This is a genomic window from Streptomyces sp. NPDC003327 (genome assembly GCF_053589515.1).
Window position 1 is genome coordinate 1 of the sequence record NZ_JBSFSA010000027.1, and the last position, 88,569, is coordinate 88,569.

79 protein-coding genes are annotated in these 88,569 nt (G+C 72.8%); 20 read left to right on the top strand and 59 right to left on the bottom strand.

What is annotated here, in order from left to right; all coding sequences use genetic code 11:
* Positions 1 to 150 precede the first annotated feature (150 nt).
* From truB to rimP, 7 genes are all read right to left on the bottom strand, one after another.
* Complete coding sequence (gene truB, locus ACWDVG_RS20395; protein ID WP_451700693.1) at positions 151 to 1,077, bottom strand: tRNA pseudouridine(55) synthase TruB; 927 nt, start codon at positions 1,075 to 1,077, stop codon at positions 151 to 153.
* Positions 1,074 to 1,514: a 30S ribosome-binding factor RbfA gene (rbfA, locus tag ACWDVG_RS20400; RefSeq protein ID WP_451700694.1), complete on the bottom strand. Its 441-nt coding sequence runs from the start codon at positions 1,512 to 1,514 to the stop codon at positions 1,074 to 1,076. Before rbfA ends, truB begins: the two co-directional genes overlap by 4 nt.
* A 29-nt stretch (positions 1,515 to 1,543) precedes the next feature.
* The gene (locus tag ACWDVG_RS20405; protein ID WP_451700696.1) at positions 1,544 to 1,837 is read right to left on the bottom strand and encodes a DUF503 domain-containing protein; all 294 of its coding nucleotides are present in this window, start codon (positions 1,835 to 1,837) and stop codon (positions 1,544 to 1,546) included.
* A gap of 140 nt (positions 1,838 to 1,977) precedes the next feature.
* Positions 1,978 to 5,082, bottom strand: coding sequence for a translation initiation factor IF-2 (gene infB, locus ACWDVG_RS20410; RefSeq protein ID WP_451700697.1), 3,105 nt, complete (start codon positions 5,080 to 5,082; stop codon positions 1,978 to 1,980).
* Between the two features lie 148 nt (positions 5,083 to 5,230).
* Positions 5,231 to 5,512: a YlxR family protein gene (locus ACWDVG_RS20415; protein ID WP_451700698.1), complete on the bottom strand. Its 282-nt coding sequence runs from the start codon at positions 5,510 to 5,512 to the stop codon at positions 5,231 to 5,233.
* 74 nt (positions 5,513 to 5,586) lie between these two features.
* Positions 5,587 to 6,582 carry a transcription termination factor NusA gene (gene nusA, locus ACWDVG_RS20420; protein ID WP_451700699.1) on the bottom strand — a complete coding sequence of 332 codons (996 nt, stop codon included), beginning with the start codon at positions 6,580 to 6,582 and terminating at the stop codon, positions 5,587 to 5,589.
* 2 nt (positions 6,583 to 6,584) lie between these two features.
* A complete protein-coding gene (gene rimP / locus ACWDVG_RS20425; protein WP_451700700.1) occupies positions 6,585 to 7,082 on the bottom strand; it encodes a ribosome maturation factor RimP in 498 nt (165 codons plus the stop codon).
* Positions 7,083 to 7,246: 164 nt separating this feature from the next.
* Here rimP and ACWDVG_RS20430 point away from each other — a divergent pair, with 164 nt between their 5' ends.
* From ACWDVG_RS20430 to ACWDVG_RS20445, 4 genes are all read left to right on the top strand, one after another.
* Positions 7,247 to 7,810 (top strand): hypothetical protein, encoded by a 564-nt coding sequence (locus ACWDVG_RS20430; protein WP_451700701.1) that lies wholly within the window; start codon positions 7,247 to 7,249, stop codon positions 7,808 to 7,810.
* A complete protein-coding gene (locus ACWDVG_RS20435; RefSeq protein ID WP_451700702.1) occupies positions 7,807 to 8,223 on the top strand; it encodes a ferritin-like domain-containing protein in 417 nt (138 codons plus the stop codon). Before ACWDVG_RS20430 ends, ACWDVG_RS20435 begins: the two co-directional genes overlap by 4 nt.
* Positions 8,224 to 8,257: 34 nt before the next feature.
* Entirely contained in the window at positions 8,258 to 9,226 is a 969-nt protein-coding gene (locus tag ACWDVG_RS20440; RefSeq protein WP_451700703.1) for an aminoglycoside phosphotransferase family protein, read from the top strand.
* A 90-nt stretch (positions 9,227 to 9,316) separates the two neighbouring features.
* On the top strand, positions 9,317 to 10,258 hold the full coding sequence (locus ACWDVG_RS20445; protein WP_451700704.1) for a slipin family protein: 942 nt from the start codon (positions 9,317 to 9,319) through the stop codon (positions 10,256 to 10,258).
* Between the two features lie 75 nt (positions 10,259 to 10,333).
* On the opposite strand, the gene ACWDVG_RS20450 is transcribed toward ACWDVG_RS20445, so the two are convergent.
* The 12 genes from ACWDVG_RS20450 to ACWDVG_RS20505 form a co-directional block, all read right to left on the bottom strand.
* Complete coding sequence (locus ACWDVG_RS20450; RefSeq protein ID WP_451700705.1) at positions 10,334 to 12,034, bottom strand: proline--tRNA ligase; 1,701 nt, start codon at positions 12,032 to 12,034, stop codon at positions 10,334 to 10,336.
* Positions 12,035 to 12,105: 71 nt separating this feature from the next.
* A complete protein-coding gene (locus ACWDVG_RS20455) occupies positions 12,106 to 12,651 on the bottom strand; it encodes a GNAT family N-acetyltransferase (protein WP_451700706.1) in 546 nt (181 codons plus the stop codon).
* Between the two features lie 90 nt (positions 12,652 to 12,741).
* Positions 12,742 to 13,587, bottom strand: coding sequence for a GNAT family N-acetyltransferase (locus tag ACWDVG_RS20460; protein ID WP_451700707.1), 846 nt, complete (start codon positions 13,585 to 13,587; stop codon positions 12,742 to 12,744).
* A gap of 142 nt (positions 13,588 to 13,729) precedes the next feature.
* Positions 13,730 to 14,887 (bottom strand): flavodoxin-dependent (E)-4-hydroxy-3-methylbut-2-enyl-diphosphate synthase, encoded by a 1,158-nt coding sequence (gene ispG / locus ACWDVG_RS20465; protein ID WP_451700709.1) that lies wholly within the window; start codon positions 14,885 to 14,887, stop codon positions 13,730 to 13,732.
* 103 nt (positions 14,888 to 14,990) lie between these two features.
* Entirely contained in the window at positions 14,991 to 16,298 is a 1,308-nt protein-coding gene (locus ACWDVG_RS20470) for a M50 family metallopeptidase (protein WP_451700710.1), read from the bottom strand.
* A complete protein-coding gene (gene dxr / locus ACWDVG_RS20475) occupies positions 16,295 to 17,545 on the bottom strand; it encodes a 1-deoxy-D-xylulose-5-phosphate reductoisomerase (RefSeq protein ID WP_451700711.1) in 1,251 nt (416 codons plus the stop codon). The genes ACWDVG_RS20470 and dxr overlap by 4 nt, the downstream gene beginning before the upstream one ends.
* Before the next feature lie 34 nt (positions 17,546 to 17,579).
* Positions 17,580 to 18,839 (bottom strand): 3-phosphoshikimate 1-carboxyvinyltransferase, encoded by a 1,260-nt coding sequence (gene aroA / locus ACWDVG_RS20480; protein WP_451700712.1) that lies wholly within the window; start codon positions 18,837 to 18,839, stop codon positions 17,580 to 17,582.
* A 206-nt stretch (positions 18,840 to 19,045) separates the two neighbouring features.
* A complete protein-coding gene (locus ACWDVG_RS20485; RefSeq protein ID WP_451700713.1) occupies positions 19,046 to 20,980 on the bottom strand; it encodes an acyl-CoA dehydrogenase family protein in 1,935 nt (644 codons plus the stop codon).
* A 179-nt stretch (positions 20,981 to 21,159) separates the two neighbouring features.
* On the bottom strand, positions 21,160 to 22,605 hold the full coding sequence (locus ACWDVG_RS20490; RefSeq protein WP_451700714.1) for an aldehyde dehydrogenase family protein: 1,446 nt from the start codon (positions 22,603 to 22,605) through the stop codon (positions 21,160 to 21,162).
* A gap of 183 nt (positions 22,606 to 22,788) precedes the next feature.
* Positions 22,789 to 23,745, bottom strand: a complete 957-nt coding sequence (locus ACWDVG_RS20495) for an EamA family transporter (RefSeq protein ID WP_451700715.1) — start codon at positions 23,743 to 23,745, stop codon at positions 22,789 to 22,791.
* A gap of 154 nt (positions 23,746 to 23,899) precedes the next feature.
* Entirely contained in the window at positions 23,900 to 25,453 is a 1,554-nt protein-coding gene (locus ACWDVG_RS20500; RefSeq protein WP_451700716.1) for a PucR family transcriptional regulator, read from the bottom strand.
* Positions 25,454 to 25,593: 140 nt separating this feature from the next.
* Entirely contained in the window at positions 25,594 to 28,203 is a 2,610-nt protein-coding gene (locus tag ACWDVG_RS20505; RefSeq protein ID WP_451700717.1) for an ATP/GTP-binding protein, read from the bottom strand.
* A gap of 233 nt (positions 28,204 to 28,436) precedes the next feature.
* Here ACWDVG_RS20505 and gabT point away from each other — a divergent pair, with 233 nt between their 5' ends.
* On the top strand, positions 28,437 to 29,771 hold the full coding sequence (gene gabT, locus ACWDVG_RS20510) for a 4-aminobutyrate--2-oxoglutarate transaminase (RefSeq protein ID WP_451700718.1): 1,335 nt from the start codon (positions 28,437 to 28,439) through the stop codon (positions 29,769 to 29,771).
* A gap of 326 nt (positions 29,772 to 30,097) precedes the next feature.
* Positions 30,098 to 30,610: a phosphatase PAP2 family protein gene (locus ACWDVG_RS20515; protein ID WP_451700719.1), complete on the top strand. Its 513-nt coding sequence runs from the start codon at positions 30,098 to 30,100 to the stop codon at positions 30,608 to 30,610.
* On the opposite strand, the gene ACWDVG_RS20520 is transcribed toward ACWDVG_RS20515, so the two are convergent.
* Positions 30,576 to 32,378: a chitinase gene (locus ACWDVG_RS20520; protein ID WP_451700720.1), complete on the bottom strand. Its 1,803-nt coding sequence runs from the start codon at positions 32,376 to 32,378 to the stop codon at positions 30,576 to 30,578. The genes ACWDVG_RS20515 and ACWDVG_RS20520 overlap by 35 nt on opposite strands.
* A 66-nt stretch (positions 32,379 to 32,444) precedes the next feature.
* Positions 32,445 to 32,915 carry a hypothetical protein gene (locus ACWDVG_RS20525; RefSeq protein ID WP_451700721.1) on the bottom strand — a complete coding sequence of 157 codons (471 nt, stop codon included), beginning with the start codon at positions 32,913 to 32,915 and terminating at the stop codon, positions 32,445 to 32,447.
* A 260-nt stretch (positions 32,916 to 33,175) separates the two neighbouring features.
* Between ACWDVG_RS20525 and ACWDVG_RS20530 the strand changes: the two genes are divergently transcribed.
* The gene (locus ACWDVG_RS20530; RefSeq protein ID WP_451700723.1) at positions 33,176 to 35,470 is read left to right on the top strand and encodes an MMPL family transporter; all 2,295 of its coding nucleotides are present in this window, start codon (positions 33,176 to 33,178) and stop codon (positions 35,468 to 35,470) included.
* Between the two features lie 48 nt (positions 35,471 to 35,518).
* On the opposite strand, the gene ACWDVG_RS20535 is transcribed toward ACWDVG_RS20530, so the two are convergent.
* From ACWDVG_RS20535 to ACWDVG_RS20560, 6 genes are read right to left on the bottom strand one after another with little or no spacing between them, the layout of a single operon-like run.
* Entirely contained in the window at positions 35,519 to 36,937 is a 1,419-nt protein-coding gene (locus ACWDVG_RS20535) for an NAD(P)/FAD-dependent oxidoreductase (RefSeq protein ID WP_451700724.1), read from the bottom strand.
* Positions 36,938 to 36,973: 36 nt separating this feature from the next.
* The gene (locus tag ACWDVG_RS20540) at positions 36,974 to 37,768 is read right to left on the bottom strand and encodes an ABC transporter permease (protein WP_451700725.1); all 795 of its coding nucleotides are present in this window, start codon (positions 37,766 to 37,768) and stop codon (positions 36,974 to 36,976) included.
* Positions 37,768 to 38,697 (bottom strand): ABC transporter permease, encoded by a 930-nt coding sequence (locus ACWDVG_RS20545; RefSeq protein ID WP_451700726.1) that lies wholly within the window; start codon positions 38,695 to 38,697, stop codon positions 37,768 to 37,770. Before ACWDVG_RS20545 ends, ACWDVG_RS20540 begins: the two co-directional genes overlap by 1 nt.
* Positions 38,694 to 39,842, bottom strand: coding sequence for an ABC transporter ATP-binding protein (locus tag ACWDVG_RS20550; RefSeq protein ID WP_451700727.1), 1,149 nt, complete (start codon positions 39,840 to 39,842; stop codon positions 38,694 to 38,696). The genes ACWDVG_RS20545 and ACWDVG_RS20550 overlap by 4 nt, the downstream gene beginning before the upstream one ends.
* 42 nt (positions 39,843 to 39,884) lie before the next feature.
* On the bottom strand, positions 39,885 to 41,132 hold the full coding sequence (locus ACWDVG_RS20555) for a polyamine ABC transporter substrate-binding protein (protein WP_451700728.1): 1,248 nt from the start codon (positions 41,130 to 41,132) through the stop codon (positions 39,885 to 39,887).
* Between the two features lie 50 nt (positions 41,133 to 41,182).
* Positions 41,183 to 42,697 carry a gamma-aminobutyraldehyde dehydrogenase gene (locus ACWDVG_RS20560; RefSeq protein ID WP_451700729.1) on the bottom strand — a complete coding sequence of 505 codons (1,515 nt, stop codon included), beginning with the start codon at positions 42,695 to 42,697 and terminating at the stop codon, positions 41,183 to 41,185.
* 175 nt (positions 42,698 to 42,872) lie between these two features.
* Here ACWDVG_RS20560 and ACWDVG_RS20565 point away from each other — a divergent pair, with 175 nt between their 5' ends.
* Positions 42,873 to 43,427, top strand: a complete 555-nt coding sequence (locus ACWDVG_RS20565) for an NADAR family protein (RefSeq protein WP_451700731.1) — start codon at positions 42,873 to 42,875, stop codon at positions 43,425 to 43,427.
* 117 nt (positions 43,428 to 43,544) lie between these two features.
* Here the strand turns inward: ACWDVG_RS20565 and ACWDVG_RS20570 are convergent, their stop codons facing one another.
* A complete protein-coding gene (locus ACWDVG_RS20570) occupies positions 43,545 to 44,228 on the bottom strand; it encodes a DUF4190 domain-containing protein (protein WP_451700732.1) in 684 nt (227 codons plus the stop codon).
* A 76-nt stretch (positions 44,229 to 44,304) separates the two neighbouring features.
* Between ACWDVG_RS20570 and ACWDVG_RS20575 the strand changes: the two genes are divergently transcribed.
* From ACWDVG_RS20575 to ACWDVG_RS20595, 5 genes are all read left to right on the top strand, one after another.
* Positions 44,305 to 45,336: an adenosine deaminase gene (locus ACWDVG_RS20575; protein ID WP_451700733.1), complete on the top strand. Its 1,032-nt coding sequence runs from the start codon at positions 44,305 to 44,307 to the stop codon at positions 45,334 to 45,336.
* A gap of 19 nt (positions 45,337 to 45,355) precedes the next feature.
* Positions 45,356 to 46,045, top strand: coding sequence for a glycerophosphodiester phosphodiesterase (locus ACWDVG_RS20580; protein ID WP_451700734.1), 690 nt, complete (start codon positions 45,356 to 45,358; stop codon positions 46,043 to 46,045).
* 3 nt (positions 46,046 to 46,048) lie between these two features.
* Complete coding sequence (locus ACWDVG_RS20585; protein ID WP_451700735.1) at positions 46,049 to 47,293, top strand: sensor histidine kinase; 1,245 nt, start codon at positions 46,049 to 46,051, stop codon at positions 47,291 to 47,293.
* Positions 47,290 to 48,000: a response regulator gene (locus ACWDVG_RS20590; RefSeq protein WP_451700736.1), complete on the top strand. Its 711-nt coding sequence runs from the start codon at positions 47,290 to 47,292 to the stop codon at positions 47,998 to 48,000. The genes ACWDVG_RS20585 and ACWDVG_RS20590 overlap by 4 nt, the downstream gene beginning before the upstream one ends.
* A gap of 96 nt (positions 48,001 to 48,096) precedes the next feature.
* Positions 48,097 to 49,278, top strand: coding sequence for a serine hydrolase domain-containing protein (locus tag ACWDVG_RS20595; protein ID WP_451700737.1), 1,182 nt, complete (start codon positions 48,097 to 48,099; stop codon positions 49,276 to 49,278).
* On the opposite strand, the gene ACWDVG_RS20600 is transcribed toward ACWDVG_RS20595, so the two are convergent.
* A complete protein-coding gene (locus ACWDVG_RS20600; protein WP_451700738.1) occupies positions 49,244 to 49,792 on the bottom strand; it encodes a hypothetical protein in 549 nt (182 codons plus the stop codon). The genes ACWDVG_RS20595 and ACWDVG_RS20600 overlap by 35 nt on opposite strands.
* 156 nt (positions 49,793 to 49,948) lie before the next feature.
* Complete coding sequence (locus ACWDVG_RS20605) at positions 49,949 to 51,385, bottom strand: gamma-aminobutyraldehyde dehydrogenase (RefSeq protein WP_451700739.1); 1,437 nt, start codon at positions 51,383 to 51,385, stop codon at positions 49,949 to 49,951.
* Positions 51,386 to 51,575: 190 nt separating this feature from the next.
* Here ACWDVG_RS20605 and ACWDVG_RS20610 point away from each other — a divergent pair, with 190 nt between their 5' ends.
* From ACWDVG_RS20610 to ACWDVG_RS20630, 5 genes are all read left to right on the top strand, one after another.
* Positions 51,576 to 52,082 carry an Lrp/AsnC family transcriptional regulator gene (locus ACWDVG_RS20610; RefSeq protein ID WP_451700741.1) on the top strand — a complete coding sequence of 169 codons (507 nt, stop codon included), beginning with the start codon at positions 51,576 to 51,578 and terminating at the stop codon, positions 52,080 to 52,082.
* Entirely contained in the window at positions 52,067 to 53,446 is a 1,380-nt protein-coding gene (locus ACWDVG_RS20615; RefSeq protein ID WP_451700742.1) for an aspartate aminotransferase family protein, read from the top strand. The genes ACWDVG_RS20610 and ACWDVG_RS20615 overlap by 16 nt, the downstream gene beginning before the upstream one ends.
* A gap of 219 nt (positions 53,447 to 53,665) precedes the next feature.
* Entirely contained in the window at positions 53,666 to 54,397 is a 732-nt protein-coding gene (locus tag ACWDVG_RS20620) for an ABC transporter ATP-binding protein (RefSeq protein ID WP_451700743.1), read from the top strand.
* Complete coding sequence (locus ACWDVG_RS20625; protein ID WP_451700744.1) at positions 54,379 to 55,530, top strand: hypothetical protein; 1,152 nt, start codon at positions 54,379 to 54,381, stop codon at positions 55,528 to 55,530. Before ACWDVG_RS20620 ends, ACWDVG_RS20625 begins: the two co-directional genes overlap by 19 nt.
* A 91-nt stretch (positions 55,531 to 55,621) precedes the next feature.
* Positions 55,622 to 56,761, top strand: coding sequence for an LOG family protein (locus ACWDVG_RS20630; RefSeq protein WP_451700745.1), 1,140 nt, complete (start codon positions 55,622 to 55,624; stop codon positions 56,759 to 56,761).
* Between the two features lie 61 nt (positions 56,762 to 56,822).
* Here ACWDVG_RS20630 and ACWDVG_RS20635 read toward each other — a convergent pair whose 3' ends face one another.
* The 9 genes from ACWDVG_RS20635 to rpsB form a co-directional block, all read right to left on the bottom strand.
* On the bottom strand, positions 56,823 to 57,914 hold the full coding sequence (locus tag ACWDVG_RS20635) for an ABC transporter ATP-binding protein (protein ID WP_451700746.1): 1,092 nt from the start codon (positions 57,912 to 57,914) through the stop codon (positions 56,823 to 56,825).
* Positions 57,914 to 59,527 carry an ABC transporter permease gene (locus ACWDVG_RS20640; RefSeq protein ID WP_451700771.1) on the bottom strand — a complete coding sequence of 538 codons (1,614 nt, stop codon included), beginning with the start codon at positions 59,525 to 59,527 and terminating at the stop codon, positions 57,914 to 57,916. Before ACWDVG_RS20640 ends, ACWDVG_RS20635 begins: the two co-directional genes overlap by 1 nt.
* 38 nt (positions 59,528 to 59,565) lie before the next feature.
* Positions 59,566 to 60,660 carry a thiamine ABC transporter substrate-binding protein gene (locus ACWDVG_RS20645; protein ID WP_451700747.1) on the bottom strand — a complete coding sequence of 365 codons (1,095 nt, stop codon included), beginning with the start codon at positions 60,658 to 60,660 and terminating at the stop codon, positions 59,566 to 59,568.
* A 250-nt stretch (positions 60,661 to 60,910) separates the two neighbouring features.
* Positions 60,911 to 62,017 (bottom strand): 23S rRNA (adenine(2503)-C(2))-methyltransferase RlmN, encoded by a 1,107-nt coding sequence (rlmN, locus tag ACWDVG_RS20650; RefSeq protein ID WP_451700748.1) that lies wholly within the window; start codon positions 62,015 to 62,017, stop codon positions 60,911 to 60,913.
* A 79-nt stretch (positions 62,018 to 62,096) separates the two neighbouring features.
* Positions 62,097 to 63,200, bottom strand: a complete 1,104-nt coding sequence (locus tag ACWDVG_RS20655) for a phosphatidate cytidylyltransferase (protein ID WP_451700750.1) — start codon at positions 63,198 to 63,200, stop codon at positions 62,097 to 62,099.
* Positions 63,200 to 63,757, bottom strand: a complete 558-nt coding sequence (frr, locus tag ACWDVG_RS20660) for a ribosome recycling factor (RefSeq protein WP_055641105.1) — start codon at positions 63,755 to 63,757, stop codon at positions 63,200 to 63,202. The genes ACWDVG_RS20655 and frr overlap by 1 nt, the downstream gene beginning before the upstream one ends.
* A gap of 94 nt (positions 63,758 to 63,851) precedes the next feature.
* Positions 63,852 to 64,616: a UMP kinase gene (pyrH, locus tag ACWDVG_RS20665; protein ID WP_451700751.1), complete on the bottom strand. Its 765-nt coding sequence runs from the start codon at positions 64,614 to 64,616 to the stop codon at positions 63,852 to 63,854.
* 165 nt (positions 64,617 to 64,781) lie between these two features.
* Positions 64,782 to 65,618 (bottom strand): translation elongation factor Ts, encoded by an 837-nt coding sequence (gene tsf / locus ACWDVG_RS20670; RefSeq protein ID WP_451700752.1) that lies wholly within the window; start codon positions 65,616 to 65,618, stop codon positions 64,782 to 64,784.
* A 111-nt stretch (positions 65,619 to 65,729) separates the two neighbouring features.
* Positions 65,730 to 66,620 carry a 30S ribosomal protein S2 gene (rpsB, locus tag ACWDVG_RS20675; RefSeq protein ID WP_451700753.1) on the bottom strand — a complete coding sequence of 297 codons (891 nt, stop codon included), beginning with the start codon at positions 66,618 to 66,620 and terminating at the stop codon, positions 65,730 to 65,732.
* A 254-nt stretch (positions 66,621 to 66,874) separates the two neighbouring features.
* Here rpsB and ACWDVG_RS20680 point away from each other — a divergent pair, with 254 nt between their 5' ends.
* Complete coding sequence (locus tag ACWDVG_RS20680; protein ID WP_451700754.1) at positions 66,875 to 67,387, top strand: M23 family metallopeptidase; 513 nt, start codon at positions 66,875 to 66,877, stop codon at positions 67,385 to 67,387.
* Between the two features lie 82 nt (positions 67,388 to 67,469).
* Here the strand turns inward: ACWDVG_RS20680 and ACWDVG_RS20685 are convergent, their stop codons facing one another.
* The 17 genes from ACWDVG_RS20685 to ACWDVG_RS20765 form a co-directional block, all read right to left on the bottom strand.
* Positions 67,470 to 68,081, bottom strand: coding sequence for a TetR/AcrR family transcriptional regulator (locus ACWDVG_RS20685; RefSeq protein WP_451700773.1), 612 nt, complete (start codon positions 68,079 to 68,081; stop codon positions 67,470 to 67,472).
* 54 nt (positions 68,082 to 68,135) lie between these two features.
* Positions 68,136 to 68,972: an RNA polymerase sigma factor WhiG gene (gene whiG / locus ACWDVG_RS20690; protein WP_451700755.1), complete on the bottom strand. Its 837-nt coding sequence runs from the start codon at positions 68,970 to 68,972 to the stop codon at positions 68,136 to 68,138.
* A gap of 260 nt (positions 68,973 to 69,232) precedes the next feature.
* Positions 69,233 to 70,459 carry a DNA-processing protein DprA gene (dprA, locus tag ACWDVG_RS20695; RefSeq protein WP_451700756.1) on the bottom strand — a complete coding sequence of 409 codons (1,227 nt, stop codon included), beginning with the start codon at positions 70,457 to 70,459 and terminating at the stop codon, positions 69,233 to 69,235.
* On the bottom strand, positions 70,456 to 72,069 hold the full coding sequence (locus ACWDVG_RS20700; protein WP_451700757.1) for a YifB family Mg chelatase-like AAA ATPase: 1,614 nt from the start codon (positions 72,067 to 72,069) through the stop codon (positions 70,456 to 70,458). The genes dprA and ACWDVG_RS20700 overlap by 4 nt, the downstream gene beginning before the upstream one ends.
* Positions 72,069 to 72,434, bottom strand: coding sequence for a YraN family protein (locus ACWDVG_RS20705; protein WP_451700758.1), 366 nt, complete (start codon positions 72,432 to 72,434; stop codon positions 72,069 to 72,071). Before ACWDVG_RS20705 ends, ACWDVG_RS20700 begins: the two co-directional genes overlap by 1 nt.
* Positions 72,435 to 72,595: 161 nt before the next feature.
* A complete protein-coding gene (locus tag ACWDVG_RS20710; RefSeq protein ID WP_005311352.1) occupies positions 72,596 to 72,904 on the bottom strand; it encodes a DUF2469 domain-containing protein in 309 nt (102 codons plus the stop codon).
* A 55-nt stretch (positions 72,905 to 72,959) separates the two neighbouring features.
* Positions 72,960 to 73,595, bottom strand: a complete 636-nt coding sequence (locus ACWDVG_RS20715; RefSeq protein WP_451700759.1) for an NUDIX hydrolase — start codon at positions 73,593 to 73,595, stop codon at positions 72,960 to 72,962.
* Complete coding sequence (gene lepB / locus ACWDVG_RS20720) at positions 73,592 to 74,359, bottom strand: signal peptidase I (protein ID WP_451700760.1); 768 nt, start codon at positions 74,357 to 74,359, stop codon at positions 73,592 to 73,594. Before lepB (ACWDVG_RS20720) ends, ACWDVG_RS20715 begins: the two co-directional genes overlap by 4 nt.
* A 55-nt stretch (positions 74,360 to 74,414) precedes the next feature.
* Complete coding sequence (gene lepB / locus ACWDVG_RS20725; protein ID WP_451700774.1) at positions 74,415 to 75,335, bottom strand: signal peptidase I; 921 nt, start codon at positions 75,333 to 75,335, stop codon at positions 74,415 to 74,417.
* Positions 75,268 to 76,290, bottom strand: a complete 1,023-nt coding sequence (gene lepB / locus ACWDVG_RS20730; protein ID WP_451700761.1) for a signal peptidase I — start codon at positions 76,288 to 76,290, stop codon at positions 75,268 to 75,270. The genes lepB (ACWDVG_RS20725) and lepB (ACWDVG_RS20730) overlap by 68 nt, the downstream gene beginning before the upstream one ends.
* On the bottom strand, positions 76,283 to 77,179 hold the full coding sequence (gene lepB, locus ACWDVG_RS20735; protein ID WP_451700762.1) for a signal peptidase I: 897 nt from the start codon (positions 77,177 to 77,179) through the stop codon (positions 76,283 to 76,285). The genes lepB (ACWDVG_RS20730) and lepB (ACWDVG_RS20735) overlap by 8 nt, the downstream gene beginning before the upstream one ends.
* A 69-nt stretch (positions 77,180 to 77,248) precedes the next feature.
* Entirely contained in the window at positions 77,249 to 77,599 is a 351-nt protein-coding gene (rplS, locus tag ACWDVG_RS20740) for a 50S ribosomal protein L19 (protein ID WP_451700763.1), read from the bottom strand.
* 127 nt (positions 77,600 to 77,726) lie between these two features.
* Positions 77,727 to 78,548 (bottom strand): tRNA (guanosine(37)-N1)-methyltransferase TrmD, encoded by an 822-nt coding sequence (gene trmD / locus ACWDVG_RS20745; RefSeq protein WP_451700764.1) that lies wholly within the window; start codon positions 78,546 to 78,548, stop codon positions 77,727 to 77,729.
* A complete protein-coding gene (rimM, locus tag ACWDVG_RS20750; protein ID WP_451700765.1) occupies positions 78,545 to 79,138 on the bottom strand; it encodes a ribosome maturation factor RimM in 594 nt (197 codons plus the stop codon). The genes trmD and rimM overlap by 4 nt, the downstream gene beginning before the upstream one ends.
* Before the next feature lie 104 nt (positions 79,139 to 79,242).
* Complete coding sequence (locus ACWDVG_RS20755) at positions 79,243 to 79,482, bottom strand: RNA-binding protein (RefSeq protein ID WP_005311361.1); 240 nt, start codon at positions 79,480 to 79,482, stop codon at positions 79,243 to 79,245.
* Positions 79,483 to 79,484: 2 nt separating this feature from the next.
* Positions 79,485 to 79,928, bottom strand: a complete 444-nt coding sequence (gene rpsP, locus ACWDVG_RS20760; RefSeq protein WP_309051012.1) for a 30S ribosomal protein S16 — start codon at positions 79,926 to 79,928, stop codon at positions 79,485 to 79,487.
* 154 nt (positions 79,929 to 80,082) lie between these two features.
* Entirely contained in the window at positions 80,083 to 80,676 is a 594-nt protein-coding gene (locus ACWDVG_RS20765) for a hypothetical protein (RefSeq protein ID WP_030690647.1), read from the bottom strand.
* Positions 80,677 to 81,059: 383 nt separating this feature from the next.
* On the opposite strand from ACWDVG_RS20765, the gene ACWDVG_RS20770 reads away from it, so the two are divergent.
* A complete protein-coding gene (locus ACWDVG_RS20770; protein WP_451700767.1) occupies positions 81,060 to 81,794 on the top strand; it encodes a class I SAM-dependent methyltransferase in 735 nt (244 codons plus the stop codon).
* Between the two features lie 165 nt (positions 81,795 to 81,959).
* On the opposite strand, the gene ftsH is transcribed toward ACWDVG_RS20770, so the two are convergent.
* The 3 genes from ftsH to ACWDVG_RS20785 form a co-directional block, all read right to left on the bottom strand.
* Positions 81,960 to 83,894 carry an ATP-dependent zinc metalloprotease FtsH gene (ftsH, locus tag ACWDVG_RS20775; RefSeq protein ID WP_451700768.1) on the bottom strand — a complete coding sequence of 645 codons (1,935 nt, stop codon included), beginning with the start codon at positions 83,892 to 83,894 and terminating at the stop codon, positions 81,960 to 81,962.
* Between the two features lie 228 nt (positions 83,895 to 84,122).
* The gene (gene ffh / locus ACWDVG_RS20780) at positions 84,123 to 85,676 is read right to left on the bottom strand and encodes a signal recognition particle protein (RefSeq protein WP_451700769.1); all 1,554 of its coding nucleotides are present in this window, start codon (positions 85,674 to 85,676) and stop codon (positions 84,123 to 84,125) included.
* A 119-nt stretch (positions 85,677 to 85,795) separates the two neighbouring features.
* The gene (locus tag ACWDVG_RS20785; RefSeq protein ID WP_451700770.1) at positions 85,796 to 88,252 is read right to left on the bottom strand and encodes a [protein-PII] uridylyltransferase; all 2,457 of its coding nucleotides are present in this window, start codon (positions 88,250 to 88,252) and stop codon (positions 85,796 to 85,798) included.
* Between the last annotated feature and the right edge of the window lie 317 nt (positions 88,253 to 88,569).

Consider the following 88,569-nt stretch of genomic DNA (forward strand, 5'->3'; position numbering starts at 1 on the left):
GGGGGAGACGGAGCGTGCGGCGGAGGAGGGAGGTGACCCGCGATGAGTGAGCACGGCCGAGCGCACGAGGACGAGTACCGCATCGCGCGGCTGCGTGCGTGCCCGCCCCACCGTGTCCCACAGCCCCGGTCCCGGCCGGGGCGCCGGCCGTCAGCCGAAGACGGCGAGGCTCTTGGCCTTGCCCCGCTGCTCCTCGACGAGCGCGAGCAGCGTGCCGCCCGGCCCGAAGACCGCGACGGGCCCCTTCGGGTACGCGGGCATCTCCAGCCTGACCCCGTTCAGGAGGAGCCGGGCCCGCTTCTCGTCGACGTCCCAGCGCGGGAACGCCGCCTCGGCCGCCTCGGCGACCGGCATGACCGTCAGCTCCTCCTGGAGCTGGTCGAGGGTCTTCGCCGTGTCCAGCTTGTACGGGCCGACCCGGGTGCGGCGCAGCGCGGTCAGATGGCCGCCCACGCCGAGCCCGGCGCCGAGGTCCCGGGCGAGCGCCCGGATGTACGTGCCGGAGGAGCAGACCACCGAGACCACCAGGTCGACGACCGGGGTGCCGTCCTCCGCGGTGGCCTCCCGCACGTCGTACACCCGGAACGAGGAGACGGTGACCGGGCGGGCCGGGATCTCGAACTCCTCGCCGCCGCGCACGCGCGCGTACGACCGCTTGCCGTCGATCTTGATGGCCGAGACCTTGGACGGCACCTGCATGATGTCGCCGGTCAGTTCGGCCACGCCCGCGTCGATCTGCTCGCGGGTGACCTTCGACGCGTCGACCGACGCCGTGATCTCGCCCTCGGCGTCGTCGGTGACGGTGGTCTGGCCCAGGCGGATGGTGCCCAGGTACTCCTTCTCGGTCAGCGCGAGGTGACCGAGGAGCTTGGTCGCCCGCTCCACGCCGAGGACGAGGACGCCCGTGGCCATGGGGTCGAGCGTGCCGGCGTGGCCGACGCGGCGGGTCCTGGCGATCCCCCGCATCTTGGCCACGACGTCGTGGGACGTGAAGCCCGACGGCTTGTCGACGATGACGAGGCCGTCGAGGGGACCCCTCCCGGCGGTGGCCGGGGGGGTCTTTTCTGCGGTGCTCATTCGGCGGCTTCGTCCTCGCCCTGCTTCTTGTAGGGGTCGGCCTCACCCGCGAAGGCGGCACCGGAGGAGGCCTGCCGCACCTGGGCGTCGGAGGCCCGCGCCTTGTCGAGGAGGTCCTCGATGGTCCGCGCGTTCTCGGGGAGGGCGTCGGCCACGAACGCCAGGGTCGGGGTGAACTTCGTCCCCGCCGCACGGCCCACGGCCGAACGGAGGATGCCCTTGGCGCTCTCCAGGCCCGCGGCGGCGCTCGCCCGGTCCTCCTCGTCGCCGTAGACCGTGTAGAAGACCGTGGCCTCCCGCAGGTCACCGGTGACGCGGGTGTCCGTGATGGTCACGTGCGTACCCAGGCGCGGGTCCTTGATGCCGCGCTGCAGCTTCTCGGCGACCACCTCCCGGATGAGGTCCGCCAGCTTCTTCGCCCGCGCGTTGTCGGCCACTGGTCCTTCTCCTTCTTTGCCTTGCTCTGTCAGTCTTCATCAGTGTGGAGCCTGCGTCGCACCGACAGCAGTTCCACCTCCGGCCGGGCGGCCACCAGCCGCTCGCAGCGGTCGAGGACCCCGCTGAGGTGGGCCGGGTCCCCCGACACCATGGCGACGCCGATCTCGACGCGCCGATGGAGGTTCTGGCCGCTGACCTCCGCCACGCTCACCGCGAATTTCCGCTGGAGCTCGGCGACGATCGGTTTGACGAGGGAGCGCTTCTCCTTCAGTGAACGTACGTCGCCGAGGAGCAGGTCGAAGGACAGGGTCCCCACATACATGTGTGTCCGGATGTCCCGCCGGTTCGGGGTCAGTGGCCCCGCCGACCAGCCGGCGAGGACACCTGAAACCGTACACGCAACGGCCGGGGCCGATCGACGGAAATAATCTCCGCCGACCGGCCCCGGCTCACCGCTGTACGTCAGGCGCGCGGCTTCTCGCGCATCTCGTACGTCGCGATGACGTCGTCGATCTTGATGTCGTTGAAGTTTCCGAGGTTGATACCACCCTCGAAGCCCTCGCGGATCTCGGTGACGTCGTCCTTGAAGCGGCGCAGACCCTCGATGTTGAGGTTCTCCGCGATGACCTTGCCGTCGCGGATGAGGCGCGCCTTGGTGTTGCGCTTGACCTCGCCCGAGCGGATGAGGACACCGGCGATGTTGCCCAGCTTGGACGAGCGGAAGACCTCGCGGATCTCCGCCGTGCCGAGCTCGACCTCTTCGTACTCCGGCTTGAGGAGGCCCTTGAGCGCCGCCTCGATCTCCTCGATGGCCTGGTAGATCACCGAGTAGTACCGGACGTCGACGCCCTCGCGCTCCGCCATCTGCGCCGCGCGGCCCGCGGCGCGGACGTTGTAGCCGATGACGATGGCGTCGGAGCCCATGGCCAGGTCGATGTCGGACTCGGTGACCGCACCCACACCGCGGTGCAGGACGCGGATGTCGACCTCTTCACCGACGTCGAGCTGGAGCAGCGAGGACTCGAGAGCCTCGACCGCACCGGACGCGTCGCCCTTGATGATGAGGTTGAGTTCCTGGACCAGACCGGCCTTGAGCACCTTGTCGAGGTCCTCGAGGGACACCCGGCGGACGCGCTTGGCGAAGGCGGCGTTGCGCTCACGCGCGGCGCGCTTCTCGGCGATCTGGCGGGCCGTACGGTCCTCGTCGACGACCAGGAAGTTGTCGCCGGCGCCCGGGACGTTGGTGAGACCCAGGACCAGGACGGGAGTCGACGGGGTCGCCTCCTCGACGTTGTTGCCCTTGTCGTCGAGCATGGCCCGGACACGGCCGTACGCGTCGCCGACGACCATCGTGTCGCCGATGCGCAGCGTTCCGCGCTGGACGAGGACGGTCGAGACGGCACCTCGACCGCGGTCGAGGTGGGACTCGATCGCGATGCCCTGCGCGTCCTGGTTCGGGTTGGCCCGCAGGTCGAGCGAGGCGTCGGCGGTGAGGACGACGGCCTCCAGCAGGGAGTCGATGTGCAGACCCTGCTTGGCGGAGATGTCGACGAACATCGTGTCGCCGCCGTACTCCTCGGCCACCAGACCGAACTCGGTCAGCTGGCCGCGGACCTTGGTCGGGTCGGCACCCTCGACGTCGATCTTGTTGACCGCGACGACGATCGGGACGCCGGCGGCCTTGGCGTGGTTGAGCGCCTCGATCGTCTGCGGCATGACGCCGTCGTTGGCCGCGACCACGAGGATCGCGATGTCGGTCGACTTCGCACCACGGGCACGCATGGCGGTGAACGCCTCGTGACCCGGGGTGTCGATGAAGGTGATGCGGCGCTCTTCACCGTTGACCTCGGTGCCCACCTGGTAGGCACCGATGTGCTGGGTGATGCCACCGGCCTCGCCCGCGACGACGTTGGTCTTGCGGATCGCGTCGAGCAGTCGGGTCTTTCCGTGGTCGACGTGACCCATGACGGTCACGACCGGCGGACGGGAGACCAGGGCCTCTTCGCCGCCCTCGTCCTCGCCGAACTCGATGTCGAAGGACTCGAGAAGCTCGCGGTCCTCCTCCTCCGGGCTGACGACCTGGACGACGTAGTTCATCTCCTCGGCCAGCATGACGAGCGTGTCGTCGGAGACGGACTGCGTGGCCGTGACCATCTCGCCGAGGTTCATCATGACCGCGACGAGCGACGCCGGGTTGGCGCCGATCTTCTCCGCGAAGTCGGTGAGGGACGCACCGCGCGACAGGCGAATGGTCTCGCCGTTGCCGCGAGGCAGCATCACGCCGCCCACGGACGGGGCCTGCATGGCCTCGTACTCCTGGCGCCTCTGCCGCTTCGACTTGCGACCGCGACGCGCGGGACCGCCGGGACGACCGAAGGCGCCCTGCGTGCCACCACGGCCACCCGGACCGCCGGGACGGCCGCCGAAGCCGCCGGGACGACCGCCGAAGCCGCCGCCACCGCCGCCGGGACCACCCGGACGACCGCCGCCGCCACCACCGGGACCACCGGGACGGCCGGCGAAGCCGCCGCCGCCACCGCCGGGACCGGCCGGACGACCGGTGAAGCCGGGACGACCGCCGCCGCCGCCGGGACCGCCCGGACGACCGCCGGGGCCACCCGGGCCACGGCCGCCGGGGCCGGGACGCGGGCCGGCAGCGGGACGCTGCGGCATCATGCCCGGGTTCGGACGGTTACCGCCGGGCGCGCCGCCCGGACGGGGAGCCTGCGGGCGCGGCATGCCACCCGGGGTCGGGCGCGGAGCGCCGCCCTGGGGACGAGGGGCGCCACCGGGGCCGCCCTGCGGACGCGGGGCACCCGGAACGGCACCGGGGCCGCCGGGACGCGGCGCGCCGCCACCCGGACGGGGCGCCTGCGGGCGCGCCATGCCGGTGGAGCCGCCCGAGGTGAACGGGTTGTTGCCCGGACGCGGACCGGCCGGACGGGCACCGCCCGGACGGGGCGCCTGCTGGCCGGGGCGCGCCGCGCCCTGACCCTGCGGGCGGGGCGCCTGCTGGCCCGGACGGGCGGCCGGGCGGGGGCCCGGGGTCGCGCCGGCGGGACGCTGCTGACCGGCGGCCGGAGCCGACGGAGGCGCGGTGAACTCCGGGGTGGTCGGAGCCGGGGAGGCCGGCGCCGGCTTCGGCGCGGCCGCGGGCTTCGGACCCGGGGTCGGACGCGGGCCGGGGGCCGGCGTCGAGGGCTTCTCGGCCGCCGCGGGCTTGGGCGCCGGGGTGGGCGCGCCGGGCTTCGGGGCGGCGGGACGGGCCCCCTCTGCCCGGGGGGCAGGAGAGGTGCCCTGCGCCGCGGAGGGCGCGGGGGACGCCGGCGCCGGCTTCGGCGCGGCGGGGGAAGGCGCTGCCTTGCGGGGCGCGCCGGGCTTGGCAGCGGTCTTGCCGGCGTTGCCACCGGGACCCTGCAAAGCGTCAGTCAACTTGCGCACGACCGGCGCCTCGATCGTCGAGGACGCCGAACGGACGAATTCACCGAGTTCTTGGAGCTTGGCCATGACGACCTTGCTCTCCACACCGAACTCCTTGGCGAGTTCGTATACCCGGACCTTAGCCACTTCGCTCCTTTGAGGTCCGGTTACCGCCGGACCGTCTCTACTTCATGGGCGTACTCATCGCGTACTCATCGAGTGCTCATCGCAATCTCGACCTACTTCCAACTCGCGAGGTACCTGACCGCACGGTGATCCGTGCCGTACTTCTTCTTCACTGCGGTGCTGCCTGCTCGACGTGGTGACGGAGTTCCGCGGTGTCGAGCGGTCCCTGGACCCTGAGGGCCCGGGGGAACGCCCGGCGGCGGACCGCCAGGTCGAGACAGACGACGGCGGGGTGCAGGTACGCACCCCGGCCGGGCAGCGTACCGCGATGATCAGGAACGCACTCGTCCTTGCTCACCACGATCCGCAGCAGATCGCTCTTGGCCGCTCGCTCCCGGCATCCCACACAGGTTCGCTCAGGGCACACGCGGGCATGCGTCCGGCCAGACACGATTAAGTCTACCTCCCCGTACCGACCGCACCCGTTTGGGGCAAAAATCGAACAGTCGTTGGCCAAAAGTGATCTCAGTCCTGCGGACCCGCGAGCTCCGTGTCCGGCCGGATGTCGATCCGCCAGCCGGTGAGGCGCGCCGCAAGACGGGCGTTCTGCCCCTCCTTGCCGATGGCGAGGGAGAGCTGGTAGTCGGGCACCGTCACCCGCGCCGACCGGGCGGCCAGGTCGACGACCTCCACCTTGGAGACCCGCGCCGGGGAGAGCGCGTTCGCCACCATCTCGGCCGGGTCGTCCGACCAGTCGACGATGTCGATCTTCTCGCCGAGCAGCTCCGCCATCACGTTGCGGACGCGGCTGCCCATCGGGCCGATGCAGGCGCCCTTGGGGTTCAGGCCCGAACGGGTGGAACGGACGGCGATCTTGGTGCGGTGACCGGCCTCACGCGCGATGGCCGCGATCTCGACCGAACCGTCGGCGATCTCCGGCACCTCCAGGGCGAAGAGCTTCTTCACCAGATTGGGGTGGGTGCGCGAAAGGGTGACGGACGGACCGCGGACGCCCTTGGCCACCCGGACGACGTACGTGCGCAGGCGCAGGCCGTGCGTGTAGTCCTCGCCCGGCACCTGCTCCTGCACCGGCAGGATGGCCTCCAGCTTGTCGTCCAGCTTGACGAGGACGTTCTTCGGGTCCTTGCCCTGCTGCACCACACCGGCGACGACGTCGCCCTCGCGGCGGGCGTACTCGCCGAACGTCACGTCGTTCTCGGCGTCGCGCAGCCGCTGCTGGATCACCTGGCGGGCGGTGCTCGCCGCGATCCGGCCGAAGTCCGACGGCGTGTCGTCGAAGTCCTTCGGCTGCTGGCCCTCTTCCAGGTCCGCCGGGTCCTCCTTCGCCCACACCGTCACGTGACCGGTGTGCCGGTCCAGCTCCACGCGCGCGTGGCGGCGGGCGTCGGGGGTGCGGTGGTACGCGATGAGGAGGGCCGACTCGATCGCCTCGACCAACAGGTCGAAGGAGATCTCCTTCTCGGTCGCCAAGCCCTTCAGGAGCTTCACGTCGATGTCCACGGCTACGCCTCCTCTTCCTTCTTGTCCTTGCGGTTGAACTCGATCTCGACACGCGCCTTCGCGATCTCGGCGAACTCGACCCGGCGGGCGGTGGGCTTGCGCCCCTTCACGCCAGGCACCTCCATGTCGAGGCCGTCCTCGTCCACGGCGAGGATGCGCGCGACCAGGTCGTCGCCCTCGGTGAGCTGCAGCTTGGCCAGCCGGCCGGTGGCCCGCACGTAGTGGCGGTGCTCGGTCAGGGGGCGGTCGGCGCCGGGGGAGCTGACTTCGAGGACGTACTCGCCCTCGCCCATCGCGTCGGTCTCGTCGAGCTTCTCGGAGATCGCGCGGCTCAGCTCGGCACAGGCGTCCAGCTCCACGCCCTCGTCCGAGTCGACGATGATCCTCAGCAGTCCGCGGCGGCCGGCCCGGGACACCTCGATCTCTTCCAGATCCAGGTCCTTCGCGTGGACGAGCGGCTCAATGAGTCCGCGCAGCCTGTCGCTCTGGGTGGTGCTCATCCGGGTGACTCCTCGGCCGCGTGTGCTGTTGTGGGTTCGTCGCGTGTCGGATCAAGGGTATCCGGTCCCGAAGGGTGTTGCCGTCCACCGCCCCGGGGCCCGCGGGTACGCTCGCCTGCGGTGATCTTCGACGAGCCGGAGCTCCGACGACCGAGGGAGAGAGCGTGACGACGACGGGCAGGCGCGCACTCCTGGCGGCCGGGGCCTCGGCCGCCGCCGCGGCCCTCGCGGCCTGCACCTCCGACGGCGGCACCGGTCCGCGCCGGCCGACCGCCGCCCAGCGGGAGGCCGAACGGGTGGCGCGCGCCGAGGCGGCGCTCCGCCTGCGGTCCGTGACCACCAGCCGGACCCTCCTGGAGCGGTACGACGCCACGCTCGCCGCGCACCCCGCCCTCGCCGCCCGGCTGACCCCGCTGCGGACCTCCGTCGCCGCGCACGCCGCGGCCCTCGGCGAGGGCGGCACGACGGTACGGCCCGCGACCGCCTCCCCGACGACGTCCCCGTCCGCGCGGCCGAGCGCGCGGCCCGGCGCCGCGGCTCCCGCCGTACGGGTGGCGGCCGACCCCGCGGCCGCCCTCGCGGAGCTCGCCGCCGCCGAACGGACCGCCGCCGACGCGCACACAGCCGCCCTCCTGACCGCGCCCCCCGAGTACGCCCGGCTGCTCGCCTCCGTGGCCGCCGCGGGCGCGGGCCACGCCTACCTGCTGACCGAAGGAGCCCCCCGATGAGCGCCCTCGACGCCGCCCAGGCCGCCCTGGCCGCCGAGCACGCCGCGGTGTACGGGTACGGGGTCGTCGGCGGCCGGATCGGTACAGAGCGCCGGGCCGAGGCCAGGGCCGCCCACGAGGCCCACCGGGCGCGCCGGGACGCGCTGCGCCGGACCGTACGGGACCTCGGGGGCTCCCCCGTCGTGTCGGCCGCCGCCTACCGGCTGCCCTTCGCCGTCGACGACCCGGCCGGAGCGGTCCGGCTCGCCGCCCATCTGGAGGACCGCGTGGCCGGGGTCTACTCCGACCTCGTGCGGGCCGCCGAGGGCCCGCTGCGCGGCGAGGCTGCCGCCTCGCTCCGGGAGGCCGCGGTACGGGCCGTCCGCTGGCGCGGCGGCGACGTAACCTTTCCTGGGCTCGCCGAGCGGGCCTGAGCCGCCGGGCCCCGACCGAAGGAACGACGTACGCATGGGTTTCGAACCGCCGCAGCGCCTCGTGAGGGCGCTCGGTGAGACGTACGGGTCCGCCGCCGCGGCCGCCTGGCTGGAGACGCTGCCCACCGCCGCCGAACGGGCGCTGGCGGGGGCCGGGCTCACCGCCGACCGGGTGATGGCCCCGGGCGGGCGCACCAGCCTGGTGCTGCTGGTCCGCCGCGCCGACGACTCCCCCGCCGCCCTCAAGGTCGCGCCGCCGTTCACCCGCCCGGACCTGGAGCGGGACGCGCTCGCCCACTGGAACGGCTGGGGCGCGGTCGGCCTCCTCGACACGACCGGCGCCGACGCGCCCGGCGACGGGCACGGGGACGGCGGGGACGGGGACGGGGACGGCGGGGACGGGGACGGCGCCCCCGCCCTCGTACTCGAACGGCTGCACCCGGAGGTGTCGCTGCGCTCCCTGCCGGAGGCCAAGGCGCTCCTGGAGGCGGCCGGAACCGTACGGAAGCTGTGGGTGGAGCCGCCGGCCGGGCACGGCTTCCCTTCGGTGGCCGAGCGGACCACCGCGCAGGCCGCCGCGATGGAGGCCCACCGGTCGGACGCCGCCGCCGGCGACCTGACGGCGGCGGCGCTCGCCGCGCGCGAGGAGCTCCTCGCCGCGGACGCCGAGACGGTCCTGCTGCACGGCAACTTCCGGCAGGGCAAGGTCCTCGCGGGCGACCGGGCGCCCTGGCTCGCCGTCGGCCCCGAACCGCTGGTCGGCGAACGGGCCTACGACCTCGCCCGGCTCGTCCGCGACCGGGTCGAGGACCTGGTCGCCGCCTCGGCCGGGGCCTCGGCCGCCCGGCGGCGGGTCAACAAGCTGGCCGACTCCCTCGACGTGGACCGGGACCGGCTGCGCGGCTGGACCCTCTTCCGCGCGGTCGAGTCCGGCACCCGCGCGCTGACGGCGGGGCGCCGCCAGGACGCGGAGCTGCTTCTCGAGTTCGCGGGCTGGCTGTGAGGGATCGCCCCGGACCGCCGGACGGCGTCTGATCGGCGGGACGACCCCCGAGGGAATACCCTGGCCCTAACCCTTACCGAGGGGGCCGTGATGATCGAAGAGCTGTTGATGGCGGCCGCCGGCGCAGCGGTGGCGGCCACGGCGTACGCGGGCGCGGCTGCCCGGGTCGTGAAGCAGTACGAACGGGGCGTCGTGTTCCGCTTCGGCCGGCTGCGCGAGGGCGTGCGGACGCCCGGCTTCACCATGATCGTTCCGCTGGTGGACCGGCTGCACAAGGTGAACATGCAGATCGTCACGATGCCCGTGCCCGCGCAGGAGGGCATCACCCGCGACAACGTGACCGTCCGCGTGGACGCCGTCGTGTACTTCAAGGTCGTCGACGCCGCCGAGGCGATCGTCCAGGTCGAGGACTACAAGTTCGCGGTCTCGCAGATGGCGCAGACCTCGCTGCGGTCCATCATCGGCAAGAGCGACCTCGACGACCTGCTCTCCAACCGCGAGAAGCTCAACCAGGGCCTGGAGCTGATGCTCGACTCCCCCGCCATCGGGTGGGGCGTGCAGATCGACCGCGTCGAGATCAAGGACGTCTCCCTGCCCGAGACGATGAAGCGCTCCATGGCCCGACAGGCGGAGGCCGACCGGGAACGGCGGGCCCGGGTGATCAACGCGGACGCGGAGCTCCAGGCGTCGAAGAAGCTGGCGGAGGCGGCGCGGCAGATGGAAGGGACGCCGTCGGCGCTCCAGCTGCGCCTGTTGCAGACGGTGATGGCCGTGTCGGCCGAGAAGAACTCGACGCTGGTGCTGCCGATACCGGTGGAACTGCTGCGGTTCCTGGACCGGGCGGCGCCGGTGGCGCACGAGCCCGAGGAGACCGCGCACGGTCCCCGCGCGGAGGCGGCGCCGGAGCACGGGCCGCGAACGGAGGCGCTGACCGGCGACGCGTACCTGCGGGGGCTCACGGACGCGTCGTCCGCGGTCGAGGACCTGACGGGCGCCTCCGTGGAGCCCGCGCCGCACGACACCGCGCCCTGACACGCCCCGGCAGTTCCCGGGAAACGGGCCCGCCCCGGCGGAGACGTACGTCTGCCGGGGCGGGACCGTGGTGGATCAGGCGGTGAGCCGGTCGAGGGCCTCCGCGACCGTCAGCTCCTCGCGCTCGCCCGTGCGGCGGTCCTTCAGCTCCAGCACACCCTCAGCCGAGCGGCGGCCCGCGACCAGGATCTTCGGGACGCCGATCAGCTCCGCGTCCGTGAACTTCACGCCCGGGGAGACACCCGCGCGGTCGTCGACGAGGACCCGGAGGCCCGCGGCGGAGAGCTTCTCGGAGACCTCCAGGGCCAGCTCGGTCTGGAGCGCCTTGCCGGCGGCGACGACGTGGACGTCGGCCGGGGCGACCTCGGCCGGCCAGCACAGGCCCTTCTCGTCGGCGGTCTGCTCGGCGAGGGCGGCGACGGCGCGCGAGACGCCGACGCCGTACGAACCCATGGTGACGCGGACAGGCTTGCCGTTCTGGCCGAGGACGTCGAGCTTCAGCGCGTCGGCGTACTTGCGGCCGAGCTGGAAGATGTGACCGATCTCGATGGCCCGGTCGAGCGTGAGGCCGGTGCCGCACTTGGGGCACGGGTCGCCGTCCTGGACGACGACGACGTCGACGTACGCGGAGACCTCGAAGTCGCGGCCCGCGACGACGTTCTTCGCGTGCGTGCCCTCCTTGTTGGCCCCGGTGATCCAGGCCGTGCCGGGGGCGACGCGCGGGTCGGCGATGTAGGTGACCTTCTCCAGGCCCTGGGGGCCGACATAGCCGCGGACCAGGTCGGCGCGGGCGGCGAAGTCGGTCTCGGTGACCAGCTCGACGGCGGCGGGGGCGAAGTGGGCCTCGACCTTGTCCATGTCGACCTCGCGGTCGCCGGGCACGCCCACGGCGACGATCTCGCCGTCGACCTTCACGAGGAGGTTCTTCAGCGTGGCGGAGGCGGGGACGCCGAGCGAGGCGGCGAGCGTCTCGATGGTGGGCGTGTCGGGGGTCGGGATCTCCTCGGCGGCCGGGACGTCGGCGGCGTCGACGGCCTTGACCTCCTGGTACACGGCCTCCGTGTTGGCGGCGAAGTCGCAGTTCGGGCAGTCGGCGAAGGTGTCCTCGCCGGCCTCGGCGGGGGCGAGGAACTCCTCGGACTTCGAGCCGCCCATGGCGCCCGCGGTGGCGGCGCAGATGCGGTAGTCGAGGCCGAGGCGCTCGAAGATCCGCTGGTAGGCCTGGCGGTGCAGCCCGTACGACGCGGCGAGGCCCTCGTCCTCGGTGTCGAAGGAGTACGAGTCCTTCATGAGGAACTCGCGGCCGCGCAGGATGCCGGCGCGGGGGCGGGCCTCGTCGCGGAACTTGGTCTGGATCTGGTAGAGGATGACCGGCAGGTCCTTGTAGGACGAGCACTGGTCCTTCACCAGGAGGGTGAAGATCTCCTCGTGGGTGGGGCCGAGGAGGTAGTCGCCGCCCTTGCGGTCCTGGAGGCGGAAGAGCTCCGCGCCGTACTCGTCCCAGCGGCCGGTCGCCTCGTACGGCTCGCGGGGCAGCAGCGCGGGGAGGGAGACCTCCTGGGCGCCGATGGCGTCCATCTCCTCGCGGACGATCCGCTCGACGTTGGAGAGGACCTTCTTGCCCAGGGGCAGCCAGCTCCAGATGCCGGCGGCGGTGCGGCGCACGTAGCCGGCGCGGACGAGGAGCTTGTGGCTGAGGACCTCGGCGTCCGCCGGGTCGTCGCGCAGCGTCTTCGCCATCAACTGGGACATGCGCTGGACCGGTGCGTTGGCCATGGTTCTCGTACTCCTGCCGGGACAAAGGGTGATGGCCCCGAGGTTAGCCGGGCGGCCCCTGGTCGGAGAAATCAGTTCCGGCGGGGCAGCGGCAGGGGGGCGCCCATCACGGCGTAGGGGCGGGGGGCGCTGGGGAAGTGCACGGGCCGGGCGAGGTCGGCGTAGCCGAGGGAGCGGTAGAGGGCGCGGGCCGGGCTGTCGGTGTCGATCGCGGAGAGGATCGAGCGCTTCTCCTCCGCGGTGTCGGTGATGGCCGTGATCAGGCCGCGGCCGAGGCCCCTGCCCTGGAAGTCGGGGTGGACGTGGAGCTCGGTGATGACGAAGGAGCCGTCGAGCCAGTCGTCCGTCCCGTTGGCGCGGAGGTACGGCTCCACGACGGTCGACCACCAGTGGGTGCGGTCGTTGGGCATCCCGTACACGAAGCCGACGAGCCGGCCGTCGGGGGTGGTGGCGCCGAGGGCGCGGGCGCCGGGGCTCATGAGGTGGCGCAGCACGATGTGCCGGCGTACGGCGACCTCGTCGGCGTCGAGTCCGAAGGCGACGGCCTGGACGGCGAGGGCCTCGTCCACGCGGGCGGCGAGCTCGACCGGTCCGATCACGACCTGTGCGTCATCCATGCGGCGCACCCTACAAGTGGTCGGGGTCCGGGGGCACCTCGCTCCGTGGCGGATGCCCGGGGAGCGGGGGACCGGCACGGCGCGCCGGGATCAGAACAGCACGCTCATGAAGGCGCCGGTCTCGCGGAAGCCGACGCGCCGGTACGCGGCGCGGGCGGGGGTGTTGTAGTCGTTGACGTACAGGCTGACGACGGGGGCGACGTCGGCGAGGGCGTACCGGAGGACGGCGGCCATGCCGGTCTCGGAGAGGCCCTTCCCGCGGTGCTCGGGGGCGACCCAGACGCCCTGGATCTGGCAGGCCTGGCGGGTGGCGGCACCGATCTCGGCCTTGAAGAGGACCTTGCCGTCCTCGATGCGGGCGAAGGCGCGGCCGGCGCCGACGAGTTCGGCGACGCGGGCCTGGTAGAGGAGTCCGCCGTCGCCGGCGAGCGGGGAGATGCCGACCTCCTCGGTGAACATGGCCACGCAGGCGGGCATGATCACGTCCATCTCGTCCTTGCGGACGCGGCGGACCAGCGGGTCGGGGGCGATCTCGGCGGAGGGCGTCTCGGTGACCATCAGCGGCTGGCAGGCCCTGACGTCCCTGGCGGGACCCCAGCTGGGTTCCAGGAGCCGCCAGAGCGCGGAGGTGGGCTCGGCGGGGCCGACGATCGAGGAGCAGCGGCGGCCGGTCCTGCGGGCGCGTTCGGCGAAGGCGCGGACGGCCTCGGGGGTGGCGCAGAGCGGGACGAGGTTGGCGCCGGAGTAGCAGAGGGAGCGGAGCCGGCCGTCGGTGTACCAGCCCCACATCTCGCCGCCGAGGCGCCAGGGGTCGAGCCCGGCGGCCTGGACGCGGGCGGTGACGAAGGCGTTCTCGACGGGGGCGCTCTCCAGGACGGCGAGCGCGGCGCCGAGATCGGCGGGTTCGAGGACCCGGGTGTGGGTTTGCGTCAGCACGTGGGGGGCCTCACGGACGGATCTGCTGGTCTCCGCACTGTACCCCCACCCGCCGGGAGGGGGCTCCGCGCGCATGCGGAACCCCTCCGTCCCGGGGCGGGACGGAGGGGCTGCGGACGTACGGCCCCGGGGAGGGGCGGGGTCAGCCGGCGACGGCGACGGTGGGCTCGCCGCTGGCGATCCCGTCCTTCTCCATCTGCTCGGCGATCTTGAGGGCCTCCTCGATGAGGGTCTCGACGATCTTCGACTCGGGGACGGTCTTGATGACCTCGCCCTTCACGAAGATCTGGCCCTTGCCGTTGCCGGAGGCGACGCCGAGGTCGGCCTCGCGGGCCTCGCCGGGGCCGTTGACGACGCAGCCCATGACGGCGACGCGCAGCGGGACGGTCATGCCGTCGAGGCCGGCGGTGACCTCCTCGGCGAGCTTGTAGACGTCGACCTGGGCCCGGCCGCAGGACGGGCAGGAGACGATCTCCAGGCGGCGCTGGCGGAGGTTGAGGGACTCCAGGATCTGGATGCCGACCTTGATCTCCTCGGCCGGCGGCGCGGAGAGGGAGACCCGGATGGTGTCGCCGATGCCCTCGGAGAGCAGCGCGCCGAAGGCTACGGCGGACTTGATGGTGCCCTGGAAGGCGGGGCCCGCCTCGGTGACGCCGAGGTGCAGCGGGTAGTCGCACTGGGCGGCGAGCTGGCGGTAGGCGTTGACCATGACGACCGGGTCGTTGTGCTTGACCGAGATCTTGATGTCGTGGAAGCCGTGCTCCTCGAAGAGGGAGGCCTCCCAGAGGGCGGACTCGACGAGCGCCTCGGGGGTGGCCTTGCCGTACTTGGCGAGGAGGCGGGCGTCGAGCGAGCCGGCGTTGACGCCGATGCGGATCGGGGTGCCGGTGGCGGAGGCCGCCTTGGCGATCTCCTTCACCTTGTCGTCGAACTGCTTGATGTTGCCCGGGTTGACGCGGACGGCTGCGCAGCCCGCGTCGATGGCGGCGAAGACGTACTTGGGCTGGAAGTGGATGTCGGCGATCACCGGGATCTGCGACTTCTTCGCGATCGTGGCGAGGGCGTCGGCGTCGTCCTGCGTCGGACAGGCCACGCGCACGATCTGGCAGCCGGAGGCGGTGAGCTCGGCGATCTGCTGGAGCGTTGCGCCGATGTCGGAGGTACGGGTGGTCGTCATCGACTGCACCGAGACGGGTGCGTCGCCGCCGACGGCCACGCTGCCGACCTGGATCTGGCGGCTCTTGCGCCGCTCGGCGAGCCGGGTCGGGACGGTGGGGATACCGAGAGCAATCGCGGTCATCAGTTGTGCAACCTCAAGGTTGTGCGTCGGCGGGCCTCAGGTCTCCGAGGTTACCGCCCCGGGGGCGGGGGGCCGGACACCACCGGGTGCGGCCCCCTGGGGTTCAGGTGATCTTCACCGGGTTGACGAGGTCGGCGGCGAGGACGAGCAGGGTGAAGCAGACGAAGACGCCGGCGACCACGTAGGCGGCGGGCATCAGCCTCGCCACGTCGAAGGGGCCGGGGTCGGGGCGGCGGAAGATCCGGGCCGTGTTGCGGCGGACGGACTCCCACAGGGCGCCCGCGATGTGGCCGCCGTCGAGCGGCAGCAGCGGGAGCATGTTGAACAGGAACAGCGAGACGTTGAAGTACACCAGCAGGTTCATGAACATCACGAGGATGGTCGTCGGAGGTGCGTCGACGGTCATCAGTTCGCCGGTGATGCGGGCGGCCCCGACGACGCCGACGGGCGAGTCCTCGGCGCGCTCGCCGTCGCCGAAGGTGGCGTCCCAGAGGCCGGGGATCTTGCCGGGGAGCGCGACGACCGACTCCAGGCCGTTCTCCAGCAGGTCGCCCATCCGGTCGGTGGTCTCGACGAAGGTGAGCGCCCTGACCTCGCTCTTCGGCTGGAAGCCGAGGTAGCCGGCGGGGACGTACTGGACGGGCCGGACGATGTTGCCGTCGGCGTCCTTCTTCTCGACCATGTTGGTGACGAGCGTGGGGTGAAGGTCGATCCGCTGCCCGTCGCGCTCGACGGTCAGGGTGGCCTGGCCGAGGGTGGCGCGGATGCCGTCCGAGAGGGTGTCCCAGTCGGGCACCGGGCGGCCGTTCAGGGCGACGATCCGGTCGCCGTCCTTGAGGCCGGCCTGGAAGGCGGGGGAGACCGGGTCGCCCGGGCGGCACTCCTTGCGCGCCTCGCTCTGCTTGAGCACGCACTTCTGGACGCCCGCGACCTCGGTCGTCGACATCTGGGTGCCGAGCGTCATCATCGAGCCGAAGAAGAGCGCGGCTGCCAGGACCAGGTTCATGAAGGGCCCGGCGAACATGACGATGACGCGCTTCCACGGCTTGCGCGTGTAGAAGAGCCGGGTCTCGTCGCCGGGCTGCAGCTCCTCGTACGACGCCTCGCGGGCGTCCTCGATCATGGAGCGCCAGGGCGAGGTGGAGCGGGCCTCGACGCGGCCGTCGTCGCCGGGCGGGAACATGCCGATCATGCGGATGTAGCCGCCGGCCGGGATGGCCTTGATGCCGTACTCGGTGTCGCCGCGCTTCCTCGACCAGAGGGTGGGCCCGAAGCCGACCATGTACTGCGGCACGCGGATGCCGAACAGCTTGGCGGTGGAGAGGTGGCCCAGCTCGTGCCACGCGATGGAGACGAGGAGTCCCAGCGCGAACAGCACGATGCCGAGGATGTAGAGAAGTGCTTCGGTCATGCGCGCGCCTCCGCCGTTGCCTTCGCTGCGAGCTCCCGGGCCCGGGCCCTGGCCCAGGTCTCCCCTTCCAGGACGTCCGGCAGGGTGAGGGAGGTTCCCCGGGTGGGGGTGCCGTGCTCCGTGACGACCGCCGTGACGGTGTCCATGATGCCGTTGAACGGCAGCCGTCCCGCGAGGAACGCCTCCACGCACTCCTCGTTCGCCGCGTTGAAGACGGCGGGGGCGGTGCCGCCCAGTGCGCCGACGTGCCGGGCGAGACCGACCGAGGGGAAGGCCTCGGTGTCCAGGGGGAAGAACTCCCAGGTCGAGGCGGTGGTCCAGTCGAAGGCGGGGGCCGCGTCCGGGACCCGCTCGGGCCAGCCGATGCCGATCGCGATGGGCCCGCGCATGTCCGGCGGGGTGGCCTGGGCGAGCGTCGAACCGTCGGTGAACTCCACCATCGAGTGGACGTACGACTGGGGGTGGACGACGACCTCGATGCGGTCGAACGGGATGTCGTAGAGCAGGTGGGCCTCGATGACCTCCAGGCCCTTGTTCACGAGGGTCGCGCTGTTGACGGTGATGACCGGGCCCATGGCCCAGGTCGGGTGGGCGAGCGCGTCCTCCCGGGTGACGTGCGCCAGCTCCTCGCGCGTACGGCCGCGGAAGGGGCCGCCGGAGGCGGTGACGACCAGCTTGCGGACGTCGGCGCGGGTGCCGGCGGCCAGCGCCTGGAAGAGGGCCGCGTGCTCGGAGTCGACCGGGATGATCTGGCCCGGCTTGGCCAGCGCCTTCACCAGCGGGCCGCCGACGATCAGCGACTCCTTGTTGGCGAGGGCGAGGGTGCGGCCCGCCTCCAGGGCCGCCAGGGTCGGCGCGAGGCCGATGGAGCCGGTGATGCCGTTGAGGACGGTGTGGCACGGGGACGCGGCCAGCTGCGTGGCCGCGTCGGGGCCCGCGAGCAGCTCGGGCAGCGGCTCGGAGCCGTACAGCGCCGTCAGGGCCGCGCGCAGCTCGGGCAGCGCCTCCTCGCGGGCGACCGCGACCGCGGCGACCTTCAGCCGGTGCGCCTGCTCGGCGAGCAGGCCGACCCGGCCGCCGGAGGCGGCCAGGGCGGTGACCCGGAAGCGGTCGGGGTGGCGCAGCACCAGGTCGATGGCCTGGGTGCCGATGGACCCGGTCGAGCCGAGGACGACGATGTCCCGACGTCCTTCGGACACGTCGAAGGCGATGTGCGGGTCGGCGAGAGGGGAGGGGCGGTCGCTCATGCCCCCCATTCTTGCCGCAAAGACCGCGCGGTCTTCACGGGGTGCGGGCGAACGCGTCGAAGGCTCGGTGGAAGCCGGGGAACGTCTTCTTGACGCAGCCGGGGTCGTCGAAGGTGATCCCGGGGGTGCGCAGGCCCGTGACGGCGAAGGACATGACGATGCGGTGGTCGCCGTGGGTGGCGATCTCGGCGGGGCCGGTGGGCGTGCCGGGGTGGATCTCGATCCAGTCCGGTCCGGTCCGGACGGTGACGCCGAGGCGCCGGAGGTTCTCGGCGCAGGCGTCGAGGCGGTCGCACTCCTTGACGCGGGTGTTGGCGACGTCCTCGATGCGGACGGGGCCGTCGGCGAAGGGCGCGATCGCGGCGAGCGTCGGCATGGTGTCGGAGATGTCCCGCATGGTGACGGTGAGCCCGCGCAGGGTGCCGGTGGAGCGGACGGTGGTGCGGTCGGCCTCGATCCGTACGTCGGCGCCCATCCGGCGCAGGACGTCGACGAACGCGAGGTCGCCCTGGAGGGCGCCGGTGCCGAGCCCGGGGACGGTGACGGAGCGGCCGGGTTCGAGGGCGGCCGCGGCGAAGAAGTAGCTGGCGGTGGAGGCGTCGGGCTCGACGGCGTACGTCCGCGCCCGGTAGCCGGTGGGGGCGACGCGGTAGGTACGGCCCCGGGCGCCGCCCTCGCCGCCGTCCACCACGGTCACGTCGGCGCCGAAGGAGCGCATCATCGCGAGGGTGATCTCGACGTACGGCTCCGAGACCAGGTCGGTGACCGTGATGTCGAGGCCCTCGGCGGTGAGCGGGCCGAGCATGAGCAGGGCGGTGAGGTACTGGGAGGACTGCCCGGCGTCGAGGGTGAGCGCGCCGCCCTTGACGCCGTCGGCGTGGACGGCGAGCGGGTGGTGGCCCTCCTTCTCGCCGTGCCGGAGGTCGACGCCCAGCTCGCGCAGGGCGGTGCTGAGGGGGCCGAGGGGGCGGCGGCGCATCTGGGCGGAGGCGTCGAAGCGGTAGGTGCCGCGGCCTGCGGCGGCGAGGGTGGGCAGGAAGCGGGCCGTGGTGGCGCCGTCGCGGCAGTAGACGTCGGCGGCGTCCACGCCGGGGCCGGCCGGGCGGCCCTCGACGTGCCATGCGTCGGGCGTGCGGCGGACGGCGTAGCCGAGGGCGGTGAGGCCCTCGGCGAAGCCCTCGGTGTCGTCGGAGACGAGCGGGCGCAGGAGGGTCGTGGTGCCCTCGGCGGCCGCGGCGAGGAAGAGCGCGCGGGCGGTGACGGACTTGGAGCCGGGGATGTCGATGACGGTCACGGGGCCATGGTGCCGTGACCGCCGGTCGCCGGGCGGGGCCGTCCGCCGTTCGGACGGGGGTGCCTGCGGGCGCGGGGGGCCGGCGGGGGCCGGGGCGGGGCGGGGCCGGCGGGCGCGGGCTGCCGCGCATGCGGCCGCGGGCGGGCGGGTTGCCGCGGCGGGGCTTTCCCGCCGCGGGTGGAGCGGGCGTCCGCGGCAGCGGTCGGTTACGGGATCTTCCGGTGGACGTTCCGCTCCCGCGACGGGCCCGGGGTGGCGTCCGCGATCCAGGGGCCGTCGCCGCTCGGGTCGAGGATGCCGGCCTCCAGCCAGGTGTAGCGGCCGTCGAGGACGCCGTCGACGATCCGCCGGTCCAGGTCGTCGGTGTTGGACCACAGGCGCCCGAACAACTCCTCGGTGCGCAGCCGCGCCTGGCGGCAGAAGGCGTCCGCGAGGCGGTGCGCCTCGCGGCCGTGGTCGCCTCCGGTGCGGAGCAGTTCCGCCCGGACGCAGGCCGCGCTCATGGCGAACAGTTCGGCGCCGATGTCGACGATCCGGCCGAGGAAGGCCTGCTTGAGCTCCAGGCGGCCCTGCCAGCGGGTCATCCCGTAGAAGGTGGCGCGGGCGAGCTTGCGGGAGGTCCGCTCGACGTACCGCAGGTGCTCGGCGAGGGCTCCGAACTGACGGTAGGAGCCCGGGAGTTGGCCCGGACCGGTGACGAGCCCGGGGAGCCAGCGGGCGTAGAAGCCGCCGGCCCGCGCGCCCGCCCGCACCTTCTCGGCCGGCGTCCGGTCGGGGTCGACGAGGTCCCCGGCGACCGACAGGTGGGCGTCGACGGCCTCGCGGGCGATCAGCAGGTGCATGATCTCGGTGGAGCCCTCGAAGACCCGGTTGATCCTGAGGTCGCGCAGGACCTGTTCGGCGGGGACGGCCCGTTCGCCGCGGGCGGCGAGCGAGTCGGCCGTCTCGTACCCCCGCCCGCCCCGGATCTGGACGAGCTCGTCGGCGACGCGCCAGGCCATCTCGGAGCCGTACAGCTTGGCGAGCGCGGCCTCGATGCGGATGTCCTTGCGGCCCTCGTCCGCGAGCTGGGAGGCCAGCTCCACGACGGCCTCCAGGGCGAAGGCGGTGGCGGCGATGAAGGAGATCTTGGTGGCGACGGCCTCGTGCCGGGCGACCGGCCTGCCCCACTGCTCGCGCACCCCGGACCATTCGCGGGCGATCTTCAGGCACCACTTGGCGGAGCCGGCGCAGGCGGCGGGGAGCGAGAGCCGGCCGGTGTTGAGGGTGGTGAGGGCGATCTTCAGGCCGGCGCCCTCGGGACCGATCCGGTTCGCGGCGGGGACGCGGACGCGGTGCAGTCGGGTGACGCCGTTCTCCAGGCCGCGCAGGCCCATGAAGGCGTTGCGGTGCTCGACGGTGATGCCGGGCGAGTCGGCCTCGACGACGAAGGCGGTGATGCCGCCTGGGTGACCTTCCGAGGCCGGGACGCGGGCCATCACCACGAGCAGGTCGGCGACGACGCCGTTGGTGGTCCACAGCTTCACGCCGTCGAGGACGTACGCGTCGCCCTCGGCGTCCGTGACCGGCACGGCGGTGGTGGCGAGCCGCGCCGGGTCGGAGCCGACGTCGGGCTCGGTGAGCAGGAACGCGGAGAGGTCGGTGCGGGCCAGCCGGGGCAGGAAGGCGTCCTTCTGCTCCTGGGTGCCGAAGAGTTTCAGCGGCTGCGGTACGCCGATCGACTGGTGCGCGGAGAGCAGGGCGCCGACGGCGGGGCTGACGGAGCCGACGAGGGCGAGCGCGCGGTTGTAGTACACCTGGGTGAGGCCGAGGCCGCCGTACTTCGGGGCGATCTTCATCCCGAGCGCGCCGATCTCCTTGAGCCCGGCGACGGTCTCGTCGGGGATGCGGGCCTCGCGGTCGATGCGGGCGCCGTCGATCCGGGTCGCGCAGAAGTCCCGCAGGACGGCGAGGAAGGCCTCGCCGCGCCGGACGTCCTCGGCGGCGGGCAGCGGATGCGGATGGATCAGGTCCAGCCGGAACCGGCCGAGGAACAGCTCCTTCGCGAAGCTGGGTCTCCCCCAGTCCCGCTCGCGCGCGGCCTCGGCGACCTGCCGGGACTCGCGCTCGGTGACCCTGGGCCGCTCGGTCGATGCGGACATGGACGCCTCCTTGGGCTTTTGTCCGTCGTACCCGATACCGGTGGGTTCGGAAAGCGCGGGGACGCGAGCGGGGCCTGGGGGCGGGGCCGAGGGGGGGGCGGGGCCGGGGGCGTACGAGAAGGCGGCCCGGGCCCCCGCACAGTGGGCCCGGACCGCCTGGTCTCGTGGAGGGACCGCCCTTACAGGGCGAGACCCGTGAGGACGAGGACGCGCTCGTAGGTGTAGTCGTCCATCGCGTACCTGACGCCCTCGCGGCCGACGCCGGAGCGCTTGGCGCCGCCGTACGGCATCTGGTCGGCGCGGTACGAGGGGACGTCGCCGACGATCACGCCGCCGACCTCCAGGGCGCGGTGGGCGCGGAAGGCGGTCTGCAGGTCGTGGGTGAAGACACCCGCCTGGAGGCCGAAGTCGGAGTCGTTGACGGCGGCGAAGGCCTCGGCCTCGCCGTCGACCGTGGCGATCGTCAGGACCGGGCCGAAGACCTCGGCGCGGGCCAGGGTGACGTCGGCCGGGAGGTCGGTGAGGACCGTCGGGGCGTAGGTGGCGCCCTCGCGCTTGCCACCGGCGAGGAGCTTCGCGCCGGCCGCGACGGCCTCGTCGACCCAGGACTCGACGCGCCGGGCGGCGGCCTCGTCGACCAGCGGGCCGACGTCGGTGGCGTCGTCCGCCGGGTCGCCGGTGACCTGCGCCTCGACGGCGGCGACGATCTTGGGCACCAGGCGGTCGTGGAGCGAGGCGTCGACGATCACGCGCTGCACGGAGATGCAGGACTGGCCGCCCTGGTAGTTGGAGAAGGTCGCGATGCGGGACGCGGCCCAGTCCAGGTCGGCCTCGGAGGACCAGTCGGGCAGGACGACGGCCGCGGCGTTGCCGCCGAGCTCCAGGGTGCAGTGCTTGTGCGGCACGGACTGCTGGATGGCGTAGCCGACCTTGTCCGAGCCGGTGAAGGAGATGACCGGGAGGCGCTCGTCCTGGACGAGGGCGGGCATGCGGTCGTTCGGGACGGTCAGGATCGACCAGGAGCCGGCCGGCAGGTCGGTCTCGGCAAGGATCTCGCCCAGGATGAGGGAGGAGATCGGCGTCGACGGGGCCGGCTTGAGGATGATCGGGGCGCCGACGGCGATGGCCGGGGCGACCTTGTGGGCGCTGAGGTTCAGCGGGAAGTTGAACGGCGCGATGCCGAGGACGACGCCCTTGGGGATGCGGCGCGTGAGGGCGAGGCGGCCCGCGCCGCCCGCCTCGGTGTCCAGGCGCTGGGCCTCGCCGGCGTTCCAGCGGCGGGCCTCCTCGGCGGCGAAACGGAAGACGGAGACGGCGCGGCCGACCTCGCCGCGCGCCCACTTGATGGGCTTGCCGTTCTCGGCGGAGATCAGCTGGGCGATCTCCTCGGTGCGCTCGGCGAGCCGCTTCGACACGTGGTCGAGGGCGGCGGCGCGGACGTGCGCCGGGGTCGCGGCGAACTCGTCGACGACGGCGTGCGCGGCGGCGACGGCCTCCTCGACCTGGGCCTCGGTGGGCACGCTGACCTTGCCGACCAGACGTCCGTCGTACGAGTTCGTGACGTCGAAGGAGGCGTCGCCGGTGGCCTCGCGGCCGGCGAGCCAGAAGGCGTGGGTGGTCGTCATTGCGTACCGGCCCTTTCCGTTCCGTAGCGGGGGTGGCGTGAGGGGGTGTTCTCGCGCTCTCGTGACACGTTAGGGCGAAGGGGGCGGAGGGGCGCTTGTCCGCGATGGAGTGATGGGCGGGGGTTCCTGTCCGCTTTGGCCGAAGCGGGGGAGCCCGCGGACGCGGGTGCGCGCGGGCGGGCGTCAGCGACGCCGCTCGGTCGAGACGATCAGACAGACCCCACCGACGACGATCGCGCCGCCGAGGGCGATGGGCCAGCTGACGGCCTCGTTCAGGACCAGGGCGCCGAGCGCGACGGCGACGACCGGGTTCACGTACGCGTAGGTGGCGACGAGCGAGAGCGGGGCGGCCTGGAGGAGCCAGGCGTACGCGGTGAACGCGAGCAGCGAGCCGAAGACGACCAGGTAGGCGAGGGCCGCCCAGGAGCGGGTGGAGACCTCGGCCAGGTCGAGGCCGTGCTGCTCGCCGCGGATCAGGCCCACGACGAGGCCCGCGACGCCGCCGGCGACCATCTCGTACGCGCTGGCGGCGAAGGGGTTGGCCGGCATGGGAACGCGCGAGGAGGAGAAGGACCCCACGGACCAGCAGAGGGTCGCGGCGATGACCAGGAGGACGCCGCCGACCTGCACCTCGCCGCTGAGGCCGGGGAGCGTCAGGACGGCGAGCCCGGCGAGGCCCAGGAGGACACCGGTGACGCCGCCCGCGGTGGGCCGTTCGCCGGAGAGCGCCTTGAGGATGACGACCCAGGCGGGGACGACGGCGATGAGCAGGGCGGCCAGGCCGGAGGGGACGGAGGTCTCGGCGAGGACGACGAGGCCGTTCCCGCCGAGGATGAGGAGCAGGCCGACGACCACGACCGAGAGGAGCTGGCGGCGGGTCACCTTGAGCGCGGCGGGCCCCTGCCGCCAGGCGATGATCCCCGCGAGGATCAGCCCCGCGGTGACGAAGCGGGCGCCCGCGGAGAGGAAGGGCGGCATCGTCTCGACCACGATCCGGATGCCGAGGTAGGTGGAGCCCCACACGACGTACACGATGCCGAGGGCGAGCCAGACGGCGCCGGTGATCCGCCGCCGGGGGGCGCCCGGGACGGTGGGGGTGGCCTGGACGGTGGGGGCCGGGTCGACGGCGGGGCTTGTCATGTGCAGGAGACTATGGAGCGTCGGGCCCGGAAGCCAAGAAAATTGCCCGCATCCGGGCAGGGTCGACGGAATGCGGACCCGAAACCCCGACGAGACGGGCGAGACGACACCGGGACGGGACGAGACGACACCCGGGGCGGGGGAACCGAACCCCTTACGCCGAGTCCTCGCCCGTCGCCTTGAGGGCCAGCCACAGCTCCATCCGGACGTCCGGGTCGTCGAGCGAGCGGCCGAGGATCTCCTCCACGCGCCGCATCCGGTAGCGCAGGGTGTGCCGGTGCACGCCCAGGTCCGCCGCCGCCGCGTCCCACTGGCCGTGCCGGGAGAGCCACGCCCGCAGGGAGGCGACCAGGTCGCCGCGGCCCGTCGCGTCGTGGTCGCGCAGGGCGCGCAGCATGCCGTCGGCGAAGGCCCGTACGGCGTCGTCGGCGAGGAGCGGCAGGACCGAACCGGCCGCCAGCTCCTCGTGCTCGACGAGCGCGCGGCCGCGGCGGCGCGCCACGGAGAGGGCCTGCTCCGCCTGCCGGTAGGCGCCCGCGGTGGCGACCGGCCCGGCCGGGGCCGAGAGGCCGACGACCAGACCGGCGTCCTCCGCCTCCCGTTCCGCGTACCCCTCGCAGGCGGCGACGACCGCTCCCCCGTCGCCCGCGAGGACGACCAGCCGGTCCTCGCCCTCGGGCACGGTGAGCACCGCCTCCCCGGCGCGGGCCGCGGCGGTCTCCAGGGTCTCGGCGAGCACGGGGAGCGGCGCCTCGCCGGCGGACTCGGAGCCGGCCGGTTCGGCGATGAGCAGCCGGAAGGGGGCGTCGAGGAGCCCGCCGTACACGTCGCCGGCGACCGCCCGCGCGTGGTCCGGCTGACCGGCGAGCAGCATGCGCAGCACGGCGGCGCCCAGCCGCTGCTCGGCGGCCTGGAGCGAGCGGGAGCGTTCCGTCGTCAGGGTGAGCAGGGCGATCGCCGAGTGCACGGCGTACCGCTCGGCCGTCCCGAGCGGCGCGCCCGTGCCGACGGCCAGCGCACCGCGCACCCGGCGCCCGGTCCCCAGCGACTGCAGCTCCACCCGGTCGTCGGTGCCGCCGACGACCGCGCTCGCCGGAGCGGGGCGCTCGCGCAGCCGCTCGACGTCGGAGGTGAGCCGGGCGGCCCGGCGCGCCGCCCATTCGGGCGAGACGGCGACGACGGTGCCGGACGTGTCGTACAGCGCGGCCCAGCCGTCCACGTGCGCGGCGAGCCGGGCGACGACGGCGTCCGGGCCCTCGGCGAGGGCCGCCCTGGTCAGCTCCCGCTGGGCCTCGAAACCGGCGGTCACCGCCCGGTACTGGTCGGCCGCGATCGCCGCCGACACCGCCTTGCTGATCGCCAGGAACGGCGTCCTGCGGGGCACCTCCAGGAGGGGCAGGTGTTCCTCGCGCGCCGCGTCGAGCAGCGCCGCCGGGATGTCCTCGTAGTTGACGCCCACCGCGAACCCGAGCCCCACGACCCCGGCCGCGAGCAACCGCCGGACGTACGGGCGCATCGTCTCCGGGTCCTCCGCGTCCAGCTGGAGCGCGGTGGTCAGGAGCAGCTCGCCGCCCTCCATGTACGGGACGGGGTCGGCCAGCTCGCTGACGTGGGCCCAGCGGACGGGGGTGTCGAGACGGTCCTCGCCGGCGCGGACGACGAGTTTGAGGGAGGAGTGCTGGACGAGCGAGGCGAGGGTGGGCGGCATTGGGGACCGTCGGACCTTTGAGCGAGGACCACGCACGGCCAGCCGTGCACGGCGCGGGGAGGACGCCGCTCAACCGAGCGGCGCCCCCGATTGTGCCAGGGCCCCGGGCCGCCCGCGCCCGCCCGCCGCGCGGGTGGCGGTCAGCCCCGCAGGTCGACCAGGACCGGCGGGGTGTGGTCGCCGCGGGTCGTCGTCAGGGAGACGACGGCGTGTCCGGCGGGGACGGAGTGGGCCAGGTCCGAGGCGGACCAGCGCGGGCGCTCGACCTTCCTGACGGTGACGGCGTCGGTGGTGACCGCCTTCCCGGTGACCTTCTTGCGCAGGGCGTGGTAGGCCCGGGTCATGGGCTGGTTGGCGAAGACCGTGTGGTGGGCGACCTCCTCGGTCTCCACCCACTCGGTGCCCCAGGCCTCGGCGAACCCCCGGCCGTCCCAGGTGGTGACCCCGGCGAAGGCGACGCGGCAGCCGACGGCGCCGAGCAGCGGGCCGTGCAGGGACTCGGGCACGTCGGCCAGCGTGCGCAGGCCGAGGACGACGCCGGCGTTCTGCGGGCGGAGCCGCTGGAGGGAGCGGACGGTGCCGGTGGTGACGGCGCCGGTGGCGTCGTCGAGGACCAGGCAGACGAAGTGGGGGCGGGCGCCCCCGCCGCGTACGGCCGTCAGGAACTGGGCGAGGAGCAGGCGGGCGAGCAGCCGCGAGGCCTCCTCGTGGCCGCGGTCGGGCAGCTGGACGAGGACGCGCAGCGGGTGGTGGAGGACGGACTTCAGCGCGAAGGGCCGGGCGCCCCCGGCGGCGGCCGCCGCGCCGTCCCCGGGCACGCCGTCCCCGGGCACGCGGGCGCCGAAGAAGTCGGCGAAGACCGGCCGGTCGAGGAGCGAGAGCCGGTCGGCGAGGAGGGGACCCGGGTCGGAGGGGGCGCCCGCCTGCCGGATCCGGGCCTCCAGCTCGCGGCGCATGGTGGGCGCCGCGTCCGCCGGGAGCAGGTCGAGCAGCGCCGACAGGGCGGCGGGACCCGCTTCGAGGAGCTCGCGCAGGACGGGCACGGTCGGGAAGCGGCCGTGCGCGGCGCGGTAGGGGCCGATCAGCTGGGCGAGGACGGTGGCGGCGCGCCGGGCGTCGACCGTGTCGACGTCGCCGACGAGCCCCTCCGCGAGCAGGGCGGCGGCCTCGTCGGGTTCGGTGAGCCCCGCGTAGGGGTCGAGGTCGTACGGCGAGGTCGGGTCGCCGAGCCGGATCACGACGTCGTACGCGTCGGGGGGACCGAGCGGCGCGTCGGCGGACCCGACGGTGACGACCGCGCACGCGCCGGTGAGGGCCTGGAGGGCGAGGGACTCGGCCACGGGCCGGGTGAGCCGCTCCGTCTTGCCCGCGCCGGAGGGTCCGACGACCAGGAGCGAGGTGCCGAGGGCGGCCGTGTCGAGGGCGAGACCGGCGCCCCGGTAGGCGGCCGGGTTGCGGGCGCCCGCGTCGCAGCGGCCGAGGCGGACCTGGCCGAGGAGCAGGTCGTGGGTGGCGGTGCGGCGCGGCAGGTCGCGGTCGCCGGAGGGGTGAGCCCAGGCGGCGGCGCCGTGCCGGAGCACGGTGTCGACGAAGCCGGCGAGGCGGCCGGGGTCGCCGTGGGCCCTGTCCCAGCGGCGGCGGACGCGGGCGCAGTCGACCTCGTTCATCCGTCCGGCCGAGACCTCGGCGGTGAGGAGGTCGGCCGCGCTGTGCTGCCCGGCGGCGCGGAGGGCGGGCCACTGCGAGGGGGGGACGGGGACGCCGGGGGCGGGGGCGGCCTCCGCGTCCGCCCGCCGGGTGCGCAGCCAGGTGCGGGCGAGCTCCGGCCAGCCGCCGAGCCGCGCGAACGGCCACAGGACGGCGGCGGTGACCAGGGCGTACACGCCGTACGTGAGGAAGGGCGAGGAGAAGATCGCGAGGTCTCCGCCGATCAGCGCCACGAGGTACAGCACGGGTGTGGCGACGGGCAGCGGCTCCCAGCCGACGAAGGGGAAGGCCTCCGGCCAGACGAACATGAGCGCGATCAGGGCCGCGCCGCCGGTGAGGGCGGCCCGGGCGGGCGGCCGGTACGGCTCCAGGAGGTGGCGGGCCACCTGGCCCCAGGAGCCGAGCGTGGCCACCGCCCACACGATCAGGCCGAAGACGACGCCGCTGTAGACGACGTGGGCCGCCCGTCCGTGCCAGTCGCGGGGCGTGGTCGTCGGGGCGTACCACCACTCCTCCGGGGTGAGCGCGGTCAGCGGGATCCAGAGGTACGGGACGCCGCCGCGGCGCCAGACGGACCAGAGGACGAGGCCGACGAGGAGCGGGATGACGAGCCCGGCGAGGGTGATCGGCGCGAGGCGCCGCGCCTCGCGGGGCGGGGCGGGCGGCACGTGCCGGAGGCGCCAGATGCCGGGGGCCGTCTCGGGGCGCGGGGCGTCCAGCCAGTCGGCGACGGGGGCCCGCACGGCGGGCGCCCGGCCGGGCGGGGGCGGCGGGGCGCTCGGCGGGGCGGGGGCGGCGGGACCGGCCGGGCCCGCGGGGGTTCCCGGGGCGTGCGCGGGCGGCGCGGGAACCGGCGCGTGCGCGAGCGGATGCGCGGGCCCGTGCGCCGGGCGCGGCGGCACCTGCGGCAGGCCCGCCCCCGGCGCGCCGCCCGGCGCGCCCGGCGCAGCCCCCGGCGGCCGGGCGTCGGCCGGCGGGGTCGTCGGGCGGGGGACCGACGGGTCCCTGGTGTCGCGCGAGTCGTACGTGCCGTCGGTCTCCATGTACCCCTGCCCCCTGAACAGCCAGGTCGCCGCCACTGTGCCCCCGTCAATCTAGTGGGCCGGGCGCGCCCCGGAGGGGTTTCGCCGGGCGGGGGCGGAAGGGTCACCCTGTCCATCGCGGACAACGACACACCCGCGACCACTCCCGATCGGCGCATGCCCGCACCCCTCCCCCGCGCCTAGCCTGCGGAAGAAACCCGCAAGTGCGTCCAGATCACCCCCAGGAGCCACGCATGAACGCTGTCCCGCAGGAGCGGCGCGTCGTCACCGCCATCCCCGGTCCGAAGTCGCAGGAGCTTCAGGCCCGTCGTCTCGACGCGGTCGCCGGTGGCGTGGGCTCCACGCTGCCCGTCTTCACCCAGCGGGCCGGCGGCGGCATCATCGAGGACGTCGACGGCAACCGTCTGATCGACTTCGGTTCCGGCATCGCCGTGACCTCGGTCGGCGCCTCCGCCGAGGCCGTCGTGCGCCGCGCGTCCGCGCAGCTCCAGGACTTCACCCACACCTGTTTCATGGTGACGCCGTACGAGGGCTACGTGGAGGTCTGCGAGGCGCTCGCCGAGCTGACCCCGGGCGACCACGCCAAGAAGTCCGCGCTGTTCAACTCGGGCGCCGAGGCGGTCGAGAACGCGGTGAAGATCGCCCGCTCGTACACCAAGCGCCAGGCCGTCGTGGTCTTCGACCACGGCTACCACGGCCGTACGAACCTCACCATGGCGCTGACGGCGAAGAACATGCCGTACAAGCAGGGCTTCGGTCCGTTCGCCCCCGAGGTCTACCGCGTGCCGGTGGCCTACGGCTACCGCTGGCCGACCGGTGCCGAGAACTGCGGCCCCGAGGCCGCCGCCCAGGCGATCGACCAGATCTCCAAGCAGATCGGCGCCGACAACGTCGCCGCGATCATCATCGAGCCGGTCCTCGGCGAGGGCGGCTTCATCGAGCCGGCCAAGGGCTTCCTGCCGGCGATCGTGAAGTTCGCCAACGACAACGGCATCGTCTTCGTCGCCGACGAGATCCAGGCCGGCTTCTGCCGCACCGGCCAGTGGTTCGCCTGCGAGGACGAGGGCATCGTCCCGGACCTCATCACGACCGCCAAGGGCATCGCGGGCGGTCTGCCGCTCGCCGCCGTCACCGGCCGCGCCGAGATCATGGACTCCGTCCACGGCGGCGGTCTGGGCGGCACCTACGGCGGCAACCCGGTGGCCTGCGCCGGTGCGCTCGGCGCCATCGAGACGATGAAGGAGCTCGACCTCAACGGCAAGGCCAAGCGCATCGAGGAGGTCATGAAGGCCCGCCTCGCCACGATGCAGGAGAAGTACCCGGTCATCGGCGACATCCGCGGCCGCGGCGCCATGATCGCCATCGAGCTGGTGAAGGACCCGGCGACGAAGGAGCCGTACGCGGAGGCCGCCGCGGCCCTGGCGAAGGCCTGCCACGCCGAGGGTCTGCTGGTCCTGACCTGCGGCACCTACGGCAACGTGCTGCGCTTCCTGCCGCCGCTGGTCATCGGCGAGGACCTGCTGAACGAGGGCCTCGACATCATCGAGACGGCCTTCGCCGGCATCTGACCGGGGCCGGACTCCGCACTCCGTGTGAAGACTCTGTGGGGGGCCGATGGCGGGATGCGCATCCCGCTGTCGGTCCCCTCTTCTCTGGCGTACGGTTTCCGCAGATGAGAGAAACACCCCGGACGGAGCCTCCCCAGCGACGTCCACACCGTGCCTTCGCGCACACCCCCGGAGACGAGTGCTCCGGAACTCCTCACCGATCGGATGGCCGCCCGCCCCACACCCCCCGGGGCGCGCGGCAGCCCGATCCCCTCGGCCGTCCTGGAGCCACCCCCCCTGTTCCAGGACGGCCGGCTCTCTTCTCGGCGCTCGTCGCCCTCGCCGTCGTGACCTGGCAGGTGCTCGTCCACGGCCCCTTGGCCAGGCTCGACGAGCGGGTGTCCCGCGCGGTGGTGGACTCGGTCCCCCGGCGCCTGAGCGAACTCGCCTCCGACCTCGGCAACCTGACGGTCGCGGTCCCGGTCCTCGTCTGCGCGATGGCGTACGCGGTGTGGCGCGGCCGTCGGCGCGCCGCGCTGTACGCGGGCCTGGCGATGGCCGCCGTACCCCTCCTGGTCGTTCCGCTGAAGGAGTGGACCGCCCGCCCCGGCCCGCTGGAGCCCTGGGCGCACGGCTACTACCCGTCCGGCCACACGGCGACGGCCGCGGTGGCCTACTTCGGCGCGGCCTTCCTCGTCTCGAACCGGCTGGTTCCCGTCGCCGCCGTGCTGACGGCGGTGACGGGAACCGGTCTGGTGCTGCGGGGCTTCCACTGGCCGCTGGACGTGTTCGCCAGTCTCTGCCTCAGTCTGCTGGTCCTGGCGGTCAGTTCCAGCGGTACGCGTCGAAGTTCCGGCTGAACTCCCACTGGTTGTAGCGGTCCCAGTTGATGGACCAGGTCATCAGGCCGCGCAGGTCGGGCCAGGTGCCGTGGGTCCGGTAGGTGCCGCAGCCGACCCCCTTCGTCAGGCAGTCGAGCGCCTTGTTCACCTCGGCCGGGGCGGTGTGGCCGTTGCCCGCCTGGGGGGAGGCGGGCAGGCCGATGGCGACCTGCTCGGGGCGGAGGGCCGGGAAGAAGCGCTCGGCGTTCCCGGCGACGGGGAAGCCGGTGAGGAGCATGTCGGTCATGGCGATGTGGAAGTCGGCGCCGCCCATGGAGTGGTACTGGTTGTCGAGGCCCATGATCGGGCCGGAGTTGTAGTCCTGGACGTGGAGCAGGGTGAGGTCGTCGCGCAGGGCGTGGATGACCGGCAGGTAGGCGCCGGCGCGCGGGTCCTGGCCGCCCCAGGGGCCCGAGCCGTAGTACTGGTAGCCGAGCTGGACGAAGAAGGTCTCGGGGGCCATCGTCAGGACGAAGCCGGGGCCGTACTTCGCCTTGAGCGTCTTCACCGCCTGGACGAGGTGGACGATCACCGGGCTGGTCGGGTTGCGGAAGTCGGTGTCGCCGTTCTGGAGCGAGAGGGAGTGGCCCTCGAAGTCGATGTCGAGGCCGTCGAGGCCGTACTCGTCGATGATCTTCGAGACGGAGGTGACGAAGGCGTCGCGGGCGGCGGTGGTGGCGAGCTGGACCTGGCCGTTCTGGCCGCCGATGGAGATGAGGACCTTCTTGCCCGCGGCCTGCTTGGCCTTGACGGCCGCCTTGAACTCCGCGGGGGTCTCGACGTTCGGGCACTCGGTCGGCGGGCAGAGGCTGAAGCGGATGTCGCCGGAGGTCACGGACGTGGGCTCGCCGAAGGCGAGGTTGATGACGTCCCAGGAGTCGGGCACGTCGGCCATGCGGGTGTAGCCGGAGCCGTTGGCGAAGCCGGCGTGGAGGTAGCCGACGAGGGCGTGGGCGGGCAGGCCGGTGCCGGGGTTGCCGCCGCCCGCGGAGGTGGTGGCGGTCACGGCGGCGGACTTCGGGGACTCGCCCGCGCTGTTGGCGGCGGTGACCTGGAAGGTGTACGGGGTGGCGGCCGCGAGTCCGGTGACGGTGGCGGCGGTGCCGGTGACCGTCAGGACCCGGCTGGTGCCGCGGTAGACGTGGTACGAGGTGGCGCCGGGGACCGCGGTCCAGGTCAGCGGCACGGTGCTGGAGGTCGGTGAGCCCGCCGTGAGACCGGTGGGGGCGGCCGGGACGGTGACGGGGTCGCCGCCGGGGCCGTACAGCGACAGGTCGTCGGCCTGGTAGGCGGGGGTGCCGTACCAGCCGTGGGTGTGGAGGGTGACCGAGGTGGTGGAGGCGCCGGTGGTGAAGCTGGTGCTGAGCTTCTGCCAGTCGGGGGCCGAGGCCGTCCAGGTGGAGACGTCCGTGGTGCCGGTGCCGGTGGCGCCCAGGTGGACGTAGCTGCCGCGGACCCAACCACTGAGGGTGTACGTCGAGCGGGGCTTCACGGTCACGGTCTGGGAGCAGCGGGCGTTGTCGGCGCCCGCCGGGGTGGCCTGGAGCGCCTTCGTACCGCTGCGGACGGGTGAGGTGACGACGGCTCCGCTGCCCGCCGTACAGGTCCAGCCGTCGAGGCCGGCCTCGAAGCCGCCGTTGCGGGCGAGTTCGGCGTCGGCGGCCCCGGCGGGCGGGGTGAGCGCGATCAGCCCGCCGGCGGCCAGGGCGCCGGCGAGGAGCAGGGTGAGCGGTCTGGTGCGGTCCACAACTGCCTCCGGGCATGGGGGAATCGAGGTGGAGCGCGCACAGCATGGTCCAGACCAATCGAGTGGTCAAGACCTCTCTCCCCGTTCGTCCCGGGCCAGTTGGCCCGCCGCCTCGTGCATCGCCAGCTCCAGGAGCGTGGCGTCGGTGAGCGTGCCCACGCCGTCCGGCGTGACGAGCCAGCGCACTCCCCCGGTCGACCGCCCCGGGTACGGCACCACGATCCAGGTGCCCCGGCCCGCACTGCGGACGCCCGTGCCGACCCAGCGGGCGGCGGTGCCGGGCGGCACGAAGAAGCCCGTCCGGGCGTCGCCGAAGTCGGCGAGGACGGGGCCCGGCCGGTCCACGAGCCGGGTCAGTACGTCCAGGGTGGGGTAGCCGAGTTCGGCGGGCAGGATGAGCACGTCCCAGCGCCGGCCGGCCGGGAGCAGGGCGACCCCGTGCGGGTTGCGCTCCCACTCCCAGCGGCAGGCGTCGGGATCCGGCGCCGCCGACGCCAGCCACTCCACCGCGGTCTTGGCCCGTCCTGAACCAGTCATGACCTCTGAACTCCCCTCCGTGTGCGGACACGTCGTCCACCCACAGAGAGCGCGGGCGGCGACGGTCATGACGCGGGTTCGGAGCACCGGTCGCCGGAGGTGTGGGTGATGTGGGTCACACCTCCGGCGCGGGGGCGTCCGATCGGGTGGACGGCGCCGGGCCGGGACGGCGGCTTCGGCGTCCCGCCGCCGTCCGCGTGGTCGGATGAGCCTCCGCTCCGCCACCTCCGCTCCTCCACCCCGCGACGGGAGTACCCGCCATGCCGACCCCGCCGTCCCCGGACCACGCGCCCCGACGTCCCCGCGCGAAGGGGGTGCTGTGGCGGCTCGGCGCCTGGTCGGCCCGCCACTTCGTCCTGGTGATCGCCGCGTGGATCGTGGCACTGGCCGCCCTCCTGACCCTGGAGCACGTGTACGGCGGCGAGTACTCCGACGACTACGCCCTGCCCGGCACCCAGTCCGCCGAGGGACTCGACGTGCTGCGGGCGCACGATCCGGCCGCCGGCGGCTACAGCGCGCAGGTGGTGCTGCACGACGCCGAGAAGCCGCTCACCGAGATGGGCGACCAGATCTCCGCCGCGGTCACCTCCCTCGGGAAGCTGCCGGACGTCCTGAGCGTGCAGAGCCCGCTGCCGGCCCCGGGCACCACGCCGCCGACCGTGCCGCAGGGAACGCCGAACCCCGGCCCCCTCTCGACGGACGGCGGCACCGGCTACATCACGATGCGTTTCGCCGTCCAGCCCTCCACCCTCGACGCCGCCTACCTGGACGGCGTGGACAGCGCCGTGGCGCCGCTGCGCGCCGCCGGGATCCAGGTCGAGTACGGCGGCTCGCTCGGTGAGCTGGCCCGCCCCGAGGCCAACGACCGGCTCAGCGAGGCGATCGGGTTCGGGGTCGCGATCGTGGTGCTCCTGATCGGCTTCGGCAGCGCGCTCGCCGCCGTCCTCCCGCTGGTCACCGCGCTCTTCGCGGCCCTCTGCGGCCTCGGCCTGCTGGGGCTGCTCGCCGCCGCGTGGACCTTCGCGACCGTCTCGCCGACCCTCGCGACGATGATCGGCATCGGCGTCGGCATCGACTACGCGCTGTTTCTGATCACCCGCCACCGCCAGCTCCTGATGAACGGCGCCGATCCGGTGACGGCCGCCGCGGCGGCCACCGCCACCAGTGGCCGCGCGGTCCTCGTCTCCGGGTGCACGGTCGTCATCGCCCTGTCCGGCCTGTGGGTCTCCGGGCTCACCTTCATCGGGCTGCTCGGCCTCGCCGCGACGTCCACCGTGGTGACCGCCGTGCTCGGCGCGCTCACACTCGTACCGGCGATGCTCGGGCTGATCGGGCGGCGGATCGACCGGCTGCGGGTGCGCACCCCGATCGCCGAGGCCGACGTCGCGGCGGGCGAGGAGCACGGGGCGTGGCACCGCTACGCCCAGCGCGTCGAGCGGCGGCCGTGGTGGTTCCTGGCCGCCGGTGTCGTGGTGCTGGTGGTGCTCGCGATCCCCCTGTTCTTCATCCAGCTCGGGCACATCGGTGACGGCGCCGATCCCGAGTCCTTCACCGACCGGCGCGCCTACGACCTGATGTCCACGGCCTTCGGGCCCGGCTCCAACGGGCCGCTGACCCTGGTGATCGACCAGACCGCGGTGCCCGCCGCCGACCGGTCCGCCCTCGCCGCGCAAGCCCAGAAGGCCCTCACCGGCGTGCCGGACGCCGCCCTGATCACCCCCCTGACGCCGACCCCGGACGGGGACGTCCTGGTCGCCACCGCGTACTCGGTCGCGGCGCCGCAGGACGAGCGGACCACGCGGCTGGCCAACGACCTCGTCGACACCGTCCTGCCCCGGGCCGTCGGCGGCACCGAGGCCACCCCGTACGTCACCGGCACCACCGCCGCGCAGGTCGACTTCCTCGACATCGTCTCCAGCAGGCTGCCGCTGATCATCGCCGTGGTGGTGGCCCTGGCGTTCCTCGTGATCCTGGTCGTCTTCCGCGGCCCGCTCGTCGCCGCCAAGGCCGCGGTCCTCAACCTGCTCTCGATCGGCGCCTCGTACGGCGTGGTGGTGGCCGTCTTCCAGTGGGGCTGGGGCGGCCCGGCCCTGGGCGTCTCCGGAGAGGTCCCGATCGAGAGCTACGTGCCGATGATGATGTTCGCCATCGTCTTCGGCCTGAGCATGGACTACGAGATCTTCCTGCTGTCCCGTGTCCACGAGGCGTGGCTGCGGACCGGCGACGCCAGGGCGAGCGTCGCGCACGCGCTGGAGATCACCGCGCGCGTGATCACCTGCGCGGCGCTCATCATGGTCAGCGTCTTCGCCGCCTTCGTCGTCAGCGACGACATCGTCGTCAAGATGATGGGCCTCGGTCTGGCCGCGAGCGTGCTCATCGACGCCACGGTCGCCCGGCTGCTGCTGGTGCCCGCCGTGATGACGCTGCTCGGCCCCAGGGCCTGGTGGACCCCGCGCTGGCTGGACCGCGTCCTGCCCCACCTGGACACCGAGGGCGAGGGCGCGCTGGCCGGGGTCACCGGGAACGGGCCGGCGGGGCCACGAAGCACTCCGTGACCCCGCCGGGCTCCGCTCCCTCATCCGGACCGGTCCGGAAGGGGCGCCCTAGCTGTCGAAGCCGAGGCCGAGCCGGTCCATCGCCTTGAGCCACAGGTTGCGCCGGCCGCCGTTGGCGTCCGCGCGGGCCAGGGACCACTTGGTGAGGCCGATGCCGGCCCAGGCGATCGGCTCGGGCGGGAACGGCAGCGGCTTGGAGCGGACCATCGACAGCTCGGTGCGCTCGGTGCGCTCGCCCGCGAGCAGGTCGAGCATCACGTCGGCGCCGAAGCGGGTGGCGCCCACGCCGAGGCCGGTGAAGCCCGCCGCGTACGCCACCTTGCCCTGGTGCGCCGTGCCGAAGAAGGCGGAGAAGCGCGAGCAGGTGTCGATGGCGCCGCCCCAGGCGTGGGTGAACCGGAGCCCCTCCAGCTGCGGGAAGCAGGTGAAGAAGTGCTCGGCGAGCTTGAGGTACGTCTCGGGGCGGTGGTCCATCTCGGCGGTGACCTTGCCGCCGAAGCGGTAGACCGCGTCGTAGCCGCCCCACAGGATGCGGTGGTCGGCGGTGATGCGGAAGTAGTGGAACTGGTTGGCGGAGTCGCCGAGACCCTGGCGGTTCTTCCAGCCGACGGAGGCGAGCTGCTCGGCGCTGAGCGGCTCGGTCATGAGGGCGTAGTCGTACACCGGGACGGTGTAGGCACGGACCCGCTTGACCAGGGACGGGAAGACGTTGGTGCCGAGGGCGACCCGGCGGGCGGCGACCCGGCCGTAGGGGGTGCGGACGGCGAGACCGGCGCCCGCGGAGACCAGGTCGAGGCCGGGGGTGTTCTCGAAGATCCGGACGCCGAGGTCGAGGCAGGCCCGCTTGAGGCCCCAGGCGAGCTTGGCGGGGTGCAGCATGGCCACGCCGCGCCGGTCCCAGAGGCCGCCGAGGAAGGTCGGCGAGGCGACCTCGGCCCGTACGGCGTCCCGGTCGAGGAGTTCGAGGCCCTCGGCGAGACCGAGCCGGTCGGCCTCCTCGTACCAGGCGTAGAGCTCGTCGACCTGGTACGGCTCGGTGGCGACGTCGATCTCGCCGGTGCGCTCGAACTCGCAGTCGAGCCCGTAGCGGGCGACCGCCTCCTCGATGGCGTCGAGGTTGCGCTCGCCGAGCCGCTCCAGCTTCGGCAGCTCGCCCGGCCAGCGGGCGAGCCCGTTGCCGAAGCCGTGGGTGAGGGAGGCGGCGCAGAAGCCGCCGTTGCGGCCCGAGGCGGCCCAGCCCACCTCACGGCCTTCGATCAGCACGACGTCCCGTGCGGGGTCGCGCTCCTTGGCGAGGAGCGCGGTCCACAGTCCGCTGTAGCCGCCGCCGACGACGAGGAGGTCGCACTTCTCGGTGCCGGTGAGGGCGGGCAGGGCGGCGGGCTTGCCGGGGTCTTCCAGCCAGAAGGGGACGGGCTGGGCGTCGGAGAGAGAGGGTGCAGCGAGACGCATGGCGACTGGGGCCATGGTTTCCAACTCCTTCGGTGCCTGACCGTGGTTCGGTCAGGCCGTTGCCGATTTCTTGCGCCGGTTCGTGATGATCTGACCGGTGACGACCACCAGGACGGCGATGACGAACATGGCCGTGCCGATGACGTTGATCTGGACGGGCGTGCCGCGCTGTGCCGATCCCCAGACGAACATGGGGAAGGTGACGGTGTTGCCCGCGTTGAAGTTGGTGATGATGAAGTCGTCGAACGAGAGCGCGAAGGCGAGGAGCGCGCCGGCGGCGATGCCGGGCGCGGCGATCGGCAGGGTCACCCGCAGGAAGGTCTGCGCGGGCCCGGCGTAGAGGTCGCGCGCGGCCTCCTCCAGGCTCGGGTCCATGGACAGGACCCGGGCCTTGACCGCCGTCACGACGAACGACAGACAGAACATGATGTGGGCGATGAGGACCGTCCAGAAGCCCAGCTCGATCCCCATGTTGAGGAAGAGGGTGAGCAGCGAGGCGGCCATCACGACCTCGGGCATCGCCATCGGCAGGAAGATCAGCGAGTTGATCGCGCCGCGCGCCCGGAAGCGGTAGCGGACGAGCGCGAAGGCGATCATCGTGCCGAGGACGACCGCGCCGAGCGTCGCCCAGGCGGCGAGATGGAGCGAGAGCGTGAGCGACTCGCACATGTCGGCGACGCCGCAGGGGTCCTTCCAGGCGTCGAGCGAGAACTGCTGCCAGGCGTAGTTGAAGCGCCCGTTCGGCTTGTTGAACGAGAACACCATCACGACGACGTTCGGCACGATCATGTACGCGAGGGTGAGCAGTCCCGCGAGGGCGACGAGGTTCTTGCGGAGCCAGCGCATCAGACCAGGTCCTCCGTTCCGGCCCGGCGGATGTAGAGGCTGACCATCACCAGGACGATCGCCATGAGGATGAACGAGAGGGCGGCGGCCGTCGGGTAGTCGAGGACGCGCAGGAACTGCGACTGGATGACGTTGCCGATCATCTTGGTGTCGGTGGAGCCGAGCAGTTCCGCGTTGACGTAGTCGCCGCTCGCCGGGATGAAGGTGAGCAGGGTGCCGGAGACGACGCCGGGCATCGACAGCGGGAACGTCACCTTGCGGAAGGTGGTGGCCGGGGAGGCGTACAGGTCCTGCGCGGCCTCGTGCAGCCGGCCGTCGATCCGCTCCAGGGAGGTGTAGAGGGGCAGGATCATGAAGGGCAGGAAGTTGTACGTGAGGCCGCAGACGACCGCCATCGGGGTGGCGAGGACGCGGTCGCCCTCGGTCCAGCCGATCCAGCTGGTGACGTCGAGGACGTGGAGGGTGTTGAGCACGTCCACGACGACGCTGTCGTCGGCCAGGATCGTCTTCCACGCCAGCGTCCGGATGAGGAAGCTGGTGAAGAAGGGCGCGATGACGAGGACGAGGAGCAGGTTGCGCCAGCGGCCGGCCCTGAAGGCGATCAGGTACGCGAGCGGGTAGCCGAGCAGCAGGCAGAGCAGGGTCGCGGTCCCGGCGTACAGCACGGAGCGCAGGAGCTGCGGCCAGTACTCGGCGAAGGCGTCGACGTAGGTCCGGAAGTGCCAGGTGACCCGGAAGCCCGATTCGAGGTCGCCGGTCTGCACGGACGTCGAGGCCTGGTAGACCATCGGCAGCGCGAAGAAGACGAGCAGCCAGACGATGCCGGGCAGCAGCAGCCAGTACGGGACGAGGCGCTTGCGGGCGGAGGGCTTGCGCAGAACCGGTTCCTCGACGGGTCCGGGCGCCTCCTTCGCCAGGGTGGCGCTCACGCGGCGTCCTCCACCGTCTCCACGCCCGCGTCGATGTCCTGGGCGGCGTCGAGGCCGAAGGTGTGCGCCGGGTTCCAGTGCAGGACGACCTCGGCGCCCGGGAGGAGCCCCGCGCGGCGGTCGACGTTCTGCTCGTACACCTGGAGCTCGGCGCCGGCCGGCGAGTTCACCACGTACTGGGTGGAGACGCCGATGAAGGAGGAGTCGACGATCCGGCCGGTGACCCGGTTGCGGCCGTCGGCGACGGCCCCGGCCTCGTCGGCGCGGGCGAGGGAGATCTTCTCGGGCCGTACGCCGACGAGCACCTTGCCGCCCTTGCGGGCGGCGGAGGTACAGCGGTCGCCGGGCACCCTGAGCGTGCCGCCGCCGGCCGTGACGACCACGTCGGCGCCGGTCTCGACGACCTCGGCCTCGATGAGGTTGGAGGTGCCGAGGAAGTTGGCGACGAAGGTGGTGCGCGGGTTCTCGTACAGGTCGGCGGGGGCGCCGAGCTGCTCGACCCGGCCGCCGTTCATGACCGCGACCTGGTCGGCCATGGTCATGGCCTCCTCCTGGTCGTGGGTGACGTGCACGAAGGTGATGCCGACCTCGGTCTGGATGCGCTTGAGCTCCAGCTGCATCTGGCGGCGCAGCTTGAGGTCGAGGGCGCCGAGCGGCTCGTCGAGGAGGAGCACCTGCGGGTGGTTGATGAGCGCGCGGGCGACGGCGACGCGCTGCTGCTGGCCGCCGGAGAGCTGGTGGGGCTTGTGGCGGGCCTTGTCGCCGAGCTGGACCAGCTCCAGCATGTCGTCGACCTGCTTCTTCACGGACGTGATGCCGCGCCGGCGCAGACCGAAGGCGATGTTCTCGGAGATGTCCATGTGCGGGAAGAGCGCGTAGGACTGGAAGACGGTGTTGACCGGCCGCTTGTACGGCGGCAGGTCGGTGACGTCGCGGTCGCCGAGGAAGACGGAGCCGGTGCTGGGGTCCTCGAGGCCGGCGATCATCCGCAGGGTGGTGGTCTTGCCGCAGCCGGAGGCGCCGAGGAGGGCGAAGAAGGAGCCCTGGGGGACGGTCAGGTCGAGCGGGTGGACCGCCGTGAAGGCGCCGTACGTCTTGCTGATCCCGGTGAGACGGACGTCGCCGCCGGTGTTCTTGTCAGTCATGGGTGGTGGTCCCGAGGGGTGAGAGGGGTGGACGACGACGGCTCAGGCGCCGATGAGCTTGGCGAACTTCTCCTCGTACGCCGTCTCCTCCGCGCTGGTGAGCGAGCGGAAGGCGCGGGACTTCTTCGCCATCGCCCTGTCCGGGAGGATCAGCGTGTTGTTCGCGAGCTCGGGGTCGATCTTGGCGAGCTCGTCCTTCACCCCGTCGACCGGGCACACGTAGTTGATGTACGCGGCGAGCTGCGCGGCCACCGGCAGCTCGTAGTAGTAGTCGATGAGCTTCTCGGCGTTCGCCTTGTGGCGGGCCTGCGTGGGCACCAGCAGGTTGTCGCTGGAGGTGATGTAGCCGGCGGCCGGGATCGAGAACCGGATGTCCGGGTTGTCCGCCTGGAGCTGGATGACGTCACCGGCCCAGGCCAGACAGGCGGCGATGTCGCCCTTGTCGAGGTCCGAGGTGTAGTCGTTGCCCGTGAAGCGGCGGATCTGCTTCTTGTCCACGCCCTTCTGGAGGCGCCCGATGGCCGCGTCGTAGTCGGCGTCGGTGAACTTCCCCGGGTCCTTGCCCATGTCGAGCAGGGTCATGCCGACGGAGTCCCGCATCTCGGTGAGGAAGCCCACCCGGCCCTTGAGGGCGGGGTCGTCGAGGAGCTGGGTGACCGAGTCGACCTTCTTCCCGCCGGTCGCCTTCACGTTGTACGCGATGACGGTGGAGATGCCGGTCCAGGGATACGAGTACGACCGGCCCGGATCCCAGTCGGGGCGGCGGAACTGGGCGGACAGGTTGGCGTACGCGTTGGGCAGGTTCGACGGGTCGAGCTTCTGCGCCCAGCCCAGGCGGATCATGCGGGCGGCCAGCCAGTCGGTGACGCAGATCAGGTCGCGGCCGGTGTCCTGGCCGGCCGCGAGCTGCGGCTTGATCTTTCCGAAGAACTCGACGTTGTCGTTGATGTCCTCGGTGTACTTGACCTTGATCCCGGTGCGTTTCGTGAACGCCTCCAGGGTCGGCCGGGACTTCTCGTCCTCGCTGACGTCCATGTACTCGGTCCAGTTGGAGAAGGAGAGGCTCTTCTCCTTGGCCGAGAAGTCCGTGGAGGCGGGCCCCTGGCCCTCCCGCTTCGCCGGCGGGATGCCGCAGGCGCTCAGACCGGCGAGGCCGCCGATCGTGAGGGCGCCGACACCGCCCGCGCGCAGCATCGACCGGCGGCTCAGGGCGCCGCGGCCACTCGTCATGCTGCGCCGTATGGCCGCCAGCTGCGCTGCGGACAGGCGGTCGGGCTCGTACTGCTCCATGCGCTGTGCCCTTTCGGGATGGGTAGGCCGCTGGTCGGGCGGCTGATCTGCTATCGGTCCCCGAAGATCGTGCGGTGCCAGTCCTTGGCCGCCACCGCCGTGTTGTCGTACATCACGTGCTTGACCTGCGTGTACTCCTCGAAGGAGTACGCGGACATGTCCTTTCCGAAGCCGGAGGCCTTGGAGCCGCCGTGCGGCATCTCGCTGATGATCGGGATGTGGTCGTTGACCCAGACGCAGCCCGCCCTGAGCTCGCGGGTGGCCCGGTTCGCCCGGTACACGCTGGTGCTCCAGGCGGAGGCCGCGAGGCCGTACGGGGTGTCGTTGGCGAGCCGGATGCCCTCGTCGTCGCCGTCGAAGGGCAGGGCCACCAGGACGGGTCCGAAGATCTCCGACTGCACGACCTCGCTGTCCTGCGCCGCGCCGGTGATCAGGGTGGGACGGTAGTATGCGCCGTTCTTGAGCGCGCCACCAGGGGCTTCGCCGCCGGTGACGACCGTCGCGCAGCCGCGGGCGCGCTCGACGAAGGCGGCGACCCGGTCGCGCTGGGCGAAGCTGACGAGCGGGCCGAGGTCCGTCGACGGGTCGAACGGGTCGCCGAGCCGGACGGTCTCCATGAGTTCGGCCACCCGGGCGACGAAGGCGTCGAAGAGCGGGCGCTGGACGTAGGCGCGGGTCGCGGCGGTGCAGTCCTGGCCGCTGTTGATGAGGGAGGCGGCGACGGCGCCGTGGGCGGCGGCCTCCAGGTCGGCGTCGTCGAAGACGACGAAGGGGGCCTTGCCGCCGAGTTCGAGGTGGAGCCGCTTCACGGTGGAGGTGGCGATCTCGGCGACCCGCTTGCCGACCGGGGTGGAGCCGGTGAAGGAGGTCATGGCGACGCCGTCGTGGCCGACGAGGTGCTCGCCCGCGGTCCGTCCGGCGCCGGTGACGACGTTGACGACCCCGTCGGGGATGCCGGCGTCGGTGACCGCCTGCGCGAACATCAGCGAGGTGAGCGGGGTCAGCTCGGCCGGCTTCAGGACGATGGTGTTGCCGGCGGCGACGGCCGGGAGGATCTTCCAGGCGGCCATCTGGAGCGGATAGTTCCAGGGGGCGATGGAGCCGACGACCCCGATCGGCTCGCGCCGTACGTACGAGGTGTGGTCGCCGCTGTACTCGCCGGCCGACTGGCCCTGGAGGTGCCGGGCCGCCCCGGCGAAGAACGCGGTGTTGTCGATCGTGCCGGGCACGTCGAACTCGGTGGTGAGCTTGAGGGGCTTGCCGCACTGGAGGGACTCGACGCGGGCGAAGTCCTCGGCCCGTTCGGCGAGGACGCCGGCGAGGCGGTGCAGCGCGTCGGAGCGCTCGCCCGGGGTGGCGCCCGCCCAGCCGGGGAACGCCTCCTGGGCGGCGGCGACGGCCGCGTCGACGTCGGCGGTGGAGGCGAGCGCGTAGGTGAGCACGCTCTCCCCCGTCGCCGGGTCGATCACGCTGTGGTCCTCACCCGACGTTCCGGGCCGCAGCCGCCCGCCGATGTACTGCGCGCCGTCCGCGAAGCGGTCCGTCACCTGGAAGCGGTTGCCCATGACGCTCTCCGTTGTCCCAGCTCGAATTGAGTGCCGATCCTGACAGAGTGATCCCGGCCCAACAAGGGATTCCGTTGTTGCCTTTTGGTTACGCGACGGAATCGGTCGACCATGTGTCGAGGCGGCCGAAAAATCTCCGTACGGAGTGTCCGTGGCGGCTGCCAGACTCGCGTGCATGAACACGATCGACACGCTGACGGAGCAGGTCAGGCGGGGTGACCGGGTGAAGTGGCTGCACTTCTGGGGCCACCGTCCGCACCCCGACGGACGGCTCACACAGAGCTGTCTCAGCCAGTGGTGGCCGTCGCCCTTCACCGTCGACGGCGTCCGGTACGCGACGGCGGAGCACTGGATGATGGCCGGCAAGGCCCGCCTCTTCGGCGACGCCGAGGCGGAGCGGGCGGCGCTGGACGCCCGCACCCCGGCGGAGGCGAAGAAGGCCGGCCGGCTGGTGCGGGGCTTCGACGACGCGGTGTGGGAGCGGGAGCGGTTCGGCGTCGTCGTCGAGGGCAGCGTCCACAAGTTCGCCTCGGACGAGTCCCTGCGGGCGTATCTGCTCGGCACGGGCACGCGGGTCCTGGTGGAGGCCAGCCCGCTGGACCGGATCTGGGGCATCGGGCTGGCCGCCGACGACCGGCGCGCCCACGACCCGTCCGCGTGGCGGGGGCTCAACCTCCTGGGCTTCGCCCTGATGGAGGCCAGGGACCGGCTGCGCGGCGGTTCGCTCTGACGGTGCGGGCGCTGTCCGGGGGTCACGGGGCGTGCCCGCACCCGGGCGGGGGCTCAGGGGACGGGCCCCGCACCCGGCGGGGGTGCGGGGCCCGTCACGCGGGAGCGCTCGTGGGGCTCAGCGGTCCGCGTCCACGACGAGGCTCGACCCGTACGGGTCGCCGGAGTCGGTGTCCTCGAACTTCTCGATGTTGGCGATGAACCATCCCCAGAAGGCGATCATCAGGATGCCCAGGGCGATGCCGATCGCGCCCATGATGATGCCGGAGGTGGCCTGCCCGCTGTTGTTCGCCTCGCCGCGCTGGACCCGCTTGCGGCCGAGGATGCCGAAGATCAGGGCGAGCGCGCCCAGGACCAGGCTCGGCACGCCGTAGAAGCAGAAGAGCGCGATGGCCAGGATGCCGAGGACCATGCCCGCGGTGCCCATGCCGTTCTGCGGCGCCGCGCCCCAGCCGGGCTGGCCCCCGTAGCCGCCGCCGTACGAGGGCGGGTAGCCGTACGAGGGCGTGGCCGGCGCGGCCGGGGTCGTCGGGTAGCCGTAGGCGGGCGTCGACGGCGTGGCCGCCGGCGGGTAGCCGTACGTCCCCGCGCCGGCCGCCGGGCCGCCGGGCGCCACCGGGGGCGGCGGGACGTCCCCGGCCGGGCCGCCGCCGAGCGGCATGGACGTCATGGTCGGCTGGTCGTGCACCGGCGGGGCGGGCGGCACGGCCCCCTTGCTGACCTCGACCCCGTCGCGGTTGGGCGGAGCCCACGGGTCCGCCGGGTCGAAGTCCCCCGGCCTCTGCTCTCGGTTGTCTGACATGGGCCCTCCCCCATCGTGGTCCCGCCATGCTACGGCTTCACTCCGCGGGGGGAATCGTCCGGCCTACGATGACCCGATGAGCGATCTCCATCCCTTCATCGCGGGCCTTCCCAAGGCCGAGCTGCACGTCCACCACGTCGGCTCCGCGTCCCCCCGGATCGTCGCCGAGCTCGCGGCCCGGCACCCGGACTCCAAGGTTCCGACGGACCCGGAGGCGCTGGCCGACTACTTCACGTTCACCGACTTCGCGCACTTCATCCAGGTCTACCTCTCCGTCGTGGACCTGGTCCGCACCCCGGAGGACGTGCGCCTGCTGACCTTCGAGGTCGCCCGGGACATGGCCCGGCAGAACATCCGCTACGCCGAGCTGACCATCACCCCGTACTCCTCCACCCGCCGCGGCATCGACGAGCAGGCCTTCATGGCGGCCATCGAGGACGCCCGCAAGTCCGCGGAGGCCGAGTTCGGCACGGTCCTGCGCTGGTGCTTCGACATCCCCGGCGAGGCCGGACTGGTCTCCGCCGAGGAGACGGCACGGCTCGCCACCACCGACGGGCTGCGCCCCGAGGGCCTGGTCTCCTTCGGCCTCGGCGGCCCGGAGATCGGCGTACCGCGGCCGCAGTTCAAGCCGTTCTTCGACCTGGCCCGCGCGGCCGGTCTGCACTCCGTCCCGCACGCGGGCGAGACGACGGGACCGGGCACCGTGTGGGACGCGATCCGCGACCTGGGCGCCGAGCGCATCGGCCACGGCACCAGCTCCGTCCAGGACCCGGAGCTGCTCGCGTACCTGGCGGAGCACCGGATCGCCCTGGAGGTCTGCCCGACCTCGAACATCGCGACCCGGGCCGTGGCGACCATGGAGGAGCACCCGATCCGGCAGATGGTGGACGCCGGGGTCCTGGTGACGGTGAACAGCGACGACCCGCCGATGTTCGGCACCGACCTGAACACCGAGTACGCGGTCGCCGCCCGGCTCCTCGGCCTCGACGAGCGCGGCCTCGCCGCCCTCGCGAAGAACGCGGTGGAGGCCTCGTTCCTCGACCCGGCGGGCAAGGCGCGGCTGGCCGCCGAGATCGACACGTACACGGACGCCTGGCTGGCCCGCTGACGGCGTCGAGAATGGGGGCATGCGCATCGTCACTGTCGTAGGTCACCGCGGCGACCCGTACCGCGTCCGGGAGAACACGCTCGCCTCGATCGCCTCGGCGATCGAGCGAGGGGCGGACGCGGTCGAGGTCGACGTCCGGCTCACCCGGGACGGGGTGCCCGTCCTCCTCCACGACGACACCCTGAAGCGGCTGTGGGGGCACGACCGGCCGCTGGCCTCGCTCACGCACGCGGAGGTCGGGGAGGTGACCCGCGGCGGGGTGCCGACGCTGCGGGAGGCGCTGATCACGGCCGGGGACCACCGGCTGATGCTGGACCTGCCCGGCGGGAACGAGGACTCGGTCCGCACGATCGTCGGGACCGTCCGCGAGGCCGGGGCCGGCGAGCGCGTCTACTACTGCGCCGGCGCCGTCGCCATGCTCCAGGTCCGGGCGGCCGACCCGCACGCGGAGATCGCGCTCACCTGGACCTCGCTGGCCCCGCCGCGGAAGCTGCTCCTGGACGCGGTGCGGCCGCGGTGGCTCAACTACCGCTTCGGTCTGGTGAGCCGGGCCCTGGCCGAGCGGGTGCACCGGGACGGCCTGCTGCTCTCGGCGTGGACCGCCGACACCTCCCGCACGATGCGCCGGCTCGTCGCGAGCGGCGCCGACGCGATCACCACCAACCGGGTCGACGCGCTCGCCGCGGTGCTGCGGAAGGGCCGGGCGTGATCCATGGGCATACGGGGGGAGGTGCGGGGCCGGTGGGAGCGGGCGCGGGGCTGGGGGGCGGCCAACCCGTGGGCGGTGGACATCGGGGTCGCGCTGCTGGTGCAGGCGGCGGTGACGATGCCGTTCGTGGTGCCGCGGGCGCCCGGGCTGCCCCCGGCGACCTGGGCGGCGTACGGCCTGACGACGCTCACCGTGCTGCCGCTGGTCTGGCGGCGGCGCGCGCCGCTCGCCGTCCTGCTGGCGATCATGGCCGCGAGCGCGCTGTACCAGCTGGCCGTGGACGGGCCGGGGCAGCCGCTGCCGTACACGGGCCTGGTGGCCGTGCACACGGTCGCGGCGCTCGCGCCCGGGTGGCAGCGGCTGACGACGGCGGTGCTGATGCTCGTCGCCGTCCCGGTGTCGGTGTGGCTCAACACCCGGTCGGCGCGCGAACTGACCTTCTCGCTCTTCGTGTTCGGCGCGGCGTACGTCTTCGGGCGGCTGACCGACGCCCGGCAGCGGGCCCAGCGGGTGGAGTCGGAGCGGGCCGCCGCGCGTGAACGGGCCCGGATCGCCCGGGAGATGCACGACATCCTGTCGCACGCCGTGAGCCTGATGGTGGTGCAGGCGGAGGCGGGCCCGGTGGCGGTCCGCGCGGCACCGGAGCGGGCCGAGGCGGCGTTCGAGGCGATCTCGGCGACGGGCCGCGAGGCGATGGACCAACTGCGGCGCATGCTGGGCGTGTTGCGCGACGGCGGTCCGGTGACCGGACCCCCCGCCGGGGCGACGGCCCGGTACGGGTACGGGAAGGGGGACGGGGACGGCGGGCACGGGACGGTGTCGGCGCCGCGCGCGCCGCAGCCGGACCTCGCCGAACTGCCGGGCCTCCTGGAGCGGGTACGGGCCGGCGGCCTCGACGTCGCGTACGAGACGACCGGCGGGGTCAGGGCGCTGCCTTCCGCGACCGGCGCGACCGTCTTCCGGATCGTGCAGGAGGCGCTGACCAACGTCGTCCGGCACGCCGGGGCCCGCACGGCGACCGTGCGGCTCGACCACGCCGACGGGCGGCTCACCGTCCTCGTGCGGGACGACGGGCGCGGCCCCCGCCCGGGGGCGCCCGTCGGCGGCCACGGCCACGGCCTGGTCGGCATCCGGGAGCGGGCCGCCGCGCACGGCGGGACGGCCACGGCGGGCCCGGGCCCGGACGGGAGGGGCTTCGAGGTGCGGGTGCGGCTCCCCGTACCCTCCTCGGCGGAGGTGGGGACGTGACGATCCGCGTGGTGGTGGCCGACGACCAGGAGCTGGTGCGCAGCGGCTTCGCGATGATCCTGGACGCGCAGCCGGACATCGAGGTGGTGGCGGAGGCCGGCGACGGCGCGGCGGCGGTGGAGGCGGTCCGCGCGCACGCCCCGGACGTGGCGCTCCTGGACGTCCGGATGCCCCGGATGGACGGCATCGAGGCGTGCCGGGCGATCGGCGCGGAGAGCGCCTGCCGGACGGTGATCCTGACGACCTTCGACACCGACGCGTACGTGTACGAGGCGCTGCACGCGGGGGCGAGCGGCTTCCTCCTGAAGGACGTGCGGCGCGACGACCTGGTGCACGCGGTGCGGGTGGTGGCGGCGGGCGATGCGCTGCTGGCGCCGTCGGTGGCGCGGCGGCTCGTCGAGCAGTACACGGCGGGCGGCCCGCGCAGGACGGTCCCCGACGTGCGGCTGGAGGCGCTGACCGGCCGGGAGCGGGAGACGCTGCTGCTGCTGGCGCGGGGCCTGTCGAACGCGGAGATCGCGGCCGAGCTGGTGGTGAGCGAGCACACGGTGAAGACGCACGTCGGGAACGTCCTCGCGAAGCTGGGGCTGCGGGACCGGATCCAGGCGGTGATCTGCGCGTACGAGACGGGTCTCGTGGCGCCCGCTCCTCCCCCGCCCGGGGGAGCCGGGGGCCCGGGGCCCTCCCCCGCGCCGGTGAGGAACTGACACGGCGAAGACCGCCGGTGCGGGCGATCCGCGCGTCGCCGCGGGTCAGCAGGATGGAGCCGTCGAGAACGAAGGCTCACACCAACGGAGTTGACCATGAGGAAGACCACCCGCGCCCTGCTCGCCGCGAGTCTGGTCCTGGGCGTCGCCGCGGGTCCGTCGCTCGCCCCGGCCTTCGCCTCCGCGCCGGTGGCGACCGGACCGGCGGAGGCGGTGACCGGGACGGCGGCCCCGGATCCGAGCGCGGTGATCGCGGGCCTGCCGCGCGCGGACGCGACGGCGGCGCTGGTGCGGATCGGCGGCACGGAGGGCTCCTGGCGGGGCAGCGCGGGGGTGCGCGATCTGGAGTCGGGGCTCCCGGCGGACCCGGGGGCGCGCTTCCGGGCCGGTTCGGTGACGAAGGTGTTCACGGCGGCGACGGTGCTGCACCTCGCGGCGGAGGGCCGGATCGACCTGGACCGGTCGGCCCGCTCGTACCTCCCGGAGCTGATTCCCGGCCGGTACGCGACGGTGACGGTGCGTCAGCTTCTCAACCACACGCACGGCATCCCGGCGCCCGACTTCCCGGGCCGGACCGTGGAGGAGTGGTACGCGCACCGCTTCGACGTCCACGATCCGCAGGCGATGGTCCGCTCGGCGACCGCCAAGCCGCGGGAGTTCCGGCCGGGCACCCGCCAGCACTACCTGAACATCGGTTACACGATCGCCGGCCTCCTGGTGGAGCGGGTGACGGGCGAGGCGTTCGAGCGGCAGGTGGAGCGCCGGGTCCTGCGGCCGCTGGGGCTGCGGGACACGTACTTCCCGGGTGGGGAGCCGGAGATCCGCGGCCCGTACAACCACGGCTACCAGACGATGCGCCTGGACGACGGCGCGACGGGCCTGCGGGACGTCTCCGTCTGGGGGACGACGGACGGGTGGGCGGCGGGCGACCTGGTGTCGACCACCGCCGACCTGGAGCGGTTCACGCGGGCCCTGTTCGGGGGCCGGGTGGTGCGCGGTCCGCTGCTTGAGGAGATGTTCACGCTGCCCGGGGTCACCGACCTCAGGACCGGCGAGCCCGCCGCGTACGCCGTCGGCCTGGGGATGCGGCGGCTCGGTGGGCGGGAGGTGTGGGGGAAGACGGGTGGCCGCTGGGGGTACAACGCGGCGATCGCCTCGACCCGCCACGGGGAGCGGACGTTGGTCTACAGCGTCAACGCGACGGACGCGAAGGGCGAGGACGCGAACCGTACGGCGCTGGAGATCACGCTGGCGACGTTCGGGACGCCGTCGGAGTGACCTCGGGGGCGGCCGCCTCCAGGCGCTTGATCAGCCGGCGGACGTGGAGCAGCGGCAGGATGCCGACGACCCCGAAGGACATGTCGATCACGGACCACCAGAAGGGGATGTCCCGGATCGGCCCGCAGATCAGGGCGAGCGGGATGATGCCGACGCAGGCGATCATGCCGAACTCGACGACCCAGACGTTGCGGACGGGGTCGCGGTAGGCGCCCCAGAAGGCGACGGCGATGACGAGGTGGGCGAAGGCCAGCCAGTCGGTGCCGTAGAGGAGGTACGGGGCGTCGGCGTCGGCGGTCTCCAGTCCGCCCCGTACCCGGTGGATCCACTCGGCGAGGCCGGGGAGGGCGTCGGCGACCGGCGACGCCCAGCCGGCCAGGGCGCCGTCGAGGAGGCGGAGTTCGGTGACGAGCGGGAAGGCGGTGACCCCGCTGAGGACGAGGCAGACGACGAAGACGATCAGCCAGGCGCGGATGCGCGCGAGAAGGGCTCTCGGCCCGTTCGGGTCGCTCATGCCGCCACCCTACGCCCACTCTGAACATGTTCAAAAACAGGGGGCCCGCCGGGAAACGCCGGGGTGAGCGGGGCACGCCCGCTGGCCCCGCCGGGAAACGCCGAGGGGCGGCCGGAACCGGGTTCCGGCCGCCCCTCGTGACGGTGCCTCAGGGCATCAGCCCAGCGAGGTCATCACGTGCTTGATGCGCGTGTAGTCCTCGAAGCCGTACGCGGAGAGGTCCTTGCCGTAGCCGGACTTCTTGTAGCCGCCGTGGGGCATCTCGGCGACGAGCGGGATGTGGGTGTTGATCCACACGCAGCCGAAGTCGAGGGCCTTGGACATGCGCATGGCGCGGGCGTGGTCCTTGGTCCAGACGGAGGAGGCCAGGGCGTACTCGACGTCGTTGGCGAACTCCAGGGCCTGGGCCTCGTCCGTGAAGGACTGGACGGTGATGACCGGGCCGAAGACCTCGTTCTGGACGATCTCGTCGTCCTGCTTGAGGCCGGAGACGACGGTCGGGGCGTAGAAGTAGCCCTGCTCGCCGACGCGGTGGCCACCGGCCTCGACCTTGGCGTGCGCCGGGAGGCGGTCGATGAAGCCCGCGACCTGCTTCAGCTGGTTCGCGTTGTTCAGCGGGCCGTAGAGCACGTCCTCGTCGTCCGGCCGGCCGGTCTTCGTGTCGGCCGCCGCCTTGGCGAGCTGGGCCACGAACTCGTCGTGGATGGACTCGTGGACGAGGACGCGGGTCGCGGCCGTGCAGTCCTGGCCGGCGTTGAAGAAGCCGGCGACGGAGATGTCCTCGACGGCCTTGGCGATGTCGGTGTCCTCGAAGACCACGACGGGGGCCTTGCCGCCCAGCTCCAGGTGGACGCGCTTGACGTCCTTGGCCGCCGACTCGGCGACCTGCATGCCGGCGCGGACGGAGCCGGTGATGGAGGCCATCGCCGGGACCGGGTGCTCGACCATGGCCTTGCCGGTCTCGCGGTCGCCGCAGATGACGTTGAAGACGCCCTTGGGGACGATCTGGCCGATGATCTCGGCGATCAGGACGGTCGACGCGGGGGTCGTGTCCGAGGGCTTGAGGACGACGGTGTTGCCCGCGGCGAGCGCCGGGGCGAACTTCCACACGGCCATCATCATCGGGTAGTTCCAGGGCGCGACCTGGGCACAGACGCCGACGGGCTCGCGGCGGACGATGGAGGTCATGCCCTCCATGTACTCGCCGGCTGAACGGCCCTCGAGCAGCCGGGCGGCGCCCGCGAAGAAGCGGATCTGGTCCACCATCGGGGGGATTTCCTCGCTCGCGGTGAGGGCGACCGGCTTGCCGGTGTTCTCGACCTCGGCGGCGATCAGGTCCTCGGCGCGCTCCTCGAAGGCGTCGGCGATCTTGAGGAGCACCTTCTGGCGCTCGGCCGGCGTCGTGTCGCGCCAGGCGGGGAAGGCGGCCGCGGCGGCCTCCATGGCGGCGTCGACGTCGGTCTGGCCGGAGAGCGGGGACGTCGCGTACACCTCACCGGTGGCGGGGTTGATCACGTCGATCGTGCGGCCGTCGGCCGCGTCCCGGAACTCCCCGTTGATGTAGTTGCGCAGCCGGCGCAGCTCGGTGGTCACTTGCCACCCCTCCTGTCACGTTCTGTCGTCGCACGTCCTTGTGCGCTGTCCCGATGGGCGAGACACCTCAGCCTAATCGCTTCACCGACGCTTTCAACAGGCCTGAGCCCTTCCAACTTCGGATTCGGTGAGATCGCGAGCGGATCACAACGAATTTCATCGCTCCCGGCTTGCAAGACGGAGCATCTCGGTGCACAGTGAAGGCGTGGCCAGTCGAAGCGCAGACTCCAGAACCGGAACCGGTTCGTCCCCGACGATCGATGCCGTCTCCCTGGCGATCATCGAGCAGCTCCAGCAGGACGGACGCCGTCCGTACGCCTCCATCGGCAAGGCCGTCGGCCTGTCCGAGGCGGCCGTGCGACAGCGCGTCCAGAAGCTGCTCGACCAGGGCGTCATGCAGATCGTCGCCGTCACCGACCCCCTCACCGTGGGCTTCCGGCGACAGGCGATGGTCGGCATCAACGTCGAGGGTGACCTGGATCCGGTCGCCGAGGCGCTGACGGCCATGGCCGAGTGCGAGTACGTGGTGATGACCGCGGGCTCGTTCGACCTCATGGTGGAGATCGTCTGCGAGGACGACGACCACCTTCTCGATGTGATCAACAAGCGGATCCGCACGCTCCCCGGCGTGCGCTCCACCGAGAGCTTCGTCTACCTGAAGCTCAAGAAGCAGACCTACATGTGGGGAACCCGATAGCCGTGAGCAAGGACCTCTCCCGTACCGCCTACGACCACCTGTGGATGCACTTCACCCGCATGTCGTCGTACGAGAACAACCCCGTCCCCACCATCGTCCGCGGTGAGGGCACCTACATCTACGACGACAAGGGCAGGAAGTACCTCGACGGCCTCGCCGGCCTGTTCGTGGTCCAGGCCGGCCACGGCCGTACCGAGCTCGCCGAGGTCGCCGCCAAGCAGGCCCAGGAGCTCGCCTTCTTCCCGGTGTGGTCCTACGCCCACCCGAAGGCCGTCGAGCTCGCCGAGCGCCTCGCGAACGAGGCCCCGGGCGACCTCAACAAGGTCTTCTTCACCACCGGTGGCGGTGAGGCCGTCGAGACCGCCTGGAAGCTCGCCAAGCAGTACTTCAAGCTGGTCGGCAAGCCCACCAAGTACAAGGTCATCTCGCGCGCGGTCGCCTACCACGGCACCCCGCAGGGCGCCCTGTCCATCACCGGCCTGCCCGGCCTGAAGGCCCCCTTCGAGCCGCTGGTCCCCGGCGCGCACAAGGTCCCGAACACCAACATCTACCGCGCCCCGATCCACGGCGACGACCCCGAGGCCTTCGGCCGCTGGGCCGCCGACCAGATCGAGCAGCAGATCCTCTTCGAGGGCCCCGACACCGTCGCGGCGGTCTTCCTGGAGCCGGTGCAGAACGCCGGCGGCTGCTTCCCGCCGCCGCCCGGGTACTTCAAGCGGGTCCGCGAGATCTGCGACCAGTACGACGTGCTGCTCGTCTCCGACGAGGTCATCTGCGCCTTCGGCCGCCTCGGCACGACCTTCGCCTGCGACAAGTTCGGCTACGTCCCGGACATGATCACCTGCGCCAAGGGCATGACCTCGGGCTACTCCCCGATCGGCGCGTGCATCGTCTCCGACCGGCTCGCCGAGCCGTTCTACAAGGGCGACAACACCTTCCTGCACGGCTACACCTTCGGCGGCCACCCGGTCTCCGCGGCCGTGGGCGTCGCCAACCTCGACCTGTTCGAGAAGGAGAAGCTCAACCAGCACGTGCTCGACAACGAGGGCAACTTCCTGTCGACGCTGCAGAAGCTGCACGACCTGCCGATCGTCGGCGACGTCCGCGGCAACGGCTTCTTCTACGGCATCGAGCTCGTGAAGGACAAGGCCACCAAGGAGTCCTTCAACGACGAGGAGACCGAGCGCGTCCTGTACGGCTTCCTCTCCAAGGCCCTCTTCGACAACGGCCTGTACTGCCGCGCCGACGACCGTGGCGACCCGGTCATCCAGCTGGCGCCGCCGCTGATCTCGGACCAGTCCACGTTCGACGAGATCGAGCAGATCCTCCGCGCCACCCTCACCGAGGCGTGGACCAAGCTGTAACGGCCGCACGGCCCCCGCAGCATCACGCCGCCCTCACGGCGTGACCCCGGCCCGGGTATGCCGCCATCCGAGTGGATGGCGGCGACCCGGGCCGTGTGCTGTCCGTACAAGCGGATCTGAATCCTTACGGTGCCGAGTGACCCACAGGCCCGTCTCCTCGTTCCCCCGTACGGGGGACCACGGGGGATACACATCAGATCCGACTTCGAGGTGTACGCGATGGTGGCCCCACCGGACAACGACGTGCTCTGGGCGCGTTCCCTGCACTGCGCCCTGAACGGCTCCGACGCCCTCAGCGGCGTCTCCCTCGGCGTCCGCGAGGGCGAGATCCTCGCCCTGGTCGGCCCGCGGGGCAGCGGCAAGACGACCCTGCTGCGCTGCCTCTCCGGCCAGCTCGTCGCCCAGCAGGGCGAGGTGTGGTTCAACAGTGCCCCCGTCCACACCCTCGGCGCCGCCCAGCGCGAACGGCTCCGCCGTGACCGCTTCGCCTGGCTCGGCCCCGAACCGGGCCTCGTCCCCGAACTCACCGGCTGGGAGAACGCCGCCCTCCCCCTGCTCCTGCGCGGGGTCTCGCACCGGGCCGCGAAGACCGCCGCCGTCGAATGGCTGGACCGCCTCGACGTCGGCGCCGCCGCCCGCAAGCGGCCGCACGCGCTCACCCGCGCCCAGGGCCAGCGGATCGCCCTCGCCCGCGCCCTCGTCACCACCCCGTCGGTCCTCTTCGCCGACGAACCCACCGCCTCCCTCCACCGGGCCGACGGCGCCCAGGTGCTCCGCACCCTCACCGCCGCCGCCCGCTCCCACGGGATCACGGTGCTCCTCGCCACCCACGACCCCGACGTCGCGGCGCTGGCCGACCGGACGGTCGCGCTCCTCGACGGACGCCGGGTCGGCACCGTACCCCCGGCGTCAGGGGCGGAGGGCGTCGCCGCGTGCTCGCTCTCCGTCTAGTCCGCGGCACCCACCCGCTCGTCCAGCTGCGGCGGCTCCTCGTCGCCGCGGCGGCCGCCGGCGTGGGCTTCCTGCTCCTGTGCACCCTCGGGTACGCCGTCGGGCACCCGGATCGGTCCGCCACCGCCGCCCTGCGGCTGCTGTGGTGCGTCCTTCCGCTGGCGGCGACCGTCCAGTTCGCCGTCGCCGTCGCCCGTACCGACCCCAGCACCCGGCCCCGGCCCGGCCTGTCCGCCGTCGGCCTCGGCCCCGCCCGGCTCACCGCGATCGCGGCCACCTCCACCGCCGTCGCCTGCACCCTCGGCTCGGCCGTCGCGCTGCTGTTCTACCTCCACCTGCGCGGCGACATCACCGGGCTGCCCTTCGACGGGGCGGCGGCCGGCCTCCTCGCCGCCGACCAGCCCGTGCCGCTCGCCGCCGCCCTCACCCTCCTCGCGGTCCTGCCGGTCACCGCCGCCGTCGCCGCGGGCCTCGCCCTGCGCCCCAGGACCCGGCCGGCCGCCCCGGAGGGCGCCGAGCGGCCGGTGCCGTCCGGTCTGCCCTGGGGCGTCGCCCTCGTCGCCGTGGGCCTCGCCGTCGAGACGTACGCGGGCCGCGGCGGCTCCGGCTCCGTCGTCCCGCTGCCCGGCCGCTTCGACGGCGGCCCGGCCGGGGTCCTCGCCGGCTGGGTCCTCACCGCGCTCGGCCTCGCCGTCGCGGGCCCCGGCATCGCGTACGGCTGCGGCCGCCTCCTCCAGGCCGTCCGGCCCGGCGCGGTCCGGCTGCTCGCCGGCCGCGTCCTCATGGACGAGGCCCGCCGCATCGGCCGGCCCCTCGGCGTCGTCTGCGCGGTGCTCTCCGGCGTCCTCGCCGCCACCACCGTGTACGGGCCGGGCGGCGACGGCAGCGCCTTCGGGCCGCTCACCGGCCTCGGCGCGACCCTCCTCGTCGCCTGCACCACCGCGACGCTCCTGACGGCCGCCCTGGAGTCCCGGCAGGGCCGCACCCACACCACCGAGGCGCTGCTGCGGCTCGGCGCCCCGCCGACCGTCCTGCGCACCGCCGCCCTCATGCGGGCCGGCACCCTCCTCGCCGTCTTCCTGCCCCTCACCTGGCTGGTGGGCGAACTCGCCGCGCTGCCGCTCACGGCCTGAGTCGTGGACGGCGTGTGAGGAGCCCCCCGGCGGGGTGAGGACCCTGAAAAACCTGGGGGCCGCCCACCCGGCCGCCGCCTATCGTGGGCCCATGGCGACGCCCCCACCCGCCTACCGGCCGCGCGGACCGCGCGGCCCCGGGCGCGAGATCCACACCCAGGCCGAGTTCGACGCGGCGCTCGCCCGGCACGGCTCCCTCGCCGGACACCGGGTGCAGTCGGTCGACCTCACCGACCGGACCTTCGCCCTGCTGGCCGCGTCCACCACGGACGCCGTCTTCCTCGGCTGCCCCATGCAGCCCGAGGCCGCGGCCAAGGTCCGCGCCGACGGCGCCCTGGTCTTCCCGCCCGTCCCGGACCTGCCGTTCGACCCGTACCGGGGCCACCTCTACACCCCCGACGAGCTCTTCGCCGGGATCGCCGAGCGGGAGTACGAGGCCACCCCGGACTTCCTGGCCTACGAGTGGTTCGGCCGGACCGCCACCGACGGCGACATCTTCTCCGCCGTGCTCCGCTCGCTCCACGACGACGCCGTCTCCGACGCCCTCGACGAACACCTCGAAGGGGCCCGGGTCGTCGGCGTCATGGGCGGCCACGCGACGGGCCGCGGCACCGACGCCTACGCGGGCGCCGCCCGTCTCGGCAGGACGCTCGCCCGCTCCGGGCTCACGGTCGCCACCGGGGGCGGGCCCGGCGCGATGGAGGCCGCCAACCTCGGCGCCTATCTGGCCCCGCTCCCCGACGCGGCCCTGCCGGAGGCGCTCGACCTGCTCGCCAAGGCCCCGTCGTTCGCGCCGTCCGTGACCGACTGGGCCCGCGCCGCCTTCGAGGTACGGAGCCGGCTGCCCGGCGGCGGCGACTCGATCGGCATCCCCACCTGGTTCTACGGCCACGAGCCGCCGAACCCCTTCGCCGCCCGCATCGCGAAGTACTTCGCCAACGCCACCCGCGAGGAAGGTCTCCTCGCCCGCTCCACGGCGGGCGTCGTCTTCCTGCCGGGCGCGGCCGGCACGGTCCAGGAGATCTTCGACAACGCGACCCCCAACTACTATGCCTCCCGGGGCGCGCCCACCCCGATGGTCCTCGTCGACCGCGACCACTGGACCGCACGCCTCCCGGCCTGGCCGCTCCTGGAGGCCCTGGCGGCCGGCCGGCCGATGGCGGCCCGCATCGCCCTGGTCGACTCGATCGACGAGGCCCCGGCGGCCCTCGCCCGCCTCTCCGCGCCCTGACGCCCCGGCCGTTCCGGCGCCCCGGCGGTGCGCCGGTCGGCCGGCCCGGCGCCCCCGGCGGTCACCCCGCGCCGAGGACCACGATCTCCGCGGGGTCGAACTCCACCGCCACCACCGCGCCCACCTCCGGCGCCTCCCGCAGGGCGAACTCCGCCTCCAGCGGCGGGCCGTCCGAAGGCCGCAGCCGGACCGCGACCCGGGCACCCCGGAAGGTGCGGGACTCCACCGTCCAGCCGTCCCCGACCCCGGCCCCGACCCCGGCCCCGGCGGCCTCGGACCCCGCTCCGGCCCCCGCCCAAGCGTCAGCCCCGGCTCCGGCTCCGGCGAGGCGCACCCCGCCCGGCCGCACGAGCACCCGCCGCTCCCCCTGCGGCGAGCCCTCCGGCACCGGGACCTTCCCCCACACCGTCCGCGCCACGACCCCGGTCACCGTCGCCGCCACCACGTTGTCGAAGCCCAGGAACCGCGCCACGAACTCCGACGCCGGCCGCCGCCACACCTCCAGCGGCGCCCCCGACTGGGCGACGCGACCGTCCCGCATCACCACGACCCGGTCGGCGAGCGCGAACGCCTCGCCCTGGTCGTGCGTGACGGCCAGCACCGTCGTCCCGAGCCGCCCGAACAGCTCCCGCAGCTCCACCACGAGCCGCTCCCGCAGCCCCCGGTCGAGCTGCCCCAGCGGCTCGTCCAGCATCAGCAGCCGGGGCCGCGGCGCCAGCGCCCGCGCGAGCGCCACCCGCTGCTGCTCCCCGCCGGACAGCGCCGACACCGCCCGGCGCTCCGCCCCCGGCAGGCCCACCAGGTCCAGGAGCTCCGCGACCCGCTCCCGCTGCTCGGCACGGCCCGCACCCCGCATCCGCAGCCCGAAGGCCACGTTGCCGGCGACGTCCCGCTGCGGGAACAACTGGTGGTCCTGGAACATCAGGCCCACCTCGCGCCGGTGCGTCGGCACCCCCGCCTGGTCGGCGCCGCCCAACAGCACCCGGCCGGACGTCAGCGGCTGCAGACCGGCAACCACCCGCAGCAGGGTCGACTTCCCGGACCCGCTCGGCCCCAGCACGCACACGATCTCGTGCGCGGCGACCTCCAGGTCCACGCCGTCCAGCGCGGCCCGCGCCCCGAACCGTACGGTCGCGTCGTCGAGCGTCAGCATCAGAACTCCCCGGTGGTCCGGTCGGTGCGCAGCCGTTCCAGCAGCAGCAGGGACACCGCGCACACCACCATCAGAATCGTCGACAGGGCCATCGCCTGCCCGTAGTTGAGCTCGCCCGGACGGCCGAGGAGCCGCGCCACCGCCACCGGCAGCGTCGGGCTGTCGGGCCGGGCGATGAAGACCGTCGCGCCGAACTCGCCGAGCGAGACGGCGAAGGCGAATCCGGCCGCGATCAGCAACGCCCGCCGCACCAGCGGCAGGTCCACCTCCCGCCACGCCCGCCACGGCGACGCCCCCAGCACGGCCGCCGCCTCCCGCAGCCGCTCGTCCACCGCCCGCAGCACCGGCAGCATCGTCCGCACGACGAACGGGACACCGACCAGCGCCTGCGCCAGCGGCACCAGGATCCAGCTGGCCCGCAGGTCGAACGGCGGCTCGTCGAGCGTGATGAGGAACCCGAAGCCGACGGTGACCGCCGACACCCCGAGGGGCAGCATCAGCAGCGCGTCGAACCCCCGCACCAGCCGCCCGGCCCGCCGGGTCAGCGCCGCCGCCGCGAGCCCGCCGACCACCACCGCGATCCCGGTGGCGACGACCGCGTACCGCAGTGAGTTCCCGATCGCCTCCAGCGGCGGCACCAGGAACGTGCCCGACTCGTCGAGCGACCCGAGCGCCCGGTAGTAGCGCAGCCCGTACCCGTCCGGCGCCGCGAACGACCGCTCCACCAGCGTCCCCAGCGGCAGCAGCACCAGCAGCGCCACCGACAGCAGCACGCCCCCGAGCAGCGCCCACTGCCCGGCCCCGCGCGGCCTGCGCGCGGTCGACTCCGGTGCCACGAGCCGCAGCGCGCTCTCCCCGCGCCGCACCGTCCGGGCGTGCACGGCCAGGACCGCGCCCACCGCCGCGAACTGCACGATCGTGAGGACGGCCGCCGTCGGCAGGTCCAGCAGCCGCGCGGTCTGCCGGTAGATCTCGGCCTCCAGCGTCGTGTACGCGTCACCACCGAGGATCTGCACCACACCGAAGGAGGTGAACGTGAAGAGGAACACCATCAGCGCCGCCGCCGACACGGCGGGCACCAGCGCCGGCAGCGTCACCGACCGCCACGCCGTCCAACGCGAGGCCCCCAGGACCCGGGCGGCCTCCTCCTGCCGCGGGTCCAGCTGCGCCCACAGCCCGCCGACGGTCCGCACGACCACCGCGTAGTTGAAGAACACGTGCGCGAGGAGGATCGCCCACACGCTCGTGTCCAGCCGCAGCCCCCACAGCTCGTCCGTGAGCCCGCCGCGGCCGACGAGCGCCAGGAACGCCGTGCCGACCAGGACCGTCGGCAGCACGAACGGCACCGTCACCACCGCCCGCAGCACGCCCTTGCCTGGAAAGTCGAAGCGCGCGAAGACGTACGCGCCGGGCAGCGCGAGCAGCAGCGTCAGCGCCGTCGACGCCAGCGCCTGCCACACCGTGAACCCGAGCACGTCCACGATGTCCGGCCGCGACAGGGTCTCCCCGATCCGGCCGAACCGCCACACCCCGTCGGGTCGCAGCCCCCGCTCCACGATCGACACGACGGGCCAGGCGAAGAAGACCCCGAAGAACGCGACGGGCAGGACCATCAGGCCCAGCCGCGCCGCGCTCCCCCTGAGGTCGCGGGTCACTTCAGAACGAGCGACGACCACTGCTGGATCCACGCGTCGCGCTTCCCGGCGATCTTCTCCGGCGCCATCGTCTCCGGCGCGTCGACCACCACGCCGTGCTTCGTGAACAGCTCCGGCAGCGCCGCGTCCTTCGCCACCGGGTTGACGAACATCTGCAGCGGCATGTCGTCCTGGAACGTCTTCGAGATCAGGAAGTCGATCAGCGCCTTGCCGCCCTCGGGGTTCTTCGCCCCGTTCAGCAGCCCCGCGAACTCGATCTGCCGGAAGCACGTCCCCGTGGACACGCCCGTCGGCGCCACCTTCGGCTGCGGCTCGCCGTACAGCACCTCCACCGGCGGGCTGGACGCGTACGACACGACCAGCGGCCGGTCGCCCTTGGCCTGCTTGCCGCCGGCCGAACCGGAGAACTCCTGGTTGTAGGCGAGCTCCCAGCTGTCGACGGTCTTCACGCCGTTCGCCTTCAGCTTCTCCCAGTACGCCGGCCAGCCGTCGTCGCCGTACTTCGCCGCCGTACCGAGGAGGAAGCCGAGACCGGGGGACGACCGCTCGGGGTTCTCCACCACCAGCAGGTCCTTGTACTCCGGCTTCGCCAGGTCGTCGAACGTCACCGGCGGCGCCAGCTTCCTGTCCGCGAAGTACTTCTTGTCGTAGTTGACGCAGATGTCGCCGGAGTCGACCGGCGTGACCCGGTTCTCCTTGTCGAGCCGGTACGCGGCCGGCACCCGGTCGACGCCCTTCGCCTCGTACGGCTCGAAGATCCCGTTGTCGAGGGCCCGGGACAGCAGCGTGTTGTCGACCCCGAAGAACACGTCGCCCTGCGGCGAGCCCTTCGTCAGGATCTCCTTGTTGACGGCCTCGCCCGCGTCACCGGCCTTCAGGACCTTCACCGTGAACCCGGTCCGCTTCGTGAACTCCGCCAGCACCTCCTTGGAGGCGTTGAACGAGTCGTGGCTCACGAGCGTCACCGTCTTCGGCGCGGGCCCACCGCTCTTGCCGGCCGCGTCCCGGACGTCCTCGGTGCCACAGCCGGCGAGGGCCGTGACGCCCAGCGCCGCGACGAACGCGACGGCCGCCGTCTTCTTGGTGCTCACTGGAATTTCCTCCTGGGCATGTCCAGGAAGAGACGCGGCCCTGCCCACGACCGGCGGACCGGGCGCGGGCAGGGCGCAACAGCTTGAGTTGTCGACCGAACTTCCTACCCAGAATGACCTGGGCGAGGTTCAGAGGGTCTGCGGCCGCTGCCCCGCCCGTCACCCGGGCCCGGGCACCTCAACCGCACTCTCAGCGCTGTGGCGCTCCCCTGTCGGAATATGGAGATGTGTTCGAGCACAGCGTACAAGGTCAGCGTTCGGCGGCCGCGAGCTGTCCACAGGCCCCGTCGATCTCCTGACCGCGGGTGTCGCGGACGGTCACCGGCACCCCGTGCGCGGCGATCGCCTCGATGAACGCCTTCTCGTCCTCGGGCCGCGACGCCGTCCACTTCGACCCCGGCGTCGGGTTCAGCGGGATCAGGTTCACGTGCACCCGCTTCCCCTTGAGCAGCCGCCCGAGGAGGTCGCCCCGCCACGCCTGGTCGTTGATGTCCCGGATCAGCGCGTACTCGATGGAGATCCGGCGCCCGGACCTCTCCGCGTACTCCCACGCCGCGTCGAGGACCTCACGGACCTTCCACCGCGTGTTGACGGGCACCAGCGTGTCCCGCAGCTCGTCGTCCGGGGCGTGCAGCGACACCGCGAGACGGCACTTGAAGCCCTCGTCGGCGAACCGCAGCATCGCCGGGACGAGACCGACCGTCGACACCGTGATGCCGCGCTGCGACAGCCCGAGACCGTCCGGTTCGGGGTCGGTCAGCCGCCGGATCGCCCCCACGACCCGCTTGTAGTTCGCGAGCGGCTCGCCCATCCCCATGAAGACGATGTTCGACAGCCGCGCGGGCCCACCGGGGACCTCGCCGTCGCGCAGCGCCCGCATCCCGTCGACGATCTGGTGCACGATCTCGGCGGTCGACAGGTTCCGGTCGAGCCCCGCCTGCCCGGTCGCGCAGAACGGGCAGTTCATCCCGCAGCCGGCCTGCGAGGAGATGCACATGGTCACCCGGTCCGGGTACCGCATGAGCACCGACTCCACGAGCGTGCCGTCGTGCAGCCGCCACAGCGTCTTACGGGTCGTGTCGTCGTCGCACGACACGTGCCGCACGACGGACATCAGATCGGGCAGCAGCTCCCCCGCCAGCTTCTCCCGCGCGGCGGCCGGAATGTCCGTCCACTCCGCGGGATCGTGCGCGTACCGCGCGAAGTAGTGCGTGGACAGCTGCTTGGCACGGAAGGGCTTCTCGCCGATCGCGGCGACGGCTTCCTTCCGCTCGGCGGGCGTGAGGTCGGCGAGGTGCCGCGGCGGCTTCTTGGCTCCGCGGGGCGCGACGAAAGTGAGTTCTCCGGGCTTGGGCATGGTCCTACCAGTGTCGCAGAGATACGGCGAAGGGCCCGCCGTCCTGTGGACAACGGGCCCCTCAGCAAGAAACCCCAGGTCAGCCGGTGCCGACGAAGAGCGCGAGCAGCAGCCACACCACCGGCGCCGTCGGCAGCAGCGAGTCCAGCCGGTCCATGATGCCGCCGTGCCCCGGCAGCAGCGTGCCCATGTCCTTGATGCCCAGGTCCCGCTTGATCATCGACTCGCCCAGGTCACCGAGCGTCGCACTGGCCGCCACCGCCAGACCGAGGACCAGACCCTGCCACCAGACACCGTCCTCGATCATGAACTCCATGCACAGCGCGCCCGCCGCCATCGCGAACGTCACCGCACCGAGCAGACCCTCACGGGTCTTCCCGGGGCTGATGCGCGGCGCCAGCTTCCGCCGCCCGAAGCGCCAGCCGATCGCGTACGCCCCGGTGTCGCTGACCACGGTCAGGATCAGGAACGTCAGCACCCGCTGCGGCCCGTCGTCGGCGGTGAGCAGCAGCGCCACGAACGTCGCCAGGAACGGGACGTAGAACGCGGCGAACACGCCCGCGGTGACGTCCTTCAGATAGCCCTCGGGGGGCTCCGTCATCCGCCACACGAGGACCGCGAGCGCCGTGAGGGCCATCGCCACCCACGCGCCCTCCGCGCCCCGCACGTATCCGGCGACGACCATCGCCGCACCGCCGACGGCGAGCGGCACCAGCGGCGCCTTGATCGCCTTGCGCTCCTGGAGGCGGGAGGTCAGCTCCCAGAGGCCGACCACGACGGCGACCGCTATCACTCCGACGAACGCCGCCTTCCAGATGAAGAGCGACGCGATGATGACGGCGCCGAGGCCGACCCCGACCCCTATGGCCGCGCCCAGGTCCCGCCCCGCGCTCTTCTTCTGCCGGGGCGCCGACGGCCCGGGCGGCGGAGGCGGGGTGGGGCTGGGCATGGGCTCCTGCGGGTGCTCGTGCGGCGTCTCGTCACGGAACAGGGGACCGCTCGGGTGAGCGGCCCCCCGGCCGTGACCGTCCTGGAATCCGCCGGCGGGAACGTCGGGCACGATGGGCATGGGCCGAGTCTGCGCCGCCTGCCGCCGATCGTGTGCGGGACCCGCCGGGGCAGGCCCCTGGTCGGGTCCGCCGAGGCCTGAACCGGCCGGCGCCCCCCAGGAAGAGTCGTTCATCAGACCTCGAGCAGCTCGGCTTCCTTGTGCTTGAGCAGCTCGTCCACCTGCGCGACGTACTTCGCGGTGGTGTCGTCGAGCTCCTTCTCCGCACGACGGCCCTCGTCCTCGCCGACCTCGCCGTCCTTGACGAGCTTGTCGATGGACTCCTTGGCCTTGCGGCGCACCGAGCGGATCGAGATCTTGGAGTCCTCGGCCTTGCCCTTGGCGACCTTGATGTACTCCCGGCGGCGCTCCTCGGTCAGCTCGGGGAACACCACGCGGATGATGTTGCCGTCGTTGCTCGGGTTGACGCCCAGGTCCGAGTCCCGGATCGCCTGCTCGATGTTGCGCAGGGCGCTCTTGTCGAACGGGGTCACCACGGCCATGCGCGGCTCCGGAACGGAGAACGACGCCAGCTGGTTGATGGGCGTGATGGCACCGTAGTAGTCGGCCACGATCTTGTTGAACATCGCCGGGTGCGCACGGCCGGTGCGGATCGCGGCGAAGTCCTCCTTGGCGACCACGACGGCCTTCTCCATCTTCTCCTCGGCCTCGAGGAGGGTCTCTTCGATCACCAGTTGCTCCTGCGTGTCGTCGCGTTGTGTCCTGCACGGTGTACGACCGGCAGGGCTGTCGTCCATCCCCTGGCGGGGTGGTTCCCGGTTCGGGTCAGGCCCGGGTGCCCTGGTCGCTCACGAGCGTGCCGATCTTCTCACCCTTCACCGCGCGCGCGATATTGCCCGCGGCGAGCAGTTCGAAGACGAGGATCGGGAGGGCGTTGTCGCGGCAGAGCGTGATGGCGGTGGCGTCGGCGACCTTCAGGTCGCGGGAGAGCACCTCGCCGTACTCCAGCGCGTCGAACTTGACCGCGTCGGGGTTGGTCTTGGGGTCGGAGTCGTACACGCCGTCGACGCCGTTCTTGCCCATGAGCAGGGCTTCGGCGTCGATCTCCAGGGCGCGCTGGGCGGCCGTGGTGTCGGTGGAGAAGTACGGCATGCCCATGCCCGCACCGAAGATGACCACGCGGCCCTTCTCCAGGTGGCGCACGGCGCGCAGCGGGATGTACGGCTCGGCGACCTGGCCCATGGTGATGGCGGTCTGGACGCGGGAGTCGATGCCCTCCTTCTCCAGGAAGTCCTGGAGGGCGAGGCAGTTCATCACGGTGCCGAGCATGCCCATGTAGTCGGAGCGGGCCCGGTCCATGCCACGCTGCTGGAGCTCGGCGCCGCGGAAGAAGTTGCCGCCGCCGATCACCACCGCGATCTCGGCGCCGTCGCGGACGACGGCCGCGATCTCGCGCGCGATGGCGTGCACGACGTCGGGGTCGACGCCCAGGCCGGTACCGCCGGAGAAGGCTTCTCCGGACAGCTTCAGCATGTAGCGGCCGACCTTTTTGCCGGTCTTGTCGTCGCCCTGTACGGCGCCCTGATTCATGGAGATCTCCTCGTGCACATACGAAGAAGGCCATTGCCTGGGGTCCTCGTGGGGTGTCCCGTACGGCAATGGCCTCCTCGTCAGATCTGCGGTCGTCCTGCGCGGGCGCGGACGACTGCTTCAGACCCTACCGGGGTCCGGTGTCCGTCGCGTACGCGAGCGGACTCAGATGCCGACCTTGATGCGCGTGAAGCGCTTCAGGGTGACGCCGGCCTCGTCCAGGATCTGCTGGACGGACTTCTTGTTGTCCAGGGCGTACGGCTGGCCGAGCAGCGTCGCGTCCTTGAAGAAGCCGTTCACGCGACCCTCGACGATCTTGGCGATCGCGGCCTCGGGCTTGCCCTCGGCACGGGTGGTCTCCTCGGCGATGCGACGCTCGGACTCGACGACCTCGGCCGGGACGTCCTCACGGGTGAGGTACTTCGGCGCGAAGGCGGCGATGTGCTGGGCGACGCCCTTGGCGACCTCGGCGTTCTCCTTGTCGAACTCGACGAGGACACCGATCTGCGGCGGGAGGTCCGGCATCGTGCGGTGCATGTACGCGGAGACGTAGCCGTCGGCGTACTGCGCGAAGCGGTCGAGGACGATCTTCTCGCCGAGGTTGGCGTTGGCCTCGTCCACGAACGCCTGGACGGTCTTGCCGGCCTCGATCTCGGAGGCGAGCAGCGCCTCGAGGTCGGCCGGGGAGGTGGCGGCCACGTGCGCGGCGAGCGCGTTGGCGACGGCGATGAACTTGTCACCCTTGGCGACGAAGTCCGTCTCGCACTTCAGCTCGACGAGGACGCCGGAGGTGTTGTCGTCGGCGATGAGGGAGACCACGGCGCCGTTCTCGGCGGAGCGGCCCTCACGCTTGGCGACGCCCTTCTGGCCCTTGATGCGCAGGGCCTCCACGGCCTTGTCGACGTCGCCGTCGGCCTCGTCCAGGGCCTTCTTGCAGTCCATCATGCCGGCGCCGGTGAGCTCGCGGAGCTTCTTGACGTCAGCGGCGGTGTAGTTCGCCATGAGTCTGTTTCTCTCTCGAAGTCTGAAAGATCGGGCGGGTCCACGGGTGGACGGCGGGGGCTTCGTGGGCCCCCGCCGTCGTCACCCGAAGGTCCTGAGGAACCTGAAGGGTCAGGCCTGCTCGGCGTCCGCGGCCGGAGCCTCGGCCTCGGTGGCCTCGGCAGCCGGAGCCTCGGCGGCGGGCGCCTCGGCGGCCGGGGCCTCGACGGTCTCGTCGGCCTTCTTCTCGCCCTCGAGCAGGTCGCGCTCCCACTCGGCGAGCGGCTCGCCCTGGGCCTTCTCGCCCGGCTTCGAGTCGCCGGTCGCGGCGCCGGAGCGGGCGATGAGGCCCTCGGCGACGGCGTCGGCGATCACGCGGGTGAGCAGGGTGACGGAGCGGATCGCGTCGTCGTTGCCCGGGATCTTGTAGTCGACCTCGTCGGGGTCGCAGTTGGTGTCGAGGATCGCGACGACCGGGATGTGGAGCTTGCGCGCCTCACCGACGGCGATGTGCTCCTTCTTGGTGTCGACGATCCAGACGGCGCTCGGCACCTTCTGCATCTCGCGGATACCACCGAGGGTCTTCTCCAGCTTGGCCTTCTCGCGCGAGAGGACCAGGAGCTCCTTCTTGGTGAGACCCGAGGCGGCGACGTCCTCGAAGTCGATCTGCTCGAGCTCCTTGAGGCGCTGCAGACGCTTGTAGACGGTCGAGAAGTTGGTGAGCATGCCGCCCAGCCAGCGCTGGTTGACGTACGGCATGCCGACGCGGGTCGCCTGCTCGGCGATGGCCTCCTGCGCCTGCTTCTTCGTGCCGACGAACATGATGGAGCCGCCGTGCGCGACGGTCTCCTTGACGAACTCGTAGGCGCGGTCGATGTACGACAGCGACTGGAGCAGGTCGATGATGTAGATGCCGTTGCGCTCGGTGAAGATGAAGCGCTTCATCTTCGGGTTCCAGCGACGGGTCTGGTGACCGAAGTGGACGCCGCTCTCCAGCAGCTCCCGCATCGTGACGACGGCCATGGCCGTATCTCCTTGAGTTCTCGGTTGTGTTCCTGACGCCCCGGCGCGCCATGCCCACGAGGGACCGAAAGGCGCTGCCACGACCGGTGAGGGTGGTGGCGGGGCGTGCGAAGTCGACCCGGTGACCCGGATCGCCATAGGAAGTGTACGGGACCCCGGGAGCGACGGGTGACGGCACTGTCCACAACCCACCCGTCGTCCACAGATCCGCCGCCCGGCCCCCACGCGCCTCCCGGCCCGGGAAGTCTGTCCCCATGCACCTGATCACGACGTTCCTGAGCGGCCTCGGCCTCACCCCGGCGACCGCACTGTCCACCCTGTCCACCTTGACCACACTGACCACCCTGACCGCGCTGTGGCCGGTGGGCCCACCGCCACCGGACATCCTGCGCGGCTGGCACCCACCACCCGGCCCGTACGCCGCGGGCCACCGCGGCGTCGACCTCGCCGCACCCCCGGGCGCCCCGGTCCTGGCGCCGGCCGCGGGGACGGTCACCTTCGCCGGCCCGGTCGGCGGCCGCGGCGTCGTCACCCTCACCCTCACCGGTACGGGCACTCCCCCGCTGCGCACCACCTTCTCCCCGGTGACCCCACTCATCGCCCCCGGCACCCGGGTCGCACCCGGCACACCTCTGGCGCGCGTGTCCACCGGCACGCACTGCCCGGAGTCCTGCCTCCACTGGGGCCTGCTCCGCGGCGACACCTACCTGAACCCCCTCCGACTCCTCCACCGCCCACCGAGCCGCCTGCTGCCCCTGCGCACCTGACCACCCACGACCAACAACCGAAAAACGGGGAGGGGCGGAGGGGGTGGGGGGAGGGGGCGGGGGGGGAGGCCCCCGGGGAGGGTCAGGAGTCGGTGGGGGCGCCGAGGGTGGTGGAGCCGGCGGCCGCGGAGGGATCCGCGGGGGTGACGCCGTGGAGCACCATGGCGACGGCCGTCTCGGCGATCTCCGCGGGGTGCTCGGCCGCGCCGAGTTCGATGCGGCGGACCGCGGCGTCGACGACGCCCTGGAGGAGCATGGCGCTGAGGCGGGGCTGGGGGTGGCCGAGGGCGGCGAGGGCTTCGACGATCATGGCGACGAGGCCGCCGTGGGCCGCGCGGATCTTCTCGCGGGCGCCGTCGTCGAGTTCGCTGGCGGAGATGGCGACGACGGCACGGTGGCGCCGGTCGCCGACGAGTTCCAGCTGGGTGCGGACGTACGCCTCGACCTTGCCCTCGGGGGTTTCGGCGCGGGCCATCGCGGCCTCGACCTCGGCGGCCCAGAGGGGGAAGTCGACCGCGCACAGTTCCTCGACGACGGCGGCGCGCGAGCGGAAGTACTCGTAGACCGACGAGCGGGCCAGGCCCGTGCGCTCGGCGAGGGCGGGGAAGGTCAGCGCCTCCGTCCCGCCCTCGGACAGCAGGGAACGCGCGGCGTCCAGCAGGGCGCCGCGCTGCATCGTCCGGTGCTCGGCCACCGAGGCCGCTCGAATCCTGGGCACGCCTCCACTCTACGACCGGCCGGCCGTGGGTCAGCGCCCGACGTCGGCCAGTTTGGCGCGCAGCTGGAGGACGGACTTGGTGTGGATCTGGCTGACGCGGCTCTCGGTGACGCCGAGGACCTGGCCGATCTCGGCGAGGGTGAGGCCCTCGTAGTAGTAGAGCGTGACGACGGTCTTCTCCCGCTCGGGGAGCGTGTTGATGGCGCGGGCCAGGAGGCGTCGCAGCTCGCGGTCCTCCGCCACCTCGACCGGGTTGTCGGCGGCGGTGTCCTCCAGGGTGTCCATGAGGGACAGCCGGTCGCCGCTTTCGCCGCCGACGTGCAGGAGTTCTTCGAGGGCCACGACGTTCGCGAGCGACAACTGGCTGAAGACGGCGTGCAGTTCCTCGATGGGGATGCCCATCTCCGCGGCGACCTCGCTCTCGGAGGGGGTGCGGCGGAGCTGGGCTTCGAGGGTGGCGTAGGCGCGCTCGACGTTGCGGGCCTTCTGTCGTACGGAGCGGGGAATCCAGTCGAGCGCCCGGAGTTCGTCGATCATGGCGCCGCGGATGCGGGTGATGGCGTACGTCTCGAACTTGATGGCCCGCTCGACGTCGAACTTCTCGATGGCGTCGATGAGGCCGAAGACTCCGGAGGAGACGAAGTCGGCCTGCTCGACGTTGGACGGCAGCCCCACGCTGACGCGTCCCGCGACGTATTTGACGAGCGGCGAGTAGTGGAGGATGAGCTGCTCCCGCAGCCGCTCGTCGCCGGTGTCCTTGTACGAGCGCCACAGCTCGTCGAGCGTGGTCGGTGCCGGTGGTCGCACGGTGCCCCGGGCTGCTGGGGGCACCGCAGCGCGGTCAGACCCGGAGGTGTGCTGGGGCATGCGTTGCCTTGAGCCGTTCTGCTGTCGGGTGCGTCGGTCTGGGTGTCCTGGGGGGATTGCTGGGTGTCCTGTGGGGGTTGCTCGTGAGCGTAGCGTGAGTGCGGTGTCGCGGTGAGCGAACGTCGACGGATGGCGCCGGTCCGGGGGGACGCCGTCGGCCACACCTTCGAAACCGGGCCGTGGCGCGTGCGGGCCCGTCGGGTGCGGCCGAGCGGACTGGGTTGCTCATCGGCATCACCATTTCAGCCGAATGCTCCGGGTCAAGTACCGCCTCGCCGCTTGTTCGACCCTTCGGTCGCGGTGTTCGTCAACCTCCATCCGTCTCCGTACCGCTCGACGAAGCCGAGCGAGTGGAGTTCGTACAGCTTGGCGAGGGTCTCGTCGGGTGTGGTGCCGGCGCGGCGGGCGACGGTGGTCGTGGGGGTGGGGGTGGGGCTCCAGGCGGGCAGGGCTTCGAGGATGTGTGCGGTGGCGGGTGCGAGGAGGTCGCGGGGCAGGACGGGGCCTCTGCGGGCGGGGGCGAGTTCGCCCATGGCGCCGACGAGTTCGGTGATCTCGTCGGCGTCGCTGACGAGGGTGGCGTCGCCGCGGAGGAGTTCGTGGACGCCTGCGGAGAGGGCGCTGGTGACGGGGCCGGGGACGCCCATGGTGTGGCGGCCGAGCCGGGCCGCCGCGCGGGCGGTGACGAGGGAGCCGCTGCGGTGTTGGGCCTCGATGACGACGGTGCCGCGGGTGAGGGCGGCGATGACGCGGTTGCGGAGGATGAAGCGGCTGGGGGTGGGGTGGCTGTCGGGTGGGAGTTCGCCGATGACGAGGCCTTGCTGTGCGATGCGGTCGATGAGGTGGGCGTGGCCTTTGGGGTAGGGGGTGTCGACGCCGCTGGCGAGGACGGCGACGGTGGCTCCGTCGGCGGCGAGGGCGCCGCGGTGGGCGGCGGCGTCGATGCCGTAGGCGGCTCCGGAGACGACGACCCAGCCGCGGCGGGCGAGTCCGGTGGCGAGGTCGGCGGCGATGTGTGCGCCGTAGGGGGTGCAGGCGCGGGCGCCGACGAGGGCGACGGAGCGGAGGGCCCAGGTGCGGAGGTCGGCGGGGCCTCTGGTCCAGAGGCCGATGGGTCGGGCGTCGCCGAGGTCGTCGAGTTGGCGGGGCCATTCGGTGTCGCCGGGGATGAGGAAGCGGCCGCCGAGGCGGTGGATGCGGTCGAGGTCGTGGGCGGGGTCGGCGTCGTGGGCGCGGCGTCGCCAGCTCGCGACGCGTTTGTCCCCGGTGCCGGGGAAGGGGTCGGGGCCGGTGTCGGGGACGGGGTCGGCCGGGTGGTGGGTGAGGAGGTGGAGGAGGTGGGGGGCTCCGTAGGTGCGTAGCCAGCGGCCGGCGTGTTCGTCGCCGGGTTCGACGATGCGGCTGAGTGCGGCGCGGGCGTGCCGTTCGTGGGTGAGGGGGTCGTCGGTGGTGGCGCCGGTCGGTCGGGGGTGGTGGGGGTGGGTCATCGGGGTGCCCCCGTTCCGGCGGGGACGCCGCGGGCGATGCCGGTGCGGAGTTCGAGGGCGAGGGCGAGGTCGTGGCTGTCGGGGCGGTCGTGGCCTGCGAGGTCGGCGGCGGTCCAGGCGACTCGGAGGACGCGGTCGAGGCCGCGTGCGGTGAGGAGTCCGCGTTCGATGTCGCGTTCGGCGGCGGCGAGGGCGCCGGGTGCGGCGGTGTAGCGGGTGCGGAGTTCGTGGCCGGGGATTTCGCTGTTGACGGTCCAGGGGGTGTCGGCGAGTCGGGTGGCGGCGCGGTCGCGGGCTTCGCGGACGCGGTCGGCGACGGTGGCGGTGTTTTCGCCGCGGCCGCCTTGTCCGAGGAGGTCGGCGCGGGTGACGGGTTCGACTTCGATGCGGAGGTCGACGCGGTCGAGGAGTGGTCCGGAGAGGCGGGCTTGGTAGCGGCGGATGAGGGAGGAGGGGCATTCGCAGCCGGCGCCGGCGAGGGTGTGGCGGCCGCAGGGGCAGGGGTTGGCGGCGAGGGTGAGGAGGAAGCGGGCGGGGAGGCGTACGACTCCGGCGGCGCGGGCGATGACGACGTGTCCGGATTCGAGGGGTTGGCGCAGGGCGTCGAGGGATTTGGTGGAGAATTCGGGTGCTTCGTCCAGGAAGAGGACGCCTTTGTGGGCGAGGGAGACGGCGCCGGGCCTGGGGAGGCCGTTTCCGCCGCCGACGAGGGACTGCATGGTGGCGGAGTGGTGGGGTGCGCAGTAGGGGGCGCAGCGGACGAGGGGTTCGCCGGGCGGGAGGATGCCGGCGACGGAGTGGACGGCGGTGACTTCGAGGGATTCCTGGCGGGTGAGGGGCGGGAGGATGCCGGGGAGGCGTTCGGCCAGCATGGTTTTTCCGGCGCCGGGGGGTCCGGAGAGCATGAGGTGGTGACTGCCGGCGGCGGCGACTTCGAGGGCGCGGCGTGCGGTGTGCTGTCCTGCGACGTCGGCGAGGTCGGGGCCTTCGCCGGGGGCGGCGGAGAGTCCGGTGCCGATGCCGGCGCCGGGGACGAGGAGTCCGGCGAGCATGGCGTCGGGGCGGCCTGGTTCGGTGGGTTCTTCGTCGGGGACGGGTTCGTCGGTGAGGACGGCGATCAGTTGGCGGAGGCTGCGGATGCCGAGGACGGAGACGCCGGGGACGAGGGAGGCTTCGCCCGCGGTCTGTTCGGGGACGACGACCTGGCGGTATCCGGCGTCGGCGGCGGCGAGGACGGCGGGGAGTACGCCTCGTACGGGTCGGACGCGGCCGTCGAGGCCGAGTTCGCCGATGAGGACGAGGTCGGCGATGGAGCGGGGGTCGATGCGTTCTGCGGCGCCGAGAATGCTGGCGGCGATGGCGAGGTCGAAGCCGCTGCCGCTTTTGGGGACGGAGGCGGGGCTGAGTCCGACGGTGAGTTTTTTCTGGGGCCATTCGGCGCCGGAGTTGGCGATGGCGGCGCGGACGCGGTCGCGGCTTTCGGTGAGGCTTTTGTCGGGGAGGCCGACGAGGGTGAAGGCGGCGATGCCGGGTTCGAGGTCGGCTTGGACTTCGACGACGACGCCTTCGACGCCGACGAGGGCGACGGAGCAGGTGCGGGCGAATCCCATCAGGCCACCCCCTGGGCGTGGGTGAGGACGGGGGCGCCCTTGTGGGGCAGGACGATGCCGATGAGGTCGATGCGGATGCCGCCGGTGGGGGCGGGGGTGTGGGTGCGGTCGAGCCAGCAGTCGGCGAGTCGGCGGAGCCGTGCGGCTTTGTGGGGGGTGACGGCGGCCATGGGGTGTTCGTAGGCGCCGTGGCGTCGGGTTTTGACCTCGCAGATGACGAGGGTGTCGCCGTCGCGGGCGACGATGTCGATTTCTCCGGTCCGTCCGCAGCGCCAGTTGCGGGCGAGGATGTGCATTCCGGTCGCGGTGAGTCGGCGGGTCGCCAGCTCTTCTCCGTACCGTCCGAGGGCTTGGGTCGCGTTCATGCGGTACCACCTCCGTCACCCACTGTGACGGGGGTGGCGGCGGGGTGTGCGGCCCTGTGGAGGGGGCGGGGGCTGTGGATATCCGGCTCACCCGTGGGGGTGGTCCCGCGGGGATGGCGTGGTGGCGCGCGCGTGCCGCCGGGCGGGGGTCCCGGCGGGGGTCAGCTGCCGGGGAGTTCGAGGTCGCTCTTGTTGAGCTCCTCGATGTTCACGTCCTTGAAGGTGAGGACGCGGACCTGCTTGACGAAGCGGGCCGGCCGGTACATGTCCCACACCCAGGCGTCGGCCATGCTGACCTCGAAGAAGACCTCGCCCTGTACCGAGTGGACCTGCATCTCGTAGTCGTTGGTGAGGTAGAAGCGCCGCTCGGTCTCGATCACGTATTTGAACAGCCCGACGACGTCGCGGTACTCCCGGTAGAGCTTCAGCTCCATCTCGGTCTCGTACTTCTCGAGGTCCTCGGCGCTCATGGCATGTTCCCCTTCAGCCGTGCGTCCCCCTATTGTGCGCCAGTGGTGCGCGCCCCTAAACGATTTCGGGGGCGAGAACCACGGGGGCGCTCGGGGGTCCCTCGTCGAGGAGCTTTCGGAGCAGCTCGGCGAGTCTGGTCGGGTACACCGTCTCACGGGCCGCCGACAGTTCGGCGCAGGTCCACCATCTGAGGCCCGCGAGGCTGCGGGTCTCGAGTTCGGTGAGGGCCTGGGGCCCGGGCGGGGTGGTGGTGTGGCGGGTGCGGGCGAGGTAGTACCACTCGTCCTGGTCCCAGCGGCGGCCGGCGAAGGGGAAGGAGCAGTGGCGCTGCCAGAGGACGGGGCCGAGGTCGACGTCGGTGAGGCCGGTCTCCTCGGCGAGTTCGCGCAGGGCGGCCTGTTCGCGGGTCTCCTGTCCTTCGAGGCCGCCGCCGGGGGTGAACCACCAGGTGTCGGTGGGGTCGTCGGGTTCGTGTCCGTGCATGAGGAGGATGCGGTCGTCGGGGTCGAGGAGGATGACCCGGGCGACCTGCCTCAGCTGCGGCCCGTCGGTCGCGGGCAGCGCGGACGCGGGCAGCTCCGTCGCGGGCAGCTCGGACACGGGCAGCTCCGTCGCGGGCACGCCGACGCCCGCGGACCGGTCGCCGGCCCCGCCGCCGTCGGTCGCGCTCCGGGTGGCGCTTTCCGTCATGTTCCCACCTTGGCGCGCGGGCCGGTGCTCGCGCCAGGGGTGCTGCGGCGGCGCCCGAGGGCGCGTGCCACCGGCCCGTACGCCGATCCGCCGAAGATCAGGAGGGCTCCGGCGCCGATGGCGGTGAGGAGGAGGCCGAGGGGGCCGGGTTGTGAGGTGCCGCCGGGGAGGGCGGCGAAGCCCGCGGGGCGGTCGATGACGCCCTTGGCGGGCCAGACGACGGCGTCGACCCGTGCGTCGACGGCGGAGCGGGGCACGGAGCCCTGTCCGGCGTCTTCGAGGTGGCTGCGGGAGTCGAGGGAGGTGTGGCGGTCGTCGCCGAGGAGGAAGAGACCGTCGGCGGGGACGGTGGCGGAGAACTCCTCGCCGGCGGAGGCGATGAGGTCGGTTCCGGGGCGGAGGTACGGCTCGTCGACGGCCGTGCCGTTGACGGTGAGGCGGCGCTGGGCGTCGCAGCAGACGACGGTGTCGCCGCCGATGCCGACGACGCGCTTGACCATGGGGGCGTTGCCCCAGAGGGGGTCGCGGAAGACGACGATGTCGCCGCGGCGGACCTCGCTGCCGTCGATGCGTTCGGCGAGGACGCGCGAGTTGACCTCGATGGTGGGGGTCATGGAGTCGCTGGGGATGGTGTAGGGCCGGTAGAGCAGGGCTCCGCCGACGAATCCGCCGACGAAGAGCAGACAGCCGACGGCCACGGCCAGCCCCGACAGGAACCTGCCGAGGCGGCCGTGGCCGCCGTCCGTTCGTATGTTGCCGCTCATGCGCACACCCCAGGGGTCCGTCGACGTTCCGGGACGGCACCCTACCCGCGGGTCGCTACTCGGCGGTATGCCCCGCGTGCCGCTTCTTGCGGCGCCAGAGGACCAGCGGGAGGGCTCCGGCGAGGCCGGCGGCGCCCGCGGGGGCGGCGGTCATGGCCCGGTCGAGTCCGGGCTGGTCGAAGATCTCAGGGACGGGGAGGGTGGCCCACCGGGTGACGGGCCAGGCGATGACGACGGCGCGGCCGACGACCAGGTCGTTGGCGACGGTGCCGGCGCCCGGGAGCTCCTGGTGGAAGCGGGAGTCCAGGGAGTTCTGCCGGTTGTCGCCCATGACCCAGATGCGGCCCTCGGGGACCTTGACGGGGCCGAAGGAGTCCTGGCAGGGGACGGAGCCGGGGAACAGGTAGGCGCTCTCGTCGAGCTCCTTGCCGTTGAGGACGACCTTGCCGCCGACCTTGCAGGAGACGGTGTCGCCGCCGACGGCGATGACCCGCTTGATGAGGTCCTTCTCCTCGGCGGACGGCATGAGGCCGATGAAGCTGAGGAACTTCTGGACGATGTTGGGCTCGGGGGTCTCCTCGCCCTCCAGCCAGCCGCCCGGGTCGTGGAAGACGACGACCTCGCCGCGTTCGGGTTCGGAGCCGAACCAGGGGGTGAGCTTGTCGACGAGGACCCGGTCACCCTTCTGCAGCGTGTTCATCATCGATTCCGACGGGATGGAGAACGCCTGCACGAGGAAGGTCTTGATGAGCAGGGCGAGCAGCAGGGCGATGCCGATGAGGAGCGGCAGTTCCTTCCAGAAGGAACGCGGCTTCTTCGGGCCGCTGCCGGGGGTGTCCTGGCCGCCGGGCTGGTCCGTCCCGTCGCCGTGCGACGTGTCGTCGCTGGTCATCTCGTCACCTGTCACGTCATCGCCTGTGGCCCCGTCGGCCCTCTTCTCGGGCTCGTCGTGTCCGGATCGTGCGCCGACGGCCAAATCCCCCACATCCACTCCTCACTCCGTGCAATCGCCCGTCCCGGAACAGGGACAGGCCCACCACTCCCATAACGAGCAGAAGTTCCGCAGGGGTCGGGAGGTCGGGCAATCCGTTGAGATCGCGCGGGGACACACTATGCGACAGACCGAGCGCGGGCTCGGAACTCGTACGTGCGTCCGGTACGGCGGCGAAGGTCTGGCGCTCCTCCAGGCGGCGCCAGTGCCCGAGGGGCCAGGCGATCACGACGGCGCGGCCCACGACCTGCTCTTCCGCGACGGTGCCGTGGTCCTTCTCGTCGAGGTGGAAGCGGGAGTCGGCCGAGTCGGAGCGGTGGTCGCCGAGGACGAAGATCCGGCCTTCGGGGACCTTCACCTCGAAGGGGATGGTGGAGGGCTTGTTGCCCGGGTGGAGGTACGGCTCGTTCAGGGGTACGCCGTTGACGGTGAGCCGCCCGTCCTTGTCGCAGCAGCGGACGGTGTCGCCGCCGACGGCGACGACCCGTTTGATGAGGTCGCGGTCGTCGGCGGAGGGCAGCAGTCCGATGAAGGTGAGGGCCTGCTTGACCTGTTTGACGCCGACCGGGTCGTCGGCGGCCGGGGCGGTGTCCTGGTGGAGCCAGTTGCCGGGGTCCTTGAAGACGACGACGTCGCCGCGCTGCGGGCGTGAGCCGAACCAGGGGGTGAGCTTGTCGACGAGGACCCGGTCCTGGATGCGGATCGTCTGTTCCATCGAGCCGGAGGGGATGACGAACGCCTGGACGAGGAAGGTCTTGAGGACGAGCGCGATGAGGACGGCGACGGTGACGAGGACGGGGATCTCGCGGATCGCGGAGCGCTGCCGGCGTCGCTTGACCTTGCGGGCGAGCCTGCGCCGCTCGGCCCGCCCGGGCGGCGCGGCGTCCTGGGCCGGGGCGTGTCCGGGGCGCCCGGCGGGCGGCCTGCCCCGCCTACCCATGGGCTCCCGCCCCGGTTCCGTTCCCGTGCGCGGGATCCGCCGGGGCGGCCGGCACGGCGTCGTAGGCGTCGGTCGCCGGGACGGTGGTCCAGCGGTCGAAGGGCCAGGCGATCCAGTCGGCGCGTCCGATGACCCGCTCGACGGGGACCATGCCGCCGCCGGGACTGCCGAGGTGGTCGCGGGAGTCGCTGGACTGGCTGCGGTGGTCGCCCATGACCCAGAGGGTTCCGGCGGGTACGACGATGTCGAAGGGCACGTCGGAGGGCCGGTCGCCCGGCATCACGTACGTCTCGGGGACGGGGGTGCCGTTGACGGTGAGGCGTCCGTCCTTGTCGCAGCAGACGACGCGGTCGCCGCCGGTGCCGACGACCCGCTTCACGAAGTCGGTCTCGTCGGGTTCGGCGAGGCCGAGCGCGGCGCCCGCCTCGCGCAGCAGGCCGGTGAGGGGATCGCCTGCGGTGTCCTCGCGCACGAAGGAGCCGGTGCCGTCGAAGACGACGACGTCACCGCGGTGCGGGGCGTTGCCGAAACGGTACGCCAGTTTGTTGACGAGGATGCGGTCGCCGACCCGCAGGGTGGGTTCCATCGAGCCGCTGGGGATGAGGAAGGGCTGCGCCACGAAGTGGCTGAGGAGCAGCAGGAAGACCACGCAGGCGGCGCCGAGGAGTCCGGTCCTGCGCCACGAGTTCACGAACCGGGCGGGTCCGTTCTCCGCGGCCGGGGCTCCGGGGGCCTCCCCGCCGGGTCCCGCGTCCGCGGCCGGGGCTCCGGGGGCCTCCGCGGCGGCGTCACCGGAGACCTCCCCCGAGGCCCCGGAAACACGCGCGGAGCGCGACCCCTCCTCGTCGGAAGAGGGGTCGCGCTCCGTGTGCTGTGCTTCGGTATCCATCGGTGGCAGAGCCTATCCGGCCAGCCTGTGCGAGGAGTCGGAAGCGCCGCGCGACCGGTGAGCCGGAGCTCAGTTGTCGCGCTTCTCCTTGATCTTGGCGGCCTTGCCGCGCAGCTCACGGAGGTAGTAGAGCTTGGCGCGACGGACGTCACCGCGGGAGACGAGCTCGATCTTCTCGAAGATCGGGCTGTGCACCGGGAAGGTGCGCTCGACGCCGACGGAGAACGAGACCTTGCGGACCGTGAAGGTCTCGGAGACGCCCGAGCCCTGGCGGCGGATGACGACGCCCTTGAACTGCTGGATACGGGAGCGGTTGCCCTCGATGACGCGCACGTGGACGTTCACGGTGTCGCCGGGACGGAAGGCGGGGAGGTCGGAGCGGAGCGAACCCGCGTTGACCTGGTCGAGCAGGGAGGCCATGGAGGTCTCTTTCCTCGCTGATGCCACAGGTCATCAGCGGAACGTTCGAAACGATGGAAGCGCCGTCCGTGCCTGGCGGGCGTCTTCCCCCTGTGGCAGGGGCGCGCGCCGGACGGACGACAGCGGCCTATTCTTCCACGTCCGCGACCCTGCGCCAAAATCGGCCGCCGGGTTCGGGGGCCCAGCCCAGCATCGAGAGGATCTCGCGGTCCTTCTTGTCGAAGGTGGCGGGGTCGCAGCGCTCGATGAGGTCGGGCCGGTGGGCGACCGTGCGCCGGAAGGCCTCGTCGCGCCGCCAGCGGGCGATCTTGCCGTGGTGGCCGCTGAGGAGCACGTCGGGGATGGTGCGGCCGCGCCACTCCGGGGGCTTGGTGTAGACCGGCCCCTCCAGGAGGTTGGCCATGGCGCCGGGGGCGAAGGAGTCGTCGCGGTGGGACTCGGCGTTGCCGAGGACGCCGGGAAGGAGGCGGGCGACGGCTTCGGTGACGACGAGGACGGCCGCCTCGCCGCCGGCGAGGACGTAGTCGCCGATGGAGACCTCGTAGACCGGCATCCGGGTCGCGTACTCGTCCATGACGCGGCGGTCGATGCCCTCGTAGCGGGCCGGGGTGAAGATCAGCCAGGGCCGCTCGGAGAGTTCGACGGCCAGCTCCTGGGTGAAGGGGCGGCCGCTGGGGGTCGGGACGACGAGGACGGGGCCGTGGGCTCCCGCCTCGTAACCGTCGGCGAGGGTCTGGTCGAGGGCGTCGCCCCAGGGCTCGGTCTTCATGACCATGCCGGGGCCGCCGCCGTACGGGGTGTCGTCGACGGTGTTGTGCCGGTCGTACGTCCAGGAGCGCAGGTCGTGGACGTGGACGTCGAGGACGCCGCGGGCGCTGGCCTTGCCGACGAGGGAGACGTTGAGCGGCTCCAGGTACTCGGGGAAGATCGTGACGACGTCGAGCCTCATGCGCGCTCACCCGGCTCGGTGTCGCCGCCTTCGGCGTCGCGGGCGTCGGCCTCGGCGTCGCGGGCGGAGGCGATCTCGGCGCGGTCGTCGATCAGGCCCGGCGGCGGGGCGATGACGGCTCGCTGCTCCTCCAGGTCGATCTCGGTGACGATCTCGCCGACGAAGGGGATCATCAGCTCGGTGCCGTCGGGCCGCTCCACGATGAAGAGGTCCTGGGACGGCAGGTGCGAGATCTCGGTGATCACTCCGATCTCGGTGCCGTCGGCGAGCACCACGTCCAGGTCGATGAGCTGGTGGTCGTAGTACTCGTCCTCCTCCTCGGGCAGCTCGGAGGGGTCGATCTCGGCGATCAGGAGGGTGTTGCGGAGGGCCTCGGCGGCGTTGCGGTCGCGGACGCCCTCGAAGCGCAGCAGGAGCCGGCCGCTGTGCACGCGCCCGGATTCGATGGTCAGCGGCCCGGTGGAGGCCGGGTCGGTGAGCAGGACGGCGCCGGGTCCGAGCCGCAGCTCGGGCTCGTCGGTCCGTACCTCGACGGTGACCTCGCCCTTGATGCCGTGGGCGCGGCCGATCCGCGCGACTACCAGCTGCACGACTTACACACTCTCCTGTCGGGGGACGACGACGGGCCGGGGCGGGCTCGAAAGCCCTCCCCGGCCCGTGCCGGCGTTTCTCTGGGTAACGCGGCCGACCTCGGTCAGCGAACCTGGTCCACGTCGACGAGGTCGACGCGGATGCCGCGGCCGCCGATGGCGCCCACGACCGTGCGCAGCGCACGCGCGGTGCGGCCGTTGCGGCCGATCACCTTGCCGAGGTCGTCGGGGTGGACCCGGACCTCGAGCACGCGGCCGCGACGCAGGTTGCGCGAGGCGACCTGCACATCGTCGGGGTTGTCGACGATGCCCTTCACGAGGTGCTCGAGAGCCTCCTCGAGCATGCTCAGGCCTCGGTCGACTCGGTCGACGCGGCCTCGGCCTCGTCAGCCTTCTTGTCGGCCTTCTTGGCCTTGGGGGTGATGGCCTCACCCTTGTCGTCGCCGCCCTCGAGGGTCTTCGCGAACTCGTCGAACGAGGCGCGCTTCGCCTCCTTGGTGGCCGGGGCCAGCAGCGGCTTCTCCGGGGCCGGGAGGCCCTTGTGCTTCTGCCAGTCGCCGGTGAGCTTCAGGATGGCGAGGACGGGCTCGGTCGGCTGGGCGCCGACGGACAGCCAGTACTGCGCGCGCTCGGAGTCGACCTCGATACGCGACGGGTTGTACGTCGGGTGGTAGAGGCCGATCTCCTCGATCGCGCGACCGTCGCGGCGGGTGCGCGAGTCGGCGACGACGATGCGGTAGTGCGGCTGGCGGATCTTACCGAGGCGCTTGAGCTTGATCTTGACTGCCACTGAAGTGGTGTCTCCTGGTCTTGACGTGGTTGGGCACTTGAGATGCCACGTGGGGTTGCGGTACTCGGGTGCCCGATGGACGCGTCAGCCGGAGGAGAGAGGGGTCCTGTGCGACTGTCGAGTACAGCTAGCCATTGTGCCACACGCCGCCGGGTCAGTTGGCGGCGCCCACCGTCTCCGGGATGCGGAAGGGCTTGCCGCAGCCGCCGCAGACGATCGGGGCCTGGGCCAGCACCGACGGCACCACGCGCACGTTCCGCCCGCAGTCGCAGACGGCCTTGACGCGGACGCCGCCGCCCGAGGAGCCGTGCCGGGCGGCCGGTCCGCGGAAGGAGCGCTTGGTGTCGGCGGCCGTGGCGACGGTGTGGGCCTTGAGGGCGCGCTGGAGCCGCTCGATGGTGGGGCGGTAGCGCCGCCTCGCCTCGGGGTTGAGCGTGACCAGGGAGAAGCCGCTGCTGGCGTGCGGCTCCTCGGGATGGTCGAGGCCCATCTCCTCGGCGATCGCGAGGAATCTGCGGTTGTGGTAGCGGCCGGCGCGGGAGGTGTCGCGGACTCCTCGGGCGGCGGCGATGCCGTGGACTGCCTCGTGGAGCAGTCGCTCGAAGGAGAGCTCGGCGCCGCAGGCGGACGAGGACTCTCCGATCAGGGACTCGGGCGCGGCAAGGTCGGGCAGCTCGGGGTGGTGCCGCTGAATGTCGGCCCACGCCTGTGCCAGCTCTGCGGCGAGAACAGGTGGTGTCGTGCTCACGTCGCTTACAACGAGCCGATGCGCCCTCGGGTTCCATTCCGGGGCATCTCAAATAATTTGCACGTACCCGTCAGTTGCCGTTGATGCGTCCTGACGAGGGCCAGTGCGCCGATCTGCGGAGAAGCCGCGCAGGGGGCGTCAAGCCGGTGCGTAGCGGCGCATACGACCCGGCGTGCGCGTGGCGCGTGCGCGCTCCCGCGGGAGCCGCGGGGATGCCGCGGGGGGCATTGTTGCGGGCACATTACCGGGTTCTCCCGCAAGGCGGCGCACCGGGTCCCGTTCCGGAGCAATCCGTCCGGCCCGAGCACTGGACGCGGGCCGGGATGCGCAGTTCCCTGGGCTACGGGGGGCTGTCGTTCCGTCACGGATTGGGGCGTTCCTTCATGACACCTACGCTCGTCCCGTACCACCCCGCGCGCGACTGGGCCGAGATCCAGGAGCGGATGCTCGTGCCGCTGTACGAGGCCGTCTACGAGCGGCTCCGCGTGGGGCCGCGGACCCGCGTGCTGGGGCTGGGCTGCGGCTCCGGCCTCGCGTTGTTGATGGCGGCGGCGCGCGGGGCCGCGGTCGCCGGTGTGGACCGGGACCACGCGCGCGTGGAGCTGGCCAGGGAGCGGCTGCCGCGGAGCGTGGTGGTCGCGGACGGGTTCGACGGGGTGCCGGAGGGTGCTCCGTACGACGTGGTCACGGCGTTCGACGCGAGGGCCGGGGTCGGCCGGGACCTGGCGGAGCTCACCCGTTCGGCGCAGTCGGGTACGACGGTCGTGCTGGCGGGCTGGGGTCCGCCGGAGCGCTGCGCGACGGAGCCGGTCCTGCGGGTGGCCGCGCGGCTCGCGGACGGCGCGGCGGACGTCCGTCAGGACCTGGACGCGGTGGCGGCCGCGGTGGGCCTGAGTCCGGCGGGGTCGGGCCGGGTGGCCTGTCCCTTCGGGTACGCGGACGCGGCGAGCGCGGTGCGCGGGCTGCTGTCGACGGGCGTGTTCGAGGAGGCGGTGCGGGCGACGGAGCTCGGGCAGGTGGAGAAGGAGATCGAGGAGGCCCTCGCGCCGCACGTGCGTCCCGACGGGACGGTGTGGATGCCGAACGTCTTCCGGTACGTGATCGGTCTCGTCCCGTAGGGGACGGGTCGGCGGCCCGGGGCCCGGCGCGGACGGGCTCCGGGCCGTCGGCGCACGCGCGCTCATCGCTCCCCGCACGCCGCTCTCCCCCGTACGCCCGGCCCTCGCGCGCCCTCTCCCCCGCACGCCCGGCCCCGCGCGGCCCTGGCCCCGGCGGTCGGTCGCTCACTCCCCCGGCGTCGCCTCCGGTGTCGTGCCGCGCGGGATGCCTGCCGCGCGGTAGGCCGCGTCCTCCTCCAGGGTCTCGTTGGCGAGGAGGGCCTCGGCGAGGGCGTCGAGCCGGTCGCGGTGGGTGCGGAGCTGCCGTACGGCGCTCTCGTAGCACTCGTCGACGATGCGCCGCATCTCCGCGTCGACGGCGTCGAGGGTGGCGGGGGCGGCGGAGAGGCCGTACGCCTGCTGGGCGTCGCCCGGGATGGCGGTGAGGCGGCCGACGCTCGCGCTCATGCCCCAGCGGCCGACCATGCCGCGGGCGATGGTGGTGACCTGTTCGAGATCGCTCTCGGCGCCGGTGGTGACGACGCCGAAGACGACCTGCTCGGCGGCCATGCCGCCGAGGGCGCCGATGATGCGGCCGCGCAGATACTCCTCCGTATAAGCGTATTTATCGGCGTCGGGTGTGGACAACGTGACGCCGAGGGCCCGGCCGCGCGGCACGATGGTGATCTTGCGGACGGGGTCGGCGCCGGGCTGGAGCATGCCGAGCAGGGCGTGGCCGCTCTCGTGGTACGCGGTGCGGCGCCGTTCCTCGAGCGGCATGACGAGCGGCCGTTCCGCGCCGAGCTGGACCTTTTCGAGGGCGTCGGAGAGGTCGGACCGGGTGACGGCGGTCTGTTCGCGCTTGACGGCGAGGAGGGCGGCCTCGTTGGCGAGGTTGGCGAGTTCGGCGCCGGTCATGCCGGGGGTGGTGCGGGCCACCTGCTCCAGGTCCACGTCCTTGGCGAGCGGGATGGAGCGGGTGTGGATCCTGAGGATGGCCTCGCGGCCGCCGCGGTCGGGCGGGTTGACGTGGACGATCCGGTCGAAGCGGCCGGGCCGGGTGAGGGCGGGGTCGAGGACGTCGGCGCGGTTGGTGGCGGCGAGGACGATGACGCCCTCGGAGCCGGTGAAGCCGTCCATCTCGGTGAGGATCTGGTTGAGGGTCTGTTCGCGTTCGTCGTGGCCGCCCATGCCGGAGCCGCCGCCGCGGGCCCGGCCGATGGTGTCGATCTCGTCGATGAAGATGATCGCGGGGGCGACCTTGCGGGCCTCGGCGAAGAGCTCGCGGACGCGGGAGGCGCCGACGCCGACGATCATCTCGATGAACTCCGACGCGGAGGCGGAGAAGAACGGCACCCCGGCCTCTCCGGCGACGGCGCGCGCGAGGAGCGTCTTGCCGGTGCCGGGCGGACCGGCGAGGAGGACGCCGCGGGGCATCCTGGCGCCCATGTCGCGGTAGGCCTGCGGGTTCTTCAGGAAGTCGACGACGTCGTTGAGCTCGTCCTCGACCTCGTCGATGCCGGCGACGTCGGCGAAGGTGGTGCGCCGGCCGCCCTCCAGTTCGACGGGTTTCGGCGGCTGCTTGCGGCCGAGCATGCCGCCCGCGCCGCCCATGCCCGCGCTCATCCGGCGGGCGATGAAGACCCACAGGAAGACGAGGAGCAGCATCGGTGCCAGGGAGATGAGGAGGTTGGCGAGGAAGCTGCGTTCCTTGACGACGGGCTCGGCGGTGACGGTGACGTTCTGCCGGGTGAGCTGCGCCCAGAGGTCGTCGTCGGCGAAGGCGGGCCGCTGGGTCTGGAACTTCGTGTAGTCGCCCTTGCCGCCGGGGACGGGCCGCTCGTCCTTCAGCTGCCCCTGGATGGCGTCGCCCTTGGAGTAGATCGTGGTGACGTTGCCGGCGGCGACCTGCTTGCTGAACTCGGTGTACGAGACGGTCGGGCCGTCGCCCTCGTCGAAGAACGACAGGACGATGTTGGCGAGGAGGTAGACGACGAGCGCGGTGACGATGAGGCCGCCCCAGCCTCCGGGCATCTTCCGCTTGGGCGGCGGGGGCGGCGGGGCCCCTTCCGAGCGCCAGGGTTGATCGGTCCGGTCGCGCGGGGGTACGGGGTTGGCCACGTGGCTCTCCTCGAGGCGGCTGTGGCCCCAGTATCGAAGAGCGGGACATTCCCGGCATCGCGGGCGGTTCGCAGGGGTGACGCGATGCGAGGGGGGTGCGGAGGGGACCGGCGTGGCGCCGAGGGCGTACGGGGAGGGGCCCTGGGCGTACGGGAAGGGACCCGCGGCATACGGGAAGGGGCCCGGGGCGGTCGCCGCGCCCGGGCCCCTTCCCGTACGGGAGGGTCGTCAGCCCATGAACTTCTTGAACTCGTCCGGGAGCTCGAAGTCCTTGGGGCTCTGCCCGGCCGCCGGGAGGCCGAACGCGCCGCCCGCCTGCGCCTCCTCGCGGCGCTGCGCGGCGGCCTGCTCCTCGGCCTTCCGCTTCATCGGGTTGCCGCTCTTGCGCTTGCCCTTGGCCTGCTTGACCTGCTTCTTCTGGCGGCCGGGGCCGCCGCCCATGCCCGGGATGCCCGGCATGCCGGGCATCCCGCCGCCCTGGGCCATGCGGGACATCATCTTGCGGGCCTCGAAGAACCGCTCGACCAGGCCCTTGACGGCGCTGACCTCGACGCCGGAACCCTTGGCGATACGGGCACGGCGGGAGCCGTTGATGATGGTGGGGTCCTGGCGCTCGGCCGGGGTCATCGACTTGATGATCGCGGCCGTGCGGTCGACGTCGCGCTCGTCGATGTTGTTGATCTGCTCCTTCATCTGCGCCATGCCGGGCAGCATGCCGAGGAGCTTGGAGATGGAGCCCATCTTGCGGACCTGCTCCATCTGGGCGAGGAAGTCGTCGAGCGTGAAGTCCTGGCCCTTCTTCGACGCGAGCTTGGAGGCCATCTTGGCGGCCTCTTCCTCGTCGAAGGTCTGCTGGGCCTTCTCGATGAGGGAGAGCATGTCGCCCATGCCGAGGATGCGGGACGCCATGCGGTCCGGGTGGAACGCGTCGAAGTCGTCCAGCTTCTCGCCGTTGGAGGCGAACATGATCTGCTTGCCGGTGACGTGCGCGATGGAGAGCGCGGCACCACCGCGGGCGTCGCCGTCGAGCTTGGAGAGCACGACGCCGTCGAAGCCGACGCCGTCGCGGAAGGCCTCGGCGGTGTTGACCGCGTCCTGACCGATCATGGCGTCGACGACGAAGAGGATCTCGTCGGGGCTGACGGCGTCGCGGATGTCCGCGGCCTGCTGCATCAGCTCCTGGTCGATGCCGAGGCGGCCGGCGGTGTCGACGATCACGACGTCGTAGAGCTTGGTCCGCGCGTGCTCGATCGAGTCCTTGGCGACCTGGACCGGGTCGCCGACGCCGTTGCCCGGCTGGGGGCCGTAGAAGGCCACGCCGGCGCGGTCGGCGACGACGGAGAGCTGGTTGACGGCGTTGGGGCGCTGGAGGTCGCAGGCGACGAGCAGCGGGGAGTGGCCCTGGCTCTTGAGCCAGAGGCCGAGCTTTCCGGCGAGGGTGGTCTTACCGGCACCCTGGAGACCGGCGAGCATGATCACGGTGGGCGGGGTCTTGGCGAACCGCAGCCGGCGGGTCTCGCCGCCGAGGATGGCGACCAGCTCGTCGTTGACGATCTTGATGACCTGCTGGGCCGGGTTCAGGGCCTGGGAGACCTCGGAGCCGAGCGCGCGCTCCTTGACCTGCTTGATGAAGGCGCGGACGACCGGGAGGGCGACGTCCGCCTCGAGCAGGGCGATACGGATCTCGCGCGCGGTGGCGTCGATGTCCGCCTCGGACAGACGGCCCTTGCCGCGGAGGTTCTTGAAGGTCGCTGCAAGGCGGTCGGAGAGGGTATCGAACACGGCGGTCGCGGATCCTCAGGTGTCGGGGGCGGTCGGATTGCCCTCCAGGGTATCGGGCCGCCCGAAGTGTGTGCCCACGCCCGCCGGATTCGGCGGGCGGGGTCGGGGCGGTCACGGCGTCACCGCAGCGCCCGCTCCAGGACGCGGGCCACGTCCACGGCCTCCTCGTCGGCGAGGGGCGAGCCGTCCGGGCGGGTCACGTAGAGGGTGTCGACGGCGTTGGCGCCGAGCGTCGACACGTGGGCGCTGCGGACCCGTACCGCCGCTCCTTCCAGGGCGCGGCCGATGCGGTGGAGGAGGCCGGGGGCGTCCTGGGCGCGGACCTCGATGACGGTGGCGCTGTGGGAGGCGGCGGGGGCGACGGTGACGCGGGGCGGCGGGGCCTGGGTGCCTCGCCGGCGCGGGTAGGCGGCCTCGCGTTCGGCGAGGCGGGCGGGGATGTCGAGGGAGCCGTCGAGGGCGCGGACGAGGTCGGCGCGGAGGCGGGTCTCCTGCGGCAGGGAGCCGTATTCGGCGGCGACGCGCCAGTCGAGGACGAGGACGGAGCCGGCGCCGAGCTCGGTGGGGAGGGCGATGGCGCGCAGGTCGGCGGCGCGGACGGTGAGCCGGTGGAGGGCGAGGACGCCGGCGACGGCGGGCAGGACGCCGGGCTGGTCGGGGAGGGCGAGGACGAGTTCGACGCCGACGGGCGCGGGTTCGTCCGGGTCGGCGGCGTCGACGGGGTTCTCGTCGCGGGCGTGGAGGGCGAGGACGGGTTCGCCGGTGCGCAGGGCCTCGACGGCGAGGCGTTCCTGTTCGGCGCTGGGGGCGGCGGCCTCCGGGTCGGGCAGGGGTTCGCCCGCGAGGACGCCGGCGACGCGTTTGACGAGGTCGTCGACGAGGAGGGCGCGCCAGCTCGACCAGGCGGCGGGGCCGGTGGCGAGGGCGTCGGCCTCGGTGAGGGCGTGGAGGAGTTCCAGGGTGCCGACGGTGCCGACGGCGGTGGCGACGGCCTGGATGGTGGCGGGGTCGTCGAGGTCGCGGCGGGTGGCGGTCTCGACGAGGAGGAGGTGGTGGCGGACGACGGTGGCGAGGGTGGCGGTGTCGGTGCGGTCGAAGCCGATGCGGGCGGCGAGGTCGCGGGCGATGGTCTCGCCGACGACGGAGTGGTCGCCCGGCCAGCCCTTGCCGATGTCGTGGAGGAGGGCGGCGACGAGGAGGAGGTCGGGGCGGCCGACGCGGCGGGTGAGGTGGGCGGCGCGGACGGCGGTCTCGACGAGGTGCCGGTCGACCGTCCAGGTGTGGACGGGGTTGCGCTGGGGGCGGTGGCGGACGCGTTCCCAGTCGGGCAGGAGCCGGGTGACGAGGCCTTCGGCCTCCAGGGCCTCCCAGACGGGTACGGCGGGTTCGCCGGCGCCGAGGAGGGTGACGAGTTCCTCGCGCGCCTCGGCGGGCCACGGTACGGGCAGGGGTGTGGCGGTGGCGGCGAGGCGGCGTACGGCGTGCGGGGAGAGCGGCAGTCCGGACTGGGCGGCCGCGGCGGCGGCCCGCAGCGGCAGGACGGGGTCGCGTTCGGGCCGGGCGGTGCGGGCGAGGACGGCTTCGCCGTCCATCTCGACGACGCCTTCGGCGAGGGGGGTGCGTTCGACGGGGGGTTTGCCGCCGGTCCGGCCGCCGAGGAGGGAGCGGAGGCGGGGGCGGGCGGAGCGGGCCTTGAGGACGCGGTTGACCTCGCGCCAGGTGATGTCGGAGGCGTACGAGACGGTGCCGGCGGCCTCGTACACCTCGCGGAGGAGGGTGTCGGCGTCGAGGAGGCCGAGTTCGCGGGCGACGGCGTCCTGGTCCTGGAGGGCGAGCCGGTCGGTGGCGCGGCCGGTGGCGAGGTGGAGGGCGTCGCGGGCGTCGAGGAGGCGGCGGCGGGCGGTGTCGAGGCCCTCGCGGGGGGCGTCGGCGAGCCAGGAGGCGGCGACGGCGCGCAGGGCCTGGGCGTCGCGGAGGCCGCCGCGGGCCTCCTTGAGGTCGGGTTCGAGGAGGAAGCGGAGTTCGCCGGCGCGTTCGGCGCGGTCGCGGCAGAGCGCGGCGAGTTCGGGGAGGCGTCGGGGGGCCTGGTTGCGCCAGTCGGCGAGGACGGTGGTGCGCAGGGAGGTGACGAGGCCGGTGTCGCCCGCGAGGTGGCGGGCGTCGAGGAGGCCGAGCTGGGCCTTGAGGTCGTCGGCGGCGGTGGCGCGGGCTTCGGCGGGGGTGCGGACGGAGTGGTCGAGGGCGATGCCGAGGTCCCAGACGGGGTACCAGACGCGGTCGGCGAGGGCGGCGACGGCGGCCTTGTCGGCGCTGCCGTCGTGGAGCAGGAGGAGGTCGAGGTCGCTGCGCGGGGAGAGTTCGGCGCGTCCGTAGCCGCCGACGGCGACGAGGGCGACGCCGCGGGGCGGGGCGGCGGCGGTGAAGAGGCCGGCCAGCCAGTCGTCGGTGAGGCGGGCGAGGGCGGAACGGCGCGGCGGCCCGGACCGCTCCTTCTCCTGGAGGAGGAGCAGCCGGGCCGCCGCGTAGCCGTCGGGTCCCGATGCTTGGGTCGTGTCGCTCGTGTCGGGGTTCGTCACCCGGCGGCTCCCATCCGTGCGTGCGGTCGTCCGGTCGTGCGGTGCGTCCGGTCGTGCGGTGCGTCCGGCCCCGCGGGGGCGGGCCGGGGGGCGGGGCGGCGGGACGTCCGGGCCCGTCGGCCCGCGGAGCCCGGGAGGACCTCCGGCCCCGCCGGGGCCCCGCCGGACGCTCGTCCCGCGGGGCGTTCCCTTCCTACCGGGCCGCAGGCCGGTTCTCCGGCGCGGCGCGGTCGCGGCGCGGGGGGGGGCGGCGGCGGCGCCCTGGGCTCTACCCACTCACTAAAATACTAACAACATAAAATATTTTTGATTTATTC

Bases quoted from the DNA above. Each gene is read 5' to 3' on its own strand.
- truB (WP_451700693.1), bottom strand. From the start codon at position 1,077: ATGAGCACCGCAGAAAAGACCCCCCCGGCCACCGCCGGGAGGGGTCCC.
- ACWDVG_RS20405 (WP_451700696.1), bottom strand. From the start codon at position 1,837: ATGTATGTGGGGACCCTGTCCTTCGACCTGCTCCTCGGCGACGTACGT.
- rimP (WP_451700700.1), bottom strand. From the start codon at position 7,082: ATGAGCACCACCCAGAGCGACAGGCTGCGCGGACTCATTGAGCCGCTC.
- ACWDVG_RS20435 (WP_451700702.1), top strand. From the start codon at position 7,807: ATGAGCGCCCTCGACGCCGCCCAGGCCGCCCTGGCCGCCGAGCACGCC.
- ACWDVG_RS20440 (WP_451700703.1), top strand. From the start codon at position 8,258: ATGGGTTTCGAACCGCCGCAGCGCCTCGTGAGGGCGCTCGGTGAGACG.
- ACWDVG_RS20445 (WP_451700704.1), top strand. From the start codon at position 9,317: ATGATCGAAGAGCTGTTGATGGCGGCCGCCGGCGCAGCGGTGGCGGCC.
- ACWDVG_RS20450 (WP_451700705.1), bottom strand. From the start codon at position 12,034: ATGGCCAACGCACCGGTCCAGCGCATGTCCCAGTTGATGGCGAAGACG.
- ACWDVG_RS20455 (WP_451700706.1), bottom strand. From the start codon at position 12,651: ATGGATGACGCACAGGTCGTGATCGGACCGGTCGAGCTCGCCGCCCGC.
- ispG (WP_451700709.1), bottom strand. From the start codon at position 14,887: ATGACCGCGATTGCTCTCGGTATCCCCACCGTCCCGACCCGGCTCGCC.
- ACWDVG_RS20470 (WP_451700710.1), bottom strand. From the start codon at position 16,298: ATGACCGAAGCACTTCTCTACATCCTCGGCATCGTGCTGTTCGCGCTG.
- dxr (WP_451700711.1), bottom strand. From the start codon at position 17,545: ATGAGCGACCGCCCCTCCCCTCTCGCCGACCCGCACATCGCCTTCGAC.
- ACWDVG_RS20485 (WP_451700713.1), bottom strand. From the start codon at position 20,980: ATGTCCGCATCGACCGAGCGGCCCAGGGTCACCGAGCGCGAGTCCCGG.
- ACWDVG_RS20490 (WP_451700714.1), bottom strand. From the start codon at position 22,605: ATGACGACCACCCACGCCTTCTGGCTCGCCGGCCGCGAGGCCACCGGC.
- ACWDVG_RS20495 (WP_451700715.1), bottom strand. From the start codon at position 23,745: ATGACAAGCCCCGCCGTCGACCCGGCCCCCACCGTCCAGGCCACCCCC.
- ACWDVG_RS20500 (WP_451700716.1), bottom strand. From the start codon at position 25,453: ATGCCGCCCACCCTCGCCTCGCTCGTCCAGCACTCCTCCCTCAAACTC.
- ACWDVG_RS20505 (WP_451700717.1), bottom strand. From the start codon at position 28,203: ATGGAGACCGACGGCACGTACGACTCGCGCGACACCAGGGACCCGTCG.
- gabT (WP_451700718.1), top strand. From the start codon at position 28,437: ATGAACGCTGTCCCGCAGGAGCGGCGCGTCGTCACCGCCATCCCCGGT.
- ACWDVG_RS20525 (WP_451700721.1), bottom strand. From the start codon at position 32,915: ATGACTGGTTCAGGACGGGCCAAGACCGCGGTGGAGTGGCTGGCGTCG.
- ACWDVG_RS20530 (WP_451700723.1), top strand. From the start codon at position 33,176: ATGCCGACCCCGCCGTCCCCGGACCACGCGCCCCGACGTCCCCGCGCG.
- ACWDVG_RS20535 (WP_451700724.1), bottom strand. From the start codon at position 36,937: ATGGCCCCAGTCGCCATGCGTCTCGCTGCACCCTCTCTCTCCGACGCC.
- ACWDVG_RS20540 (WP_451700725.1), bottom strand. From the start codon at position 37,768: ATGCGCTGGCTCCGCAAGAACCTCGTCGCCCTCGCGGGACTGCTCACC.
- ACWDVG_RS20550 (WP_451700727.1), bottom strand. From the start codon at position 39,842: ATGACTGACAAGAACACCGGCGGCGACGTCCGTCTCACCGGGATCAGC.
- ACWDVG_RS20555 (WP_451700728.1), bottom strand. From the start codon at position 41,132: ATGGAGCAGTACGAGCCCGACCGCCTGTCCGCAGCGCAGCTGGCGGCC.
- ACWDVG_RS20560 (WP_451700729.1), bottom strand. From the start codon at position 42,697: ATGGGCAACCGCTTCCAGGTGACGGACCGCTTCGCGGACGGCGCGCAG.
- ACWDVG_RS20565 (WP_451700731.1), top strand. From the start codon at position 42,873: ATGAACACGATCGACACGCTGACGGAGCAGGTCAGGCGGGGTGACCGG.
- ACWDVG_RS20570 (WP_451700732.1), bottom strand. From the start codon at position 44,228: ATGTCAGACAACCGAGAGCAGAGGCCGGGGGACTTCGACCCGGCGGAC.
- ACWDVG_RS20575 (WP_451700733.1), top strand. From the start codon at position 44,305: ATGAGCGATCTCCATCCCTTCATCGCGGGCCTTCCCAAGGCCGAGCTG.
- ACWDVG_RS20580 (WP_451700734.1), top strand. From the start codon at position 45,356: ATGCGCATCGTCACTGTCGTAGGTCACCGCGGCGACCCGTACCGCGTC.
- ACWDVG_RS20585 (WP_451700735.1), top strand. From the start codon at position 46,049: ATGGGCATACGGGGGGAGGTGCGGGGCCGGTGGGAGCGGGCGCGGGGC.
- ACWDVG_RS20595 (WP_451700737.1), top strand. From the start codon at position 48,097: ATGAGGAAGACCACCCGCGCCCTGCTCGCCGCGAGTCTGGTCCTGGGC.
- ACWDVG_RS20600 (WP_451700738.1), bottom strand. From the start codon at position 49,792: ATGAGCGACCCGAACGGGCCGAGAGCCCTTCTCGCGCGCATCCGCGCC.
- ACWDVG_RS20620 (WP_451700743.1), top strand. From the start codon at position 53,666: ATGGTGGCCCCACCGGACAACGACGTGCTCTGGGCGCGTTCCCTGCAC.
- ACWDVG_RS20630 (WP_451700745.1), top strand. From the start codon at position 55,622: ATGGCGACGCCCCCACCCGCCTACCGGCCGCGCGGACCGCGCGGCCCC.
- ACWDVG_RS20635 (WP_451700746.1), bottom strand. From the start codon at position 57,914: ATGCTGACGCTCGACGACGCGACCGTACGGTTCGGGGCGCGGGCCGCG.
- ACWDVG_RS20640 (WP_451700771.1), bottom strand. From the start codon at position 59,527: ATGGTCCTGCCCGTCGCGTTCTTCGGGGTCTTCTTCGCCTGGCCCGTC.
- rlmN (WP_451700748.1), bottom strand. From the start codon at position 62,017: ATGCCCAAGCCCGGAGAACTCACTTTCGTCGCGCCCCGCGGAGCCAAG.
- ACWDVG_RS20655 (WP_451700750.1), bottom strand. From the start codon at position 63,200: ATGAACGACTCTTCCTGGGGGGCGCCGGCCGGTTCAGGCCTCGGCGGA.
- pyrH (WP_451700751.1), bottom strand. From the start codon at position 64,616: ATGAATCAGGGCGCCGTACAGGGCGACGACAAGACCGGCAAAAAGGTC.
- tsf (WP_451700752.1), bottom strand. From the start codon at position 65,618: ATGGCGAACTACACCGCCGCTGACGTCAAGAAGCTCCGCGAGCTCACC.
- rpsB (WP_451700753.1), bottom strand. From the start codon at position 66,620: ATGGCCGTCGTCACGATGCGGGAGCTGCTGGAGAGCGGCGTCCACTTC.
- ACWDVG_RS20680 (WP_451700754.1), top strand. From the start codon at position 66,875: ATGCACCTGATCACGACGTTCCTGAGCGGCCTCGGCCTCACCCCGGCG.
- whiG (WP_451700755.1), bottom strand. From the start codon at position 68,972: ATGCCCCAGCACACCTCCGGGTCTGACCGCGCTGCGGTGCCCCCAGCA.
- dprA (WP_451700756.1), bottom strand. From the start codon at position 70,459: ATGACCCACCCCCACCACCCCCGACCGACCGGCGCCACCACCGACGAC.
- ACWDVG_RS20700 (WP_451700757.1), bottom strand. From the start codon at position 72,069: ATGGGATTCGCCCGCACCTGCTCCGTCGCCCTCGTCGGCGTCGAAGGC.
- ACWDVG_RS20705 (WP_451700758.1), bottom strand. From the start codon at position 72,434: ATGAACGCGACCCAAGCCCTCGGACGGTACGGAGAAGAGCTGGCGACC.
- ACWDVG_RS20710 (WP_005311352.1), bottom strand. From the start codon at position 72,904: ATGAGCGCCGAGGACCTCGAGAAGTACGAGACCGAGATGGAGCTGAAG.
- ACWDVG_RS20715 (WP_451700759.1), bottom strand. From the start codon at position 73,595: ATGACGGAAAGCGCCACCCGGAGCGCGACCGACGGCGGCGGGGCCGGC.
- lepB (WP_451700760.1), bottom strand. From the start codon at position 74,359: ATGAGCGGCAACATACGAACGGACGGCGGCCACGGCCGCCTCGGCAGG.
- lepB (WP_451700761.1), bottom strand. From the start codon at position 76,290: ATGGGTAGGCGGGGCAGGCCGCCCGCCGGGCGCCCCGGACACGCCCCG.
- lepB (WP_451700762.1), bottom strand. From the start codon at position 77,179: ATGGATACCGAAGCACAGCACACGGAGCGCGACCCCTCTTCCGACGAG.
- rplS (WP_451700763.1), bottom strand. From the start codon at position 77,599: ATGGCCTCCCTGCTCGACCAGGTCAACGCGGGTTCGCTCCGCTCCGAC.
- trmD (WP_451700764.1), bottom strand. From the start codon at position 78,548: ATGAGGCTCGACGTCGTCACGATCTTCCCCGAGTACCTGGAGCCGCTC.
- ACWDVG_RS20755 (WP_005311361.1), bottom strand. From the start codon at position 79,482: ATGCTCGAGGAGGCTCTCGAGCACCTCGTGAAGGGCATCGTCGACAAC.
- ACWDVG_RS20770 (WP_451700767.1), top strand. From the start codon at position 81,060: ATGACACCTACGCTCGTCCCGTACCACCCCGCGCGCGACTGGGCCGAG.